The organism is Phyllobacterium phragmitis, from assembly GCF_002980495.1.
In the GTDB taxonomy this organism is placed as follows: Bacteria; Pseudomonadota; Alphaproteobacteria; order Rhizobiales; family Rhizobiaceae; genus Paramesorhizobium; species Paramesorhizobium phragmitis.
On record NZ_PVBR01000003.1, the window covers coordinates 230265 to 345607 of the forward strand.

The 115343-nt window shown below is 59.3% G+C and carries 105 protein-coding genes, 6 pseudogenes and 2 riboswitches (1 of these 113 only partly in view); of the genes and pseudogenes, 70 read left to right on the plus strand and 41 right to left on the minus strand.

What is annotated here, in order from left to right:
* Window positions 1–179 precede the first annotated feature (179 nt).
* From C5748_RS05165 to C5748_RS05175, 3 genes are all read left to right on the plus strand, one after another.
* Window positions 180–851 carry a response regulator transcription factor gene (locus C5748_RS05165; RefSeq protein ID WP_105740862.1) on the plus strand — a complete coding sequence of 224 codons (672 nt, stop codon included), beginning with the start codon at window positions 180–182 and terminating at the stop codon, window positions 849–851.
* Window positions 851–2188: a sensor histidine kinase gene (locus C5748_RS05170; protein WP_425350203.1), complete on the plus strand. Its 1338-nt coding sequence runs from the start codon at window positions 851–853 to the stop codon at window positions 2186–2188. The genes C5748_RS05165 and C5748_RS05170 overlap by 1 nt, the downstream gene beginning before the upstream one ends.
* Window positions 2189–2319: 131 nt before the next feature.
* The gene (locus tag C5748_RS05175; RefSeq protein ID WP_105741027.1) at window positions 2320–3129 is read left to right on the plus strand and encodes a DUF3313 domain-containing protein; all 810 of its coding nucleotides are present in this window, start codon (window positions 2320–2322) and stop codon (window positions 3127–3129) included.
* A 122-nt stretch (window positions 3130–3251) separates the two neighbouring features.
* On the opposite strand, the gene putP is transcribed toward C5748_RS05175, so the two are convergent.
* Complete coding sequence (gene putP, locus C5748_RS05180) at window positions 3252–4706, minus strand: sodium/proline symporter PutP (protein WP_105740863.1); 1455 nt, start codon at window positions 4704–4706, stop codon at window positions 3252–3254.
* 54 nt (window positions 4707–4760) lie between these two features.
* Between putP and C5748_RS05185 the strand changes: the two are divergent.
* A pseudogene (locus C5748_RS05185) lies at window positions 4761–5189 on the plus strand (aldo/keto reductase); the annotation flags it as partial.
* Between the two features lie 82 nt (window positions 5190–5271).
* Here the strand turns inward: C5748_RS05185 and C5748_RS05190 are convergent.
* Complete coding sequence (locus tag C5748_RS05190) at window positions 5272–6162, minus strand: LysR family transcriptional regulator (protein ID WP_105740864.1); 891 nt, start codon at window positions 6160–6162, stop codon at window positions 5272–5274.
* 117 nt (window positions 6163–6279) lie between these two features.
* Here C5748_RS05190 and C5748_RS05195 point away from each other — a divergent pair, with 117 nt between their 5' ends.
* Genes C5748_RS05195 through C5748_RS05205 form a run of 3 tightly spaced genes read left to right on the plus strand, consistent with a single transcriptional unit; the run spans window position 6280 to window position 7858 of the window.
* Window positions 6280–7005 carry an SDR family oxidoreductase gene (locus C5748_RS05195; protein WP_105741028.1) on the plus strand — a complete coding sequence of 242 codons (726 nt, stop codon included), beginning with the start codon at window positions 6280–6282 and terminating at the stop codon, window positions 7003–7005.
* Window positions 7006–7016: 11 nt separating this feature from the next.
* Window positions 7017–7508 carry a carboxymuconolactone decarboxylase family protein gene (locus C5748_RS05200; RefSeq protein ID WP_105740865.1) on the plus strand — a complete coding sequence of 164 codons (492 nt, stop codon included), beginning with the start codon at window positions 7017–7019 and terminating at the stop codon, window positions 7506–7508.
* Window positions 7505–7858: an Atu4866 domain-containing protein gene (locus C5748_RS05205; protein ID WP_105740866.1), complete on the plus strand. Its 354-nt coding sequence runs from the start codon at window positions 7505–7507 to the stop codon at window positions 7856–7858. The genes C5748_RS05200 and C5748_RS05205 overlap by 4 nt, the downstream gene beginning before the upstream one ends.
* A 560-nt stretch (window positions 7859–8418) precedes the next feature.
* Here C5748_RS05205 and queE read toward each other — a convergent pair.
* Together queE and queD are read right to left on the minus strand one after the other, a co-directional pair.
* Window positions 8419–9153, minus strand: coding sequence for a 7-carboxy-7-deazaguanine synthase QueE (queE, locus tag C5748_RS05210; protein WP_245428837.1), 735 nt, complete (start codon window positions 9151–9153; stop codon window positions 8419–8421).
* Complete coding sequence (gene queD, locus C5748_RS05215) at window positions 9153–9509, minus strand: 6-carboxytetrahydropterin synthase QueD (RefSeq protein WP_105740868.1); 357 nt, start codon at window positions 9507–9509, stop codon at window positions 9153–9155. The genes queE and queD overlap by 1 nt, the downstream gene beginning before the upstream one ends.
* A 216-nt stretch (window positions 9510–9725) precedes the next feature.
* Between queD and C5748_RS05220 the strand changes: the two are divergent.
* Window positions 9726–10057 (plus strand): annotated as a pseudogene (locus C5748_RS05220) (VOC family protein).
* Between the two features lie 51 nt (window positions 10058–10108).
* Here C5748_RS05220 and derI read toward each other — a convergent pair.
* The 7 genes from derI to C5748_RS05250 all read right to left on the minus strand — a co-directional run bounded on the left by derI (window position 10109) and on the right by C5748_RS05250 (window position 17367).
* Window positions 10109–10570, minus strand: coding sequence for a D-erythrulose-4-phosphate isomerase (gene derI / locus C5748_RS28510; protein ID WP_199194705.1), 462 nt, complete (start codon window positions 10568–10570; stop codon window positions 10109–10111).
* 12 nt (window positions 10571–10582) lie between these two features.
* On the minus strand, window positions 10583–11353 hold the full coding sequence (locus C5748_RS28515; protein ID WP_199194706.1) for a triose-phosphate isomerase: 771 nt from the start codon (window positions 11351–11353) through the stop codon (window positions 10583–10585).
* Entirely contained in the window at window positions 11350–12126 is a 777-nt protein-coding gene (locus C5748_RS05230) for a DeoR/GlpR family DNA-binding transcription regulator (protein ID WP_105740869.1), read from the minus strand. Before C5748_RS05230 ends, C5748_RS28515 begins: the two co-directional genes overlap by 4 nt.
* A gap of 114 nt (window positions 12127–12240) precedes the next feature.
* Window positions 12241–13182 (minus strand): sugar-binding transcriptional regulator, encoded by a 942-nt coding sequence (locus C5748_RS05235; protein ID WP_105740870.1) that lies wholly within the window; start codon window positions 13180–13182, stop codon window positions 12241–12243.
* An 86-nt stretch (window positions 13183–13268) separates the two neighbouring features.
* Window positions 13269–14204, minus strand: coding sequence for a TIM barrel protein (locus C5748_RS05240; RefSeq protein WP_105740871.1), 936 nt, complete (start codon window positions 14202–14204; stop codon window positions 13269–13271).
* A 36-nt stretch (window positions 14205–14240) separates the two neighbouring features.
* A complete protein-coding gene (locus C5748_RS05245) occupies window positions 14241–15752 on the minus strand; it encodes a glycerol-3-phosphate dehydrogenase (protein WP_105740872.1) in 1512 nt (503 codons plus the stop codon).
* A 64-nt stretch (window positions 15753–15816) separates the two neighbouring features.
* Complete coding sequence (locus C5748_RS05250; RefSeq protein ID WP_105740873.1) at window positions 15817–17367, minus strand: FGGY-family carbohydrate kinase; 1551 nt, start codon at window positions 17365–17367, stop codon at window positions 15817–15819.
* 866 nt (window positions 17368–18233) lie between these two features.
* On the opposite strand from C5748_RS05250, the gene C5748_RS05255 reads away from it, so the two are divergent.
* The 7 genes from C5748_RS05255 to C5748_RS05285 all read left to right on the plus strand — a co-directional run bounded on the left by C5748_RS05255 (window position 18234) and on the right by C5748_RS05285 (window position 26874).
* Window positions 18234–18890: a DUF2291 family protein gene (locus C5748_RS05255; protein ID WP_105740874.1), complete on the plus strand. Its 657-nt coding sequence runs from the start codon at window positions 18234–18236 to the stop codon at window positions 18888–18890.
* Window positions 18887–20428 (plus strand): sugar ABC transporter ATP-binding protein, encoded by a 1542-nt coding sequence (locus C5748_RS05260; RefSeq protein ID WP_105740875.1) that lies wholly within the window; start codon window positions 18887–18889, stop codon window positions 20426–20428. The genes C5748_RS05255 and C5748_RS05260 overlap by 4 nt, the downstream gene beginning before the upstream one ends.
* Window positions 20429–20451: 23 nt before the next feature.
* Complete coding sequence (locus C5748_RS05265; protein ID WP_105740876.1) at window positions 20452–21492, plus strand: ABC transporter permease; 1041 nt, start codon at window positions 20452–20454, stop codon at window positions 21490–21492.
* A gap of 120 nt (window positions 21493–21612) precedes the next feature.
* The gene (locus tag C5748_RS05270; RefSeq protein ID WP_105740877.1) at window positions 21613–22560 is read left to right on the plus strand and encodes a D-ribose ABC transporter substrate-binding protein; all 948 of its coding nucleotides are present in this window, start codon (window positions 21613–21615) and stop codon (window positions 22558–22560) included.
* A gap of 187 nt (window positions 22561–22747) precedes the next feature.
* Window positions 22748–23560: a DeoR/GlpR family DNA-binding transcription regulator gene (locus C5748_RS05275; protein WP_245428839.1), complete on the plus strand. Its 813-nt coding sequence runs from the start codon at window positions 22748–22750 to the stop codon at window positions 23558–23560.
* Window positions 23561–23634: 74 nt separating this feature from the next.
* Complete coding sequence (locus C5748_RS05280) at window positions 23635–25158, plus strand: FGGY-family carbohydrate kinase (protein ID WP_105740878.1); 1524 nt, start codon at window positions 23635–23637, stop codon at window positions 25156–25158.
* 12 nt (window positions 25159–25170) lie between these two features.
* The gene (locus C5748_RS05285) at window positions 25171–26874 is read left to right on the plus strand and encodes a glycerol-3-phosphate dehydrogenase/oxidase (protein ID WP_105740879.1); all 1704 of its coding nucleotides are present in this window, start codon (window positions 25171–25173) and stop codon (window positions 26872–26874) included.
* Window positions 26875–26918: 44 nt separating this feature from the next.
* Here C5748_RS05285 and fba read toward each other — a convergent pair whose 3' ends face one another.
* A complete protein-coding gene (gene fba / locus C5748_RS05290) occupies window positions 26919–27983 on the minus strand; it encodes a class II fructose-bisphosphate aldolase (RefSeq protein ID WP_105740880.1) in 1065 nt (354 codons plus the stop codon).
* Between the two features lie 28 nt (window positions 27984–28011).
* On the minus strand, window positions 28012–29049 hold the full coding sequence (locus C5748_RS05295) for a class 1 fructose-bisphosphatase (RefSeq protein WP_105740881.1): 1038 nt from the start codon (window positions 29047–29049) through the stop codon (window positions 28012–28014).
* Window positions 29050–29403: 354 nt separating this feature from the next.
* Here C5748_RS05295 and C5748_RS05300 point away from each other — a divergent pair, with 354 nt between their 5' ends.
* A complete protein-coding gene (locus C5748_RS05300) occupies window positions 29404–31110 on the plus strand; it encodes a dihydroxyacetone kinase family protein (RefSeq protein WP_105740882.1) in 1707 nt (568 codons plus the stop codon).
* 106 nt (window positions 31111–31216) lie between these two features.
* Here the strand turns inward: C5748_RS05300 and ribB are convergent, their stop codons facing one another.
* Window positions 31217–31867: a 3,4-dihydroxy-2-butanone-4-phosphate synthase gene (gene ribB, locus C5748_RS05305; RefSeq protein ID WP_105740883.1), complete on the minus strand. Its 651-nt coding sequence runs from the start codon at window positions 31865–31867 to the stop codon at window positions 31217–31219.
* Between the two features lie 95 nt (window positions 31868–31962).
* Window positions 31963–32109, minus strand: a riboswitch (FMN riboswitch).
* Window positions 32110–32411: 302 nt separating this feature from the next.
* Between ribB and C5748_RS05310 the strand changes: the two genes are divergently transcribed.
* The 10 genes and pseudogenes from C5748_RS05310 (at window position 32412) to C5748_RS28790 (ending at window position 42100) form a co-directional block, all read left to right on the plus strand.
* Window positions 32412–33890: a sugar ABC transporter ATP-binding protein gene (locus C5748_RS05310; RefSeq protein WP_105740884.1), complete on the plus strand. Its 1479-nt coding sequence runs from the start codon at window positions 32412–32414 to the stop codon at window positions 33888–33890.
* Between the two features lie 54 nt (window positions 33891–33944).
* Complete coding sequence (locus tag C5748_RS05315) at window positions 33945–34949, plus strand: ABC transporter permease (protein ID WP_105740885.1); 1005 nt, start codon at window positions 33945–33947, stop codon at window positions 34947–34949.
* 91 nt (window positions 34950–35040) lie between these two features.
* Window positions 35041–36030 (plus strand): substrate-binding domain-containing protein, encoded by a 990-nt coding sequence (locus C5748_RS05320; RefSeq protein WP_105740886.1) that lies wholly within the window; start codon window positions 35041–35043, stop codon window positions 36028–36030.
* Window positions 36031–36088: 58 nt separating this feature from the next.
* Window positions 36089–36862, plus strand: a complete 774-nt coding sequence (locus C5748_RS05325; protein ID WP_105740887.1) for a GolD/DthD family dehydrogenase — start codon at window positions 36089–36091, stop codon at window positions 36860–36862.
* 29 nt (window positions 36863–36891) lie between these two features.
* On the plus strand, window positions 36892–37884 hold the full coding sequence (locus C5748_RS05330) for a dihydroxyacetone kinase subunit DhaK (protein ID WP_105740888.1): 993 nt from the start codon (window positions 36892–36894) through the stop codon (window positions 37882–37884).
* 12 nt (window positions 37885–37896) lie between these two features.
* A complete protein-coding gene (gene dhaL / locus C5748_RS05335) occupies window positions 37897–38538 on the plus strand; it encodes a dihydroxyacetone kinase subunit DhaL (RefSeq protein ID WP_105740889.1) in 642 nt (213 codons plus the stop codon).
* Window positions 38539–38751: 213 nt separating this feature from the next.
* Window positions 38752–40836 (plus strand): bifunctional sugar-binding transcriptional regulator/dihydroxyacetone kinase subunit DhaK, encoded by a 2085-nt coding sequence (locus tag C5748_RS05340; RefSeq protein ID WP_105740890.1) that lies wholly within the window; start codon window positions 38752–38754, stop codon window positions 40834–40836.
* A gap of 47 nt (window positions 40837–40883) precedes the next feature.
* Window positions 40884–41534: a dihydroxyacetone kinase subunit DhaL gene (gene dhaL, locus C5748_RS05345; RefSeq protein WP_105740891.1), complete on the plus strand. Its 651-nt coding sequence runs from the start codon at window positions 40884–40886 to the stop codon at window positions 41532–41534.
* 81 nt (window positions 41535–41615) lie between these two features.
* Window positions 41616–41816: pseudogene (locus C5748_RS29410) on the plus strand (hypothetical protein); the annotation flags it as partial.
* 146 nt (window positions 41817–41962) lie between these two features.
* Window positions 41963–42100 carry a hypothetical protein gene (locus C5748_RS28790; protein WP_245428820.1) on the plus strand — a complete coding sequence of 46 codons (138 nt, stop codon included), beginning with the start codon at window positions 41963–41965 and terminating at the stop codon, window positions 42098–42100.
* Window positions 42101–42136: 36 nt separating this feature from the next.
* Here C5748_RS28790 and C5748_RS05355 read toward each other — a convergent pair whose 3' ends face one another.
* The 5 genes from C5748_RS05355 to C5748_RS05375 all read right to left on the minus strand — a co-directional run bounded on the left by C5748_RS05355 (window position 42137) and on the right by C5748_RS05375 (window position 47373).
* The gene (locus C5748_RS05355) at window positions 42137–43585 is read right to left on the minus strand and encodes a sulfatase family protein (RefSeq protein ID WP_105740893.1); all 1449 of its coding nucleotides are present in this window, start codon (window positions 43583–43585) and stop codon (window positions 42137–42139) included.
* 44 nt (window positions 43586–43629) lie between these two features.
* Window positions 43630–44334, minus strand: a complete 705-nt coding sequence (locus C5748_RS05360) for a FadR/GntR family transcriptional regulator (RefSeq protein ID WP_105740894.1) — start codon at window positions 44332–44334, stop codon at window positions 43630–43632.
* Window positions 44321–45811, minus strand: a complete 1491-nt coding sequence (locus tag C5748_RS05365; protein WP_105740895.1) for a tripartite tricarboxylate transporter permease — start codon at window positions 45809–45811, stop codon at window positions 44321–44323. The genes C5748_RS05360 and C5748_RS05365 overlap by 14 nt, the downstream gene beginning before the upstream one ends.
* Before the next feature lies 1 nt (window position 45812).
* Complete coding sequence (locus tag C5748_RS05370) at window positions 45813–46316, minus strand: tripartite tricarboxylate transporter TctB family protein (RefSeq protein WP_158259812.1); 504 nt, start codon at window positions 46314–46316, stop codon at window positions 45813–45815.
* Window positions 46317–46377: 61 nt separating this feature from the next.
* The gene (locus tag C5748_RS05375) at window positions 46378–47373 is read right to left on the minus strand and encodes a Bug family tripartite tricarboxylate transporter substrate binding protein (RefSeq protein WP_158259813.1); all 996 of its coding nucleotides are present in this window, start codon (window positions 47371–47373) and stop codon (window positions 46378–46380) included.
* A gap of 127 nt (window positions 47374–47500) precedes the next feature.
* Between C5748_RS05375 and C5748_RS05380 the strand changes: the two genes are divergently transcribed.
* Window positions 47501–48958, plus strand: a complete 1458-nt coding sequence (locus tag C5748_RS05380) for a sulfatase-like hydrolase/transferase (protein WP_158259814.1) — start codon at window positions 47501–47503, stop codon at window positions 48956–48958.
* The gene (locus C5748_RS05385) at window positions 48955–49881 is read left to right on the plus strand and encodes a formylglycine-generating enzyme family protein (RefSeq protein ID WP_105740899.1); all 927 of its coding nucleotides are present in this window, start codon (window positions 48955–48957) and stop codon (window positions 49879–49881) included. The genes C5748_RS05380 and C5748_RS05385 overlap by 4 nt, the downstream gene beginning before the upstream one ends.
* A gap of 315 nt (window positions 49882–50196) precedes the next feature.
* On the opposite strand, the gene C5748_RS05390 is transcribed toward C5748_RS05385, so the two are convergent.
* The 4 genes from C5748_RS05390 to C5748_RS05405 form a co-directional block, all read right to left on the minus strand.
* Window positions 50197–50682 (minus strand): L-2-amino-thiazoline-4-carboxylic acid hydrolase, encoded by a 486-nt coding sequence (locus C5748_RS05390; RefSeq protein ID WP_105740900.1) that lies wholly within the window; start codon window positions 50680–50682, stop codon window positions 50197–50199.
* Window positions 50683–50836: 154 nt separating this feature from the next.
* The gene (locus tag C5748_RS05395; protein WP_105740901.1) at window positions 50837–51367 is read right to left on the minus strand and encodes a P-loop NTPase family protein; all 531 of its coding nucleotides are present in this window, start codon (window positions 51365–51367) and stop codon (window positions 50837–50839) included.
* 289 nt (window positions 51368–51656) lie between these two features.
* Window positions 51657–52421 (minus strand): SDR family oxidoreductase, encoded by a 765-nt coding sequence (locus C5748_RS05400; protein WP_105740902.1) that lies wholly within the window; start codon window positions 52419–52421, stop codon window positions 51657–51659.
* A gap of 14 nt (window positions 52422–52435) precedes the next feature.
* The gene (locus C5748_RS05405; RefSeq protein ID WP_105740903.1) at window positions 52436–53635 is read right to left on the minus strand and encodes a mandelate racemase/muconate lactonizing enzyme family protein; all 1200 of its coding nucleotides are present in this window, start codon (window positions 53633–53635) and stop codon (window positions 52436–52438) included.
* A gap of 173 nt (window positions 53636–53808) precedes the next feature.
* Here C5748_RS05405 and C5748_RS05410 point away from each other — a divergent pair, with 173 nt between their 5' ends.
* From C5748_RS05410 to C5748_RS05425, 4 genes are all read left to right on the plus strand, one after another.
* Window positions 53809–54591, plus strand: a complete 783-nt coding sequence (locus C5748_RS05410) for a GntR family transcriptional regulator (protein WP_105740904.1) — start codon at window positions 53809–53811, stop codon at window positions 54589–54591.
* Window positions 54592–54823: 232 nt separating this feature from the next.
* On the plus strand, window positions 54824–55846 hold the full coding sequence (locus C5748_RS05415; protein WP_105740905.1) for a TRAP transporter substrate-binding protein: 1023 nt from the start codon (window positions 54824–54826) through the stop codon (window positions 55844–55846).
* A gap of 53 nt (window positions 55847–55899) precedes the next feature.
* Window positions 55900–56472: a TRAP transporter small permease subunit gene (locus tag C5748_RS05420; protein ID WP_105740906.1), complete on the plus strand. Its 573-nt coding sequence runs from the start codon at window positions 55900–55902 to the stop codon at window positions 56470–56472.
* 3 nt (window positions 56473–56475) lie between these two features.
* On the plus strand, window positions 56476–57804 hold the full coding sequence (locus tag C5748_RS05425) for a TRAP transporter large permease (RefSeq protein WP_245428821.1): 1329 nt from the start codon (window positions 56476–56478) through the stop codon (window positions 57802–57804).
* A gap of 214 nt (window positions 57805–58018) precedes the next feature.
* Here the strand turns inward: C5748_RS05425 and C5748_RS05430 are convergent, their stop codons facing one another.
* The 4 genes from C5748_RS05430 to C5748_RS05445 all read right to left on the minus strand — a co-directional run bounded on the left by C5748_RS05430 (window position 58019) and on the right by C5748_RS05445 (window position 62826).
* A complete protein-coding gene (locus C5748_RS05430; RefSeq protein ID WP_105740907.1) occupies window positions 58019–59905 on the minus strand; it encodes a glycoside hydrolase family 15 protein in 1887 nt (628 codons plus the stop codon).
* A gap of 406 nt (window positions 59906–60311) precedes the next feature.
* Window positions 60312–60530, minus strand: coding sequence for a putative hemolysin (locus C5748_RS29415; protein ID WP_105740908.1), 219 nt, complete (start codon window positions 60528–60530; stop codon window positions 60312–60314).
* Window positions 60531–60878: 348 nt separating this feature from the next.
* On the minus strand, window positions 60879–61682 hold the full coding sequence (locus C5748_RS05440; protein ID WP_105740909.1) for a potassium channel family protein: 804 nt from the start codon (window positions 61680–61682) through the stop codon (window positions 60879–60881).
* A gap of 277 nt (window positions 61683–61959) precedes the next feature.
* Complete coding sequence (locus tag C5748_RS05445) at window positions 61960–62826, minus strand: LysR family transcriptional regulator (RefSeq protein WP_105740910.1); 867 nt, start codon at window positions 62824–62826, stop codon at window positions 61960–61962.
* A gap of 130 nt (window positions 62827–62956) precedes the next feature.
* Window positions 62957–63155: riboswitch (cobalamin riboswitch) on the plus strand.
* 105 nt (window positions 63156–63260) lie between these two features.
* On the opposite strand from C5748_RS05445, the gene C5748_RS05450 reads away from it, so the two are divergent.
* The 5 genes from C5748_RS05450 (at window position 63261) to C5748_RS05475 (ending at window position 69564) form a co-directional block, all read left to right on the plus strand.
* Window positions 63261–65450, plus strand: coding sequence for a TonB-dependent receptor (locus C5748_RS05450; protein WP_105740911.1), 2190 nt, complete (start codon window positions 63261–63263; stop codon window positions 65448–65450).
* A 1-nt stretch (window position 65451) separates the two neighbouring features.
* The gene (locus C5748_RS05455) at window positions 65452–66237 is read left to right on the plus strand and encodes an ABC transporter ATP-binding protein (protein ID WP_105740912.1); all 786 of its coding nucleotides are present in this window, start codon (window positions 65452–65454) and stop codon (window positions 66235–66237) included.
* Window positions 66234–67184 (plus strand): ABC transporter substrate-binding protein, encoded by a 951-nt coding sequence (locus C5748_RS05460; protein WP_105740913.1) that lies wholly within the window; start codon window positions 66234–66236, stop codon window positions 67182–67184. The genes C5748_RS05455 and C5748_RS05460 overlap by 4 nt, the downstream gene beginning before the upstream one ends.
* Window positions 67174–68244 (plus strand): FecCD family ABC transporter permease, encoded by a 1071-nt coding sequence (locus C5748_RS05465; RefSeq protein WP_105740914.1) that lies wholly within the window; start codon window positions 67174–67176, stop codon window positions 68242–68244. Before C5748_RS05460 ends, C5748_RS05465 begins: the two co-directional genes overlap by 11 nt.
* Window positions 68245–69279: 1035 nt before the next feature.
* On the plus strand, window positions 69280–69564 hold the full coding sequence (locus C5748_RS05475; protein WP_105740915.1) for a DUF982 domain-containing protein: 285 nt from the start codon (window positions 69280–69282) through the stop codon (window positions 69562–69564).
* Between the two features lie 423 nt (window positions 69565–69987).
* On the opposite strand, the gene poxB is transcribed toward C5748_RS05475, so the two are convergent.
* On the minus strand, window positions 69988–71712 hold the full coding sequence (gene poxB, locus C5748_RS05485; protein ID WP_105740916.1) for a ubiquinone-dependent pyruvate dehydrogenase: 1725 nt from the start codon (window positions 71710–71712) through the stop codon (window positions 69988–69990).
* A gap of 336 nt (window positions 71713–72048) precedes the next feature.
* Window positions 72049–73068, minus strand: a complete 1020-nt coding sequence (locus tag C5748_RS05490; protein ID WP_245428823.1) for a LysR family transcriptional regulator — start codon at window positions 73066–73068, stop codon at window positions 72049–72051.
* 124 nt (window positions 73069–73192) lie between these two features.
* Here C5748_RS05490 and C5748_RS05495 point away from each other — a divergent pair, with 124 nt between their 5' ends.
* The 8 genes and pseudogenes from C5748_RS05495 to C5748_RS28800 all read left to right on the plus strand — a co-directional run.
* On the plus strand, window positions 73193–74059 hold the full coding sequence (locus tag C5748_RS05495; RefSeq protein WP_245428824.1) for an ABC transporter permease: 867 nt from the start codon (window positions 73193–73195) through the stop codon (window positions 74057–74059).
* Between the two features lie 4 nt (window positions 74060–74063).
* Window positions 74064–74849 (plus strand): ABC transporter permease, encoded by a 786-nt coding sequence (locus C5748_RS05500; protein WP_105740917.1) that lies wholly within the window; start codon window positions 74064–74066, stop codon window positions 74847–74849.
* Between the two features lie 76 nt (window positions 74850–74925).
* Window positions 74926–76071, plus strand: coding sequence for an extracellular solute-binding protein (locus C5748_RS05505; RefSeq protein ID WP_105740918.1), 1146 nt, complete (start codon window positions 74926–74928; stop codon window positions 76069–76071).
* A 158-nt stretch (window positions 76072–76229) separates the two neighbouring features.
* Entirely contained in the window at window positions 76230–77333 is a 1104-nt protein-coding gene (locus tag C5748_RS05510; RefSeq protein ID WP_199194709.1) for an ABC transporter ATP-binding protein, read from the plus strand.
* The gene (locus C5748_RS05515) at window positions 77330–78685 is read left to right on the plus strand and encodes an aminotransferase family protein (protein WP_105740919.1); all 1356 of its coding nucleotides are present in this window, start codon (window positions 77330–77332) and stop codon (window positions 78683–78685) included. The genes C5748_RS05510 and C5748_RS05515 overlap by 4 nt, the downstream gene beginning before the upstream one ends.
* An 8-nt stretch (window positions 78686–78693) precedes the next feature.
* A complete protein-coding gene (gene kce, locus C5748_RS05520; protein ID WP_105740920.1) occupies window positions 78694–79626 on the plus strand; it encodes a 3,5-dioxohexanoate:acetyl-CoA acetone transferase in 933 nt (310 codons plus the stop codon).
* Window positions 79627–79671: 45 nt separating this feature from the next.
* A complete protein-coding gene (locus C5748_RS05525; RefSeq protein WP_105740921.1) occupies window positions 79672–80697 on the plus strand; it encodes a histone deacetylase family protein in 1026 nt (341 codons plus the stop codon).
* Window positions 80698–80854: 157 nt separating this feature from the next.
* Window positions 80855–80944: pseudogene (locus C5748_RS28800) on the plus strand (phosphohydrolase); the annotation flags it as partial.
* A gap of 170 nt (window positions 80945–81114) precedes the next feature.
* On the opposite strand, the gene C5748_RS05535 reads toward C5748_RS28800, so the two are convergent.
* Window positions 81115–81786, minus strand: a complete 672-nt coding sequence (locus C5748_RS05535; RefSeq protein ID WP_105740922.1) for a hypothetical protein — start codon at window positions 81784–81786, stop codon at window positions 81115–81117.
* A gap of 252 nt (window positions 81787–82038) precedes the next feature.
* On the opposite strand from C5748_RS05535, the gene C5748_RS05540 reads away from it, so the two are divergent.
* Both C5748_RS05540 and C5748_RS05545 read left to right on the plus strand, forming a co-directional pair.
* Window positions 82039–82905: a hypothetical protein gene (locus C5748_RS05540; protein WP_146119479.1), complete on the plus strand. Its 867-nt coding sequence runs from the start codon at window positions 82039–82041 to the stop codon at window positions 82903–82905.
* Between the two features lie 197 nt (window positions 82906–83102).
* Window positions 83103–84233, plus strand: coding sequence for a site-2 protease family protein (locus tag C5748_RS05545; protein WP_105740924.1), 1131 nt, complete (start codon window positions 83103–83105; stop codon window positions 84231–84233).
* Between the two features lie 84 nt (window positions 84234–84317).
* Here the strand turns inward: C5748_RS05545 and C5748_RS05550 are convergent, their stop codons facing one another.
* Complete coding sequence (locus C5748_RS05550; protein ID WP_105740925.1) at window positions 84318–84845, minus strand: DUF992 domain-containing protein; 528 nt, start codon at window positions 84843–84845, stop codon at window positions 84318–84320.
* Window positions 84846–85210: 365 nt separating this feature from the next.
* The gene (locus C5748_RS05555) at window positions 85211–86122 is read right to left on the minus strand and encodes a LysR family transcriptional regulator (RefSeq protein WP_146119480.1); all 912 of its coding nucleotides are present in this window, start codon (window positions 86120–86122) and stop codon (window positions 85211–85213) included.
* Here C5748_RS05555 and C5748_RS05565 point away from each other — a divergent pair.
* From C5748_RS05565 to C5748_RS05610, 10 genes are all read left to right on the plus strand, one after another.
* A complete protein-coding gene (locus tag C5748_RS05565; protein ID WP_158259815.1) occupies window positions 86078–87217 on the plus strand; it encodes a Bug family tripartite tricarboxylate transporter substrate binding protein in 1140 nt (379 codons plus the stop codon). The two genes, C5748_RS05555 and C5748_RS05565, sit on opposite strands and share 45 nt — an antisense overlap.
* 62 nt (window positions 87218–87279) lie before the next feature.
* Window positions 87280–88761: a sulfatase-like hydrolase/transferase gene (locus C5748_RS05570; RefSeq protein ID WP_199194710.1), complete on the plus strand. Its 1482-nt coding sequence runs from the start codon at window positions 87280–87282 to the stop codon at window positions 88759–88761.
* A 40-nt stretch (window positions 88762–88801) separates the two neighbouring features.
* A complete protein-coding gene (locus C5748_RS05575) occupies window positions 88802–89302 on the plus strand; it encodes a tripartite tricarboxylate transporter TctB family protein (RefSeq protein ID WP_105740928.1) in 501 nt (166 codons plus the stop codon).
* A gap of 7 nt (window positions 89303–89309) precedes the next feature.
* A complete protein-coding gene (locus C5748_RS05580) occupies window positions 89310–90809 on the plus strand; it encodes a tripartite tricarboxylate transporter permease (protein ID WP_105740929.1) in 1500 nt (499 codons plus the stop codon).
* 443 nt (window positions 90810–91252) lie between these two features.
* Window positions 91253–91735, plus strand: a complete 483-nt coding sequence (locus tag C5748_RS05585; RefSeq protein ID WP_105740930.1) for a helix-turn-helix domain-containing protein — start codon at window positions 91253–91255, stop codon at window positions 91733–91735.
* A gap of 175 nt (window positions 91736–91910) precedes the next feature.
* Window positions 91911–93764, plus strand: a complete 1854-nt coding sequence (locus C5748_RS05590) for an SARP family transcriptional regulator (RefSeq protein WP_210204470.1) — start codon at window positions 91911–91913, stop codon at window positions 93762–93764.
* Between the two features lie 26 nt (window positions 93765–93790).
* Window positions 93791–94006 carry a hypothetical protein gene (locus C5748_RS05595; protein ID WP_105740932.1) on the plus strand — a complete coding sequence of 72 codons (216 nt, stop codon included), beginning with the start codon at window positions 93791–93793 and terminating at the stop codon, window positions 94004–94006.
* Window positions 94007–94103: 97 nt separating this feature from the next.
* Window positions 94104–95324 (plus strand): YcaO-like family protein, encoded by a 1221-nt coding sequence (locus C5748_RS05600; protein WP_199194711.1) that lies wholly within the window; start codon window positions 94104–94106, stop codon window positions 95322–95324.
* Window positions 95321–96031, plus strand: coding sequence for a TfuA-like protein (locus C5748_RS05605; RefSeq protein ID WP_105740933.1), 711 nt, complete (start codon window positions 95321–95323; stop codon window positions 96029–96031). Before C5748_RS05600 ends, C5748_RS05605 begins: the two co-directional genes overlap by 4 nt.
* 129 nt (window positions 96032–96160) lie before the next feature.
* Window positions 96161–96379 carry a hypothetical protein gene (locus C5748_RS05610; RefSeq protein WP_105740934.1) on the plus strand — a complete coding sequence of 73 codons (219 nt, stop codon included), beginning with the start codon at window positions 96161–96163 and terminating at the stop codon, window positions 96377–96379.
* A gap of 456 nt (window positions 96380–96835) precedes the next feature.
* On the opposite strand, the gene C5748_RS05615 is transcribed toward C5748_RS05610, so the two are convergent.
* The 4 genes from C5748_RS05615 to ampC all read right to left on the minus strand — a co-directional run bounded on the left by C5748_RS05615 (window position 96836) and on the right by ampC (window position 102371).
* Window positions 96836–97597, minus strand: coding sequence for an ABC transporter permease (locus tag C5748_RS05615; protein ID WP_105740935.1), 762 nt, complete (start codon window positions 97595–97597; stop codon window positions 96836–96838).
* Window positions 97594–98520 (minus strand): ABC transporter ATP-binding protein, encoded by a 927-nt coding sequence (locus C5748_RS05620; RefSeq protein WP_105740936.1) that lies wholly within the window; start codon window positions 98518–98520, stop codon window positions 97594–97596. Before C5748_RS05620 ends, C5748_RS05615 begins: the two co-directional genes overlap by 4 nt.
* Before the next feature lie 386 nt (window positions 98521–98906).
* Window positions 98907–100574 (minus strand): lysozyme inhibitor LprI family protein, encoded by a 1668-nt coding sequence (locus tag C5748_RS05625; protein ID WP_105740937.1) that lies wholly within the window; start codon window positions 100572–100574, stop codon window positions 98907–98909.
* 606 nt (window positions 100575–101180) lie between these two features.
* Window positions 101181–102371 (minus strand): class C beta-lactamase, encoded by a 1191-nt coding sequence (gene ampC / locus C5748_RS05635; RefSeq protein ID WP_105740939.1) that lies wholly within the window; start codon window positions 102369–102371, stop codon window positions 101181–101183.
* A gap of 575 nt (window positions 102372–102946) precedes the next feature.
* On the opposite strand from ampC, the gene C5748_RS05645 reads away from it, so the two are divergent.
* The 9 genes from C5748_RS05645 to yut all read left to right on the plus strand — a co-directional run bounded on the left by C5748_RS05645 (window position 102947) and on the right by yut (window position 110107).
* Entirely contained in the window at window positions 102947–103546 is a 600-nt protein-coding gene (locus C5748_RS05645; RefSeq protein ID WP_105741036.1) for a HupE/UreJ family protein, read from the plus strand.
* 85 nt (window positions 103547–103631) lie between these two features.
* Entirely contained in the window at window positions 103632–103934 is a 303-nt protein-coding gene (locus C5748_RS05650) for an urease subunit gamma (protein WP_105740941.1), read from the plus strand.
* Between the two features lie 13 nt (window positions 103935–103947).
* Window positions 103948–104448, plus strand: a complete 501-nt coding sequence (locus C5748_RS05655) for an urease subunit beta (RefSeq protein WP_105740942.1) — start codon at window positions 103948–103950, stop codon at window positions 104446–104448.
* Window positions 104449–104500: 52 nt separating this feature from the next.
* Window positions 104501–106222 (plus strand): urease subunit alpha, encoded by a 1722-nt coding sequence (locus C5748_RS05660; protein WP_105740943.1) that lies wholly within the window; start codon window positions 104501–104503, stop codon window positions 106220–106222.
* Window positions 106223–106233: 11 nt separating this feature from the next.
* Window positions 106234–106818: an urease accessory protein UreE gene (locus tag C5748_RS05665; protein ID WP_105740944.1), complete on the plus strand. Its 585-nt coding sequence runs from the start codon at window positions 106234–106236 to the stop codon at window positions 106816–106818.
* Window positions 106819–106825: 7 nt separating this feature from the next.
* Window positions 106826–107515, plus strand: a complete 690-nt coding sequence (locus tag C5748_RS05670) for an urease accessory protein UreF (protein WP_105740945.1) — start codon at window positions 106826–106828, stop codon at window positions 107513–107515.
* A 10-nt stretch (window positions 107516–107525) separates the two neighbouring features.
* On the plus strand, window positions 107526–108158 hold the full coding sequence (gene ureG / locus C5748_RS05675) for an urease accessory protein UreG (RefSeq protein ID WP_105741037.1): 633 nt from the start codon (window positions 107526–107528) through the stop codon (window positions 108156–108158).
* Between the two features lie 15 nt (window positions 108159–108173).
* Window positions 108174–109076 carry an urease accessory protein UreD gene (locus C5748_RS05680; protein ID WP_425350209.1) on the plus strand — a complete coding sequence of 301 codons (903 nt, stop codon included), beginning with the start codon at window positions 108174–108176 and terminating at the stop codon, window positions 109074–109076.
* 11 nt (window positions 109077–109087) lie between these two features.
* Window positions 109088–110107 carry an urea transporter gene (yut, locus tag C5748_RS05685; RefSeq protein WP_105740947.1) on the plus strand — a complete coding sequence of 340 codons (1020 nt, stop codon included), beginning with the start codon at window positions 109088–109090 and terminating at the stop codon, window positions 110105–110107.
* Window positions 110108–110180: 73 nt separating this feature from the next.
* Here the strand turns inward: yut and C5748_RS05690 are convergent, their stop codons facing one another.
* Complete coding sequence (locus C5748_RS05690; protein WP_105740948.1) at window positions 110181–110780, minus strand: TetR/AcrR family transcriptional regulator; 600 nt, start codon at window positions 110778–110780, stop codon at window positions 110181–110183.
* A gap of 71 nt (window positions 110781–110851) precedes the next feature.
* Between C5748_RS05690 and C5748_RS05695 the strand changes: the two genes are divergently transcribed.
* Both C5748_RS05695 and C5748_RS05700 read left to right on the plus strand, forming a co-directional pair.
* On the plus strand, window positions 110852–111280 hold the full coding sequence (locus C5748_RS05695) for a VOC family protein (RefSeq protein ID WP_105740949.1): 429 nt from the start codon (window positions 110852–110854) through the stop codon (window positions 111278–111280).
* Between the two features lie 84 nt (window positions 111281–111364).
* Window positions 111365–111610: pseudogene (locus C5748_RS05700) on the plus strand (MarR family winged helix-turn-helix transcriptional regulator); the annotation flags it as partial.
* 364 nt (window positions 111611–111974) lie between these two features.
* Here the strand turns inward: C5748_RS05700 and C5748_RS05705 are convergent.
* Together C5748_RS05705 and C5748_RS05710 are read right to left on the minus strand one after the other, a co-directional pair.
* Entirely contained in the window at window positions 111975–112880 is a 906-nt protein-coding gene (locus tag C5748_RS05705; protein WP_105740950.1) for an EamA family transporter, read from the minus strand.
* A 62-nt stretch (window positions 112881–112942) separates the two neighbouring features.
* Window positions 112943–113560, minus strand: coding sequence for a nitroreductase family protein (locus C5748_RS05710; protein ID WP_105740951.1), 618 nt, complete (start codon window positions 113558–113560; stop codon window positions 112943–112945).
* A gap of 301 nt (window positions 113561–113861) precedes the next feature.
* Between C5748_RS05710 and C5748_RS05715 the strand changes: the two are divergent.
* Together C5748_RS05715 and C5748_RS05720 are read left to right on the plus strand one after the other, a co-directional pair.
* Window positions 113862–114005, plus strand: a pseudogene (locus C5748_RS05715) (metallophosphoesterase family protein); the annotation flags it as partial.
* Between the two features lie 343 nt (window positions 114006–114348).
* Window positions 114349–114738, plus strand: coding sequence for a PI-PLC domain-containing protein (locus C5748_RS05720; protein ID WP_146119484.1), 390 nt, complete (start codon window positions 114349–114351; stop codon window positions 114736–114738).
* Window positions 114739–114754: 16 nt separating this feature from the next.
* Here C5748_RS05720 and C5748_RS05725 read toward each other — a convergent pair whose 3' ends face one another.
* Window positions 114755–115210 carry an MEKHLA domain-containing protein gene (locus C5748_RS05725; protein WP_105740953.1) on the minus strand — a complete coding sequence of 152 codons (456 nt, stop codon included), beginning with the start codon at window positions 115208–115210 and terminating at the stop codon, window positions 114755–114757.
* Window positions 115211–115309: 99 nt separating this feature from the next.
* Window positions 115310–115343, minus strand: the end of a protein-coding gene (locus C5748_RS05730) for a hemolysin family protein (RefSeq protein ID WP_105740954.1). The gene runs 1247 nt beyond the window's last position; only the last 34 of its 1281 coding nucleotides appear in the window; the start codon falls outside the window, past its right edge; it ends in the stop codon at window positions 115310–115312.

The window sequence follows — 115343 nt, forward strand, 5'->3', positions numbered from 1 at the left end:
ACTATCCCCGGATGTAGAGTGGGGACCACCGCTGGTGATCGCATCGCGTTTTCGCGACTGGATGGTCCCGTTGCTAGGCGTCGACAATTGCAACAGCATTACCTGACTGCCTTTCAAGCTCCGCAATGCTGCTGCAACCTTGGCAGTAGATAAGGACAGGACAAGGGGACGAAGGGCTGATGAGACTTCTGCTAATCGAAGACGAGAGGGAGTTGGCTGCTGCGCTGTCGGTGGCACTGAGCAAGCATGGCATCGTCACCGACCACACGATGCATCTCGCCGACGCCTTCGAGCTGACACGTCAGAATGCCTACGATGCGATCCTCCTGGACCGGCGTTTGCCTGATGGTGAAGGGCTGACGTTCATTCCGAAGTTGAGGCGGGCGGGCATCGACACGCCTATTATCGTGCTGACGGCCCGCAATGAGCCCTTGGAGCGCGTCGAGGGATTGGATTTCGGCGCTGACGATTATCTCGGCAAGCCCTTCCTTGTCGAAGAGCTGATGGCGCGCGTGCGCGCGGTGCTAAGGCGACCGCCCAATCTGGCGGAACCGGACATTGTTGCGGGACGAATGATGATCGATCCCTTACATCTGAACGTAACCGTGGATTCGACCCCGCTCGATCTACCCAGGCGCGAGCTCCTGGTTCTTGTGGCGCTGGCCAAGCGGAAGGACAAAACCGTCCTTCGATCGACGCTTGAAGCGGCGGTCTACAATTACGAGGAAGAAATCCAGTCGAACGCGCTCGATGCGCATATCTCCAGGCTGCGCAAGCGACTGCTGGATGCCAATGCCGGCGTTGCGGTCCACAACATCCGAGGCGTTGGATATCTCCTGAAGGAGGAATGATGCACGTGGCGATGAGATCGAACCCGTCACTTTGGTGGAAGCTGAGCTGGCAACTCAGCCTCGTCATCATCGCCGTGGTCGCCTCAGTGATCCTGGGGCTTTGCATTTGGGCTACCACGATCATGTCGCCGAACATCGCCATGGAGGGGAAGATCGTCTCGGTGGTAGCCGGGGCCGTGGCACGCGACAGTTCGGGAAATTTACAACTGTTGGAAACGCCGCAGCTCAGGACGCTCGAGGATGAGAACCGCGGACTTTGGTTTATTGCAGCCACCAGGGACGGCGCTTCGATATCCTATGGCGCCGTCCCACCAGCCTATATCGCGCTCGCTCCTTTGGTTCGTCTGTTCGATGAAGCAGATTTACGGGGATCCGCCGCGACAAACGAGATCGCAACGATTGAAAACGTCGATACTGCGATGGGTGAGGTTCGAATTCTGTTTGGCGGCGTGGCTGACAAAGGCTGGCCCGTTCTCGCCCTTTTGGCCAGGAGCTACCCGATCTACGTATCTTTGATCGCGATTGCCCTGCCTGCGCTCTTCCTGGCTATTCCTCGCATCGTGAGGCGCGCCCTGGCGAGGGTCAGCGATGTCGCTCAAAAGGCATCGGAGATCGAGCCGCGCCGACCGGAAGCCCGACTGCCGGTGGACGGAATTCCCAAGGAAGTCGCCCCACTGGTAATTGCTTTCAACGGTACGCTTGAGCGGCTTGAGCATGAGTCCAGGAAACGCCAGCGCTTCCTGATCGATGCGGCACACGAGCTGAGAACACCGATCGCCATCATGCAGACGCGGATCGACGGGATGCCCGAGGGCCGGGAACGCAGGCGATTGCTGGACGACGTTGCACGTCTGGCCGAGACGGCCGAACAACTCCTCGATTTCGAGCGCAACGAACAGGCGGCCGATCTCCATGAAACGGTCGATCTCGTCCAAATCGCACGAACGGCCGTTGCCGACCTCGCGCCCCTGGCGATCGCCGCCGGCTACCAGATTTCATTCGAAAGCGATGTGGAAAGCCTCGAACGCAAGGGCAGCCCTTCGGCTTTACCGAGGGCGATCAGCAATCTGGTCCGCAATGCAATCGACCACGGCGGCAATAGCGGAATGATCACGGTCTCAGTCTCAGCCGGCGGGAAGATCAACGTAGCCGATGAGGGGCCGGGCATACCGGCCGAACATCAAGAACTGGTTTTCGAACCATTCTATCGCGTCACCCCCAAGAGCAACGGTGCAGGCCTAGGTTTGAGCCTCGTGAAGCAGATCGCCGCAAATCATCGGGGTCAGGTCAGCATCAAAAGTGATGCGACCGGGACGCAGGTGACGATCCAGCTCTGACCCCGCAATATTCCCTAATATTGCGTAATGCTGCGGCAATCCTTCCTTCGCATGGTCTCCCCCAGAACATCCGTAATGGAAGGCCAGAAAACGTGCGCAGCAATTCATCTATTGAAACATTCCTCCGACTTATATGTCTGGCTTTACCCTTGACCTTGGCGGTCACCGGATGTGCCTCGGTACCTCTAAAGGAAGGCGGGACGCTCACCTCCTACAGCAATCTTGGCGCGCCCAAGGGAAAGTTGTCCAAGTCGCGTAATTTTGTCGACGGGCAAGGTCTGGCGGCTGTGAAGACGGCGAGGATCGTTCCAACGACATTCGTCTATAGTGCCGCAGCCCGGGTGGAAACGGAAGCCGACCGTTCATTGGTGTCGAACGCACTGGACCGAGCGCTCTGTGTCGCGCTTAGCGACAGATTTCAAATGGTCCCGGCCAGCCAGCCGGCCGATCTGACGATCCGGTCCGTCGTCACCGATATCTTGCCGACGAACAAGGCCATGGCAGGGGTCGCGACCGCCGTAACGGTCGGTACCGGCTTCGTCCTGCCCATCAGTGTGCCGCGGCTGCCCGTCGGGCTTGGAGGACTTGCCGTCGAAGCGGAGGCGGTCGACAGCGGCGGCGTTCAGCGTGCGGCGATGGTATGGGCCCGCGGGGCGAATTCGATCCAGGACAATCCCCGCGTTTCGGAGGTCGGCGACGCCTATAGCCTCGCCTCGAAATTCGGCAATGACTTTTCCCGGATGCTTGTCGCCGGCAAGGAGCCGAAGGGATTGGACATCTCGCTTCCTTCAGGGCAGCGGATGAAATCCTGGCTCGGCGGCAAACCGAAATACGCCGCATGCGACACGTTCGGTCGAGCGCCTGGATTGGTGGGGGTCGTGGCGGCCAAGTACGGCGCGCCACCGCAATGGACCGACAAGAAGCCAAATCACTTGCGATGAATTGAGCTATCAGTCGCCCACTCCTCATGCATCGGAAGTCAGGGGCGGCCAGCCGTTGCTTTGACGAAGTGGCCTTTATCAACCAAAGACAGCAACTGTTGATTTGATGATGATACCTGTGTTCAGGCGATCTTCGACTCGCGATACTCACCACGATCCGGCGTGAGCTGGCTGACCACAACAATGGCGATCCAAGCGGCGATGAAGCCCGGCACGATCTCATACAGCTTAGCGCTAAGGCCCAATGCAATCCACATGCCCACCGTCGCCGCGCCAACGACCAGACCGGCGACGGCACCATAGCCGTTCATCCGCTTCCAGGTCAGTGACAGGATGATCAGAGGTCCGAAGGCTGCCCCAAATCCGGCCCAGGCGTTCGACACGAGGTCCAACACCTGTGATTCCGGATCGCTGGCAATGATGACGGCAATAATGCCAACGGCCAACACAGCGATCCGGCCAATGGTGACCAGTTCGCGATCCGTCGCATCACGTTTCAACAGCGTGTGATAGATATCCTCGGTCAGCGAGGACGACGCGACCAGAAGCTGGCTCGAAACGGTAGACATGATCGCAGCCAGTAACGCGGCATAGAGAAATCCGGTTACCAGCGGGTGGAAAAGGAGGTCAGAAAGAACGATGAAGATGGTTTCAGGGTCCGCGATATCGAGTCCGTTGCGGATGGCATAGGCGCGACCGAAGATGCCGACGGCCATCGCGCCGATCAGCGAGACGGCCATCCAGCTCATCCCGATATTTCGGGCCTTCGGCACGTCGGCCACGGTGCGCACTGCCATGAAACGCACAATGATATGAGGCTGGCCGAAATAGCCCAATCCCCACGCCACGGCGGAAATCCAGCCAAGGAAAGTCACCCCTGCCGTCAAGGACAGGAAGTTCGGGTCTACTTCCGTTCGCAGGCGCTCCGCCGCCACGCCGATCCCGTCTCCCTGACCTGTGGTCAGTATGACGATCGGTACGATGACAAGCGCCAGCATCATAATGCAGCCCTGCACGAAGTCGGTTAGTGACACCGCGAGGAACCCACCCATGACGGTGTAGACCATCACGATGCCGAGCGTGAGATACACGCCGGTCATATAGCTGCCGCCGAAGGCACTGACGAACAGCTTGCCCCCGCCGACAAGTCCTGAGGCCGTATAGACCGCGAAGAACGTCACGATCACGATCGCAGAGACAACGCGCAAAAGCCGCGCGGTGCTGGGAAAGCGATTGCCCAGAAAGCCGGGGATCGTAAGGCTGTTGTCATATTCCTCGGTCTGCTGGCGCAGGCGCGGAGCAACGATGATCCAGTTCAGGTAGGCGCCGATAAACAGACCAATCCCGATCCAGCTCTGTGCGAGACCCGAAACGAACAGCGCCCCCGGAAGCCCCATCAGCAGCCAGCCGCTCATATCCGATGCGCCGGCGGACAGGGCAGCCACCGCGGGGGGCAGATTGCGCCCGCCCAGCACATATTCTTCTGAGCTCGAAGTGGATTTTCGCCAAGCATAGACACCGATGGCCAGCATCAGTACGAAATACACTGTTAGGCTGATCCAGATACCCATCTGCATAGATCCCCCCTTCGATTCAATCTGAGCAGATTCCCAGATTATGTCAAAGGTAAGGAAGCCCGCTTGCTGGGCCTGGTGCGCCATATCGGGCTGAGCAACGTCACGCCCAAGCAGATCGCGGAAGGACGCAAGATCTGTGAGATCGTCTGCATGCAGAACCACTACAATCTGGCGCACCGTGCCGATGACAGCCTGATCGACGACCTTGCCCGCGACGGCATCGCCTATGTGCCGTTCTTTCCGCTGGGCGGCTTTACGCCGTTGCAATCGTCCACCTTGTCCGACGTCGCCGCACGCCTTGGCGCCACGCCCATGCAGGTCGCGCTCGCATGGCTGCTTCGCCGCGCGTCGAACATCCTTCTGATCCCCGGCACGTCGTCCATCGCCCATCTCGATGAGAACCTCGCCGTGGCCGATACCGACCTGCCGGAAGACATATTGAAGGCGCTGGACGGCATCGCGGCCGGCGAGCACGCCGGCTGACGGTGTAAACGACCACCTCGATCCACAGCGGCTTCACCCGTTATATCGCGGGTGAAGCCGCACACGCACTGGTCCCACCGCATCATCTGAAACGCCGGAGGTGATCGACAAGGGCGCGCAGCTTCGGGGCCATGTTGCGGCGGCTCGGATAATAGAGATAGAAGCCGGCAAAGCGCGGGCAATAGTCCTCGAGAACAGGCACGAGATCACCCCGCTCGATCCATGGGCGAAAGCTCTCTTCCATGCCGAAGGTGATGCCCGCGCCGGCGACGGCGAGCTTTATCATCAGCGCCATGTCGTTCGTAGTGATTTCCGGCGCGACGGCGACGCTGAACTCCTTGCCATGCTCCGCGAATTCCCAACGATAGGGCGCGACCTTGGGCGCGGGTCGCCAACCGATGCAGCGATGGGCGGCGAGCTCGCTTGGATGCGAAGGCGCTCCGAACCGGTCGCGATAGGCCGGCGCACAGACAGCCGACTGCCGCTGATCGCCGGAGACAGGCACCGCGATCATGTCCTGCTCGATCACCTCCCCGAGCCTGACGCCGGCATCATATCCCTCGGCGACGATATCGAATTCCTCGTCCGTCACATTGACGTCGATTTGAACTTCCGGATTGGCTTCGGCAAAGGTCGCCAGAAACGGCCCTGAAAGAAAGCCCTCGGCGATCGATGAGACAGCGAGCCGCAACTGCCCGCGTGGGCGCCCGCGCAAATTCCCGGTGGTCTCGATTGCCGTTCGCATGTCTGCGATGGCGGGCGCAACCTCGGCATATAGACGCTCGCCTGCCTCGGTCAGGCTGACACTGCGCGTCGTGCGCTGAACGAGCGCTATGCCAAGCCTCTCTTCCAGCCGCCTCATCGTCTGGCTGACCGCCGAGCGGGTGACGCCCATCCGGTCGGCAGCCGCACGAAAACTTCTCTCCTCGGCCACCAGGGCGAAGACGGCGAGCGCGTTGAGATCCGGATCCATTGGTTAGAACAGCTTTCCATGTAGGGAATAAATGACCGTCTTATCGCGACAATGCGACAGATCTATCTCTATGGCAACCGCTGCATTGCGGACCAAGGATCAGAAAAGGAGATGCACATGTCCCTCAACAAGATCGTCCTTATAACCGGCGCGTCGAGCGGCATCGGCGCAGCGATCGCCCGTGAACTCGGCGCCGCCGGAGCGAAAATCATGCTCGGCGCGCGCCGCACCGATCGGCTTGACGTGCTCGCCAAAGAGATCAACACGAAGGGTGGCGAGGCGCTGACCCGTCGGCTTGATGTCACCGACCGCGCCGATGTCGCCGCCTTCGCGGAAGCGGCGCGCCAGGCCTGGGGTCGTGTCGACGTGATCATCAACAATGCCGGAATCATGCCGCTTTCGCTGATGGCCTCAATGAAGGTCGATGAATGGGACCGCATGGTCGACGTCAACATCAAGGGCGTGCTCTACGGCATAGCCGCGGTGCTGCCGGAAATGACCACGCGGGGCTCCGGCCATGTCATCAACATCGCCTCCATCGGCGCGCTGTCCGTCTCGCCGACGGCTGCCGTCTATTGCGCGACCAAATATGCGGTGCGGGCGATCTCCGACGGCCTGCGGCAGGAGCACGACAACATCCGCGTCACCTGCATCCATCCCGGCGTCGTCGAGAGCGAGCTTGCCGACACGATCACCGATCCGGTGGCTGCCGAAGCGATGAAGACCTATCGCGCCATCGCGCTCAAGCCCGACGCGATCGGCCGTGCCGTGCGTTTTGCCATCGAGCAACCCGACGATGTCGACGTCGACGAGATCGTCATCCGGCCGACGGCCAGCAAATAAGGAGAAAAATGATGGGTTTTCGCTTTCACAACGCGTACAGGGCAATCGGTGTCGCGCTCCTGCTTGGTGCTGTACCTGCTGCGGCCAACGCGCAGACGACAGAGGAGCGCCTGGAACGCGGCGATGCCGTTATCAGGAGCCTGAACGATGGCGCTCCGCAGCCCGCGCTGGAACGCATGAGGCAGGAGTTTCCGTTCCTGGCCGACGCAACCCAGGCTTATGCGCTTGGCGATGTGTGGTCTCGACCGGGACTCGACAACCGGACACGCCAGCTCGCCGCCGTGGCTGTATTCGCAGCCATGGGTGAGACCGCATTCATGACGATCCATGCCGGCTATGCGCTCAATATCGGCGTGTCCGAGGATGAGCTGAAGGAAGTCATCTATATGGTGACGGTTCCGGCCGGCTTCCCGCGAGCCATCACGGCATCGCAAGCCCTCTCCGAGCTTTTTGCCGAGCGTCGCGCCGCTGCCGGCACGCAACCTCGAGGAGCCGCTCAATGAAACATTTTCCGATGCTTGCCGCGGCCGTGCTTCTCGCCGGCGCGGCTGTCATACCTGGACAGAAAGGTCTCGCCCAGATGAATTCCGATCCAAAATCCACTCCCCAACCGGCGCAAAACCATCCATATGTCGGCATGTGGGTCACGGCTGACGGTCATATCCGCCATAATCTGCTTTCGAACGACCGCTATGACGAGGCACGTGGAAATCGTGAAAGCGCATATCAGGGGCGCTACGAGGTCCGGGGAGATCATATCGATTACTGGGACGACACCGGCTTCACTGCCGATGGCGAGTTCATCGACGGCGTGCTGCATCACGGCGGCATGATCTTGTATCGGGAGGAGTAGCGCGCCCGCAAATATGTCGGTGCGCCGGATAGCCAGGTGCTGCCTATGCCGGACGCGCCAAGGTGAAGAGTTCCAGCGGTCGCTCGACCCCTTGAAGCGCATAACGGCCGACCGAAACACGGCAGGAGTTCGGATTCAGTGGCGCCGGCAAGGCCGGTGGAAGCGATCCATTCGACTATTTTGAAGAGGTGCTTCAGGTCCGTCATCATGCATTGTTCCCTGTTGCGACCCTACTGGTTACGCACAGCCTAGAGCAGTTCACTTTCAGGTGGAAACGATGCGTTCAGGCGATCCTCAATCTTGACGGCGGGGGTTGCCACCATATTCCAACCGTAGCAACAGCGGCCTCGCTGAGGCATGATTCCTGTGCTTGTCACAGGAATCCTCGCCATCTCCGCATTTCCGACGGTGCAGAATGGTAAGGCTAGACGATTCCATCAAAACAGGAACCGCTTTAGCCTCTCTTCTGGCCAAAGCATCCGCCCAACTTTCTAACGATCAAAGCCCGGGAAGGCGAGAGCGCACCGCCCCGGCGCGAGGACATCTTGCATCATCGCGCTTCAGACGCCTCTGCGATTGCCCCACAAGATAACGTGCAACTGCGGCAGAACGCGTGCTTCGAACCAGCCGTCGGATGTGGTCTTGTCCACCAGCCATAACATCCTGTCCGTGATGCCGGACAGATCAACGCACCCCTCCTCTTCATCCGGCCGGGGTGGAGTATGGTTGCCCGGCTGGAGGCAAACAGACAATTTGGGATAGCGCAACGATGCGGCCCGGGCGAACGCATAGTCCTCATCATCGAAGACAACGAACTTCAGCACGATATCGGGCCCTGCACCGGCGGCTGCCAGACAGGCATCCACGGCAGTCCAGTCGGTTTTCATGCCGCTGGATGGTGGCTTTGGGCTCAAAACAAGATGATCCAGTTCGGCAAACCAATCGGCGCTCACCGAGCCCTGGGTTTCCATGGCGAAACGATAGCCTTCGCCATGACCGAGTTTGATCAGCGGCCCGAAGGGTTGAATGGCTGGATTGCCGCCCGACAATGTCACCAGTATCGGACGGTTTCCGGACAGTTCACGAACCATTTCCCAAATTTCGCCGACTGCCATCGGCGACCATTGATGCCTGAATGCGCTGTCGACCGCATAGAGCGTATCGCACCAGGAACACCGATAGTCGCAACCGCCAGCCCTGATAAACACGGTCGGAACACCAATCAGAGTTCCCTCCCCCTGGATGGTCGGACCGAATATCTCGCTAATGCGGATCAGAGCATGATCTTCGGAGATCACGGGCGATACTCCGCCCAGGTCTTCGGCGTCTCGCTGACCCGAACCGCGCTTGTCTCCGGCAGTCTTTCCCGACACCAGTCGAAGAAATGCTTGGCGAGATATTCGGATGTGACCTTATCGTGGCCCAATACTTCATTGAGATGCCGGTGATCAAAACGCTCGTCGATATAGTCCTTCAAAGGCTTGAGATCATGATAGTCGCGCACGAACCCGTCCTCGTTCAGCGTCTGTGAAGAGAGTTCCACGACCACAATGTAATTATGTCCATGCAAACGGGCGCATTGATGTTCCAGGGGTAAGTGGCTGAGCTGATGAGAGGCGGAGAAATGAAACTCCTTTGTAATACGAAACACTCAAGATCTCCTTGGTTTAATATAGTCGCCTCAGGACCGGCGTCGCATCATCAGGCGATCGGGGCCGCCTCGTTCGCGCAGGTACCGTTTGGAGGCTATAGACTCAATGGCCGTTATTTCTTCCAGCCGGGAGGGCAGTGAGTAGCATAGTGACGCGCCGGCAACCAATGACAGACACAGAGACGATGCAACTCACACTCTTGTAAGGAGATGAAAATGGCAGTCATTGGAATTGATCATATTCAGCTAGCCATGCCCGCTGGAGAAGAAAACGCAGCGCGCGCTTTTTATGACGGGCTCCTCGGCCTTAAAGAGGTGGCAAAGCCGCCGCATCTGGCGGCGTTAAAATACATCTCGGCGTTGAACCAGACTTCGCTCCCGCCAGAAAGGCCCACCCAGGCCTTATCGTCAGTAACCTTTCGACAATAACCGAAAGATTGCAGGCGGCAGGTTTTGCGACGTCATCGGATCAGCCTCTCGACGGTTACGATCGAAAATACGTCAATGATCCTTTTGGTAACAGGATCGAACTGATGCAGATCAGGTGATCAAAACCTACGGGTCGGTCACGAACTTGGCCAGACCGACAGGACTCGCGATCAGCTCTTCTTTGCGCTGTACTTGCTATCAACCTCATTGATGGCGTTGACGTTGCCTGCGGAACGACCATTCTCATCGAAGGTCTGAGCGAGGTAGGCATCGGCAATCGTCTTTGCGAGTTCCGTGCCGATCACCCGCGCGCCCATGGTGATGATCTGCGCATTGTTGGAAAGCACCGCCCGTTCGGCCGAATAGGTGTCATGGGTCAGGGCCGCCCGGATACCCGGAACCTTGTTCGCCGAAATACAAACACCGATGCCGGTTCCGCAAACGAGAATGGCACGGTCGTATTCTCCAGTCAGAACGGCGGACGCAACTCTGTCCGAAAGGTTTGCATAGAACGGATCCGGCCCATCGGATGTGCGGGAAATCTGCGAAACCTCGTGGCGGTCCTTCAGGTAATCGGCAAGGATCTCGGCAAGGCCTTCGCCTGCACTGTCTCCGGCAATTGCAAGTTTCATGTGTATGTCTCCTTAGATTTTCGCGGCGCAACGCGCCAGGATGTCCAGATAACCTTCGACCTGCCAGGCCGATCGGCCGATGAAGAGCCCGTCGATATTCGGGCAAGAGATAAGTTCTTCGCAGTTTCCAGGATTCACGGAGCCGCCATAGAGGCAGGGGATTTTCCGGCTCATGATCTCTTCGGCAACGGCTGCGATTTCAGCATGGCGCGCATCCGCATAATCCGCTGTGGCTGGAATACCTTTTTCGCCGATGGCCCAGACCGGCTCGTAGGCGAGGAGAACCTCGGCTTGCTTCTGCTCGCCGTCAAGGCGTGACAGGGCCCCCCGCACCTGACGGGCCAACACCTCTGCCGCCTTGCCGCTTTCCCGATCGTCAAGCGTCTCGCCGATGCAGATCAGCGGCACCAGACCATGGCGGACGGCCGCCTCCGTCTTCAGCCCGACCGTCTCGTCGGTTTCTCCGAAATATTCGCGGCGTTCGGAATGGCCGAGTTCGACGATATCGAGACCGCAGTCCTTGAGCATGACGGGCGAAATCTCACCCGTCCATGCGCCTTGATCGGCCCAGTGCATGTTCTGCGCGCCAATTTTGACGGAGGTGCCGGCCAAGGCTTCCTTCACCTGCCGCACTGCGGTGAAAGGCGGGATCAAAAATCGCTGTATCCGCGGGTCGCCGTCAGTATCCGCCACCTTCATGCCGGCGGCAAACGCCAGCGCCTCGGCCAGCGTCTTGTTCATCTTCCAACTGGTTCCAACCCAGTAACGCCTTTCCTGGCTCAATTGTCTTCCTCCCACCTCGCGATTTTGATTGTTGTGTCGGCATGGGCGAGTTCAGCCAAAACGTCTTCCGGTAGCGGCTTGTCCGATATGATGGTGCTGAACTCTGAAAGGTCTCCCAGCACATGCAAGGCCGTATGGCCGAACCGCCGGCTGTTGATGAGCAGGCATGCCTGTCGGCTGGACTTCATCATCGCCCGTTTCGTTCGAACGATGTCCTCGTCCATATGATAGGCATACCGGCCCGATGCCGCCGGTGTTGACACGAAGGCGATGTCTGCTCTCAACCGCGACAGGGCCTCTTCAGTCATGATCCCCAAATAGGCATTGAACTTCGGCGAATAAACGCCGCCAAGGGTGATCAGCTTGATCCCGCTCTCACCTTTGACCCTCTCCATGATCGCCACATTGTTCGTCACGATTGTCAGCGGCCGCCTTTCGAGAAGCATCTCGCCGATGACGGCGGCCATGGACCCATCGTTGATGAGAACCGTCATACCCGGTTCTACGAGATCGATCGCAGCGTGGCCGATCACCCGCTTGACGTCTGCATCCTGCATCTGCCGGAAGCGGAAATCGCTTTCGAACTGGGTGCTCGCGTCGATCGTCGCGCCACCGCGAACCTTGCGAAGAACGCCAGTGGCCTCGAGATCGTCGAGATCACGGTGAATGGTCATCTTCGATACGGCAAAGCGCTCTGCGAGAGCATCGAGATCGACCTTCCGGCTCTCGACCAGAAGATTTATGATTTCCTGCCTGCGCTCTTCGCGTTTCATTACCCAACGTCCTGCCGTCAAGGGCCATCATTGTGATTGACGCCAAAAATAACACGGACTTATCACATAGTCACATGATTTATGTGATTTCATACAGATTCCACGTGCCTTCCTTCACTGTCCCAACAAAGCCTTCGCGGTCTCTTCATCCGTGATCAGGCCATAAAGCTTGTTGCTGTGAAGAACGGCGCTGATTGCCGCCGTCTTCATCGGCCCGCCTGCAATCGCCACCATCCGATCTTCGGCGGCGTCGGACAGCGAGGCCGCCAGAGTGCGTGCCGTCACGGAGGTCTGGAGGATCCGCCCCTTGCTGTCGAAGAAAAGCCCCAACAGCTCCCCGACCCCGCCAAGCGCCGCGATTTCCTCGATCTCCTGTCTTTCCAGCATGCCTGATTTGAAAAGATGTGCGTCGGCGTCCACGCTGCCGATACCGACGATCTTGAGATCGGCGCTGCTTGCCAGATCAAAGATTTCCCGCACACCACGCTGGGCAAGAAAGACATCCCTGTCCTCCTCCGAATTGGCGAAGAATGGCACGGGCATGACATAGGCCTGCGTTCCCGTCTTTTCCGCCAGCCGGTGCATGACGTCGTGCGGATTGGCCGCATAGTTACGGGTCAAACCGCCCAAGAGTGATACGAACGTCTTGTCGACGGCAGAGATCCTCGGCATCTGGCGTACGGCGGCCGACAAGGTCCGGCCGTGCCCAAAACCGATAACCCTGCTTTCCCCGGTTTCGATCTCTCGCCTGAGGAAGCGGCCGCCCACATAGCCGAGGGTCGTCAGGGCCAGGCCGTCATCGCCATCGATTGCCGGCGCGACCTCGCAGTAGTTCAGGCCGAAACGCGTGCAAAGTCTGGTCTCCAGATCCGCGCACTCGGCAATCTCACCTTCGATGCTCACCTTGACCACGCCTTCCGCGACAGCACGCGTAATCAGCCGGTGCGCCTTCACCGAAGGGATGCCGAGCCGCTTCGCCACCGCAGATTGGGTCAACCCGCCGACATAATGCAGCCAGGCAGCTCTTACGGCCAATGAGTCTTCATAATCCGACATGGTGCGTGCTTCTGTCTCCGCAACTTCTTCAATGAGAAATCCACTAAACGCTGGCATTGAAAAGCGCCAGCGATCTGCCAAAGGCTTCAGGCGGTATTGAGATCCGATACGCCGGTGTCGATGTACGGCGCCCAGAATGCGATGCTCTCGGCGATCTGCGGAATGACCTGCCGGTCATTCGGCTCGCGTTCCTTGAACGACAGTTCAAGGCAGATTTCGTTGTCCAGGGCGCGGCCCTCCTGAAAGGCTTTCAGCAGCGGCTCCGGCTGAATCCTGCCCTTGGCGTTGAACTCGGCGGTAAAAGGACGATGCCCGCCCTTGTCCAGGAGACTTTGCTTGATGTGGATGATCGGCGAAACAGGCGGCACGGCGCGGGCCCACGCATAGGGATCGTAGTCGTCAGAATTGTCCGATGTGACGTCGCCATGGTCGATGTCGGCCATCATCCACATCGGAATTGCCATGTTCGCGGCAGTGATCCGGTCCTGCAATTTCATGCAGGCAGTGATGGTCTCGCCGAATTCGCGCCCAATGCTCATCGGCTCCCAGAATACATAGCTCAGGCCGGCCGCTCGGGCATGGTCAGCAACCTCCGCCCAACAGTCGATCGCAATCTTGATGAGTTCCTCGCGGCGGACCGGATCATCGTAATCGCGATAGGTGAAAATTGCGAACTGCGTGCCGACGGACGCGCCACCAAGGTCCCCGATGATGTCGGCGAATGTCTTGAACCAGCCGACATAATAGCGCCGCACATCCTTGTCGGGGTGGCCGAAATGATTGAGACGGCCATAGGGTCCGGTCATGCCCGATGTGACGTGCACGCCGGTGCGCTGCAAAGCTCGCCGCATCTGGCGGGTCAGCCGGCTGATCGTCGGCGCCTGCCAGCTTGGATTGATGAATTCATGGGTCAGCTGCAGGTCTCTGATCTTCAGGTCCCGCGCGACCGTATCAATGAGATCGTCCGGATCCGCAAAACGGTTGACGAGCGGATTTGTGTTCAGCGACAAAGTCAAAGGCATGTCTTATCTCCCGGTATCAAAGCATTTGTCGCCAAGTCACGCGGCGTCTGCCATCTCTGACTGAAACCATTCGGCGAAATCCGCCTTCTGCCGAGGCGTCATGCGCAGGCTCTCCTTGGTGCGCCGCCACACCACGTCTTCAACGGTCTGTGCCCACTCCTTTCTCACGAGATAGCGGACCTCCGCCTCATAGAGATTACCGCCGAAGTGACGTCCAAGTCCGTCGAGCGAGGTCGCATTGCCGACCACTTCGTGCAGCCGAGCCCCGTAAAGCCGGCCATAGTGATTGATGAGATCACGCGGCATCCAGGGATAATCCATGCGCAGGGTCTCGAAGAACGCCACATAGTCCGCGTTCGGAATCTCTCCGCCCGGCAAGATGGCGTTGGCCGTCCAGTCACCGCCCATTTTCGGGAAATATTTCTGCAAACGCTGCAGGGCATGCTCGGAGAGTTTACGGAAGGTCGTGATTTTGCCGCCGAACACATTGAGCAGCGGCGCGCCGTCCTGCTCATCGAGATCGAACACGTAATCCCGGGTGACAGCCGAGGGGTTGCCCTGACCGTCATCGAAAAGCGGCCGGACGCCGGAGAAGCTCTCGATCACATCGGATCTGCGCAGCTTCTCCTTGAAGTAACGATTGACGACCGTGATCAGGTAATCGATTTCCGGCTCGTCGGCAGCCACCGCTTCGGGGGCGCCCTCATAGGGAATATCGGTGGTGCCGATCAGGGCCTTGTCACCCTCATAAGGATTGATGAAAATAACCCGCTTATCGTTGTTCTGGACCAGATAGGCGTTCTGGCCGCTCCAGAACTTCGGTACGATGATGTGGCTTCCCTTGACGAGGCGCACGGAGCGGCGGCTGTTGGCGCCGGCGACCCTTCCGATCACATCGTTGACCCACGGACCAGCCGCATTGACGACAGCACGGGCACGAATGCTGGTGACAGCGCCCGTTCGGCTGTCACGCAGTTGCACCGTCCACATCCCGTTTTCGCGACGCGTACTGACACAGGCCGTGCGGGTCAGGATCCTCGCGCCCTTTTCGGCGGCGTCGACCGCATTCAGAACCACGAGACGCGCGTCATCCACCCAACAGTCCGAATACTCGAACGCCTTGGTATACTGGTCCTGGATGACGGCACCTTCCGGATCGCGGCGCAGATCGATGGTCCGCGTGCCCGGCAGCTTGTTGCGCCCGCCTAGATGGTCGTAAAGGAAGAGACCGAGACGAACCAGCCACGCCGGGCGATCATCGGGGCTGTGAGGCAGCACGAAGCGCATCGGCCAGATGATATGGCTGGCGGAATTCAGCAGCACTTCACGTTCGATCAGTGCTTCGCGGACGAGCCGGAACTCATAGTATTCGAGATATCTCAACCCGCCATGGACGAGCTTGCCGGAACGCGAAGACGTGCCTTCGGCAAGGTCATCCTTCTCGCACATGAGGACTGACAGTCCGCGCCCTGCCGCATCCCGAGCGATGCCGGCGCCATTGATGCCGCCACCGATCACGAAGAGGTCATAGGTCTCGGGTTCAGTCATTTCCTGCTCCTTAGCGACGCCAGGTATGATCGCTGCATGTCGGCGAGCTTCATGCTCAAGTAAATCAATGGTTTGCCAGGATGCTCCAGGCGGGCGCGACGCCCATGCGAATGGTCCGGTAGGCCTCGAAAAGTCTTTGCATCCGCTCTGTATCCGCCTTGCCGGCGGCTTCGGCATCGCCCAGATGCGGCGTCACCCAGTCGGCTATGCAATCATCCATATTCCGGTATGCCCCGACAGCGACGGCGGCCATCATGGACGCGCCGGCCGCACCGGCCTCCTCGCGAGAATTAACCCGCACGGGCGCATCGACGGCTGCCGAGAGCGTCTGACGAAGGGCCTTTGACCTGGCGGCGCCGCCGCTGATGCGAACCTCCGGCGGCAGAGTTCCCATCGCCGCGTAACAGTCGCGGGTTGCCATCCCGAGGCCCTCGATCACCGCGCGAACCAGTTCGGGATAGCGGTGCCGGCTGGAAAGGCCGCTGAAATTGGCCCGCGCCTGAGCATTGACGAACGGACCGCGCTCGCCCGCCTCGGATATGTAGGGATGATAGACGATGTCGCTTGGCGTGCTTGACGCAAACCAGTGGTCCACCCGTGCGATGAGGTCATCGAGCGCCACTTGGACCCCGAACTCCGCGAGCAGGTCTGCCCCTACCTGCAGCAACCAATCGAGATTGATCGTCGCCGCCATATTCGTTTGAACCTGGGTGACTATGCCGGGGATCGGCAAGGCGATCACATAGCCGGTCTTCTCATCGTTCAGCTTCACGTCGCCAACGGCCTTGGCACGCATATGCACACCGGTGGAACCGATCGCCGAACAGGCCGCATTCTCTCCGCCGCTTCGCACCCCGGCTCCGAGCGCCGTCATCACCATATCGACATAGCCGAGGCACACCGGCGTACCCGCGGCCAATCCGCAGGCGGATGCGGCTTCCATATTCAGCGGATGCGTCGTCTGCGTTCCCTCCAGAACGTCGGGGAGCAGCTTACGCCTGTGGCCAAGGCCGAGAGCCGCGAGAACGACCGCGTCATAATCGCGGGTTCTGAAATTCCCGAAGGTGAAGCTCACCTCCGAGGGATCGGTCGCACGTACGCCCGTCAGGTTCAGGTAGAGCCAGTCCTTGCAGTGCATCGCGACTTCGGCACCGTCGAGCAGTTCAGGGCTATGGTGGTCCATATGCGCCATTTGGCTGCCCTGCTGACAGGTATTGAGACCGGTGCCAGTGGCTTCGAACCGCGCGCGGTCCGCCTCCAGCCCCGACAAGCGCACCACTGTCGGCGCGGCGCGCGCATCGAGCCACAACCAGGCATCGGCAACAGGTCGATCATCCTTGCCCACCAGCCAGGTACCGTCACCCTGGCCGGTGACGGCGATGGCCGCCACTCTGCGGGAAAGTCCGTCGACTTTTTGGGAAAGAGCACGAAGCGCCGTGACACAATCAGTCCACGTGGCGGATAATGACTGCGTCACCGAACCGTCAGCCCTGGTGGCGTAATTGTTGCGCACCGACGCGGATGCGACCTGGCGACCGGCGAGCGTAAAAGCGACCGCCTTCATAACCGAGGTACCCGCGTCTATGCCGATGATCAGATCCGCGGTTTCAGCCACGACGGACCTCGCAACGCAAGGCGCACGCGCCAGATTGGGGCGCCGAACTGATTGAACCCATTCACTCCTCCCTGCGCTCGCCGCGACAAGCCGATGCAGATATCTGTTGCAAGATTCCTAGTGTCGACCATTGGCGGCACAAGAGCCGTCTCTTCGCTTGCGAGCATGCAACCGTGCGTTAAAGCCCGGCAATGCTCATTTCCAATAAAGATACCACAAACCTATCACAAGTCCCGTAATTTTTTTCTTTATGCGTATTTTTTTTCATATACAATAGACAAGGACATCGTGAAAAGCCGTCATATTTCGCGCGCTCCAGGCCCGGGCATAGCCTGCGGATAAAATATGTCGACGAAAATCCGCGGTCGCGCGCAATCATCGTGCGGAATCTTTTTTACGTATATTTATCAATTCATTATGGCGCGGCAACGATCTCGTTAGTGATGATTTCGCACCGCATTATGGAATGCGTCACTCCTTTTGCAGACGCGAAATAGATAACTGATCGATGAATGAAAGAGCGGTGGGATCGAGATAGCCCATAGCACCAGACTCAAAAAATCGGATGCGAGACCCGTTGACAGTCCGCGTGAACTTAACATATCTCTTACATTAATTAACACGGCTATATCGCATTGATCGCGAAAATCGTGTGAGTCAGGGGAATAGGGAGACTTCCGCCTGGCGCTTGGATGGGAGGATATCATGGCAAGTGCAATCGACCGCCGACCGGGGCGGAAACTCACAATTGCGTCCGCATTCGCAGCGGCAACTGTCGCGCATCCGCTTGTACCAACATTGAAACCGACACCCCCAGCCACTGAGATCAGACGCTAGGGTTTCCGCCGGGGAACTGCTGAGGCCATATGCTCATGACTGAACCCATCAAAAGAAACACATCCCAGCCATCGAAACGCTACAGATGGGTAATAGGAGCAGCCGTGATCGTCCTGGTCGGCGCCATGGCCCTCGACACGAAGATCGTCGTGATCGGCTCTCAGAATGACGTTCGAGAACAGAAATTCTCGCCTGAAGCCTTTGCCGAAAAGGAGTATCCGGCAATCCAGGAAAGCGTCGAGAAACGCGCCGTAGACGCCGTCGAACTCGCAAAGGCAATTCAAGAGGACAAGCAGGCCGCCGGCGACAAATATGGCGTGGCGGCGTCAATCGGCCCCGTCATTCCTGTCTCGTTCACCGGCGTGGTCACCGAGCGCAAGTCCAACTACAGCATGGTCGCCATCGAGGGCCTGCCGCCAGAGTTCAAGGTGCGTGTACAGACCGGCCCGGCCTTGAACGGAACCGATCTCAGGGATTCCACGGGAACGATTCAGTTTGGCCAGTTCACCAACCAGATCGAGTTCCAGAATGTCGGTTCAGCGATCAACAACCAGGTCAAGAAGGTGGTGCTGGCGGATATCGATCCCAATGCCCTTACCGGCAAGACGATCTCGGTGGTTGGTGTCTTCAAGCTGGTCAATCCCAAGAGCTGGATCGTGACGCCCGTGAGGCTCGAGGTAAAATGAGCAGCAACGCACTCCCCGGACAAATCGGCGACGTGGTGCTCGCGGCGCATGACATCGCAAAGTCCTATGGCAATATCCATGCGCTGAGGGGTGTGAACTTCGATATCCGTCGTGGTCAGGTGACGACCCTTTTCGGGGAGAATGGCGCGGGAAAATCCACGCTGATGAAGATCCTCTCGGGTGTCATTCAGCCGACATCCGGCACGATCGTGCTGGACGGAAAGCCCGTCATGTTCTCCTCGTCCACCGACGCGCGCGAACAGGGCATTTCCATCATCCACCAGGAGCTGAGCCTGGCGCCGAACATGAACGTGCGCGACAACATTTTCATGGGCCGCGAGATCCGCAAGGCAACCGGTGTGGATTTCGCGGAAGAGGAGCGCCAGAGCCGGACGCTGTTGGCCGAGCTCGAGGAGGACATCGATCCTCTGACGCTGGTCGAGGACCTGCGTCTCGGGCAGCAGCAGATCGTCGAAATCGCACGTGCGCTCTCCGTCAACTCACGCATCCTGATTATGGACGAGCCGACGTCGGCGCTCAGCGCCTCCGAAGTCGAAGTGCTGTTCAAGGTCATCCGCGACCTGACGAACAAGGGCGTCTCGATCGTCTACATTTCGCACCACCTCGAAGAGGCCTTGCAGATCACCCATCACGCGGTTGTCCTTCGCGACGGTGCGATCACGGCTTATGCCGAGCGGAAGGACATAAATCTTGAATGGATCGTCCACCACATGGTCGGCGAGAACTTCGACCTGGGCTCTCCGCCGACCGACCACACCATCGGTGACGTCGCCCTGCGGATCGAGGGGCTGACGGTGCCCGATCCCTCCGGGGCGGATTACAACGTCGTCGACAATTTCTCCCTGTCTGTCCACGAAGGCGAGATTGTCTGCATCTACGGCCTTATGGGTGCAGGCCGGACGGAGCTTCTCGAATCCGCCGCAGGCCGGCTCTCCCCCTCATCGGGAAAAATCATCCTGAAAGGGCAGGACGTCACCGGCAGATCCATCGCCGAGTGCATCCGCAACGGCCTGGTTCTGGTGCCCGAGGACAGACAACGCGACGGGCTTGTCCAGACGATGACCGTCGGCAGTAACCTTTCGCTTGCCAGCATCGGAGCGATCACGCGTGCCTTCTTTACGTCTTTCGCCAGGGAAGCGCAGCTGATCGGCGACGCCATTCAGCGGGTTCACATCAAGTCCGATGGCGGCGGAGCCGCGATCGGCTCCCTCTCGGGAGGCAATCAGCAGAAGGTCGTCATCGGCAAGATGCTCGCAACCGATCCGGAGGTGATCCTTCTGGACGAGCCGAGCCGCGGCATCGACATCGGTGCCAAGGCCGAAGTGTTCAAGCTGCTCGCCGGTCGGGCCAGGCAGGGTCTTGCGGTCATCTACACGACATCCGAAGTCGGCGAATGCCTGAGCATCGCCCATCGCATCATCGTCATGCGCCGCGGCCGCATTTCAGCTGAATTCGGTCCCGACGTCACCAAAGAACAAATCATGGCTGCCTCGGGTGAGGCTTTAGTCACGCACTAGCCCCAGTGAAGGAGCGCCAAACAATGTCGGCTACCACTTCCGTGGATACAAACAAGTCGAGTGCTAAGGGCAAGCGCAAGAAAAGCCTGGTAGAGCTTTTGTTCGAAGGCCGCGCATTCTTTGCGCTGATCGCCATCATCATCGTGTTCTCGTCGATGTCGCCCAACTACTTCACCATCAACAACTTTCTTATCATGGCGTCGCATGTCGCCATCTACGGATTGTTGGCGATCGGCATGCTGCTGGTCATCCTCAACGGCGGCATCGACCTGTCGGTCGGCTCCACCCTCGGGCTGTCCGGCGTCTTCGCCGGTTTCCTGATGCAGGGCGTGACCCTGCCCCAGTTCGACGTCATTCTCTATCCCTCGGTGTGGGTTGCGGTGGTGCTGACCTGCCTGCTCGGCGCCATTGTGGGTGCCGTCAACGGGGTGCTGATCGCTTACCTGCGCGTTCCCGCATTCGTTGCGACGCTCGGCGTTCTCTACGTCGCTCGCGGCGTCGCGCTGCTGATGACCAACGGTCTTACCTATAATAATCTGAGCGGGCGCCCGGAACTCGGGAATACCGGTTTCGACTGGCTCGGCTTCAACCGCCTTGCCGGCGTTCCGATCGGCGTCCTGGTGCTTGCGGTCTTCGCAATCGCCTGCGGCATTCTTCTGTCGCGGACTGGCTTTGGCCGCTGGCTTTATTCGTCCGGCGGCAACGAACACGCCGCCGAATTGTCCGGTGTTCCGGTCAAGCGCGTGAAGATTACCGTCTACATGCTCTCCGGTGTCTGCGCGGCCGTTGCCGGCCTGGTGCTGTCGTCCCAGTTGACCTCCGCAGGTCCAACTGCCGGCACGACATATGAACTGACCGCGATTGCAGCAGTCGTCATCGGCGGCGCCGCTCTTACAGGCGGCCGCGGTACGGTCATCGGCACCCTGCTCGGCGCTTTCGTGATCGGTTTCCTGTCGGACGGCCTCGTGATCATCGGCGTCTCTTCCTACTGGCAGACCGTCTTTACCGGCGCCGTGATCGTCATGGCCGTCCTGCTCAACAGCATCAAATACAGCCGCCGCTGACGATACAGCGACGGCCGACCAGATTTTCCGCGATAGGCAAGGAGGCAACCAAGGGATCGATCGCGGGGAGTAATGCCGGGAAACCGGCGCAACCTCAGCTCATTGAAAGGGAGTGAGATCATGTTCACTAAAGGCAAGCGCGTACTTCTCGCGGCGATCGCAGCCGTTCCACTGCTCACCAGCACGGCCTGGGCACAGGACCTGATGACGATCATCGTCAACGACCCGTCCAACCCGTACTGGTTCACGGAAGGTGAAGTGGCAAAGGCAACGGCGGAAAAGCTCGGCTACAAGGCCACCGTCAGCGCGCATAAGGGCGACACCAACACGGAAAGCAACCTGATCGATACGGCAATCACCAACAAGTCTGCTGCGATCATTCTCGACCCGGCAAACGCCGACGGCTCGATCGGTGCGGTCAAGAAGGCCGTTGCCGCCGGTATTCCGGTTTTCCTGGTCAATGCCGAGATCAACCAGGAGGGCCTTGCCAAGGCACAGCTCGTGTCCAACAACGCCCAGGGCGCAGCACTCGGTGCGCAGCAGTGGGTCGAAGATGTCGGTGAAGAAGGCAAGTATGCCGAACTCTTCGGCAATCCGTCCGATAACAATGCGGCAACCCGCTCGAACGGCTACGAAACGGTGCTGACCCAGTATCCGGACCTCGTAAAAGTCGCCCAGGAAGTCGCAAACTGGGACCGCACCCAGGGCCATGACAAGATGCAGTCCATGCTGCAGGCCCATCCCGACATCATCGGCGTGATCAGCGGCAATGATGAAATGGCCCTCGGCGCAATCGCCGCGCTGAAGGAAGCCGGCAAGCTCGACCAGATCAAGGTCGGCGGCTTCGACGGATCCCCGGATGCGGTTGACGCCATCAAGGCCGGCGAACTTCAGTACACCGTTCTTCAGCCCGTCGCCGTCTTCTCGGCAGCGGCCGTCAAGCAGGCCGACAGTTTCATCAAGACCGGCAGCACCGGCGTTGATCACGAAAAGCAGCTTTTCGACTGTATCCTTATCACCAAGGACAACATCGACAAGTACACAGCTCCATTCGTCCTCAGCGAATAATCTGAAAATTGTCGGGAGGCGCGGCAACGCGCCTCCCGACGACACGAATTTGCTGACCGGAATGCAAACCACCGGAACGCTACGGCAAATCGAGACCTTTGTGTTGCCGCGAGATAGCCGATACCAGGGCCAATACGCAGGTTTCATGGAAAGAGCGATCGTGAAAAAGAAAGTCGACGTCAGGGAAATGCTGTCAGACGAAGTGCCGAGCGACAGCAGACACGCAAGGCAGCTCGTCCGACGTCAGCTGATCGCCGAAACCGTGATTGCGGAGGGGTCGATCAGAATCGAAGACCTTACGGAGCGCTTCGGCGTCAGCCTCATGACGGCCCATCGCGATGTCGACGATCTGGTCAGCCGGGGCATTATCCGCAAGACCCGCGGCATCGTCACCGCCGCCCCCACCAGTCTCATTGAATCGAGCGACGTCTATCGCGCCACCCGGCAGGCCAGCGAGAAGAGATTCATCGCGCAGACCGCGGCGGGTTTCATTGAGCCCGGGCAGGCCGTCATTCTCGACGACTCCACCACGGTCCAGCAGATGACCGCCCTGCTGCCTTCGAAGGTGCCGCTCACCGTCATCACCAATTCACTGATCCTCATCAATGAGCTCAAGGGTATCCGCGACCTCAATCTGATCAGCCTTGGCGGACAGTTCTACAATTGGTGCAACGCATTCATGGGACATATCACCACCAGCGAAGTTCGCCGGCTGCGCGCCGATACGGTTTTCCTGTCCTTGGCCGCGATCATCGACGACATCGTCTTTCATCAGTCTCCCGAAACCATTGAGACGAAGCGCGCCATGTTCGAATCAGCCGCAAAACGTATCCTGCTTGCGGACCATACCAAGTTTGAGCGGCGCGCTCTGCATCGGTTTGCCGCGCTTAATGAATTCGACGTCGTCATCGTCGACGAGGACACGCCGATCGAGCACCTGTCCCGAATGCGCTCGAAGGGGATCAATGTTGTCGTCGCGGGTGGAAAACAGTTCGACTGACGCGCTGACAGGCGTACCAGGCTGAGAATGCCTACCTCTGATGCGCGCCGTTGCGGTAGATACAGGAAAGCAGAATGGCAAGCATCCTAGGCATAGACAGCGGATTGACGGTCACCAAGGCCGTCATCTTCGATATTGACGGGCGCGTGCTTTCGGTTGCCCGCCGCCGCATTCCACAGATCATTCGCAAGCCGCGCCATGTGGAACGTGACATGGAACTCATGTGGACCGCGACCGCCGAGGCGATCAGGGAAGCCGTAGACGGGACGGGACGGCCAGCCGGCGACATCATCGCGATCGCGGCAACGGCCCATGGTGACGGCATCTACCTTCTTGGCCGCGACAACCGACCGCTCGGACCGGCGATCCTGTCGCTGGACACGAGAGCGATCGATGTCGCGGATCAGTGGAATAGCGGCGAGGTCGCCGAACAGTCCCTTTCGCTGACCGGACAATATCCGCACGCCGCCGCCCCTTCGGCCATTCTTCGCTGGATCAAGGAAAACGAGCCCGAACGCTTCTCGGCAATCGCCCATTTCATGGCCGCCAAGGATTGGCTGCGATATCGTCTTTGCGGAACGATCGGTACGGACCGTACCGAGGCAAGCACGTCTTTCACGGACGTTCAATCGCAGACCTACACCGAGGCCGCCTTCGCGCTCTTCGGCCTGGAGGCGCTATGGGGCAAGCGCCCTCCGGTCGCATCTTCGGTCGACGTCGTCGGTCACGTGACCGGTCAGACGGCACGGCAGACGGGCCTTCTGGAAGGAACTCCGGTCGTTGCCGGCCTGCACGATGTCACGGCCTCCGCTCTCGGCATCGGAGGTTATCGCGCGGGCGTGGTGGCGATCGTCGCCGGGACATATTCGATCAACGAGACGGTTTCGAGCAAGCCCAAGGTCGACGCCCGCTGGTTCTGCCGGAATGGCATCTTACCCGGCGAGTGGAACAGCATGTCCATCTCTCCGGCTTCCACGGCCAACTATGACTGGTTCATCGAACGGCTGTGCGCTGAGGAAGCAAAAGCTGCCGAACAGGCCGGCGAAAGTGTGCATGCGCTGATCGCAGAAGAATTCGCGACATCGGCGAAAAAGGCCTCCAGCGTCATCTTCCACCCTTACCTTTTCGGCTCTCCCTTTACGGGCGCGTCCAGCGCAGGTCTCTTCGGCCTCAACGCATGGCATGATCGCGGCGACATCGTGCGCGCCATCATCGAGGGCATCGCCTTCAATCACCGCATCCATGTCGATGCGCTACGCGATGGTTTTTCGCCCGGAACCGCCCGCCTGACCGGCGGCATTTCGAGAAATCCTGCGGTTGCCGGTCTTTTTGCCGATATTCTCGGAATGCCGGTCGCGGCCACGAAAACGGAAGAAGCTGCGGCCTGGGGCGCAGCCCTGTGTGCCGGCGCCGGCATGGGCGTTTACGCTTCGCCGACCGACGATCCGCGGGATTTCGGCGAAATCGAAACAATCCACCAGCCGGACCCGGAGCGATGCGCTGCCTACGAAACCAAATATCAGGTATTTCTCGAACTGACAGATGCAATGAAGCCCATCTGGCCAAAGCTCCAGAACCTGGCCTCGTCCGCCCACTGATGGAATGAAATAATGAGCACGCAAATTGCGCAAAACACGGATGGCATTGCCGGCTCTGTTGGCGATGGCGAGTATGATGTCGTGATCATCGGCGCCGGGATCAACGGCGCCGGCCTTTTCCGGGAACTCTGCCTGCAGGGAATCAAATGCCTGATCGTCGACAAGGCGGATTTCGGCTCCGGCACGAGTGCTGCCCCTTCCCGTCTCATCCATGGTGGAATCAAATATCTCGAAACCGGAGAACTGGGGCTCGTCGCCCAGTCGACACTCGAACGCAATTTGCTCTTGCGCAATGCGCCGCATTGTGTGGCGCCTCTGCCGACCTTCATACCGACCTTTTCCTATGTGAAGGGTGCGCTTGCAGCGCTGCGCACGCTTGCCGGATCGACGACGGCTCCGCGCAGCCGCGGCGCGCTCCTCATCAAGATCGGCCTGTCGCTCTATGATTTCTACGGCGCACGTCACCGTGTCATGCCGAAGCACCGTTTCCTGTTCCGCAACGCCGCACTCAAAGAGATGCCAGCAATTACATCGCGCATCGTTGCGGGCGGGATCTACTACGACGCCAGGATCACCCGACCGGAACGGCTGGTCTGGGAACTGATCAAGGATGGGTTGGAGGCGAGTCCCGGATCTCATGCCTGCAATTATGCCGAGTTGGAGAGCCGCAGCGGCGACGTGCTCGTTTTCAGGGACTATCTGGACCGCCGCTTTGCCGCCCGGCCGAAGATCGTGGTCAATGCCGGTGGTCCCTGGATCGACAAGATCAATACGAGTCTCGGCGAACCGACAAAACTGATCGGCGGGACGAAGGGCTCGCATGTTCTACTCCAGCATCCCGAACTCGTCGAAAGTCTTAAGGGACGGATGATCTACTTTGAAGCGGATGATGGCCGCATCTGCCTTGTCTACGAGTATCTCGGTCTTGCCCTGGTCGGCTCCACGGATACGAAATCGGACGATCCCGACAATGTCAAATGCGAGGAGAACGAGGTCGACTATTTCCTCGCCAGCTTGAAATCGCTGCTGCCACGGTTGCATTTCGACCGCAGCCAGATCGTCTATACTTACAGCGGCATCCGTCCCCTGCCGGCATCGGACGCCGGTCAGCCCGGTCTGATCAGCCGGGATCATTCGGCCCCCATCCTGCCGCCGACCGCGGAGCGGCCATTTTCCATCGCGTCCCTCGTCGGCGGCAAATGGACGACATTCCGGGGATTTGCCGAGGAAGTCGCTGACATTCTCCTCAAGCAGCTCGCCAGCCCGCGCCGGCAAAGCACGCAGATGCAGCCGATCGGGGGCGGACGGGGGTTTCCGGCAGATGCCGCTGCCCGGAAGGAGTGGATAGCGAAACGGAGCACGGCCGACGCGCCAAAGCCCGAAATCATCGACAGTCTCCTGGCACGCTACGGAACAACGAGCGATCTCATTTTGTCTCATATCCAAGGTTTTGAGAGCGAAGCACCGCTTGAGCACATCCGGGGCTATACGCAGGGCGAGATCGACTGGATCGCCCGATCAGAGATGGTGATCCATCTCCCTGATATCGTCATGCGCCGGACCACGATGGCGATCGAGGGGCTTTTGTCCCAGGCAGGTCTTGAGGAAGTCGCGGCGATCGCGGCAAATGCCCTCGGCTGGAGTGAAGAAAGGCGCCGGCAGGAAGTCGAAATGACGATAGCACTTCTGGAAACCCGCCACGGGCTGAGCTTCTAGCGCATGACACGCAGTGGCGCTATTGGATCAGCCCGCGGAGAACGTCAGGCAAGAACCGGATCCAGTTCTCCCGATTTGTAGCGCTTCGCCATTTCAGTAAGCGTCAGCGGCACGATATTTTCGGCATGCCCTGCCGTACCGAATTGCTCGAAGCGCTCGCGACAGAGTTTGGTCAAGGCGGCCATTGCGGGCTTGAGATATTTCCGGACGTCGAATTCGGCCGGATCTTCGCTCAGCACGCGGCGGACCTGGCCGGTCATTGCCATGCGGCAGTCGGTATCGATGTTGATCTTACGGACGCCGTTCCTGATGCCCCGCTGGATCTCCTCCACCGGCACGCCCCATGTCGGCTTAATGGCGCCCCCATACCGGTTGATGATTTTCTGCAGCTCTTCCGGCACCGATGAGGACCCATGCATGACCAGATGCGTGTTCGGCAACTTCCTGTGGATTGCCTCGATGACATGCATGGCCAGGACGTCGCCGTCTGGCTTGCGGGTGAACTTATAGGCGCCGTGGCTCGTTCCCATGGCGATCGCCAGTGCGTCGACCCTGGTGTCGCGGACGAACCTGACTGCCTCATCCGGATCGGTCAGCAACTGGTCGTGAGACAGCTGCCCCTCGGCACCATGTCCGTCCTCCGCTTCGCCCATGCCGGTCTCCAACGAGCCGAGCACGCCGAGCTCTCCTTCGACAGAGATGCCGCCAAGGTGCGCCATTGTGGTCACCTGCCGCGTCACATTGACGTTGTAGGTCCAGTCGGCAGGCGTCTTGCCGTCCGCTTCCAGAGACCCGTCCATCATGACGGAGGTGAAGCCGGACTGGATGGCGGTCATGCAACTGCCCGGTTCATTGCCATGATCGAGGTGAACGCAGATGGGGATATGAGGATAGATCTCGACGCATGCATCCATCATGTGCCGGAGCATGATGTCATTGGCGTAGCTGCGCGCGCCCCGAGAAGCCTGCATGATGACCGGCGACTTCGTCACACTGGCGGCCTCCATGATCGCAAGCGCCTGCTCCATGTTGTTGATGTTGAAGGCGGGCACGCCGTAGCCATGTTCGGCAGAGTGATCCAGCAATTGTCGAAGCGTAATACGTGCCATGATGATGCTCCTTGTTCCCACACCAGTCTTATTGAGGTTGAGGGCGGCCCATGTAACTGCAAGCCATATCCACCTCATCGGCCGACCCGAATATGAGGCTGGTGCGGCCATGGTAGCTTTGCGGCTGCTTTTCGAGGACCGGCTGATATCCGTCCGATGCCTTGCCGCCGGCCGAAGCGCACAGGAATGCGATCGGGTTTGCCTCGTAGATATGCCGCAGGCGGCCCTGCTCGTAGCCTGGACGAAGATCGTCCGCGTAGAAGAACAAACCGCCTTTCAGCAGGATGCGGTGCAGTTCACCGACAGCCGCGCCGAGCCAGCGCATGTTGAAATCGCGGCCGCGCGGTCCATTCTTGCCCTGTAGGCAATCCTCTACATAGGCCTTCATGCCGGGGCGCAGATGACGATAGACGGACGCGTTGAACGCCAGATCGCCCGTTTCGCGGGGCATCGCCAAATCCTCCGTCAGGATCAGGAAACGTCCGCTTTGAGGATCCATGGTGGCAAGCACCATTTCCTCGCCCACCGAAAAACCAAGATCGACGGAATTGCCGTAGGAAACATAGCCTGCGGCGACCTGCTCGCGCCCCGGCTGCAGGAAAGGGTCCGTGCCGGCCTGATACGGCAGAATGGAGAAGAGCGTCCCGAGAGGCGCACCGAGACCGACATTGCCGGAACCGTCCAAGGGATCGATCGCCACCGCATGCGTTCCACCGGCGTGCCCCATTTCCGGCTCGTCCGCTTCTTCGGAGAGCACCTGTGCCGCGCCCGCGGCAATCAGGAGCTTGACGAAAAGCCGGTGTGATCCGACATCGATACTTTTCTGGCTGTCGCCATCGGCATTCGATCCGACGAGCCGACCCGGATCACCCGGAAGACGGCCCGCGGCAATGCGCGAGGACAGAACCACGGCACCGTGAAGGATCGCTTCCAGCAGCCTCGCGACGGATTGACGACCGCTATCGCCAGCCGCCCAGTCCGCAAGATAGGATTGCACCGGCCTGTGCTTGAAGGCGTTGTCGTCGCCTTCAAGATCGAGCTTCAGCGGATCACGCCACACATTCATTGACGGCCCTCGACGGCATCGATGGAAAGCGCGCGGATACAGTTGGCAAGCTCGAAAGGACCTGACGGCGATGTGGACATATAATTCTCCTGGATGACATGGCCAGAGATACGCCATACGGGCTAATATCACAATAATGAATATCAAAATCACAATTATTATGATGATTTTGGGGAAATCATCGCCAGAATCACCGTTAAATTGTGACATTCGGTCGCGCAGATGCCGCATCTTCACGCAACCAATGGCCTTTGCAACGAAACCCCTTTGTGAGCAATCTTGCTTTCGCGGACAAGGATGAAGCAGAGAGGCGTTCGGCAGGAAACGAACGCACCGGACGAAGGGGAAAACCGAATGACCAAGATACTCAACGACGCAGAAGACTTTGCGACCACGGCGCTTGCGGGCTTTGCCAACGTCTACAGCCGCTATGTCCATCTCGTGCGAGGTGGCGTCATCCGCTCCACCAGAGTTCCGCGCGGCAAGGTTTCTGTGATCGTCGGCGGCGGCTCCGGCCACTATCCGGCCTTTGCCGGCTATGTCGGCCCCGGCATGGCGGATGCAGCGGTTGCCGGCGAAATCTTCGCTTCCCCCTCGACCGCGGCAATCGCACGGGTCTGCCGCAAGGCCGAACAGGGCGGAGGCATCCTTCTCGGCTTTGGCAACTATGCCGGTGACGTCCTCAACTTCGGCGTTGCCGCCGAACGGCTGAGAGCGGAGGGTATCGATGTCAGGATCGTGACCGTCACCGACGATGTTGCCAGCGCACCCGCAGACCGCCAAATCCAGCGCCGGGGCATCGCCGGCGACTTCATGGTTTTCAAGATCGCCGGTGCGGTCGCCGAAGCCGGCATGTCGCTGGCTGAAGTGGAATACGTGACCCGCCATGCCAATGCACGCACCATGTCCTTGGGCGTTGCATTCGGCGGCTGCACGCTGCCGGGCTCCAAGGAACCACTCTTCACCATCCCCACAGGCCGGATGGCTGTCGGCCTCGGCATCCATGGCGAACCCGGCATTCAGGAACGCGGTCTTGTGTCCGCGACGGAGCTCTCGACCCTGCTGGTCGACACATTGCTGAAGGAACGCCCCGCCGGCGGGAAACAGGCCGCGGTCCTGCTCAATGGTCTCGGGGCGACAAAATATGAGGAACTGTTCGTTCTGTGGAACATCGTGGAGAAGACGCTTGGTTCCCATGATGTCGAGATTGTCGGCGCCGAAGTTGGAGAGTTCGTCACCAGCCTCGATATGCAAGGCTGCTCCCTGACGATCATGTGGCTGGACGATGAACTCGAGCGGCTATGGCTCGCGCCCTGCGACACGCCGATCTTCCGGCGCGGCGAAACCTTCCCGACCGAGAGAATTGACGCAGCCCCGAAGGACGAAGACGAAGCACCGATCTATCCGCCATCCTCCGAGGCTTCGAAACGCGACGCGACCTGCCTTGCGGTGCTCTTCGACGCGATCGTCGACGCTCTTGAAAACGCCGAGCAGGAACTCGGCCTCATGGATGCGCATGCCGGCGACGGCGATCACGGCCAAGGCATGCGCCGGGGCGCCACAGCCGCGAAGGAGGCGTTTCATACGGCAGTCGCGAGCGGCGCCGGTGCAAAGTCCGCGCTCGCGGCGGCAGGCGATGCCTGGGCAGACCGGGCCGGCGGCACGTCGGGTGCGATATGGGGATTGTTGCTCAGGTCCTGGAGCGGCGCATTGTCCGATGCCGACCGCTTGAACGCGTCGGTTATTGCCAAAGGCGCTCGCGCAGCCGCCGATGACGTGACACGGATCGGCGGCGCCAAGATCGGCGACAAGACGTTGGTCGATGCCCTCGTACCCTTCGTGGACGCCCTGGAAAAGAACCTATCGGAAGGGCAGCCGCTGTCAAAGGCATGGAGCGCTGCCGCGACCGTCGCGCAAGCGGCGGCGGAGGCGACAGCACCGCTCTCTCCGCGTCTCGGCCGCGCCCGACCGCTGGCAGAACGCAGCATCGGCCATCCGGATCCAGGCGCGATCTCCCTTGCCCTGATCGCGAAAAACATCGCAACCCGCTTAAGCAAATAATCATGAGGCGCAGCAGGCGCATTCGGCTTGATAGCGCCGTCCCGTTATAAGCGGCCAGCGGGAGGATCACGCTGACCGCTGGATAATTGCAGAATAGCCGAAAAGCCTACTCTGCGGCCGCTATCTCAAAGACGGCACCGGCCGCCTGTTTGTGCTGCGTCCTATATTCGATCAGATCCTTGATCGTGACGAGTAGCAGGCCATATTTTTCGGCAAACAGCATAAGCTCCGGCAATCGCGCCATAGAGCCGTCGTCATTGGCGATTTCACAGATCGTGCCCGAGGGATACCGCCCCGCCAGACGACAAAGGTCGGCGGCGGCTTCGGTATGCCCCGGACGGCCGAGAACGCCTTCGGGATTGGCTCTGAGCGGAAAGATGTGACCCGGACGGGCGAACGCTTCGGGGCGGGTACCGTCTTCGACCAGCGCCCGGATTGTTTTCGCGCGGTCGGCCGCCGAGATGCCGGTTGTCGTGCCGGGAATGTAGTCTACCGAAACCGTGAACGCGGTCTTGTGGTATTCGGTATTGCGCGGCACCATCAGGGGAAGGTCGAGCGCATCCAGACGCTCACCTTCCATCGCCACGCAGATCAAGCCGCGGGCATGGTTCATCATGAAGGCGACGGTCTGCGGGGTGATGCTATCCGAGGCGACGATGATGTCGCCTTCGTTCTCGCGATCCTCGTCATCGACGACAATCACCATTTGACCGCATGCAATCGCCTCGATTGCTTCTTCGATTTTAGAGATAGTCATTCCAAGCCTTTCAAGGGTCGTGCTCGTAACCGAGCGCCAAGTATCCCTTGGGCGAACAAAGCATCGATCCGCCGACACATGGGCGACGTTCGCTGCGTTGTCCTCTTCCATCCGGACTATACCGTCGGCTCCGGCATCGCACCGGATCTGCTGACCTTCCGGGATTGCCGGAAGCGCTCGCGGGCTCCGGGACTTCTCCCGATACCGCCGGTGGGGAATTTCACCCCGCCCCGAGAACACTGCATCAATAAGCGAAAGAACCGATGGAACGCAAGACAAGAGCGCGTGATTGTCAATGCAGACGCATTTCCCGGGGTGAACGACTGAGATTCCTGCGGAAAATACAGAAACCGGGCACCGCCCTCTCCGCACGAAGACGCTGAAAAATAGGAACCGTCAATACGCTCAATGGTAGCCGGCACAAACGTCCGCTCGAAGCATTGTTGACAAATGTCGACCATTATCCGAATAATGTAAAGACAGCGGAAGAGGAGCCCGCGCCGGCAAGCTGGCGCAGACCGGGACGACGTTGGGAGGAAATGCCTTGGAGTTTCTGCTTGAGGTGGAAGGACTGCGGAAGTCCTTTGGCGGTGTTGCCGCCCTGTCGGACGGGCGCTTCCAGCTGCGCGCCGGCTCGGTGCATGCTTTATGCGGCGGCAACGGCGCGGGAAAATCGACGTTTTTGAAAATTCTCATGGGAATTCACATGCGCGACGCTGGATCGATCCGCCGCCGCGGCACGGAAGTGACCTACTCGACCCCCGCTGAAGCGCTTGCGGCAGGCATTGCGATCATCGAGCAGGAACTGAGCCCGGTGCCGCACATGACGGTTGCCGAGAACATCTATCTCGGCCGCGAACCGTCCAGCCGTTTCGGCGGCATCGACTTCAAGACCATGAACCGCAACGCACAGGCCCTTTTGGACCGGCTCGGCTTCAACATCCGCGCATCGCTGCTCATGATGAACCTGTCGGTCGCCCAGATTCAACTGGTCGAGATCGCCAAGGCATTGAGCCACAACGCGGAAGTCATCTTCATGGACGAGCCGACCTCCGCCATTGGCGAAAAGGAGGCCCAGTACCTGTTTACGGCGGTCGAACGTCTCAAGGCCGAGGGCAAGGGCATCGTCTACGTTTCCCACCGCCTCTCGGAGATATTTCAGATCGCCGACTCCTATACTGTCTTCCGCGACGGCAGCTATGTCGGCAGTGGCAATCTTGCGGATACCGACAGGCCCAGCCTCATCCGCATGATCGTCGGTCGTGAACTGGGCGACGAATACATCAAGACCAATGCCCCAAGCGATGTCCCAGGCCTCGAAGTATCCGGCCTCACCGCTCCGGGCAAAATCGATGACGTGTCCTTCACCGCCCGCAAGGGCGAGATACTCGGCATTTACGGGCTGATGGGCTCCGGCCGAAGCGAGATATTCAACTGTCTGTTCGGCCTCGATCGGACCTCCAGGGGAAGCATCAGGATCGACGGCGAGGACATCACGGTCGGGAAACCAGCCGACGCGATGGCCCATGGCATCGCCTTCGTAACCGAGGACCGCAAGTCGACGGGCCTCAACCTGACGGACAGCGTGCGCAGCAACATCTGCATGGCCAGCCTTCCCGAACTCAGCCCCCGCTTCAACATGGATCGTCGCATGGAGGCCGATGCCAGCCGGCGGATGGTGGAACGCTTCGACATCAAGGCCGCGCGGGACACCATGCCGGTTTCCGACCTTTCCGGCGGCAATCAGCAAAAGGTCGTCCTCGGCAAATGGTTTCTTCGCAATCCCAAGGTTCTGCTGCTTGATGAACCGACCCGGGGTGTCGATGTCGGCGCCAAACGGGAGATCTACCGCATCGTCTGCGCGTTCGCCGAAGAAGGCGGCACAGTCGTTATGATCTCTTCGGAGATCGACGAAGTTCTAGGCATGTCCGACCGGATCATGGTCATGCGACGCGGGCGGTCCGCCGGGATCTACAGCAGGGAGCAGTCGGACGCGCAGTCGCTCGTTCATCTGTCCACCTGACCTTCAGACAACCAGCGTGATCCCTGCATCGTCGGCATCAGAAAGGTAATATCCGTGTCCAGCACCGAGAAAAATCTGCCCAGCGCCTGGTTCAGCTCTGAACGGCGCAAACTGATCATTCAGGAATACGGGATCTTCGTCGCATTTCTTCTGCTGGCGCTGATCCTTTCGCTGTCGAACGAATATTTCCTGACCGCAGGCAACATCTCCAACATCCTGTTGCAGACGTCGATCAATGGCATTCTGGCGATCGGCATGACCTTCGTCATTCTCACCCGCGGCATCGACCTTTCGGTCGGCTCGGTTGTGGCCCTGGCGGGCATCGTCAGCGCGAGTTTCGCCACCAACTCTTCGACCGCCGGCATTGCAGGCGCACCCTACTCCGCCCTCGTCGCCCTTCCGGTTGGCCTCCTGGTCGGCATCGCCTGCGGCGCGATCGTCGGCATTATCGTCTCGCGGTTCGCGGTACCGGCCTTCGTTGCCACGCTCGGCATGCTGTCGGCGGCGCGCGGCATGACGCTGCTTTATGGCGGCGGCCGCCCGGTACCCGCCCTGACGCCCGAGTTCCGCTGGATCGGCACCGGCAACATCCTCGGCATACCGATGCCGGTCGTGCTGCTCGCGGCCATCTTCGTGATCTCGTGGTGGGTTTTGAACCGCACGCGGTTCGGCCGCTATATTTATGCGGTCGGCGGCAACCCCCATGCCGCCGTCACGTCGGGCATCAATGTCTCGCGGCTGCGTCTGCTGGTTTACGTCATCTCGGGCGGGCTTGCAGGTCTCGCAGGCATGCTGCTTTCGGCCCGCACCGGATCCGCGCTGCCGCAGGCCGGCATTTCCTACGAACTCGATGCCATCGCCGCCGTGGTCATCGGAGGCACGAGCCTTTCAGGCGGAGTGGGCCGCATCACCGGCACGCTTGTCGGCGCCTTGATCATCAGCGTCATGAACAACGGTTTGGACCTGATGGGTATCCAATCCTACTACCAGCAGGTCCTGAAAGGCGCTCTGATCGTCGGCGCCGTCATGCTGGACCAGAAACGGAATCAGGGGGTTTGAAGTCCCTGACACAAAGGGCAGCGGTCGAACCGCACCCCAACTCTTCGGTGCACCGAGGTGGTGACCGGGAATTCAACGGAGGAGAATGAGAATGAAAAAGCTTCTAATTGCGCTAGCCGCAGCGACTGCGCTGATGGCCTCGCCGACGCTGGCACAGGACAAGAAGATCAAGGTCGGCGCCGCTGTATACGGTCTGAATGCGGAATTCATGCAGATCTGGTCGGCCGCCCTTGAAGATCATCCCGCCGTCAAGAACGGCGATGTCGACCTGACCGTTTTCGACGGCCGCTACGACGCTCTCGTCCAGCAGGAGCAGTTCAGCACGATGATCACGCAGCAATACGATGCGATCATCTTCGTGCCGATCGACATCGAAGCCGGTGCAACCGCCGTCCAGGCCGCGCACGATGCCGGTATTCCGGTTGTCGGCTCCAACACCCGCGTGAACTCCGACCTGCTCACATCCTATGTCGGCTCGGACGACACCGTCTCCGGCTATATGGAAGCCAAGACGGTTCTCGACAAGATCGGCTGCAAGGGTAACGTCGTGATCCTCGAAGGACCGATCGGCCAGTCGGCCCAGATCTCCCGCCTGGAGGGCAACAAGAAGGCTCTGGCCGAGTGCCCGGATGTGAAGATTCTGGAAGATCAGACTGCCAACTGGTCGCGTGCAGAAGCCCAGACACTGATGGAAAACTGGCTGACGGCGCACCCGGGCCAGATCAACGGCGTCATCGGCCAGAACGACGAAATGGCGCTCGGCGCGATCGAAGCCATCAAGGCAGCGAACCTGAAAACCGAGGATTTCGCCATTGCCGGCATCGACGGCATCACCGATGCCCTGCATGCGGTCAAGGCCGGTACGATGACATCCATCCTTCAGGACGCTCGTGCACAGGCGCAAGGCGCGCTTGATCTGGCAATCTTCCATGCAAAAAAGGGTGACTACAAGCCGGAATCCGACATCTGGGCCCAGTATCCGGACATGCCTTTCAATGACGGCAAAGATGCGGTCTACAACGTGCCGTGGACCCCGGTAACGGCAGACAACGTGGATAAGCTGCTGGAAGCCCGCCAATAAGAGTTCAGTGCGGGGCGGTATTTCCGCCCCGCAATCGCCAACCGAGGCCTGCAGGAAAATGACCGAGACAGCTCCCAATATCGACCTTGACTTCCCACTCTCCGGCAAGGTTGCCCTGGTAACCGGCGGAGGCTCCGGGATCGGCGCGGCAATCGCATCCGCCTTCGCTTCGAAGGGAGCGAAGGTCGCCATCCTGGACATCGACATATCCATCGCCGCCGCCAAGGCGGATGCGATTGGCGGCAGCGCAAAATCGTTCGCCTGCGACGTTTCCAATGCGCAGTCGGTGAATAAGGCCGTTGCCGACGTTATTGCCGCCTTCGGCACGATCGATATCGCGGTCAACAGCGCCGGCGTCGTGTTCCTCGCACCGGCGGAAGAGCTTTCGCACGACCACTGGGACAAGACCATCAATATAAACCTGAAGGGCAGCTTCCTTGTTACCCAGGCTGTCGGCAAGGCGATGATCGCAGCCGGCAAGGGCGGCAAGATCATCAACCTCGCCTCACAGGCCGGAACGGTCGCTATCGAGGAGCACGTCGCCTACTGCGCCTCGAAATTCGGAGTGATCGGCATGTCGAAGACGTTTGCGGCCGAATGGGGCCGCTACGGCATCAATGTCAACACCATCTCGCCCACCATCGTCCTGACCGAACTTGGCAAGAAAGCCTGGGCCGGCGAAAAGGGCGAGGCCGCCAGGAAGCGTATCCCGGCAGGCCGTTTCGCCTATCCGGAGGAGATCGCGGCCGCGGCTGTCTTCCTCGCGTCCGCAGGTGCGCAGATGATCACCGGCGCCGATCTCCTGATCGACGGCGGATACACAATACTGTGAGCACCGTGCTCGAAAATATAGGAGACACTATGCAGCGGTTCATCAACAACCCCGATGAAGTCGTCGAAGACACCGTCAAGGGCTTCGTGAAAGCTCATTCCGATATTGTTCGCCTTGCGGAAAATCCCCGCGTCATTGCTGCCAGGAATGCGCCTTATCAAGGCAAGGTCGGCGTCGTCACCGGCGGCGGTTCGGGCCATGAACCGGCTTTCATCGGCTACACCGGCACGAACATGCTTGATGCCGTTGCCGTCGGCGAACTCTTTTCGTCCCCGACGGCCAAGAGCTTCTACGACGCCGTTTGCCAAGCCAATGGCGGCATGGGCGTAGTCTGCCTCTACGGCAATTATGCCGGCGACAACATGAATGTAAAGATGGCCGTGAAGATGGCCGCCAAGGCAGGCATCGAGGTCGCGACGGTCGTTGCCAATGACGACGTATGTTCGGCCCCCTGGGAAGAGCGGGAAAAGCGCCGCGGCGTGGCCGGTGAGATCTTCATGTGGAAGATCGGCGGCGCCAAGGCGGCAAGCGGCGCTTCGCTGGAAGAAGTCCGCGCCACCGCCCAGAAGGCAATCGACAATTGTCGTTCCATCGGCGTCGGCCTTGGTCCCTGCACGCTGCCGGCGGTCGGGCACCCCAATTTCCAGATCGAATCCGGCACCATGGAGGTCGGCATCGGCCATCATGGCGAACCCGGCGTGCGTGTCGAGCCCCTGAAGACGGCAAGCGAGATCGCCAGGGACATGTGCAAGATCGTCCTCGACGACCACTGCCTGCCCGAAGGCACCGAGGTCGCCGTGCTCGTTTCGGGCCTTGGCGCGACCCCGCTCAACGAACTCTATATCCTGAATGATACGATCGAAGCGGAAATCACCGGCCGCGGCCTGAAGATCTACCGCACCTATGTCGGCAACTACTTTACCTCCCTGGAAATGGTCGGCGCCACACTGACCGTCATGGCGCTCGATGCCGAACTGAAGAAATTGCTCGACGTCGAAGTTCGTTGCACGGTGGTTTTGTAAAGGAGCCGGGAAATGCAGACATTCAGCAATGCCTCGTCCGGCGACATCGTTCTCGCCATGGCCGACCGGATCGTCGAAAACCGGGCCTATCTCAGCGAGATCGACGGCAAGATCGGTGATGGCGACCACGGGGTCAACATGGCCAAGGGTTTCGGCATGGCTGCCGAACGCCTCAAGGGTAAGAACGTTTCGTTCGGCCAATCCCTTGATACGCTCGGTACAGTGCTGATGACGGAAATCGGCGGTTCCATGGGTCCGCTCTATGGCGTGATGTTCACCGAATTTGCCGAGAAGCTGGAAGGTGCCGAGGAGATCGACGCCAAGGCTTTCAGCGACATGCTTCACGCAGGCCTCGCCGGCGTCCAGTCCATCGGATCCGCCAAGGTCGGCGACAAGACGCTGCTCGATACACTCTCACCAGCCGTCGAAGCGTTCGATGCGGCAATCGCTTCCGGGAAGTCCTTTGCAGATGCTCTCGAGGCGCTTGTCGCGGCGTCGGAGCAAGGCCGCGACTCGACCATCGACCTCGTAGCCAAGATCGGACGCGCCAGCCGGCTCGGTGAACGCTCGCGCGGCGTGCTCGACGCAGGTGCAACCTCCTGCGCAATCATTTTGAAGGAACTGTCGCTCGGCGCATCGGGCAAGCTCCACTGACCTCAGACCGCCGGCGATTCTGACGAGGAAAAAGCACCTCCCAAGGCCGCGTGGCCAAACGGCAACGGCATTGGGCCACGCGCCGCGCCCTGGTGCCCGCCATCAACGGTCCGGCATCGGGGCGCGCCGCGTTGCAAAAACGCTTGTATCGGTCACGCATCGCCGTCATCTTCGAGGCCCTTATCAAGATGTGAGCGTAGAGTTATCAAACGGATGGCATCAGCGAAGAAAGTAGCAGCAAACAAGGCGGGGCTGGCCGAAGGGCCGGATGTCATGCCTCTTCGTTATGGTGACGATCCCTATGTCTGGGCCTGCTGGCTCTATTACGAGGAAGGCCGCACCCAGGGCGAAATCGCCGGTATCATGGGAATATCGCGGGCAACGGTGAACAGTTACCTCGCCGATGCCCGAGACCGGGGAATCGTCAAGATCTCGCTTGAACCGGCGCGGCTCAGCTCGCTTTCGATAGCACAGGAACTGAAGCGTCATTTCGGCCTGACGGATTGTCTTGTCGTACCGAGCGACGATGGATCCCGTGCGCTCATCGACCGTCTAGGTTCAGCCGGCGGGCAGGCGTTGGCAAAGCTCCTGAAATCCGGGGATACACTTGCCGTCGCCTGGGGTCGCACGACCCTGTCGATCGCGGAAAACCTGTCCGTTTCCAATCTGCAGGACGTGACGGTGGTGCAGGCAACCGGCGGCACGCGTGCGACCTTCGCCTACACGCCGGAGCTTTGCGCATCGACGGTTGCCACCGCCATCGGCGCCAGGCTGGTCAACATCACCGCGCCAGCGATCGTCTCCAGCGTGGGCGTTCGTTCGGCAATCCTGCAGGAGCCACTGCTGGAAGAACAGTTCGCCGTCCTTGCCCGGGCCAACAAGGCTTTGTTCGGCGTTTCATCGCTTCGCCCGAATTCCACCATTCACACCAGCGGCTTCTTTGAATCGGTTTCCATTCAGGACTATCTGGCGAAGAACGCCGTCGGTGTCGTCGCCGGCCGGTTCATAGACCCGCACGGACATCCCGTAGCCGGTCCGTTGGACGAGCGCACCATCGGTATTTCTCTCGACATGCTGAAGAATATCGCAACGCGTATCGCTGTCGCCGGCGGTTTCGACAAGGTGCCGGCAATCCTGGCTGCGCTCAGAGGCGGATATGTGAATATCCTCGTCACCGACGCAGCGACCGGGCGAGGCATACTGAACGCCGACGGCGTAACCGAATTCGATCAGAAGGCATCGCAACGTTCGCGTTCCAAAGAGACGGTGCAGCTTCCAAGCAATTTTCGCACCCACATCAAAAAGTTCCTCAATAATCCCAATGACGTGGTCGAAGAGATGCTGGACGGCGTGACGAAGGCGCACGCTGCCTATATCCAGCCAGTCAAGGGATCAAACCGAAGCCTGGTCGCAAAAAACGGCCCTCGCAAGGGCAAGGTCGGCCTCGTCATCGGCGGCGGCACCGGACATGAGCCGTGCTTTCTCGGCTATGTCGGCAAGGGGCTCGCCGATGCGGTCGCCGTCGGCAATATCTTCTCTTCACCGCCCCCGACGCCCATCCTGGAATGTACAAAAGCTGCTTCCGGTGGCGAAGGCGTCCTGTTCGTCTATGGCAACTACGCCGGCGACGTTATGAACTTCGAAATGGCGGCGGAAATGGCGCAGGATGAGAAGATAGAGGTCCGCACCGTTCTCACCACCGACGACATAGCCTCGTCCCCCATCGAAGACCGCGAAGGACGGCGCGGCGTCGCCGGAAACGTTTTCGTCTTCAAGATTGCCGGTGCGGCCTGCGACCGCGGCCTTTCGCTTGCCGAATGCGAGGCGGTCACGCGCAAGGCGAACAACCGGACATTCACCATGGGCGTGGCGCTCGAGCCTTGCTCGTTGCCGCAGACCCGGCGGCACAATTTCGAGATCGGGCCGGATGATATCGAGATCGGCATGGGTATCCACGGCGAGCGTGGTGTCGTGCGCGACCAGATGATGCCTGCCGACGAGATTACCGACCGGATCATGGACCGGATCTTTTCAGAGATGAAGGCGGTGCAGGGTGATCGCGTTGCCGTGCTCGTCAATTCATTCGGAGCAACGCCGCTCATGGAGCTCTACATTCTGTTCCGACGCGTTGCGCAGCGCCTGAGCGCCAAGGATATCAGCATCGAAGCGAACTGGGTCGGCCACTACTGCACCTCGCTGGATATGGTGGGAGCGTCGATCTCGATCCTGCATCTGGATAGCGAATTGTCGGAATTGCTCCATCATCCGTGCGATGCTGCATTTTTGAGAGTGCGCTGAGATAGCCGGAGTGAGTGGGGGGCTTGTGATCGAGTTGAGGAATTCCAATGTCTGAAAGTGCAGCGCGCCGACTGAGCCGGATGTTCCAGCTGATATCCTTTGCGATCGACGCGAAACAGGATCACCTGTCCCATCTCGACGGCGCGATCGGCGATGCCGATCACGGGATCACGATGTCGCTCGGCTTTACCGCCGTCAACAGCGAGCTCGCCAAGCTCGACCTTGGCCGCACGCTGCCGTCCGACGTGTTTTCCGCGGCCGCCACGGCATTTCTCAATGCCGTCGGCGCATCGACCGGACCACTTTATGCGACCGCCTTCCGCAGGGCGGCGCAGGCACTAAAGCCGCTGGAAAGTCTCTCTCCGGCCGACCAGGCAATCATCATCGAGGCCATGGCCGCGGGCATCAAGGACCGGGGCAAGGGACAGCGCGGCGATAAAACGATGCTCGATGCCTGGATCCCGGCTGCCGAAGCCGCTGCGGAAGCGGTCTCCCGCGGGGCCACGGCTGCCGAGATGTGGAACAGCATTCTTGCCGCCGCCGAGGATGGCGCCAATGCCACAAGATCAATGGTCGCAGCGCGCGGCCGCGCGGCCCGGCTCGGAGAACGGTCGCTGGGACATATGGATCCGGGTTCCGCTTCCGCCGTCATAATACTCAGCGCCATGCGGGAAGCCTTCACCGAGGGCTGTTCTTGACCGCCCTAAACGGATTTGAACCTGGGCAGGCAAGGCGAGCCTTCCACCGCCTGGATGCGCGCCTTCGGCCGGACCGGGACCATGGGATCGGACAACTTCCTGGCCGACGGGCCGGGCTTCGATTATGATATCGCCGGCTTCCAGGCCGGGCTCGATCTCTACCGCCGGGAGCACGGCATGGGTTCAGCCGGGGGCTCTTCCGGGCAGGCCGGCCTCTCGTTCGGCGCCACCACCGGCAACGCCGATGTCGAGCACATCATCGACGGCCACTGGACTCATTTCGGATCCAAGGGCTGGTATCTCGACGCCGTTGCCCAAGCCACCTGGTACCAGGATATATCGGCCAGTTCGCAGTGCGGCGAGAATGTCCGCACCGACGGTTGGGGCGCAATCCCATCCACCTCGCCGTCGATCGGGCGCAGACCTGGATGCAGCTCGAGCTTGGTCTCACCGGCCAGATCGCCGCCAACACCTTCGGCTTCGCCTCGGGCGATTACAAAGTCTCGGTCGATGGGGCCGCCAGCCACAGCTACGGCGGACGTCTCGGCCTGAAATACATCTGGTGATCCTGGCGATGACCGGCTCCCGCACGGCATCGTCGCTTACGCAGGTTCCGCCAGAGGAACCACCGTACGCTTCCTCACGTTCCTGGTTCGGATCGTGCTGTTCACATACCACTCGAGCATCACATTTTTCAGCTCTTGTTTGACGGTCGCTGAATCCGGATCATCCCACAGGTTTGTTCGCTCCCCAGGATCATTGACCAGATCGAACAATTGCCCGAAGTCCTGGCCGGCAAAATGGACAAGCTTGTGGGTTTTGGAACGAACCATGGTCAGGTATTCCGCGCCTGTCAGGTTCACATCCTTTCCCTGTTCGCAGAATACGTGACTACGCCCTTTGAAGCTCTTTCCATCCAGGGCCGGATTGAGGGATTCGGCTTCGTAGGAGTCCTCCAGGGAGACGCCTGCCCATTCCAGAATCGTAGGCCCCAGATCAAACAGCTGGACCAGTTCGCCCACGTCTCGCCCGCTATCGAAGCGTGAGGGTGCACTGATGATCAGCGGAACCCGGGTGACCTCTTCATAGGGTGCCCACTTCTGGCTGAGGCCATGATCTCCCAGGCAATCGCCGTGATCGGACGTGAAGATGATAATCGCATTGTCGAGGCGACCAGCTTCTTCAAGCGCATCCAGTATCTCGCCAACTTCGCGATCGATCATCTCCACATTGGCGTAGTAGTAGGCTCTCATGCGGTGAAGTTGATCGCGGGAGGGCTTCAGGTCCCATGCGACGGAATCATGGTCCACTTCCACGTCATGACGACGCTTCTCGACAAAGGGTGGCGGGAGTTGCTCCAACTCCTCCTCGGTCACCTCAGGCAGCGGCACATCACGCTGCATGTATTTCTCAGCATAATCCGGCGTCGGATCATAGGGGGGATGCGGTCCGGGAAAACCGACCACGAGAAACAGCGGCTTCTCCATGGGCTTGGTTTTGAGCCACCAACGGGCCATTCCGCCCACGAAATTATCGGACTGGAGATGCGCGGGCAGATCCCATGTAAAGGCGCCCAGGCTGGTCTTGTAGTCGGCACGCTTTCGGTATTCCTCGCGCTGCTGCTTTTTCAGTCCGTTTGCCGCAAGCGCCTTGTCCCACTCGTCGAAGAACCAGCGACCTTCATAGTAGCGGTCCTTGTTTTCGACGACGAAACGCTCGTTAAAGCCGGCTGGCGCATCATAGGGGATGGTGTGCATCTTGCCGATGTTCACGGTGTGGTATCCCGCCTCTTGCAGCTTGGAAACCCAAGTCCGGCTCCATTCCTGACCGTTGGCCAGGACCCCGTTGGTATGCGGATAGTAGCCTGAGAAAAGGCTCGCCCTGCAGGGCACGCAGCTTGGGGCGGTGACGTGGCAGTTGGAAAAGGTCACGCCTCGTTCGGCCAGGCGATCCAGATTGGGGGTATCCATATGGTCTGCCCCCAAGCTCCTTATCGTATCGTAACGCTGCTGATCGGTAACGATCATTACGATATCTGGTTTTCTGGACATGGTTGATCCTTCAGTTCGAAAAGACATTCGGCACGACAGGCCGATCAGAGATTGAGGTCGAAAAAGCGCTCGGCCAGCACGTCGATATGAGCGCACATGGCAGTCTTCGCGACCTCCGGCAGCTCGCGTTTGATAGCTTTGTAGATGGCTTTATGATCCTCCACCGAGCGCCGTCGATTTGCGGGATGGCGGGTGGCATCGTACCAACGGTCCCAAAGTGCGCTCTCGCGCAGGCGCCACAAATGGGCGACATAATTTTCGATCAGGCTGTTTCCCGCAGCACTCGCAATAAGCATGTGAAACTCAGCATCGGCCTGATCGAAGCGGGGAACATCATCAATGCGGGCCTCCATGCGCTCTATGCAATCGGCGAGGGCCGCAATTTGGGCTTCCGTTGCACGCTGCGCCGCGCGAAAGGCGGACTCGCCCTCCACCATCCGGCGCGCTTCAAGCACTTCCCATGGCCCCACCTCCTCAACGGGAAGAAGCTCGCCGCGTGACTTTTCCCGAAGATTTTCCGGCAGTACAAAGACGCCAGAGCCAATCCGAATTTCGACGAAGCGCATGATTTCCAGGGCAAGCAGAGCTTCTCGAACCGTTGTTCGGCTCACCTGCAAAGTCGCAGCGAGCTCTCGCTCCGGCGGCAGTCTGTCGCCTGTTTTGTAGGTTCCAGCCGTAATGCTGTCAGAAAGATTCTGGGCAATCTCTAGATAGCGTCGCCCACCGCCAGGCAATTTAAGTATGGTCATTCTCAAGTTTCTCTCTGTTTGTCCTGACACGTTCCAGAATCACGGGCCACATCAAGGTCAGAACCGCCAGGAGCAGGAAGAACATCGCGTATGGTCGGGCGAGGATTTCCAGGACATTGCCATCCGACATCATGAGCGATGCTCTCAATTGCTCTTCCGCGATAGGGCTTAAAACAAATCCGATGACGAATGGCCCGAGAGGAACACGTGCCGCCTCAAGACCCAAGCCGATGACGCCGAACCCGATCATCACCCACACGTCGACGAAGCTGTTGTTGACCGCGTAAGAGCCCACGACGCAAAAGACGAGAATGCAGCCAAGAAGGCCTGCGCGCGGTATCTGCGCCAGCCTGGCAATGTATTTGACGGCGCTCCACATCAGGACCAGCATGATGATGTTTGCGATCAGATATGCAGCGATAATGCCGTAGGCGATCTCCGGCGCGTTCTGGAACAACAGCGGACCGGGCTGGAGATTGTGGATTGTCAGCGCGCCGATCAGTATGGCTTCCGTTACGCTGCCGGGAATTCCCATCGTGATAAGTGGAATGAGTGCGCCACCAATCGAGGCATTGTTGGCGCTTTCGCCGGCCACGACACCCGGCTCATGCCCTTTTCCGAACTTTTCCGGTTCGCCGGAGACCTGCTTTGCTGTCGTGTAAGCGACGAGAGCGGCGATATTGGCTCCGATCCCCGGGAGAAGGCCGATCCACGTTCCAATCACCGAGGACCTCAACATATTCGGCCCATGAACCCTTGCGTCGGACCACGACAAGGGCAGACGCGCCTTGGGAAGCGCAGGCTGATTGCTGGTCTTCGCGGCGCAGGAGTCCCGAAGGATCTGGCTTATCGCAAAGGCTCCAATGAGGACCGGAAGCAATCCAAACCCTGATAAAAGCGCATCATGCCCGAAAGTCAGCCGAGCGCGCCCGATAGAACTGTCTATACCCGGCAACGCGAAGGCCATTCCCAGTGCCGCCGCCAAAAGCCCCTTCACCATTGAGCTATGGGCAAGTGCTGCCAGCATCACCAACGCCATAAGGACGAGGGTGAAGTACTCCCAAGGCCCAAATTTGAGTGCGAAACGGGCAAGCGATGGGGACATCCCGGCAAGAAAGCCCCAAGAGATGATGCCCCCGACCACAGAAGCCAGAATGCCGAGCGCGAGGGCGCGTTCCGCACGATTGTCCTGAGCCATGGGATAGCCATCGAAAGTGGTGACGATGGAGGCTGGCGTGCCGGGCATTCTGAGCAATATTGCCGTAATGAGTCCGCCTGAAATCCCCCCGACATACTCGCCTATCAGCAGAGTTACCGCGCCCACCGGATCCATGTGGAATGTCAGCGGCAGCGTCAGAGCAATCAGCATCGAAGCGGTCAGTCCAGGGATCGCTCCGACAACTATCCCAAGCGCCGTTCCCGCAAGCAGCAACAGCAGATTTTGCCATTCGAACAATAGGATGAATGCATCTGCCATCTCAGCCCAGATCCACATGGAGAAAATTGAAGAACACGAAGCTCAAGGACAGCGAAAGTATTATCCCGACGGCACCAAAAGTGACGATGGAACGAACGCTGAAAGCGCTAAGCACAAAACCGTTTACAACGAGCATCAGCGTTGTAGCCGCCACAAACGGCACCTCTGCAAAGTCCAGCGCCGCGACATAGGTGACGAGGGTGATGAACATTGCCCATCCACGCCACAGAGAAACCCCTGATGCTGCGGCCTCTTCCCGTGCGATCTCGTCGAACTCATCCGCTGTATCTGCGCCCACCCGCAACAACGCGCGCACTGCTATGATTGCAGCGAAGACGATCAGTAGCACTGCCAATCCTCTGGGCAATGCTGCTGAACCAAGAGGTTCAAAGCGCGGCGCAGGCAGGGACGACGCCCCATAGAGAAGCAACGAAGCGCCGATCACCACACATAATGCCAAAATGAGATCCGTACATTGGCGACGGTCAATTTTACCAAGCAACATGATTGAGACCACCATTATTGGGGCCGGGCGATCAAAGGACACCCGGCCATTAATTTGTCGGCTATTGAATGGTGTCGGCAACCCGTTTCAGCTGCTCAAGTGTCTTTTGCGCATCGGTCATCGCGTCGGGACCATTCGTCCAATACGGCTCCAGCGTGTTGTTTCGAAAATACTCGACGATCTCCGGATCATTGATTGCCTTCTCCAGCGCACCGGCCAATGCATCGACTGCCTCATCGGGCGTATCGGCCGGCGCAAGCCACCAATTGGGGTTTGCCCAGGACACATTATAGCCAAGCTCAATCGCCGTAGGCACATCCGGCAAGTCAGGCAGACGCTCCCGTCCGAAATAGACAAGCGCCTTCAGTCCGTCGCCTTGCGCAAGAAATTCAGACGCAGCAAAAAGCGCGATGTCGGCATTGCCGCCCAGAACGAGCCGCAAGCGATCAGCGCCACTATTGGCTGTCACATAACGCGTTTCAAAGCCGGCTTCATTGGCAAGGATCGCTCCCACAAAATGCGGGATCGTTCCAATACCCACGGCTTCCACGAGACTGCGGGGGTTTTTCTTGAGGTGCTCGACCAACTGATCGAGGGTATCGAACGGCGCATCTTCACGAACAACCCATACCGGGCTGCCGCCACCCGTGTAGCCAATCGACTTGAAATCTTCAAGGCCGAAGTCGCCAAGTTTCATCGCCGTGGCAATAAGCAACTGGTGGTGCCAATGTATGATCGCATGACCGTCAGCCTCACCACGCTTCATCTGGCTGACGGCGTTCGCGCCGGCTCCGCCATCGGCATTCACAACAACCATCGGCTGGCCAAGCCATCCATTTTCCTTGATCTTCTCTCCAAGCATGCGCGCTACAACATCGGTTCTCCCGCCCGGCTTGAAAGGTACGATCACTTTGATAGGCTTCGCTGGAAATTCCTCCGCCGCGACCGGCGAAGTCGTCATTGGTCCAACCACTGCCAAGGCGGCAATGGCCAGGCCTGCAAATAAGGCTGCGCGCGATAGATGCGCGGCAGCGCCTCGAAGCGACAAATAGCGCATGAATTCTCCTCCCATTGAACCGATTGCAGCTTGCTACGATCGGTCCAACCAATGTAAGGAAGAAGCCTCCATCTGTCTAGACCAATTTTGGTGGGCAGAAAAGACCGGGAGCAATGAGGAGCCGCGGATGGGTGAGCGACCGAACATCGTGATGTTCATGACTGATCAGCACGCCGCCAGAATTTTAGGCTGTGCCGGCGACCGCTCGGCCGAGACACCAAACCTCGATCGGTTGGCGGCACAGGGCACTCGCTTTGAAAATTGCTACTGTCCCTCGCCTCTCTGTGTTCCGTCCAGAACGGCATTCCTGACCGGGCTGGAACCTCATCAGTCCGGTGTCTTGACCAATGATGACTATCTCGCCTCAGACATTCCGACGATCGCTCATGCAATGGCCGCAGCCGGCTATGAATGCGGACTGATTGGCCGAATGCACTTTTATGGACCAGATCAACTCCACGGTTTCGGTTCGCGGCCCATAGGAGATATCGGCGCCAGTTATCCAGGAGCAAATCCGCCGGATATCGGCGACCTGACGAAAGGAAGAGGCAATCGCGGTCCCGAGCTTGAGTTTTCAGGGGCCGGTGAGACCTCCTATCAGGCCTATGATGCGGCGGTTGCGAGCCATGCCGAAGAAGCGCTCAAGCGGGTGGCGGAGCAGCGCAGTTCATCAGCGAAGCCATTTTTCCTGCTGATCAGCTTCTTCTGCCCTCATCCCCCATATATCGCACCCGATGAAGATTATACGGCCTTCGAAGGCAAAGTTCCGCCACCGACATTGTCGGAACCCGCAGATGAACATCCTGCGCTTCAGGAGTGGCGAGCGGCCGGTGGGATGCGCGGCGTATCCCGATCGGCGACGAGGCGAAGCCGGACAGCCTATTATGGGCTAGTACGGATGATAGACCGCCTGATTGGCCGCCTGTTGGATCAGATGGATGACCTTGGCCTGTCTGATGCGGTGACCATCTATGCATCGGACCACGGAGAATGCCTGGGCGAAAGAGGGCTCTGGTGGAAGAGCGTCATGTACGATGCGAGCGCGAAGGTCCCGCTCATCATCAGGGCGCCTTTTGCCACACCCGGATCTCTCGATCACAGGGTCTGCAATCTGATCGACCTGTCCGCAACACTGCTTGAACTGGCCGAAACGCCAGGTCTCCCGGGGCATAAAGGGCACAGCCTCATATCCCCTGAAAATCAGCATCTGCGGACATTCAGCAGCTATTATGGCGGCCTGATGAATATCAAATTACCCCTGCATCAACACAGAATGATCCGCTCGGGCAGCTATAAGCTCACCCACTACGGAGGCGGCGCACCCACTCTGTTCAATCTTCAAAGCGATCCTCACGAACTTGACGACCTCGCGGACAATCCGGACTATGCAAACATCCGGAACGACCTGGAACGCTTGCTAATGGATGGATGGGACGCCGAGAAAATCAAGGCGATGCAGGAGATGAGCGCAGCGCGCAATGCCGTCATTCGCCGTTGGGTGAAGGCAACCGATCCCTCGGAACCTGCTCGATGGTTTGATCCCCATCCTGAACGAAACCGCTATCGGGAAAGCCAGAGCATATGACCTGCTGCCCTTCCCGCACCGAAAGCTCGTTGCCGGCCGCTGCTGCTTCAACATTTGAGCCAGGCTACCGCACACCGCAAACTATTCCCGGCCGCTTCGTCTCGATAGATGGCGGCAAGAGTTTTGTCGGCACAAACAATCCGCAGCACCGCAGCGATGGCGAGGCTCCGCGCCGGAAATCGACACTAACGCCCTATCGCATTGATCCCTACACGGTGACAAACCGATGGTTCCGGGAATTCGTATCCGCCACCCGATACACCACCGACGCGGAGCGATATGGCTGGTCACTGGTGTTCCAGGCATTCGTGCCGCAAGGCAGGCAATATCAGCGTGTCGTGGACACGCCGTGGTGGCTACGCGTCGACGGCGCTGACTGGGCCCATCCCTTCGGCCCGTCTTCTTCCATAAAAGGTATCGAAGACCATCCCGTTACCCATGTTTCCTGGAACGATGCGAATGCCTTTTCGGTCTGGGCTGGCGTGCGACTGCCTACTGAAGCCGAATGGGAACACGCGGCGAGAGGCGGCCTGATGGACGCGACCTTCCCCTGGGGTGAAGAAGAACCGAGCGACACGGTTCCGCTTTGCAATATCTGGCAAGGAACCTTCCCACATCATAATACGCAGGCTGACGGCTATCTGGGAACCGCGCCTGTCCACGCCTTCCAGCCAAACGGCTACGGATTGTACAACATGGCGGGGAACGTATGGGAGTGGTGCTCGGATCCTTTCCGCATCCATTCTGTGGGTCCGAACGCAAAAAAGCAGAACGCAGCTGCTGCAAATTCAGGAATCCGCATTTTGAAAGGGGGTTCCTTTTTGTGCCATCGCTCATATTGCTACCGATATCGGATTGCGGCACGCACAGGCGTCAGTCCGGACAGTTCGACAAGCCATGTCGGCTTCCGCGTCGTAAATTGAGTGCTTCCGCAACCAGGTACGCGGCACGAGATCTGGTTCATCGGCAGCCGCAGTGGAAACTGCGCTGAGCACCCAAATATGCCATACATCTTCTTCTGAGCGAGCATGGATCGGCTGAGGGCTCAAACGCGCTGATATACATCGCTACGCTGCTCATTGGCCTTAGTCATGAATCAATCTCCCTTTTTCCCGCGAAGCGGTCTTCTGCCTGGAGGGCAGGAGCTCCGGCCGCCGACTTTTGCGATGGAAACTCCGATTTGTTGCGAATCTTAGAAATTGTGCGACTAAATGGCAGCTTTGCGGGACGAAGGAGATTTACAGTTCGGTCTTCTCTGTAATCCGGGTCAGGCAGCAACCTTCCTGTCCGGGGGACCAGAGTTCAATCTCAAAATCGAAGCCCGCTGCTTCCAGAGTCGCCTCGTCAAGCGCGGAGGCGCAGTAAAGCAAAGTGACGATTTCCTCTTGGCTGCATCCGGCCTCAACCCATGCGTCCTTGATCGGGCATGCCATCATCTTCACTTCGAGGCATGTACTGTCGAGCCGCCTAATGTCCGGGCAAAACACTGACCCGTCATCTGGTGATTTCGCAAAGCCTTTTGCCATACATTCGAAGTCCCTCGGGGCGCAGCCCGCGAGCGATTTGCCAATATATAGGCCAAGGGCGTGGCTTGCACTTCGCATCACGTCCTTGGCTTCATCTTCGCCGTAGCGGGCCTTGAGTTCGCAAAAGACCATCAGATAGGCCGTGCCTCGGTCCTTGATGGCGTCATACAGCAATTTGTTCGTTGGCTTGTTGGTCAAATATTCCCCTCCGAATATTGTGCTTAGCTGCTGTCGCGAAATTCCCCCAACCCGCTACGGTTATGTGGCCATCTCATGCGACATAGCCCCCAAATATCCGTGGATCAAATACGCTATTGCCATTCGGGAACTCTATGGAATTTTGCCTTGAATGTCAGGAGTTACGCGACAGGAGAGTCAGCCCGGCCATGAAGTCGGCAATCGAGCGTTTGTTGTTCAATCGAATGGTCGGCACATGGGGACCATGCGATAGCCGTTCACTTTCGATATTCGGACGAGTTTCCCGATCGAAGTTCCACACATATCGAAGAAACGAGAAGAATTCCGCATCTATATGTTCAGAGCAGCCCACTGGCAGGTCTGCTCTCGGCCTGTTCAGAAAACTTCTGATAGCCACACGTTTGAGACAAATGGTCCGCGCCGTGTCCATCCAGATTACGAGGTCTGCACGCGGTAAGCGCAAGTCAAAGGTTTGGTGATGATAGTTTCCCTCGCAAATCCAGCCCGCTCCAGAAACCGCAATCTCAACGCGCTGCCTGAAATCTCCGAGCGCGGGCTTGGACCATTTCGGTCCCCAATAGAGCTTGTCGAGGTGGATAACAGGAAGAGATAGCCGTTCTCCCAACATGTTTGAGAACGTTGACTTCCCACTCCCTGCGTTGCCTAAGACCACAATCCGTTGCATCGAAATATCTATTCCATTGTCGTAATAATCCCGATTAAGACGACACTTTTGCGAAGTTATGGTCCATGGTGGTGGGAACCCGCAAGGTCTGCTCTCAGCGATCACCGCTTCCTGCCGCGAACGACCGAAACGAGATCGTCAGCGAATCCTGCATAACCTGCTAGGAAACACAACAGAACACCTCAATCCGAGGTTCATCATCATCGACGCCGCGTCGGAATCAAAATGGTCCTGGACGAGTGGGTGGCGAACAGCAGCAACGGGCCACGACGTTCCCTTGACTTCGGCGCTAGAGAACCGAGATCATTCCGCCATCGACATAGATGATCTGCCCGTTGACGTAGTCCGCAGCCGAAGAGGCGAGATAGACGGCGGTGCCGGCGAGCTCGTCCGGCCTCCCCCAGCGCCGCGCCGGCGTCCGCGCCTTCACCCAGCCGTCGAACTGCGGGTTGGCGATCAGCGCTTCGTTCATGTCGGTGATCATATAGCCGGGGCCGATCGCATTGGCCTGGACGCCGTGCTCGCCCCACTCGGCGGCCATGGCCTTTGTGAGCATCTTGATGCCGCCCTTGGCCACTGTATAGGGTGCGACCGTCGCCCGGGCGAGCTCACTTGTCAGGGATCCGATATTGATGACCTTGCCATGCCCGCGCGCGATCATACGCCGCGCCGCCTCGCGCCCGATGACGAAAGCGCTGGTGAGATTGGTATCGATGACACGCTGCCAGTCGGCGGTCGCCAGATCCACCATCGGCTTGCGGAACTGCATGCCGGCATTGTTGACGAGGATATCGATGGCAACGCCCGCCGTGTCGAAGCCGGCGAAGGTCGCTGCGATTGCGCCCTCGTCGGTGACATCGAAGGGCGCGATGAGCACGTCATGACCCGCCTCGCGCATTTCGTCGGCGGCTCTCTCCAGCCGCCCGGTATCGATCCCATTGAGAACGATCCGCGCCCCTGCTCGTGCGAGACCTTCGGCGATGGCGCGGCCAAGGCCCCGCGAGGAACCGGTGACGAGGGCGGTGCGCCCGGAAAGATCGAAGGGATTGGTCATTGGCACCTCTCGGTTCAAAGGCAGGATAGGCGGGTGGAAAGATCGGGGCGGTCGAAGACCTTCGGCAAGAGTTCGGTACCGAGGCCCGGTCCCTCCATGGGCAGGACATGACCGTTTACGATGCGCGGAAGCTCGGTGACCAGTTCCTTGTACCAGCCGGTGTAAAAGGCGCGCACCGATTCCTGGATCATCGTGTTGGGCTGCGAGAGCGAGGAGTGAACGGCGGCGACATATGCGACCGGTCCTGTGCAGTCGTGCGGCGCGTAGGGACGGTGATAGGTATCGGCGAGCGCTGCGATCTTTCGCCCTTCCGTCAACCCGCCCGTCCAGACGAGGTCGGTCATCACGATGCCGATGGCGCCGGCCTCGAGCATGTCTTTGTAGGGGAAGCGAGAGCCGAGCGTCTCCGATGCACAGATCGGCACGGTGGTGGAGGCCGCCAGTTCCTTGAGGGCCGCAACCGAATTCATCCGGATCGGGTCTTCATACCAGGTCGGGTCGTATGCTTCGAGCACACGGGCGATTCTCTTCGCCGTCGGCAGGTTCCACAGACAATGAAGTTCGACCATGATCTGCATTTTGTCGCCGACGGCCTTGCGAATCTTCTCGAACGGCTCCACCGCGCGACGCATTTGGTCGGCGGTGATGTAGCGACCATCGTTTTCGATCGCAGGCGGATCGAAGGGCCAGATCTTCATGCCCGTGATGCCCTGTTCCAGAAGGCTTTCGGCGACTGCCCCGGCATCGGTCATGAAACCGTTCAGATCCTCATAAGGGCCGTCGGCGGCACCGAAATTCCACGTATCGACCGGCTTGATCTTGTTGGAGCGCACATAGCCGTAGCCGGCGCAGGTGTTGTAGACCGGCACGGCGTCGTGGCAGAGCCCCCCGAGCATCTGATGCACCGGCTGGCCGCAGACCTTGCCAAAAATGTCCCACAGGGCGAGATCAATGGCGGAGGCACCCCGGTACTCGACACCCGTCGAAGACTGCGCCATCGGCAGGTTCACCATTTCACGCGAATGCGCCTCGATGCGCAACGGATCCTTGCCCAGGAGCCGGCCGGCCAGCACGTCGTGGATATGCGCCTCCACAGAACCGGCACCGTAGAATGTCTCACCGAGCCCGACGATTCCTGCGTCGGTTTCGACATGGACCCAAAGCACATTTGCGAACTCTTCCAGGCGCAGGGTCCTGATAGCGGTGATCTTCATCATTCCTCCCGGAAATTCCTGGCGGCGGTCCGGACACGTCTCGCCCGGCACCGTTCACGTGGTCGCCGGTCTCCCCAGACGATTCCACGGCTCAAGCCATAATTCAGTTTGTAAAATGTCACAACATGTTTTATTGCTCTGCCTATCGGTGATCGCAAAACGGGAGGTGAGCGATGGCGAACGATAAGCCAAGACTGCGTCTGCTGGAGAGCCGAGCGACGGGCGACAACGAGCCCCGTCCAACGCGCACCAACCGCGTCAACCACTTCGAACTCGCCTATGAGCGGATCGAAAACCTTATCGTCAAATGCGAGTTGGCACCGGGCCGCGAACTTTCGATGCAGGATCTCCAGAATCTCATCGGGCTCGGTCGCACGCCTATCCACCATGCGGTGAACCGCCTTGCGCTCGACACGCTGATCATCGTACGGCCACGGCATGGCCTGCGAATCGCGCCAATCGACCTGTCGCGGGAACGGTTGCTCCTTAGCCTGCGCAAGGATATCGAACGCTTCGTCATCGAACTGGCGGCACAGCGTTCCGGCGCCTCGCATCGCAATCAGATGCTCCATCTCAACCGTGTACTCCGTGAGCGTCGCGGCGAAATGGACATCAATGAATTCAACGAGATCGATCGCCGCATCGACAAGCTTATGCTGTCGGCGGCGGGCGAGCCCTTTGTCGAACATACGCTGCGTCCGCTCCACACGATCTTCCGACGCACCGGCTGGCTCTATCATCGTCAAATGCCGGGCAGTGCCGACCTAAAAACGACAATCGATGTGCATGTGGCCGTGCTCGATGCTGTCGCCAACCGGCATGTCGACGCAGCGCTACAGGCGTCCGACGCGCTGATCGCTTTTGTCGATGACATGTTCGATCACCTCGAGGCCAAGATCGATCCCAGCCTCCTTGATACGAACATCGAACCCCTCGGCAGCCAATTGGGAGTTTGAGGTGCAGACCACATTCCACGGCGAAAATACCGACACCTTCAGCGACGGCTTTGGAAGCGAGCCGCAGAGTTGGCGCCATTGTTTCCAGCTGCTTCGCGCACAAGACCGTCATCGCCAAATGCGCTATGAGCACTATTTGCGCCAATCGGGATCGGAGCCAGATGGTCTCGAGTGGGGGTGACCTACGACTTCAAATCATCTACACGACTTCAAACCATCCAAGGGAGGTAACATGAAACGTATTCTGTTCAATACCACAGCGGCACTCGTGGCCGTGATCGGCCTTGCAGGCTCTGCCCTCGCACAGGAGTTTTCGTTCCGGTTTCAGTCCTCTGATCCGGCGGGTAATCCGAACTTCGAATATCAGAAAGGTTGGACCGACCTCGTCGCCGAACGCTCCGGCGGCAAGGTGAAGATCGAACTGCTGCCGGTCGGCGCCGTCGTTGAATACAACGAAACGCTTGACGCAGTGGCCGGCGGCATCCTCGACGGCCAGATCTGCGATTCGTCCTACTGGGCCGGCAAGGACCCGGCATTCGGACTGATATCCAACCCGGTCGGCGCCTGGTCCGACCCCTCCCAGATGATCGACTTCATCGAAAACGGGGGCGGCAAAGAGCTTATGCAGGAACTCCTCGGCTCTTACGGCCTGCACTTCATCGGCGTTTCCACGCCGGGCCTGGAAGCCTTCGTTTCGCGCGTACCCCTCGATGGTGTCGATGACCTGAAGGGCGTCAAGGTCCGCTCACCGGAGGGACCGATCGCCAACGTCTTCGCAGCCGCGGGCGCCGCGCCCGTCAACCTGCCGGCATCGGAAGTCTATACCTCGCTCGACAAGGGTGTCGTCGATGCGGCCGATTACTCGGTCTTCTCGGTCAACCAGCAGCAAGGCCTGAACAAGGTGGCGAACCACCCGGTCTATCCCGGCTTTCACTCCCTGCCACTCGTCGAAGTTTCGATGAACAAGGCAAAGTGGGATGCTCTGCCGGACGACATCAAGACGATGCTCGAGGAAACCGTCAAGGAATTCCAGCAGACCCAGATCAATGGCCTTAAGGCGGCGGACCAGAAGGCGCTTGAGGAAGCAAAGGCCGACGGCTCGATCACCATCCACGACTGGTCGGCGGAGGAGCGGGCGAAATTTCGCATGCTCGCCGTTGCCGAATGGGAGCGGATCGCCAAGGGCTCGCCCATGTCACAGAAGGTCTTCGATACACTCACGGCCTATCTCAAGGGCAAGGGCCTGCTGCAGTAATTGGTGTTGCGGCCCGACAGGGCCGCACATTTCTCGTGCCGAGGGAGAGAAGCATGCCACGCGAAACGCCAATAGCCAGCGAAACCGAAGCTATCGCGGCAGGCTCGGTCAGTGCCGCGCCCGAAGCGGGCTTGATGGGGCGTGTGGTCGACAAGGTCGCCTATGTCTTCGCCGCAGGCATCGTGCTTGCGGCCGCTATCCTGCTGCTCGAAGTCTTCCTTCGCTACGTTTTCAACAGCCCGACGATCTGGGCTCATGAGACGACCATATTCCTCTGCGGTATTGCCTTCGTTTTTGGCGGCCTCTATTGCACCTGCCGCAACACGCATATCCGCGTCGTCCTGCTCTACGATAACTTTTCGCCGGGCCTGCGCCGGGTTGCCGACATCACGATTTCGCTGGTGAGTGCGCTCGCAAGTGCTTTCTTCGCTTATGCGGCTTACCACATGGTCGAGCGCGCCGTCATCACGCCGTCCGGCGCCGTGCGCCTCGAAACCACAGGTAGCGCCTGGAGCCCCCCCACGCCCGCGCTCATCAAGATCTTCATCCTGATCACGATGGTCCTGCTCGTTCTCCAGTTCCTGATCCTGGCCTTCAACTATGCCAAGCGTAAACCGAGGGATTGAGCTTTGACCGAATTCTTGGATTTCAGCTTCAATCTCCAGGCGCTCGGTATTGGCTGGGGCACGCTGCTCATGTTCGCGATGTTGGTGGCATTGCTCCTGACGGGGATGCCGCTCGCCTTCGTGACACTCCTTGTCGCTCTGGTCTTCGCGCTCGGCTGGTTCGGCCCGATGTCGATTCCGCTGATCACCAGCCGTGTCTATTCCTTCGTGACGAACTTCGTCTTCGTCTCGGTGCCGATGTTCGTGCTGATGGCGGCGATCCTCGATCGGTCCGGCATCGCCCGCGACCTCTTCGATGCGATGAAGCTCTTTGCCGGTCGCATCCGCGGCGGCGTCGCGGTGCAGACGGTCTTCGTCTCTGTCGTCCTGGCGGCCATGAGCGGCATTATAGGCGGCGAGATTGTGCTTCTCGGCCTCATCGCCCTGCCGCAGATGCTGCGTCTCGGCTATGACCGCAGTCTCGCGATCGGCGTCGTCTGCGCCGGCGGCTCGCTCGGTACGATGATTCCGCCGTCGATCGTTCTCATCATCTACGGTCTCACAGCCAACGTCTCGATCGGCGATCTCTTCACGGCAGCGTTTCTGCCCGGCTTCATGCTGGCGATGTTCTATGTGATCTACATCCTGGCGCGGGCCTATCTGACGCCACATGTCGTCCCGGACGTGGACCCGATCCCAATTTCGAAGACGGAACGGGGGCGCCTTCTCAAGGGACTTGCGCTACCTGTCTTGGTCGTCTTCATCGTGCTGGGTTCGATCTATGGCGGGATCGCCTCAGTGACCGAAGCCTCTGCCGTCGGCGTCGGCGGCGTGCTGCTCTCGACGATCCTGCGCGGCGAATTTTCCTATGGGTTGCTGCGAGACGCCGCGATGCAGACGCTCGCAACCGTTGGCATGATCGTCTGGATAGGCATCGGCGCAACGGCGATTGTCGGCGTCTACAACCTGATGGGCGGAGTGAACTTCGTCTCCGAACTGATCACCGGCATTTCCGACAGCCCGACGGTAATCGTGCTCGTAATGATGCTGATCCTCTTTGTGCTCGGCGCCTTTCTCGACTGGGTGGGCATAGCTCTCCTCACCATGCCGATCTTTGTGCCGATCATCAAATCGCTTGGTATGGATCCTGTATGGTTCGGCGTGCTGTTTTGCATGAACATGCAGATATCTTTCCTGTCCCCACCCTTTGGACCGGCTGCATTTTATCTGAAGTCCGTCGCGCCTCCCGACATCACACTCGGGGTAATTTTCAAGGCACTGGTCCCTTTCATCATGCTGCAGATCTTGGCTGTCGGTTTGCTGCTCGCATTTCCGTGGATCACCGGGCGGTAATGGAGGAAACATCACCCGACGTGACATGATGGACGGCAATTATTCTTCGCCTTGAAAGGATTGGAGCCGCAGACCTCAAGATCTCCATCTTGCTTGATCAAACTCGGCCGTATGCTCAAGACCGACACGGGCTATGCATGGGTTCCGTCGAACTGGCAGTTCTCCTGAAAGATCGGGCGGGGCCCGTCGCGCCTAGACCTTTCGGCCGTCATGCTCATGCAGGCGGGTTTTGCCGTCGGTTCGTCCGGACAGGCTGCGGAGCCTTGTCACGCGGCGGGCCGTCCGTTGGCTTGGCACGGTCCGCACGTTGCTCGGCCGGCCCCTCTGCGGAGATTAGATTGTGAGCGGTATTGACAATCCCCACATGGGAGAAGGCTTGCGGGAAGTTACCGAGCTGCCGGCCGGACCTCGGGTCATACTGCTCGGCCAAGAGCCCCAGATCGTTGCGCAGCGACAAGAGCCGCTCGAATAGTTCCGTGGCTTCCTCCACGCGGCCTGCCATTGTGAGTGCATCGGCCAGCCAGAAGCTGCAGACGAGGAATGTCCCTTCCCGTCCTGCCACCCCGTCCGGCGTCCGTTCCGGGCGGTAACGCAGAACGAGACCATCTTCGACCAGCTCCCGCCGGATCGCCTCAATGGTTCCCGTCACGCGTGGATCGTCCGGCGGGAGGAAACCGGTCAACGGCACCAATAGGAGCGAGGCGTCGAGTTCCGGCCCGTCGAAATGCTGGACGAAGGTCCGCTTTTCCTCGCTCCAGCCTCTCGACAGGATCTCGGCCCGGATCTCTTCGCGTTCGGCCTTCCAGCTTTCGGCAGGACCGTCGAGGCCGAAATCCTCGACTGCGCGCACCCCGCGGTCGAAGGCCACCCAGGCCATGAGCTTGGAATGCGTGAAGTGCCGGGGCGGGCCGCGGATTTCCCATATGCCCTGGTCCGGCAGCCGCCACTGCTTCTTTAGGTCCTCCAGCAGCACCTTTTGAAAGTTCCAGGCTTCGTGGGAAGGCTGAAGCTGGAACTTCCGGGCGACATGCAAGGCATCGAGCATCTCTCCGAAGACGTCGATCTGCAACTGACTGTACGCGCCGTTGCCGATGCGCACAGGCCTCGAATTTTCGTAGCCCGCAAGCCAAGGCAGTTCGGCCTCCGTAAGGCGGCGCTCGCCGGCGAGCCCGTACATGATCTGCAACTGCGCTGGATGCCCGGCGGCGGCGCGCAGCATCCACTCTCGCCATTCCCTTGCCTCATCACGGTAGCCGGAGATCAACAAGGCATACAGCGTGAGGGTGGCATCGCGGATCCAACAGTAGCGGTAGTCCCAGTTCCGTTCGCCGCCGATCTGTTCCGGCAGCGACGTTGTCGCTGCCGCGACCATGCCGCCGGTCGGCGCGAAGGTCAGCGCCTTCAACGTAATCAGTGAGCGGGTCACCGCTTCCCGCCAGGGATGCGGCTCCTCCTTGCCAAACCGGCACCGGCCGGACCACTCGCGCCACCATTGATCGGTCTTCTCCAGCTGCCGCTGTGGGTCCATGCTACGTTCCTCGGACCGGTGCGAGGGATGCCAGGCAAGGGTGAAAGGCACTGTCGTGCCGGCGTCGACCGTGAAAATCGCCGTCGTGTGCAGATCTTCGTTGACGAGCGGGACCGACGCATGCAGCTCGACCGCATCCGGCCCCGCCACCGCGCGCAGGCCGAAATCCGCCTGCTGAACCCATGGGACCGTGCTGCCATAGCCAAAGCGCAGTACGAACTCGCACTTCATGCTAACGCGCCCGCGATCACCACGGATGAGCCGAACGACATCGACATGCTCCTCATCGCTGGCGAGCGGCATGAAATCGATGAGGGTCACCACACCTTCGGCGGTCTCGAACGTGGTCTCCAGGATCATGGTGCCGGGCCTGTAGCGGCGGGAGACTTTCGCGTTCGGGTCAACCGGAGCAATTCGCCAGAAACCGTTTTCGGGCCCGCCGAGGAGGGCCGCGAAGCAGGCATCGGAATCGAACCGCGGCATGCAGAGCCAATCGATCGAACCGTCCCGCGCCACCAATGCACAGGACAGCATGTTGCCGATCAGTCCGTAATCTTCGATGGGCTTGCTCATTTCAGAAGCGGGGCGCCGCCTTTCGATACGGCGTAGTTCAGACCGAGATCGAATGCATCAACCAAGCGAAAGATGGGGCTCACGAGGACTCCTCCTTGGCCAGCGGACCAAGGCATGGAACGGCGTCCCGAGTGCGGTTGGCCCGGATGGCATTAAGTTCTTGGACGATCGCGACACCGGGAGTGATCCGATCCTTATCGGGACAGCATAGAGCGGTCTGCCGCCTCGGTCGAGAGCCGGCCGACGGCCAAGGATCGACGAGCTATTGGTGCGTCTTTTCGGTTCGAACAGGTGTGCTGCGCGTGGTGCCTCCGCCTCTCCGGCATAGAGGAAAAGACCGCACAAAGGGCCGTCAAGATCGCCAGCCGCAGCCTGAAGCTAAAGAAGCATCGCGTCACCCGCGATTTCAATTCTGCGACCGGAAAAGCTCCCATTCATCGACCACTCGCCCGTCAGGCAGGTGACAATAGCCGGCCTGCCCTTTGGCCTCCTGGCGGATTTCCAGACGACCGCCAATACTTACACAATAGGCCGATGCCGGATTTGGCATTCCGGCTGGCTCATCTTTGGGCGACGTGCATCCGGCCACGTTGAGCAAGGCAACCATCCACAATATACGCTGCATGTGAGAGCCCTTGTGTTAGAGAAGCCACGCTCGACCGCCAAGTCCGTGCCAGAGTTGCAGAGGGTTAAAAGCACGTCAACCACCATGAGTCCTGCGAGTGCTGTGCGCTTCCATGGTTGGCTCGCAGCACCGGACCTTCACGAGCTGAAGAGCCTCTACACAGCGAGTTCGTGCTGAAGTCGATTTTGCCCAGCAGTATGCACGAGCAATCCAATAGCCTATCGATGGGCGCTATAACCCATTCGAGCCTGAAATTGATGATACACTTGCTGCGCTCGCCACAATGAGATGAACTTCGCCAAGTCGGACCGGAAGCTCGGAAGCCTCATATTCGCTGACAAATGAGATTTAATCATCCGAATCCGGGATGTTTAGCATGTTGCCGCAGGCCTTGCAGTGGACCGCATCCGGATCATGGCGCTGCAGCCCACATTGTGGGCACGGGTGCCAGACCTTGTTCGGTCGAAAGATAGCCTGTCCCAACCGGATGAAGAGAGTGATGCCCGCCAGCATGATGACGACCGCTGTGAGCTTGCCCCATGGTCCCGGCAGCAGGATGTCCCCGTAACCCGTCGTGGTCATACTCGTTACAGTGAAATAGAGGGCGTCGATATAGCCCGCAAAACCGGAGCCTTCCCGGAAGAAGAATGTGTAGATGAAGCCCGTCACCACGAAGAGGAAGGTGATCAGATTGACCGCGGACTGCACCACCTCGCGCCATGGGCCGTAGCCTCGCCTGACCAGGGGGCGCCAGAACATTCCGCTGCGCGACAGCGACCACAGGCGCAGAACGCGCAGGAACCCCAGATTGGCGAGCCACAGTGGAAAGAGTAATGTCACGAGGATGAATATGTCGACGATGCTCGTCGGCTGCCGCAGCCAGTGTGGAATGTCTTTGGAGGCCATCGTGCGGGCGGTGATGTCTAGAGCCAGAAGCGCCGCAATCGAGAAGTCTACCCAGAGGAAGGAAGGATGCTCACGGAGCAGTGGACTGGCGACGAAGAAGGCGACGATCAGCAGATCAACGACCATCACGACGTATTGGAAGCGCAGGGCACCGGGAGAGCGGCCGTGATAGAGCAGACGGAGACGCTCGCGGAGTGCCTCAGGACCGGTGCGTAGCTCGGTTTTTTTGGGAGGGCCGTCGTCCATGGGTGCTCGATAAATACGCTGCTGCAAGGGCGTTTCCGCTCGGATCAATCCATGGGCTGCCCTGCCGGCCCTTTGCCGATGACGTATCCAGGAAACCTACCCTACCGGCAAATCGCAAAGGACTCCAGCCCCCGAGCCGCCGGAGGCGACCGATAGAAACATATTTGAAACATCGAACGAACAGAGCCTTCGCATTCATCATCTTTAGGACAGCATCACACCGGTGAAGGAAGGCGCGCGCCCTGATCACAGTGGAGTAGGCAGCATGAGGGCGACGCTAGGCCTGATTTTCCAAAGCTTCGAAAACGAGAGCAATGAGCCGCCCGGCCGGCGAGTTTCGCGGCCATAGCATGCCCACCTCTCTCGAAACGGCTTTCATCGGCAGTTCCAGACGCACGACGTTCATCGTCTGCTGCCATGGCGTCGACCAGTCCGGCACCAGCGACACGCCCAGACCGTTGCCCACCATAACCGCAATGGCTTCGAGAGAATCAAGCTCAAGCCATTCGCGCGGACGAATGCCACTGTTGCGCAGATACTGCTCGGCTAACCTGCCGCCCCAGTTATTGCGGTCATAGCGTATAAATGGCATTTCCCGAAGGAGGTAGTGAGGTGCATCCATCGCCGCCTTCTCCGGAGTCATCAGGACTAGGCGTTCGGACCGAAGCAGCTTCCAATTGAAGGTCTTGACGATGGGGAAAGGTGGCCGCACCAAAATGGCCGCGTCGATTTTCTCGTCCATCAGGCCCTGGTAAAGATCAGCTGACGTCCCTGGGAGCAGAAAGACCTCGACGTCGGGCATGGTGTCAAAAACGTGCCGTAGCGCAGGTGGCAACAGCCCCGTTAGGGCAGTCGAGATCGCGCCAAGGCGCAATTCACCAGACGGAAGATCATGATGGGCCAGGCCGCGCAAGTGGCGCACTTCCGACAAGATGCGTCGACTATGATCGAGGATTGCATGGCCCGCTTCTGTCGGTTTGACCCGACGGCCCGCTCGCATGAGCAATGATACACCAATTTCGTCTTCCAACGCCTGCATGCGCTGCGCCACGGCCGCCGGTGTGATACCGAGCCGTCGTGAGGCCTCGGCTAGTGAACCATGCTCCGCAACAATCAGGAAGGTTTCGAGAAAACGGGTCTCCATAGCAAGGTTTCCTATCGATTGAGGCAATCAAAAGCCATATTTTTCTTCGCGCCCGCTTCCCGGTTGACGGACCGCAGCGACACTTATTGCCAATGCGCTCCGACGCCGGCTTGACGAATCTATCAACTCACGCCTAACTGGCTGCGACGGTTCCCCGTAAGGGGATCAAAAGGGAACGCGGTGCGGGCTTTGAGCCCTATGCCGCGGCTGCCCCCGCAACTGTAAGCGGTTAGTTTCTCGTCATATTGCCACTGGGCCAGCGGTCCTGGGAAGGCGACGAGAAACGACGAGCCGTGAGCCAGGAGACCTGCCGTCAGCCGTAGTCACGCGCGTGCACATTGGGCGGGGTGTCCTGATGAAAGGCAGATTTCCGTGCAAATGCATGGGAAGACTGTGTTCGCGGTGACGTGCAACACGTACCGCTGGACCACGCAATGTCTTCTCAAAGTTCTATTTCGCGCAAAGCCGTTGATCGCATCTTTCTTCCGCAGCCATCGATCCGTCATGAAATTCTCCTCGCGGGTGTCGGATTTCTGTCGCTCTCAAGTGGCGTTGCCTTCGGACAAGGTGTTTCGGATGATCCCTCGACGGAGATACTGCTCGATCCCATCACCATCACGGCCACGGATCAGCGAGGCGACGTGGGGCCGGACCTCGACCGAAAGTCCAATGCGGGAAGCCGGCTCGGCCTGACGGCGCGCCAGACGCCGGCCAGCGTGGAGATCATCGATGGCGAGACGATCCGCCAGCGTGGCCAGATGGATGTGAACCAGGCGATCGTCCGCAACGGCATCGGCATCAATTTCATGGGCTCTCCGGGCAATGGCGGCACGTCGCTCGGTATGCGCGGCTTCACCGGCCACGGCTCGGTGACGCGGCTCTATGATGGCGTGAAGCTCTATCCGGGGTCAGGCACCATCACTTTTCCCTTCGATAGCTGGACAGTGGGCCGGATCGAGATCCTGCACGGGCCCGCCTCGGTGCTCTACGGCGAAGGCGCAATTGGCGGCGCAATCAACATCGTGCCGAAGAAGCCGCTCACCGACAGAAGCCGCAACGAGATCCGCACGATGATCGGCACCGATGGCCAGAAGGGCATCGCCATTGGCAGTGCCGGCCCGATCGACGAGCGCTTCGCCTATACTCTCGACATCAGCGGCAAGGGTTCTGATGGCTGGATGGAACGTGGCGATGCATCGAGCCTTGCCGTATCGGGCGCGTTGAGGTGGCAGGCCAATGACGAACTGGCGCTGACCTTTTCCCACGATCACGGCTACAACAAGCCATCTGCCTATTTCGGCACGCCGCTGATCGAAGGCCGGCTCGATGAACGGCTGCGGCGCGAGAATTATAACGTCACCGATTCCCTGGTACGCTTCCGCGATCACCTTACCCAGCTCAAGGCCGAATGGACGCCGAACGAGACCCTGTCGATAAACTCCACCACCTATTATCTGTCGAGCGACCGCGACTGGCGCAATGTCGAAAGCTACCTCTACCGGCCGCAGACCAGGGACATCCTGCGCGATAGCTATATCGCGATCAACCATCGGCACGAGCAGGTCGGCAACCGGACCGATTTGACATTCGAGAGCCGGTTCGCAGGCATGGAGAACCGGACCGTCGTCGGTTTCGACGTCAACCACATTCGTTTCAGCAATTCCAACAACTCGCCCTATTCGGGACAGTCCGTGGTCGATCCGATTGATTTCGACCCAGGCCATTTCATCAGCCCAGACCCGTTCCGCACCACGCTCGACAGCACGACGCTGCAATATTCGCTGTTTGCCGACAATCGGCTGGCGATCAACGATCAATGGTCGGTTGTCGCGGGTTTCCGCTATGACGATCCCCGCCTGAAGCGCACCAATCCGCAGACCGGTGCGCGCTTCAGCCGCGATCTCGATTCATTCAACTGGCGCATCGGGGCGGTCTACACGCCCGTGCCGGACCTTGCCTTCTTCGCGCAATATTCCCAGGCGTCCGAACCGATCGGCAGCATGCTGTCGCTGTCGGACGCGCAGCGCGACTATGCCCTGCCGCGCGGCGAGCAATATGAGGCCGGCGTCAAATTCAGCTTCCTTGATGGCCGTGCCGACGCCACGCTCTCGGCCTACCACATCCGCAAGAAAGATGTCCTGGCGCGCGACCCGGACAATCCAACGATCATTCGCCAGATCGGTTTGCAATCCTCGCAAGGCATCGAAGTCGCGCTCGGCCTCGATATCGGCGATGAATGGCGCGTCGAGGCCAACGGCACGATACTGAGCGCTCAATTCGATGATTATCTCCAGGCCGGCGGCGATTTTTCCAGCAACACGCCGCCCAACGTGCCGCGGCAGGCGGCAAACCTCTTCGCGAGTTGGGCCTTTGCGGAGGACTGGCAGGTGTTCGGTGGCCTCCACTATGCCGGCCAAGTCTATACCGACGATGCCAACACGAAAACGCGGCCAAGCTATCTGACTGTCGATGCCGGCCTGCAATGGCGACCGACGGAGACAGCGACGATCGAGCTGAACGTCTACAATCTGTTCGACGAGATCTATGCCACGTCCGGCGGCGCGACGCAGTGGCTGGTGGCACCACCGCGCTCGGCGACATTGTCGGCCCGGTTCACGTTTTAAGATGACGGCGCTCGGCCTTCAGATCAGGCAGGTTGCCTGGGGTCCCTCCCCCGGACGGCGCATCATCGCGGATGTCAGCTTCGATGTCGCGCCAGGGGCGATCACGGCGATCGTCGGGGCGAACGGTGCGGGCAAGTCGACGTTGTTGCGTTGCATTTACAGGACGTATCGGCCACAGGCCGGAGAGGTTCTGCTCGACGGTGTCGACATCTGGAAAATGCGGCCGCGGGAGGCGGCATGCAAGATCGCAGCGGTGCTTCAGGAAACGCCGTCGGATTTTCCCTTTACCGTTCGCGAGGTGATCGCGATGGGCCGGATGCCTCACCTGACAGGCCTGTTTGCCGCCTCGTCGCGCGATGAGGCGATTATCGAGACGATGATTGAGCGTCTCGAACTGGAGAGGCTGGCCGATCAGCCTTTTGCGGTCATCTCGGGCGGTGAGAGACAGCGAGCGCTTCTTGCCCGCGCGCTGGTGCAGCAACCGGGGCTCCTGGTGCTCGACGAGCCGACCAATCATCTCGACATCCGCCACCAGCTGGAAATCCTGCACATACTGCGTGGGCTCGGCGTCACCGTTCTCACCACGCTCCACGATCTGACGCTCGCAGCCGCCATCGCCGACCAGATCATCGTCATGCGCGCCGGGCGCGTCATCGCCGCAGGCGCGCCGGGCGAAGCTTTGACCCCATCCGTCATTCGCTCGGCCTTCAATGTCGATGCGACCATCAACGGCCAGGACGGGGAGATGCGCTTCGCCTTCCGCCTTCCCGAAAGGAGCACTCCATGAAGCTGTCTGCCGCTTCTTTTTCCGCACTCGCATCATTGCTTGCAACCATATCTCCTGCTGCGGCCTTTCCGGTCACGGTCGAAAGCTGTGGCCGGCAATTGACGGTCGAGGCGCCGCCCAGGCGCGCCGTCTCCTATGGTTCCAACCTCACCGAGATCATGCTTGCGCTGGGGCTCGAAGACCGCATGGCCGGCTTCATCGGCCAGGGCGACCGGCTGCGGGCCTCGGCCGTCGCCGATTTCCCGGCGATCGCCGGCTTGCCCGAGTTGCAGCGCAGCTATCCATCGCTGGAGGTTTTCCTCGAGAAGGAAATCGACTTCTATTTCGCAGGATGGAGCTATGGTATGCGGGTGGGCGGTGAGGTCACGCCCGAGACGCTTGGCACATACGGTATTCCCGTCTACGAACTGTCGGAATCTTGCGTCCGGCTGGGCCGGACGACACCCCCGACATTCGACTACCTCTATCGCGACCTGGAAAATCTGGCGGCGATCTTCGGCGTTCCCGAGCGCGCCGCGACCCTTGTCGCTGACTACAAAAAACGCATCGCAGCGGTTCAGACCGCGGTCCGCGGCAAGGAACGCCCCGATGTCTTCATCTATGATTCCGGCGAACGCGCGCCTTTCACCGCCGGCGGCTATTCCATGCCGCAGGCGATCATCAACGCTGCTGGTGGCATCAACATCTTTGCGGATTCCGCGTCGAGCTGGATCCGGGTCGACTGGGAAACCATGATCGACCGCAACCCTTCCGCGATCGTCATCGTCGACTATGGCGAGATCACCGCCGCGCAGAAGATCGCCTTTCTGAAGCGCATCCCAGCCTTCGCCAATGTCGATGCGATCCGCAACGAGCGGTTCCTCGTCCTGAGCTATGATGACCTGACACCCGGTCCCCGCAACATATCGGCCGCCGAGCGGCTGGCCGAGTTCCTGCATGACGACTGAGACAGCTCTTCGCAATGAAGCTACATCTGCCAGACTGACGCTGCGCTCCAAGATGGCGCTGCTGCTCGCCGCCGGCCTCACGCTACTCTTTCTAGCTGTAACCCTGTCGATCAGCCTGGGCTCGGCCCGCATTCCGTTCGCCACGGTCTGGTCGATCGCGTTGCACCGGATTGGCCCCGATCTGATCGAACCCTTCTGGAACGCCGGCCGCGAGAACATCGTCTGGAACCTGCGCTTTCCCCGCGCGCTGCTCGCCGCCATCGTCGGCGCGGGGCTTGGCATGGCCGGCGCGGCGATTCAGGGAACGACACGCAATCCGCTAGCCGATCCTCATCTGCTCGGCGTCTCGGCTGGAGCGGCGCTGGGAGCGAATGTCGCGATCCTGCTTGTCGGCAACGTCTTCGGTCCCGCAACCGTGCCGCTCTTCGCCTTCGCGGGCGCGCTCTTCGCCACGGCGCTGATCATCGGCATCGCCGGCCTGTCGCCCGGCACCGACAGAACGCAACTCGTGCTGGCCGGCGTCGCGATCTCCTTCATCATCTCTGCTGCGGCCAATCTGGTCATCATGTTCGCCGACCCGCGCGCCATCGCGAGCGTCATCTTCTGGATGATGGGCGGTTTCGGCCTGGCGCAATGGAGCAATCTTCTCTTTCCGCTCACGGCGCTCATCATCGCCGGCTTCGTGTTCATCATCAATGCAAGGTCGCTCAACGCGCTGGCCATGGGCGATGAGAGCGCAACGACGCTTGGCGTGCCGGTGACGCGCTTGCGGCTCATCCTGATCGTTGCAAGCGCCTTCATAACCGGCGTGCTCGTGGCATTTTCCGGCATGATCGGCTTCGTCGGCCTGATGATGCCGCATATCGCGCGCCTTCTCGTCGGCGGTGACAATCGCCTTGTCCTGCCCGCAAGCGCAGTGCTCGGCGCGATCTTCCTCGTCCTGGCCGACATCATCGCGCGAACCCTGACCGCACCGAACGACATACCGATCGGCATCGTCACCGGTTTCATCGGCGGGCTCTTTTTCCTCGCAATGCTTGTCAGACGCCGGTCCCCATGAACTTGCAGTGCCGGGAATTGACCTTGCGCTCGCCTCGGAGATTGACGAGTTCAAAGGGGCTTGGCGAGCGCTGGGTACGCTCGCGCCAGAACGCCTATCGGCTCTGCGCCGCGTTGCGATCATCGAGAGCATTGGCTCCTCCATATGAACCGCCGCTCTGTGGAGCCACCCTCAGTCGCAAGATGCACAAGATTAGCTCGGAACTAAGACCGTATGATCCGAGGATTTGTATCCCACGTCGAAGATCAAGGGGGGGGTCTGACCAGAGTTTGAAATACGGCTTATTGCTACGCAGTGCTAACGGGTAGAATTCACCAATGGGTCAGCCTTCCCCATACCGCGAGGTGAGGCCAAGCGCTTCCGATAAGGGTATCCACCGCCGATCGGCGCCCACCGGATGATGTCCCGCAGGTGTTTAATTTCACAGATGCCGGTGGCCAACATCTGGCGATAAAAGAAATGTAATGAAAGCTTGTTTTCCTCCTCGAAGCTCTCCGCTTCTTTCCGGCAAAGGCATAACCGGTAGGTTTTGTCGTAGAATGGCGCGGTGATACAGCGTAATGTTGTTCAGCCATAAGTGCTCCTCCCCGCTCGTGGCGGTCTGTGTCGGGTGTGCTTTTATTGTTTATTGAATGAGGCCGATCAATTCAGTTATCCACAGGAATAATAAATTATTTTTTCTTGGGGTTGGACGAACCCATAAATAACGTGCAGTATTATTCCACTGATGTTCCATCAGGTCTGAGGCCCGGCACCCACCCGCAGCTAACGCACTCCAGCCGGGCCTCTTTATTCTTCCATGAAGAATGAAAATTTGGAAACGAGCGGACTAAATTGCCCACCAATGTTGTTCACCTCATTGGCGAACCATGAGTAATTCAGGTGGATTCTGGGGTGAAATGAACAATAATTATATGCGATGTCGAGCAGTTTAAATATTTCTTAACTTGTATGGAACTTTAAATCTGACTTATCTGAGCATATCGTTTATAGTAACGTCAGAATCACGTATATCTCTACTATTGGCAGCCGCGGATGAAATGGAATAATCCTATCGCTATCCATGTGTCTGATTTGTATTACAGCATTACCAGTACCCGTGATGCTGAAAGCTTCATACTTGGACACTGGTTCCTCTTCAAGAACGAGACCCTGAACGCCACAGTCATGGCATGCCTTCTGAGTTGGGACGGCAATGTTGAACTGGCGGAGCGCGCCCGGCACCATTTTGTCGAGGCGGCTCGCTCGGCGGGTATTTTGATATGCGATGGGGGCCAGACGCACCATGCTGCAATCACAATGCAAAAGGTAGCGGCGTGAACCGTGGGGGCATCGTCGGTCAATGCTTATGCGCCGGGAGCGTTGCGCGGCGATGACCCGTTCATTGGTGCCGTATTTGATGAGCCCTACACCATGACTGCAAGGGTGTGTCCCTGCGTAGGTCGTATTCCCTTCATCTCAAGCGGCAGATGGTCAAACCGCGCCTTCATGATCTGCGCCACCCTGGGGCCTTCTGACCACATAGCGAGCCCGCGCACCTCGTAGACGGCTGGATGACCGTCGCCTTTTATTTGATCCGGAAGCGGCACCGCGCAGAGATCAAATATTCGTGTCTCGGCGCGAGTAAAGAGTAGCGACCGAAGAAGAGACGAGTCTATCATTCCCGTACTCCTGGGTGTTGATTTGCGCGATCTCGAGGGCATCTACTTAGCGTCTTGCGCTTGAAGCCATGCCAGCAATCTTTCAGCGCAGCAGATTGGCTTTGGCCAGTTCGACCACTTCGTCACCACGCCCATTGAGCACGGCCTTGAGCATGTAGAGCGTGAAGCCCTTGGCCATCTCGCCGGTGACCTTGGGCGGCATGGCAAGCTCCATGCGCTCGACGACGGCATCGATGACGACGGGACCGTCATGGGCCAGCGCATCGGCAATGCCTTGCTCGAGATCGGCGGGATCTTCGATGCGAATGCCCTTGATCCCCACCGCCTCGGCCATTGTGGCGAAGTTCGGATTCTCAAATCCGGTGCCGAAATCGACGAAGCCGGATGATTTTTGTTCAAGCTCGATGAAGCCGAGCGAGCTGTTGTTGAAGATCACGATCTTCACCGGCAGCTTGAGCTGCCTGAGCGAGAGGAGATCGCCCATCAGCATGGTGAACCCACCGTCGCCGGAGAGCGAGATCACCTGGCGCCCGGGCTGGGCGGCCTGCGCGCCGATTGCCTGCGGCATGGCATTCGCCATGGAGCCATGCCAGAAACTGCCCATCAGGCGGCGCTTGCCGTTCATCTTCAAATAGCGTGCGCTCCAGACCGTCGGCAGACCGACATCGGCTGTGAAGATCGCGTCGTCGCTCGCCTGCTCATCCAGCACCCGCACGACATGCTGCGGGTGAAGCCGCCCGCCCGGGCGTCCGACGGCGAGCTTGTCGAGCGCGGCGCGGGCCTCGACATAGTGCTCGACCGAGGCACGAAGATGCCGGTCGTCCTGCTTGTCCGCAAGCTTGGGAAGAAGCGCGCCGGCTGTCGTCTTGATATCGCCGACCAGTCCCTGCTCGACGGGCGCTCTTCGCCCGATGACCTCCGGCCGCAAATCGATCTGCGCGATGCGAATTCCCTTCGGGTAGAACTGCCGATACGGAAAGTCCGTCCCGAGCATCAGCAGCGCGTCGCAGGCTCCCATTGCATAATAGCCCGAGGAGAAACCGATCAACCCGGTCATCCCGACATCATAGGGATTGTCCCATTCGATATGCTCCTTGCCCCTCAGCGCATGAACGATCGGGGCTTTCAAGCGTTCGGCGAGTTGAAGCACCTCATCGTGCGCACCTGCGACGCCGGCCCCGCATAAGAGGGTCACGCTTTCAGCTGAATTGAGCAATTCCGCAAGCCGGTCCAGAGCAGCCTCGGGCGGCAGCACCGTCGGCCTTGGCAGTACGAGGCCGCGTTCACCGGGATTGGTCTTTTCGGAAATCTCCTTGAGCGCCACATCGCCCGGAATGACGATCACCGAAACGCAACGCTCGGCAAGCGAGCGACGGATGGCAATCTCCAGCACGCGCGGCATCTGCGCCGGGCTGGAGACGAGTTCGCAATAGCTGGAGCATTCTCGGAAAAGCTCTTCCGGGTGCGTTTCCTGGAAATAGCCCATGCCGATCTCGGACGAAGGAATGTGCGCAGCGATTGCCACCACCGGGACCCGCGAACGGTGCGCGTCGAAGAGACCGTTGATCAGATGGAGATTGCCCGGCCCGCAGCTTCCGGCGCAGACCGCCAGGCCACCGGTGATATGTGCGTCGCCCGCCGCAGCGAATGCCGCGACCTCTTCGTGGCGAACATGCAGCCATTGGATCTTGCCGTGCCGCCTGAGCGAGTCGGTGAAGCCGTTCAGGCTGTCACCGACGATCCCGTAGATGCGCTCTACACCGGTGGCATAGAGGGTCTCGACCATTTGATCGGCTACAGTTGGCATCGTCGTCTCCTAATCTTTATTTCACATGGAATATCTGAAACTAGCTTACTTATTCACTGTCTATATACTGATTGCCTGCTCCAGCATATTTCCGGACATTTCCATGCCGCTTGCCCGTCAGCACCAGAATCTGGAATAGCCCGCGTGGCGCGCGAGTTTGGCATCAGCGAACGCACTTTGCAGCCCCGTATTACCGAAGAGGGCACGACATTCCCTGTTCTACTACATAACGCCCAGTCGCTGGCGCCGGATTGACGGCACTCGGCCGTCTGATCCTCAAAATTCTGAACTCCACTAGAGATCATCGCCCCGCTGGCCTGTGGAATTGCTTGTGCATCAGCGATGCTGCTTTTTCCCCGGGCGATGCGCCGACATGGCGTCCGCGACGTAATCGCGCCGGTCGATCGGCAACTCCTCGATGCGTTGATGGATCAGATCGAGAAAGCCGCGTTCGGCGCGATTGTGGTGGGTCTTGGGATTGTGCACCACGTAGATGTCGATGGCAGGCGGGCTCTCGTAGGGCGGCAAGCGCCAGAGCTGGCCGTCGGCGACGTCGCGAGCAGCGACATGAACCGGCAGCGGTCCTATGCCAAGGCCGGCGACGATCATCCGGCGCACCTCCTCCAGATTCGATGAGACGCCCACGACCTGGGCGTCCAGTTCAGCCTCCGCCCGGATCAGGGCCACGGGGCGTAGCGCGTCAGTCAGCCGGTCGGTCTTGAAGGAGACCGAGGTTTCGCCGCGCAGATCCGCCAGCTTCAAGCCTTCAACGCCGAACAGGCGATGAGCGGGGCCGCAGAAGAAGCCGAAATACTCTCGAAATAGGCGGCGATAGACGAGCTTTTCGTGGCGTTCGTGGACGAGGCAGACGCCGAAGCTTGCCTGCCGCTGCAGAACGCTGGTGATGATGTCGCTCGAGGTCATGACTTCGATGCCGAAGGTGGCCCGGGGGTGGCGGCGGTGGAATTCCGCCAGCGCCTCGTCGAGCACGGGTGAGACCACGTGGCTCGCCAGCGCCAGCGTGACATGGCCGGTGATGGTCTCGCCCAGGTCGCGGATCAGGATCGATAGCCTGGAAACGTTGCCGAATATCTCCAACGCCTCCTTATAGAGAAGCTGGCCTGCCTGCGTCACCTCGAAGTGACCTTTGTCGCGATGGATCAACCGCTTCTGCAGCCTGTCTTCCAGGCGCTTGAGCGCGTTGGAGATGGTCGGCTGCTTCAATCGCAACCGGTTGGCAGCCGCCGTGATGCCGCCTGTCTCGACGATGACCAGGAAGGTGCGAAGCAGGTTCCAGTCGAGATCGAAAGGCAACCGCTTTGTCTCCGCCGGCGCATTATGAAGGGGATCCATCATCAGCCATTCTCAAAATCTATATCAATAATTGACATTATCTATTTGAAGAATGGGGTGTCCAGCCCCTACCATCAGCGTTCTGCAGCCGACATCGATCAACGCAACAAGGGGGGACGCTATTCTTATGGACGGACGCGCATCCGCGATGCGGCCCTGGCTCTTGCTGTCGCCCGCACTGGCAACGGTGACACTGCTGCTCGTCGTGCCGGTGATGTTCATCCTCGTCTATTCATTCTGGCTGCGGACGGCGACCGGCGCCGACACGTCCGGCTTCCATCTCGACAACTGGATCGAGGTGCTCACCGATCCGTTCTACCGCGACATCCTCTTCAAGACGCTGCGCATCGCGCTCGTCACCACCCTCTTCTGTATCGTGCTCGGCTATGTGCCCGCCTATTTCATCGCCATGTCGCGAACCGGCAACAAGACATTGCTGCTCCTCCTGCTCATCCTTCCCTTCTGGATCAGCTACATCATCCGCACCATGTCATGGATCAACATCCTCGGTGCCAGCGGTGGGCTGAACTCGCTGCTCCTAACGCTCGGGATCATCTCGGAACCGATGCGGCTCCTTTACAACGAAGGGTCGGTCATTCTCGGCCTCGTCCATTTCCTGCTGCCCTTCATGGTGCTCAATGTCTATGTGAGCCTGGAAGCGATCGACCGCAATCTTCTCGATGCGGCGCGGTCGCTCGGCGCTTCCGATCTGCAGGCCTTCCGGGAGGTGACGCTGCCGCTTTCTATGCCGGGTCTGGCGGCGGGAGCGTTGCTGTGCTTCGTCTTGTCGGCGGGGACCTATATCACACCGGTAGTTCTCGGTGGGCCGCGCGACGCAATGTTCGCCAATCTGGTCTTCGACGCCATCATCACCCAGCTCGACTGGCCGCTCGGCTCCGCGCTCTCGATCGTTCTGCTGGTCGTGCTTGGCAGCGTCGTCCTGGTCTACAACCGGCTGGTCGGCGTCGGCCAGATCGCAAAGTCGTTCGGGTGATGGCATGAGCGGCTGGTCGATCATCAGGCTTTTCACCATCGTCGTCTACGGCTTCATGTTCCTGCCGGTTGCCATCGTCGTGCTGTTGTCGTTCAATTCAAGCCAGTTCGGCTCCTTCCCCATGGAGGGGGTGAGCCTCCGGTGGTTCGGCGAACTTTGGAACAACGACGCGATCATCCGCGCATTCCGCGTCTCGTTCATGCTCGGCGCGCTGACCGCCATCACCTCGACGGTGCTGGGCATTCTCGCCGCACTGGCGCTGGTCCGCTATCGTTTCCCCGGCAAGAGCGTCATCTCCACCCTGATGATCGCGCCGATTCTCGTGCCGGAAGTCGTGCTTGCCGTCGCACTCCTGTTGTTCCTGCGCTGGCTCGACATGCCGAAGAGCTTTCCGCTCCTCCTGCTCGGGCACGTCATCTTCACGCTCCCTTTCGTGCTGCTCGTGGTCCAGGCCCGGCTGGTCGGCATCCGCCGCGACTACGAGGAGGCGGCGCTGAGCCTTGGCGCCAATCCGGTACAGACATTCTTCACCATCACGCTGCCGCTTCTGATGCCGGCGGTACTGGCCGGATTGCTGTTCGCCTTCACCATCTCGTTCGACGACATCACCGGGACGATGTTCTGGAAACCGGGGGGCGTCGAGACCGTGCCGACGCAGATCTTCGCGATGCTACGCAATTCGATCTCGCCGGAAATCAATGCGCTGGGGACCGTGATGATCGTCTTGACGGTGGCTCTGCCGCTCATCGGCATGGCGCTCGCGCGGCGCATGGCGGCACGGCTGCGATGAGATCCTTCATGAACGGGCGGAGACAACGCCTGCAACACGATAAAACCAAAACGGCAAAACCAGAGGAGCAATAACCATGGACAATACCACACGCTACGAACGCCTGCTCGACCGCTACCGGGAAGGCGGCCTGCCGCGCCGCACGTTTCTCGGCCTGATCGGCGCATCGGCGGCGGCCTACGGGGTGATGGGCGGTCCGTTCTCGGGTTTCGCCCGCGCACAGGATGTAAAACAGGTCCGCTTCGACGGCTGGGGTGGTGTCGTCTCGGAAGCCTTCCGCGAACATGCCTTCAATCCCTATACCGAGAAAACCGGCATCACTGTCGTCGACGGGACGTTCGGCGGCGCCGACGAATACCTGGCGCGGATCAAGGCTGGCCAGCCGGGCGAATTCAATCTCGCCCATCTTTCCGGGGTATTCGACTACGCGCGCTACCACCATCAGGGGCTGAGCTCGGTTCTCAATGAGGAGAACATCCCCAATCTCGCCAATGTCATCCCGGCGCTCCAGGACGTGTTCCGCAAGATCACCGATGGCACGCTTTCGGCCGTACCCTACAATTACGGAACGACCGGCCTCGCCTATAACCGGAAGCATATCTCCGACGAAGAGATCGCCGAGAAGGGCGCGAATATCCTCATCGACCAGGCCTACAAGGGCAAGATCGGCGGCTGGAGCGATTGGAAGACCCGTATCTGGTATGCCGCACTCCAGACCGGCCAGGACCCCAACAAGATCGAGGACATGGAGGCTGTGTGGGACGCGATCCGCACCAGTCGCGACACGGTGCTGAAATTCTGGGCCTCCGGCGCAGAACTGATGAGCCTTCTGGCCGAAGAGGAAATCTACGTCACTGAGGGCTGGTCCGGCCGTATCCGAGCCCTGCAGGACCAGGGTCACGACATCGGCTATTTCGACCCGCCCGGCGGCCTGGGCTGGCAGGAATGCATCTTCGTCCTGAAAGGCAGCCCGATGGGAGCCTGCGAGGAACTGGTCAACTTCATGCTGGAGCCGGAAGTGGCGATCGCCGTTGCCGAAGGACAGTTCTATCCGCCGGCGCTCGATCCGAACAAGGTCGATCTCGGCAAGATCGTTCCCTCGCTTCCGGCCTTCGATCCGGCGGGAACGCTTGCCTCGCTGAACTTCTTCGAGCCCGAATACTGGAACAGCCATGAGGCCGAGTGGGCCAAGCAATATGGCCGGGTGGAAGCCGGCTACTGATCAGGCAACAGAGCATGATCCCGAAAAGTGGGCACCGGTTTTCGGGATCATGCTGAAGCAAATGACCAGACGATGATGGCGATTGAAAAACCGTCATCATGGTCTAACCGGCGGGGGCCTTTTCCCGCCGGCATCCCCGTCAACAGCGAGCAGAACCTTTGACCGAGCAACAACCAGCCGTAGCCCTTGAGGGCATCGTCAAGCGCTTCGGCGCGGTGACGGCCGTCCACGCCATGGATATTTCAATCGAAGAAGGCGCCTTCGTTACGCTGCTCGGGCCATCGGGCTGTGGCAAGACGACGACGCTCAGGATGATCGCCGGGCTTCTGTCGCCGAGCCAAGGCGACATCCGCATCAAGGGAAGGAGCGTCACGGCAACGCCGATCCACAAGCGCAATCTTGGCCTCGTCTTCCAGAACTACGCCCTGTTTCCGCACAAGACGATCTTCGACAACGTCGCCTTCGGCCTGAAATACCGCGACGTGGGGAGGCGCGAAATCACCGATCGTGTGCAGAAGGCGCTCGACCTCGTCCAGCTTCCCGGCGTCGGCGACCGCCATCCCGCCCAGCTCTCCGGCGGCCAGCAGCAGCGGATCGCGCTGGCGCGCGCCATCGTCATCGAACCCGACGTACTGCTTCTCGATGAGCCGCTTTCCGCGCTCGACGCCAATCTGCGCGAGGACATGCGCGTCGAACTCAAGCGCATCCAGGAACAGCTCGGCATCACCACCATCTTCGTCACCCACGACCAGTCCGAGGCGCTTGCGATGTCCGACAAGGTCGTGGTGATGCGCAGCGGCCATGTCGAGCAGGTCGGCGCGCCGGAGGATGTCTATGTCAATCCGGCCTCGGCCTTCGTCGCGCGGTTCCTGGGTAACGCCAATCTCATTCCCGCGACCGTGAAAGGGCGCGACGGCGACCATGTGATCGCCGAGGTTGCAGGCGTCGGATCCGTGCCGGTGCCGGCTCTGCGCGCAGCAAAGCTCCAGCCGGGCGACGCCGCCGCGCTTGTGGTGCGAGCAGAGCGGCTGCAACTTGTCGAACAGCCGGGCGACGTGCCTGAAGGCATGATCGCCCGCAAGGCCACTGTCACCGCCGTCGACTACCAGGGTCAGGCGGCGCGCTATTTCATCGATTTCTGCGGCCACAGCATCCAGGCCCTCAATCCTATCGGCACGGCCCCCTTGCGCGCCGGCGCCAGGGTCACCGCAGTCCTCGACAGCAACCATTGCGTCCTCGTTCCACCAGAAAAGCACCCATGAACTCCATCACCCCTCCCCCCTCGAATCTGTTCTATCAGACCCGCCAGCGCCGACCGCTCCTGAGCGAGGCGCGTGGCGTCTATATCTGGGACGTCGACGGCAAGCGCTATCTCGACGGTTCGAGCGGCGCGATGGTGGTCAATATCGGCCACGGCAACGAGCGGGTCCTCGCAGCCATGCGCGAGCAGATGGCCAAGGCGACGTTCGGCTACCGGCTGCATTTCGAAAACGAGCCGGCGGAAAGACTTGCCCTACTGACGGCCGAGAAGATGCCCGAGGGGCTGAACCGCGTCTTCTTCGTCTCCGGCGGATCGGAGGCCGTGGAGAGCGCGATCAAGCTTGCCCGACAGTGGGCGGTGGCTACGGGGCACGGCAAACGTTGGAAGATCATTTCGCGCGAGCCTTCCTACCATGGCGCCACGCTCGGAGCGCTGGCGCTGACGGGCTACGCGCCGATGACGGCCCCTTTTGCGCCAATGATGCGGATGATGCCCAAGGTACCCGCGCCGCGCGCCTATCTCGACCGCGACAATCTGAGCGACGAGGCGCGCGGGCTGAAATATGCGGAGACGCTCAGGGACAAGATCATCGAGGAAGGACCCGAATCCGTTCTCGCCTTCATCATGGAACCGGTGGGCGGCGCTTCCACCGGCGCGCTCGTCGCACCCGACAGCTACTACCGCCGCATTGCCGAGATCTGCGATGAGTTCGGGATTCTGCTGATCCTCGACGAGGTCATGACCGGGGCCGGCCGCACTGGCAAATTCCTCGCCGCCGAGCACTGGAACCTGAAGCCCGACATCATCGCGCTGTCGAAGGGCTTCGCCTCGGGCTACGTGCCGCTTGGCGCGATGGTCGCCCACGAGCGCGTCGTCGAGCCGGTGCTGGCCGCCGGCGGCTTCATCCACGGCTACACCTATGCCGGCAATCCGCTCGCCTGCGCGGCTGGTCTCGCCGTGCTGCAGGAGATCGACCACGAGAACCTGGTCAGGCGTGCCGAAACCACCGGCGCTGCGCTGAAGCGGGAACTCGAAGGATTGATGGAACGGTTTCCCGTCATCGGCGACGTACGCGGCACGGGGCTTCTCCTCGCATTCGAACTGGTGGCCGACCGGCAGACGATGCAGCCATTGCCGAAGGAAATCGAGGCCCATGTGCATCTGGTCGAGGAGGCCTACAAGCGTGGCCTGATCATCTATTCGCGGCGCACACGCGGCGGAATCGAGGGCGATCACTTCATGATCTGTCCACCCCTGATCGCCGACGAGACCCATATCGCCGAAATCGTGACGACGCTGGAAGAGAGCCTGACCGCCCTTGTCTCCCGCTTCGGCCTGCCCTCGGGACGCTAGGCGACGCCATGAGCGAGAAAATCACCCTCACCTGCGCCCTCACGGGCTCTATCCACACGCCCACCATGAGCCCGCATCTGCCGGTCACGCCGGATGAAATCGCCGAGCAGGCGCTGGCCGCGCACCAGGCGGGAGCGACGATCCTGCATCTTCACGCACGCGACCCGGCGACCGGCAAGCCGAGCGCGAAGACAGAGGATTTCATGAGGTTCCTGCCGCGCATCAAGCAGGGGTGCGACGCGGTCCTCAACATTTCGACCGGCGGCTCCTCGCAGATGACACTTGACGAGCGGCTGGCCGCCGCCCGCGCGGCGCAGCCGGAAATGTGCTCGCTCAATATGGGCTCGATGAATTTCGGCATCTTCCCGCTCGCCCGGAGATACGAGACGTGGCGTCACGACTGGGAGCAGCCATTTCTCGAGGCGACGAGGGATGTGGTCTTCAAAAACACGTTCGGCGACATCCAGACCATTCTTGCCGATCTCGGAGAAGGATGCGGCACGCGTTTCGAATTCGAATGCTACGACGTCGGCCATATTCAGACGCTGGCATGGTTCCTGAGGGCGGGGCACGTCAAGCCGCCGGTCTTCGTGCAGTTCGTGCTCGGCGTGCTGGGCGGGATCGACGCTTCGCCGGAGAGCCTGATGGCGATGAAAGGCACCGCCGATCGCCTGATGGGCAACGCCTACCGCTTCTCCGTGCTCGCGGCGGGACGACACCAGATGCCGCTCGGCACCATGGGCGCGATCATCGGCGGCAACGTTCGCGTCGGCCTTGAAGACAGTTTGACCGACGGCAACAGCCGGGAACTGGCGAGAAGCAATGCCGCACAGGTCGGACGCATGCGCAAGATCGTCGAGACGCTCGGTTTCGAGATCGCAACGCCCGATGAAGCGCGCGCGATACTTGGCCTCAAGGGAGGTGACCGTGTCGCCTTCTGACGGAGAGGCCACCGGCGGGCCGGGGAAAACAGAACAGGAGTCATTATGAAATTCGTCTTCGCCGAGGCGCAGCGCCGGCACGATCCATCCATGTTCCTTTCATCGGGAGCCCAACAGGACAATCCCGAAGTTCCCGAGCGGATCGAGCGGCTTCTTTCGGGCGCAAGGGCAGCGGGCCTTAAGGAAACCGCGCCGTGCGACCATGGCCTTGGTCCCATTGCCGCCATCCACACGCCGGAATACATCGCCTTCCTGCAGACGATATTCGAGCGCTGGCAGCGCATACCTGAAGCTTCGCCCGAGGTCGTGCCGAACATCCACCCCGATCGGCGCGATTTCCCCTACCCGGCTTCGGCCGCCGGCCAAGCCGGCTACCACATGGCCGATACCGCTTGCCCGATTTCAGCGGAGACGTGGGATTCGGCCTATTGGAGCGCCCAAAGCGCCGTCGAGGCCGCCATTGCCGTGCGTGACGGCGGCACGCAGGCAGCCTACGGATTGTCGCGTCCACCCGGCCATCATGCCTTCGCGGATCTTGCCGGCGGGTTCTGTTTCCTTAACAATTCCGCGATCGCCGCGCAGGTGCTTCGCAAGACCTGCGACCGGGTTGCGATTCTGGACATCGACCTGCACCACGGCAACGGCACGCAGGGCATCTTCTATGCCCGCAGCGACGTGATGACGGTGTCGATCCATGCCGATCCGGTGCGGTTCTACCCCTTCTTCTGGGGCCATGCGGCAGAGCGCGGCGAAGGCGCCGGTCTGGGCTACAACTACAACCTGCCGCTGCCGCGCGGGTCCGGCGACGACGTCTTCCTTGAAGCGCTCGATGCGGCGCTCCTGCGCATCCGTGCCTTCGCGCCCGATGCGCTCGTCATCGCGCTGGGGTTGGACGCCTTCAAGGGCGATCCCTTCGGCGGGCTCGGCGTCAGCACCGGCGGCTTTGCCCGCATCGCCGAACGCACGGCCGGATTGAAGCTGCCGACCGTCATCATCCAGGAGGGCGGCTATCTTTGCGACGCGCTTGGCGATAACCTCGCCTCCTTCCTGTCCGGCTTCGGCGAGGCCTGATCCAGCAGGCCGGCTGAAACGGGAGTTGCGGAAATTGCCGTCACCTCCTGGCCAAGCTCACCGAGGTCCATGCGACCGGCCAGCGGACGTTCTTCGGCGACAATGCGGGCTTAAGCGAGCGCAGCGCCTTCGTCAACAGTCGCCTGATTGCACTCGACGAACGCCGCACTTCAAGGAAGACACCATTCAGGCCTTCTATGACGGCATCAAGCACAAGTCGGAGACGACGTTCGGCAACGTGAAGGCCCAGAGGAATTTCATCTCAAAATCATCGGCCGGATGCCACCCCGGCCAAACCGTGCTTACGCACCCGCACCATGCCTGGCGCACCACAAAAAAAGACGGCGGGCAAGAATGGCGGCCCGCCGTCTTTTTCGTGTTGAGTAACTGAGGTTCAGTTAGTCGGAATAGCCATGCTTAGCGCCGGCCGCCTTGGTTGACCCGAACCGTCTTGGCGGTGCGGATCGTGCGTTCCGGCAGGTACTCGACCTTATTGATATACTGATCGCGGGTTACGACGCGCGGACGCTCATGAATGCGTGTGACCACATTCGTACGCACGATCGGCTGGACGTTATTGACCTTCACGATACGATTAACGTGACGCACATAACGGGTGTTGTTGACATCCCGATAACGGGTGACGTTCTTGACCTTGCGAACAGTCTTGTAGCGATAAACCGTATCCGAGGTCGGGCGCACTTTGGCGCGATTGACGATTGTCTTGCCCGTCCTTACATGGCGGGTCGGAAGAACATTCGTCTGAGAGCCATAGCGGTTCTGACGGATCACGGCGGTCTTGTTATGGACGCGGGTAATCGTATTGACCCGTGTGACAGGTTGAATACGCGTAACATTCACGATACGGCGCGTATGCGCTACGTTCTTCCGACGCACAACATCCCTGTATTTGGTGACGTTGCGAACCTTCCGGGTGGTTGCCCCCTGCTGATAGGTCGTGTCGACTTTGGTGGTAGCAATCGGCCTCTTGTTCCTTGCTTCCGCGGCTTCAACCGAAACCGACATTGCAACCATCGATGCTCCGGCCAGAGCGGCAATTGCAAAGATTGTCTTGAAGGACTTCATCATGACTAATTTCTCCTGGGTTCAGATAGAGAATTACATATGCTCAGTACCAATCCGCCAGTCGCCCCCTTCGGCCGAAGCGGACCTAACCTGCGGAACTGTAGTCGATGTTCTAGAAGTCCGCTAAACGAAAAGAAAAACAAAACTTACTCTGCTTTAAACAATCCGAATAATTTTTATTTATTCTTGAATATTCAATACATTTAGGTTGATTTTACATGGACATTCTCTCGACAAAATCATGACGCTTACTTCGTGGCATCTCTCCGAAATAGTTATATTTTCAAAGGTTGGAAGATGCATAGAACTGTCCAAGCAGCCGTTATTTTTTTTGCCTTTTTCGGCCTTTCTCAAACTGCCGATGCCGCACAGAATACTGACTGCCATGCATCGGCAATTCGCAGCCTTCAACGGCTTTCTCGTCCTGGATATGAAATTTACCGGGCGATGAAGGACAAGAGCCAGTTCACCACCTGGATCACCTGTGATGATCTTCAGCTTGGTCTTGCGACCGCAGTGCACGAATCGGTACACAATCTCACGGACGAGCGGGACGCCTATCCGCTGATCGGGGGCGGCAATATCCCGCGCCGGCATGCAGTTGAGCATTTCTTTGCACCAAAGCTGATCGCCGGGCAGATGGCCAGGAATTTCAATGACACTCTCTTCATCCAGACCTATCTTCGGCCAGGCGCGGCGTCCTCGGCTGACGATTTCATGTATCTTCTCGATGAACTCAATGCCTTCAGTCACGATCTGAACGCGGCCACCAGGCTCACCGCGCTGCGCAACCGTGACAGCCAGGTCGACCATCGCGATGGACTGGCTGCGATGATGGCGTTTGTGATGGGATATGCGACGGAAGCGCGAAAAGATCATCCCAAGACATGGACGGGATTGAAGGCGCCGCAGACGGCCAAGGTCGTGCAGACGCTCTGGAAGCAAGCCGAAAAAGTGATGGCTGCTTCCTGCGGAATACCGGATTTCGGCACGAATGATCGCGAGTATATCAGCTATGTATGCAATGCGAAGAACGCCGCCGCACTAAGTAAAATACTTCGCCGCGCCCCTTCCTGCCCGAAACGCTGCTTGACCGGTACGGCGACAACGGCGGCGCAATAACTGCAACAGAAAGATTGAGTGGCCCCATCCGGGCGATGATCCATCGCAATGGCGGCCGGCACCTTAAATTGAGTACGGCAGATAGCCAACACGGCAGACGGATTGCAACAAGGCCTGATTTTGAGAATACTGGTCATCCCCGCAGCGCCTCCTAAATAGGGGAGGACCAGCGGCAGCGTCTCGAGAGATGGCAAACCATGGCCTGGTCCTTCAAGATCGGAACGATCGCCGGCACGGCATTGCGTGTCCATATCACCTTCGCGCTCCTGCTTGTTTGGATATGGCTGATGCACTACCGGATCGGCGGTGCCCCGGCGGCCTGGCAAGGCGTCGCCTTTATCGTCGCCGTCTTCATCTGCGTGGTTCTGCATGAATTCGGCCATATCGCCGCGGCGCGCTATTTCGGCATCAAAACACCCGATATCACGCTGCTGCCGATCGGTGGATTGGCTCGGCTCGAACGCATGCCGGAAGAGCCCGGCCAGGAATTCGTGATCGCCGTCGCCGGCCCACTGGTCAATGTCGCGATAGCCGCGCTGATCCTCCTTGCACTGGGTGGATCGACGGGACTGGAGGCGACGACAGATATCGAGGACCCGCGCCTGAGCTTCCTTGCCAGGCTCGCCGGCGTCAATATCTTCCTCGTGCTGTTCAATATGATCCCGGCCTTTCCGATGGATGGCGGCCGGGTGTTGCGCGCCGCCCTCGCCGCGCGTCTCTCCTGGTCGCGCGCGACGCAGATTGCGGCGACCATCGGTCAGGGGCTTGCCTTCGTGTTCGGCTTCATCGGCTTGTTCTATAATCCGCTGCTGATCTTCATTGCCATCTTCGTCTATCTGGCCGCGGCTGCCGAGGCACAGAACGCGCAGATCCGCGATGTCGTGGGCAGCGTTCTGGTCGGTGATGTGATGATCACCAAATTCGCGCGGCTCCAGCACGCAGCAAATATCGGCGACGCGATCGAGATGCTGCTCGCGACCACCCAGCGCGAGTTTCCCGTGGTCGACACGTCAGGGCATTTCGAGGGTCTGCTGACGCGCGACGACATGATACGGGCATTGAAGGAGAAAGGTCCACAAACGCCTGTGGTGAGCGCGATGCGCACCGACATTCCGAAAATCCATCATCGCAAACCCCTCCAGGAAAGCTTGCGGCTGATGCAGCGATCCAATGTGCCGGCTGTCGCCGTCGTGGATGGCATGGACCGGCTGATCGGCCTGATGACGCATGAGACGATCGGCGAAATGATGATGGTTCGGGCAGCGACGGCAGACCGGTTCCGCTTTGGCCAGATGCGCCGTAACAAACCGCAGCCCCCGCAAGCCTGATCGCTCCCAGGATCGTTCGCCCTTCGATTGATCCCAAGCTCATTCCAGCCCCTTCCCTCTTTTCGGGAGGGGCTGGAATCAAGCTCAGCTTGCGGGAGTGAGCGTTACGGAGGTGCCGGTGGCGGCGAGATTGAGGCCAAGCTGGCCGGTGACGCTCACCGTCTGCAGATGGATGGAGCCGGACGTGCCCCCGACGAGAATATTGGCGCCTATGCCCGCGCCGACGGTGGCTTCCACCGTCGCACCCTGGTAGAGGCCGCCGAGCGATCCATGATGATAACCGGCGGTCGGGGCAAAGACGGCCCAGATCAGGCGTGAGCGGGTGGTGAAGCCGAGATCGACGCCCATCTTGCGGACAACGCCGGTGTAGCGGTCAAGCGGCTCGCTGCCGATCGCCGTAGTAAAAACGCAATCGGCTTGCTTCGCCGAACCCAGCACGTAACCGACGCCGCCGCCGATCGCGCAATCGAGATAGCCGATGCGTACGCCATCACGCTGGTCCGGCTCCTCGTAGACCGGAGCCCCGCGTGAAATCACATCGGCCGCAATGGCGGACCCGCTACTCGCCAGAACCGGAAGGGCGGCAACCGCCGCGGCAACAATTTTCTTCATCCCTGTACTCCTTCAAATATTTCGTGGCCCGGCCATTTGTGATTCTGTCGAACGGGCCGGGTAGCAATGGACAACGCATGTGGCGGAAGAATGATCCCGAACTGCTGCACACAAGCAGCACACAAATTGTCATATGACTTCGCCAAAATAGCTGTCACTTCAAGCATGGAAGTGACCGGAACGTTCCAAACCGACGGAAGGAATTGCCGGCTTGGGAACATGATCAGGACCAAGAATTCGCGATAATCATCTGGTGCTAAAGCGAACAGATAGGCGTCCTGTCCACCAGGGCGATGACTTGGACGGCTGCACTGCTTATTCCGCTGCGACGACATGCGAACTGCTCAGTAGCGACGCGGCACCTTTCAGCCAGCATCCTCATCCGAGGCAGTCGCGATCTTGAGCTGTGTGCAAATTCGAACGAAGGCATCGACAAGAGGGGGCGCCGCCTTCTCACACCAGGCAACAACGAGCTGCGCCCTGGGCGCCTCCTGATCCGCCAGTGGGCGGTAAACGACGCCCGGGATCGTCAGGCCCGTGGCGGACCGGGGCAGCATCGTATACCCGAGCCCGGAGGCAACGAGCGCGATAATCGCCGGCAATTGGTTGACCTCCTGCCCCACCTTCAGATTGAAGCCTAAACGAGAAAACGCCGGCCGAAACTGGTCCTTCAGATATTGCGCCTTTGGACCTCCGGCGATGATGAACGGGAGCGGACAGAGCTCCCGCAAAGGCACCTGATCGAGCGTCGCAAGCGGATGGTTCGCGGCCAAGGCGACGCAATAAGGCTCCGTCAGGACAAGTCGGCTTTCCAGTGCCTGCGCATCCAGAAGTGGTCGCATCACCGCCACGTCGATGGATTTGCGCGCGAGCGCGTCCGGCATCTCGGCAGAAATCATTTCGTGCAGTTCGAGATGGACAGAAGGCCGGGTGCTGCGAAGCAGAGCAGTCGCTTGCGGGATGATGTGGAAGCTCGCATTCTCGACAAATCCGATCCTGAGCCTCCCGATCACCCCCTTGGCAACGCTCCTTGTGTGGTTGAGCATTGTCTCGAACCTGCTGACCACCTCCTGCGCATCGGCCAGGAACGCCCGACCGGCTTCGGTCAGTGCCACTTGCCGCTGGGTTCTCACGAAAAGTGACGTACCGATCTCGTCCTCGATACGCTGAATCTTCTGGGACAGAGCCGGCTGACTGATCCCCAGGGCCCGAGCTGCATTGGCGAAATGAAGATGCTCGGCAAGCGAGATGACGACCCGAATTTGCTGAATGTCCATGATACGCCTCTATTGATAAGCATCTCTTATTGGAACATAGCATCCTCTTTCCAATACTTATTTCAAGATGATCTCTGCTGGAGGAAGCGGAGAGGAAAATCGTGTCGGGAGGAATGCATGACCATGTCGATCAAGCATCTGTTGATTGGCTGCGTAGCGGCTGTTCAGATTTTAGGAATTACAGAAACCACCTTGGCACAAGACAGTTGGCCATCGCAGCCGGTGCACCTTGTCGTGCCTTATCCCCCAGGCGGGAATACGGATCTCATCGCCCGCACCGTATCCGCTTCCCTTTCGGAAATTCTTGGTCAGCCTGTCGTTGTCGAAAACAAAGCCGGAGCAGGCGGAACCGTTGGCATGGGTGCGGTCGCTGGGGCCGCGCCCGATGGCTATATGCTCGTCGTCGGTGATATCGCGACGATGGGCATCAATCCGCATGTTTACAAGAATTTGAAATATGACCCGGCTACCGATTTCGATCCGATTATCCAGATCACCTCCGTTCCTCTGGTGCTGGGCGTCGGTCCCAAACTCGGCTTTGATGATCTCGATTCTTTTCTGAAGGCAGCCAAGGCGGATCCCGAACTTGTGGACTATGCTTCCGCCGGCGTTGGAACCGCTCAACACCTCGCCTTCGAATATTTCAAATCGCTCACCGGGATCGACGCTGTTCATATTCCCTACAAGGGTTCCGGCCCTGCGCGCACGGCCCTAATAGCGGGCGAAGTCGGCGCAATGATCGACGGCACGCTCATCCCCAGCGTACTCGACAAATCCATTACCGCCCTTGCCGTCACCAGCGAAGATCGGGTTTCGGTCCTTCCTGATGTTCCCACCCTCAAGGAAAAGGGTGTCGACATGGTCTACACGTCCTGGCACGGCATATTCGCGCCCAAGGGAACAGATCCCGCTGTCATCGAAAAGCTGAACGTCGCGATAAACAAAATTCTGCAGCAGCCGGATGTCATCAAGCGATTCAGCGCGCTCAACATCAATCTCGTCGGCGGAAGTCCCAAGGATTTCAATGACTTCGTCGCAGGACAGTCCGAGCGCCTCGGCGAGCTTGTAAAATTATCCGATGCAACCGGTCAATGAGCCGCCCCTTGGGCGGCGGCGTATGACTGAGCGGCCGTCGCTCGCTTCATTTCGAGAAAATCATGACTGAACGACCCCATGTACTTTTCGTGACGGTTGATCAATGGCCGGCAAATCTGCTCGGCTGCGCCGGTCACCCGGTGATCGAGACGCCGACCCTGGATCAACTCGCCCGCTCCGGGACACGTTTTGAACGCTGTTATGCAGAAACACCCATTTGCATTCCCTCCCGCCGCTCGATCATGACGGGCCAGACGGCGCGCGGGCATGGTGACCGAGATTTTCAGCCGGGCCTGCAGATGCCTCATGGCATTCCGACTCTCGCAGACAGTTTTTCGAGGGGTGGGTACCAGACGTTTGCCACCGGCAAGCTCCACGTCTATCCACCACGTAACCGCATCGGCTTTAACGATGCGATGCTCGCGGAAGAAGGCCGCGGCCATCTCGGCGGGCCTGATGATTACGAGATGTTTCTTGCCGATAGCGGCCATCCCGGCGCCCAGTTCCTGCACGGAATGAGCAATAACGAGTATGGCTGGACGACGTGGCACCTGCCCGACCACATGCATGTTACCAATTGGACGACCATGACGGCGGCCCGTCAGATCAAACGGCGCGACCCGACAAGACCTGCTCTCTGGCATGTCTCCTACACTCATCCGCATCCGCCGCTGGTGCCTCTGGCGAACTACTTCAATCGTTACGCTCGGCGTGAAATGCCGGCACCCGTCGTGGGCGACTGGTCGAAAGACGAAGAGCAGATGCCATATCTGCTAAAGGCATCGCGGAACTATTATGCACGCCTTCCACAATGGCAGATCGATGATACACGGCGGGCCTTCTACGCACTTTGTACGCATATCGACCACCAGTTGCGGCTGCTGATCGGCACGCTGCGCGAGGAAGGCATTCTTGATGACAGCGTGATCGTCTTCACCTCCGACCACGGCGACATGCTTGGAGATCATGGGCTATTTGGCAAGCGTTTGATGTATGACGCATCGGCGCGCGTCCCGCTCATAATCGTCGACGCCAAAAAGCAGGCACGAATACCAGCGAACAAAACGAATGACCGCCTCGTCGGTTTGCACGATCTCATGCCGACAATGCTCGATCTCGCCGGTCTGCCGATTCCCGAAAGCGTCGAAGGTCTCAGCGTTCTAGATAGCAATGAACGCGATCACATCTATGGTGAAAGCCATCTGCACACGCGGGCGAGCCGAATGATACGGGATCATCAGCACAAGCTGATCTGGTATCCTGCCGGAAACCGCTTTCAGCTTTTTGACCTGAAAAACGACCCGCTCGAAACCCGTGATCTCGCCGGTGATCCGTCCCGGGCATCGGTCGTCAATCGACTCAAAGACTTGCTTTATGAGCATCTCTATGGGGAAGACATGGCTCTCACCGATGGGAAGACATTCGTGGGCCTGGAGGCACCGGACGTCACGATACCAGACAATCGCGGATTGTCGGGACAGCGTGGCTTTCATTATCCGGAAGTGCCGGCGATCGACCCCAATAAACCCGTGGGATCCTGGTAAGACCCGGGGTCCGGAGGGTATAAGTGTGGAGGATGTAGGTATGGGTGATCTGAACCGCCGGCTGGATCCTGGCGCAGTTCTCGCCGCTCTTGTCATGGTTGCCTTTGGCGGCTTCGTGGCATGGACGTCGACAAGCTATGGTCTCGGCTCACCCCGTCGCATGGGAGCGGGATATTTTCCGTTTCTGCTCGGCGTCGCGGCCATGATCGTGGGAACCGCGATCCTGATCTTCGAAGGCTGGCGCAGGCAACCAGCGGCAACACCGACCGCCCCGGCAGCAAGCGGAAATCACGATGACGGGCAGCCCTGGCCCGGCGCGCGCTGGCGTCCATTCGTGCTCGTTCCCCTGGCTGTCGCCGCTTTCGGCGCGCTTGTGGAACAGGCCGGCCTGATGATCGCGGTGGCCGCCCTCATCGTCATCAGTGGCCTTGCCGCTCCCCGTCCCAAACTCTCGCGCCTTGCAGTCGTGACCGCAGCGGCGCCAATCGGCGTCTGGCTGATTTTCGTCAAAGGGCTGGGCTTGCCCTTCAAATTGTTCTGAAATCATCATGGACCTATTTTCCAACATCATGGACGGCGCCGCGGTTGCACTGACGTGGAACGCCATCTTCTATTGTTTCATCGGCGTTTCGCTCGGTATGGTCGTCGGCGTCCTGCCGGGCATCGGACCGCTGCCCGCCATTGCGATGCTGCTGCCGATCACCTTCTATATCCAGCCGCACGAGGCGGTGATCATGTTGGCCGGCATCTATTACGGTGGGATGTATGGCGGCGCGACTGCCTCCATTCTGCTGAATCTCCCTGGTACCCCCGCCGCCGCCGTGACCTGCCTGGAAGGTCATCCCATGGCCAGGAATGGTCGTGCTTCGGTCGCCCTTTTCACAGCCTCCGTTTCTTCGCTCGTTGGATCAATGATCGGCATCATCCTGGTGGGCGGCTTTGCGCCTTTGCTTGCAAAATTTGCGCTGCGGTTCGGCGCGCCCGAATATTTCTCGCTGATGCTTTTTGCCCTGCTGGGGGCGGCGGCCATCGGCAGCGCCTCCTTCCTCCGATCCCTGGCGATGGTCATTCTGGGCCTGTTGCTCGGCATTGTCGGGCAGGACATCACATCCGGCGTTTTCCGCTTTACGTTCGGTCTTCCCCCGATCGAGGACGGGCTGAACATCGTGGCGGTGGCAATGGGTATCTTCGGGGTTTCGGAAATTATTGCGACGGTTGGCATTGGTGGCAGTCCCAAGCCAGAGCGGTTCGGTCTGCGTGCCATGCTGCCCACGCGCAATGAATGGCGGCGCGCGGTTCCGGCGATGGGCCGCGGCTCGCTCATCGGCGCAGTATGCGGCATTCTACCCGGCGCGGGCGCGGCAATGGCCTCATTTGTCGCCTATGCAGTAGAGCGGCGTGTTTCGAAATACGCCCATATGTTCGGCAAGGGTGCGATCGAGGGATTGGCTGCCCCCGAAAGTGCCAACAACGCCACAGCGCAGGCAGCCTTCATCCCCACGCTCACGCTTGGCGTACCGGGCGATGCCGTCATGGCAGTGATGATGGGAGCGTTGATGATCCACGGAATCGCCCCCGGGCCCAGCCTGATCACGGAACAACCAACCTTGTTCTGGGGTCTCGTTGTCAGCTTTCTCGTGGGCAATGTCATGCTCGTCATTTTGAACATTCCCCTGGTCGGACTTTGGACCAGACTTCTGACAGTGCCATATCAGGCGCTCTATCCGATTATTCTCGTCCTCGTATCCATGGGCGTCTACTCGATCAACAGCTCAGTGTTCGACATCTTCCTGGTCGCAGGTTTCGGGATCGTCGGCTACGGCATGTCACGGCTCGGCTTCCCGCCTGCCCCGCTCGTGCTTGCTTTCATTTTGAGCCCCATGCTCGAAGAGAATTTCAGGCGCGCGCTCCTGCTTTCGCGCGGTGATTTCACGATCTTTGTCCACGGGCCGATCTCGGCTTCCTTCCTCCTGATTTCCCTGCTGGTCGTCCTCTTTTCGATCTATTCAGCCCTCCGCGCCGACAAGCCAGCCCGAAGCGTCTTGTGAGAAATATCACGCATATGGTCATCAAGGATGTCACCGGTTGCGGAAAATCGACCGTTGGCGTGCACATCGCGAATCATCTCGAAGGCGACGCGTTTCATCCGTCTGCGAATATGACCGATTGCGCAATGCGGGCAAATTGCTCTTCGTTCATCTAACAGGAACGCGGGAGATAATTGCCGAACGGATGAAAAACCGGGAGGGGCGCGCCGTCTCGCTGACGCCCTCGGCAAGCGTGAGTTGAGATAATTCTCTGTCGGCCCGGACAGGGGCGCTTTGACACCTTTGATGTCGTCACCGTACTTATGACATCGGCCCCTTGGACTGCGTCTTCGGGGGACTTGCAAGGCTTGAGCCACAACCGGTGTGTCTAGACAGAAAAAACTAGATATTTTAGATAGTCTGAATTTAGAGTGTATGTATGGACATACGAGAGGAACCCACAGATGCAAGCCAAGAAGGCTCAGCCGGTCGACCTACAGGTTGGATCGCGTATTCGGATACGCCGCCTGATGGTCAACATGAGCCAAACGCAGCTTGCATCTCGCCTGGGGATCACCTTTCAGCAGGTGCAAAAATATGAGAAAGGGGCAAACAGGGTCGGCGCAAGCCGGCTCATGGCTATCGCTGATTCGCTTGGAGTACAGCCGGGTTTCTTCTTTCAAAACGACGATGGTCAGCCTTTGAGCGATGCAAATGCCGTGCAGCCGGGCGCTGAACAGCACTCCGTAATATCCTTGCTGACGGCAGACGGTATTTCTCTCAACAAGGCCTTCCTGAAGATAAGGGATCCGCTTCAGCGCCGCCATATTATAGGATTGGTGAAGGCGATAGCAGAACGCGAGAAGGCCGACGGGCCGAAGCTCGTGAAGGAACACACCCTGGTCCATCGCGGAACCGCCAAAGATCGGCCACCGCTCTGGCGATAGCCACGCTCTCGCTTTCCGCAAAGTAGGTGATCTCCGGGATCCCCTTTGGCAGATTGGAAATGCCGGCAGGAACCTTATGAATTTTAGACTCGTTACATTTGGTGGACTTCGTCTGATCGATATTTCAGGCAAGGAGGTTGCTTTCCCGCAAAAGGGTCTCCTCGCGATTTGCCGCTTGTTCGACAGCCCGGATTTCGAATTGCCGAGAGACAGGCTGGCAAGATTCCTTTGGGGCGATGCTGATAGTAGCGTCTCCTATGTCAATCTCAGAAAAACCCTCTCGCGGATCAAGCGGCGGCAGGATGAATTGGGAACCCGCTTCATCGAGACGGGCCCCAAAACCATCGTTCTTGATGTGAAAGCGCTGGAAAGTGATTTCCAGGTCTTGCTGCGTGTGGATCCGATCGCGCCTCTTAGCCGCCTCAGATCCATCGCCCGGCTATTGGCCGGCGAATTTCTCGAAAACATGGAACTCGAGAGCGCTCCAGCCGGAAAATGGATCATTCAACAAAGGGAGCGGCTTGCCGGCGAATTGCGGAGCGCCTTTCTCCAGGCGTTGCCCGAGGCTCGAAAAGAAGATGAATTTGGTCTCATCAGGAATATTGCGCTGCGTATTCTCGAAAACAACCCTTTTGACGAGCCTGTTCGTGAAGCATTGCTCACCGCCCATGATGCGGAAAGGCAAACAGGCGAAGGCCAGAAGCCAAATGGCGTTGAGCCGTCACTGCCTCCGGCGAATATGTTAATCCCGGTGCGACCGCCCCAGTTCCACATCAAGGCCGGCTCCGTGGCCGATAGCCTCGGCCTTGTGGGACGTTCCGATGCAAACCATCAAATAAGCAGACCTGGAAAAGGCCTGGTGGAACTCGCCACCGCGCTTCCAAGAGTAGCATTGCTTCCGCCAATGGTCGCGGACGGAAATATTGATCCAAGGGCATCTACCCACGCGCTCATAGAAGACATCACCATCGGGCTTTGCGCGCTGAGGACCGTCTCGGTCGTGGCGCCTTATACCGCGGCGCAGATCAGCCTTCACTCCGACAAGGCCAGCATCATCGAACGCCACGCGATCGATTATATACTCGATTGCCGTGTCTCACCGGAAAGCGCCGGTGGAACGCTCTACACACAGCTCATCCATTTTGCCAATGACGAGGTTATCTGGGCCGATCGTTTTAGCCTCGCCGCGGACGGGCTGCTTGCCGGACGCCGGGAAATCGCGACCAACATCGCCGAAGCTATCGCCCAGGAGATCGAGCATAACCGGATGGCGCGTGAACATTTTATCAGCGATCCGCAAGCCTATCAGTTATTCCTGCTCGGGCAGAGAAATCTCAAACAGCTACAACTGCCCAGCGTGCGCCGGGCGCGCAAATTGTTCCGCCAGGCAATATCCATGAAATCCGATTACGCGCCCGCGCTCAGCGGTGCTGCACGAACTTATTATCTGGAGTGGCTGCTGACGGCGCGCGGCGATAAGGAGCTTTTGGCAACGGCGGAGCAGTTTGCAAAACGCTCAATCGCCGCCGATGAACGATTCGCCTCCGGTTATCGCGAACTTGGGATCATCCGGCTTTATCAGCATGAATTCGACGAAAGCATCGAAACGCTGGGGCAGGCGGAACGCCTCAGCCCACACTATGCCGACGTGATCGCGAGCTACGCCGACGCCCTTGCCCAGGCATCGCGGCCGGCGGACGGTCTTGAGAAGATACAGCGAAGCATCTCGCTCAATCCGCTTTGCCCGGATGATTATCTATGGATCGCGGCCAGCGCTTGTTATTTGACTGAGCAATATGACCGGGCGCTCCGCTATATAGAGCAGATGAAGGATCCTTCGCTTGCAGACCGTCTTTCTGCCGCGTGCTGGGCTATGTCAGGCGATCTGAAGAAAGCGCGTCATTTTGTCCGCAAGACATTGGAGGTTCAGCCGGGTTTTGTGCTCGACAAGTGGATTGCCGTTGTCCCATTCAAGGAGGATTGGCAGAGAGAGCATTATCGCGAAGGTTTGCTCAAGGCCGGTTTTTGAAACCGCTACAAGGGAAAGAAAACGAAATGGCGCAAGTTGTAGTGTTAGGGCTGTCGGGAACTGCCGATCTCTGGCTCGTGGATTTCGATGCAGGTACGGTAACGCCGATCCAGACCTCAGACGACAGTGCACTCGGACAGGCTGACAATCTTCGACAAGCAGGAGCAACGATCGTCAAAGGCGTTGATTTCGCAGTCGCTGTGAGCTCTGCTTCCGCAGTCGCATCCGGCATTTTGGATTGATAAAAGTCTCGTTCTGTTCTGCACGTTCCGAAAAGCAGCATGATTGCTTTATGGACAAGTAAGCGATCCGGTTCACAGACGGCGGCGATGCAACTCCATGATGGCTGAAACCGCCTCATCCAGCGAACCCCAACGATGCTATTCGGACAGGATCTGCAATCCTGAGGCCACATTCGAAGCGATCAGTCCCTATCTCAGACCGCTGGGCGTGACGCGTCTTGCCCGAGTGACCGGGCTCGACCGCATCGGTATACCGGTGTGGAACGCCGTCGTTCCCAATTCGCGGTCGATCGTCATTAACCAGGGCAAGGGCATCAGGGATATCGACGCCAAGGTGTCCGCCGCGATGGAGGCCCTGGAAAGGACGATCGCCGGCGCGCCCCAAATCGATGTGGTCATATCGGCAGGCAGGGAACTCCGGGTATCAGGTGTAGAAATCGAGCCGCTCGCCTGCCTGACCGCGGCAGGGCAGCGGGACCTTGGCGAGGAGGACGAAACTTCCTGGGGGCGAGGCAGAGAGCTCCTCTCCGGCGGCGAAGTATGGGTTCCCCTTGACGCCGCACGGCTCGACCGCACGATCGAAAACTGCCGCTACTGGCAGTCTTCCGACGGGCTTGCATCGGGCAACACCCTTGATGAAGCTATCTTCCACGGACTTCTGGAACGGATCGAGCGCGATGCCGAAACGCTGTGGAAGATCACCTCCCTTGCCGGGCGGCTTTCCTACTGCATCGATCCGCGTTCACTCCAGGATCCTGTTATCGATGATCTCTGCGAAATGATTAAGGAAGCAGGTCTTCTGCTGCGGTTCTTCGATATTACGAGCGATATCGGCATTCCCTGTTTTATCGCCATTATCGGCCCATCGGCGGCAGCCGGTAGAACGACTCCTTGCCGGTTCATCGATGTGGCCCAGGGGAACGGGGCCCATCCGCATCCCGTTCGCGCCGCCATCCGCGCCATCACGGAAGCCGCGCAATCGAGACTGACCTTTATCAGCGGCGCGCGCGACGACATATCCCCCGCCGCCTTTTTTCACCCGCTCCCTGAAGATACCCGACGGCTGCTGGAAGCCGCGCCGAAACCGTTGGACACCGAAAGGGGAACCACAGCACGCGGCCTTGCGCCGCTCATGTCCTATGTGCTCGAACGACTGGAGAATGCGGGGATCAGGTCCGCGATCGCCTTGCCGCTCACACGCGGCGAATATCCCTTCGCCGTCTGCAAGGTATTCGTGCCGCAACTCGAAAACCCCGACGGCAAACGGCGGCGGCGTTTCGGCTTGCGGGCGATTTCCAGAAGTCTGGCCTTCCCATGAAAGTCGTGTTCGTCGGACCGACACTCCCCGACGCACCTGATCTGGTGAGCGAAGATATTACCGTGCGGGCCCCTGCCCGCCAGGGCGATATCCTAGAAGCCGTCCGCCAAGGGGCGAACGTTATCGGCCTCATCGACGGCAATTTCGAACATGTCGCGCCTGTCTGGCACAAGGAAATACTCCACGCCTTGTCGCAGGGCGTGAAAATCTGCGGCGCTGCCAGCATGGGCGCATTGCGGGCAGCCGAATGCTCATTCTATGGCATGGAGGGTGTCGGCAGCATCTATCGTCAATACGAGCGCAGCGAGATCCTGGACGATGCCGACGTGGCGCAATTACATGCGCCGCGCGAGATGCGTTATTTTTCGATCTCGGTGCCAATGGTGAACGTCGTCGCCACGCTCAAGAAGCTGAACGCGGAGAAACTGATCAACGCCGAAGAAGCGGAGGCGCTCAAAGAAGCGGCGCGATCGATCTTCTTCAAAGAGAGGACATACCGGGCGACCACTGATCGTGCCGTCCTGACCGACAAAGGGCGCAAGGCGGAAATCCTCGACCTTCTTCTTACCCTTGGTGTTAACCAGAAGCGCCTGGATGCACTCCAGCTTCTGCAATGGCTGGCCGCGATGCAGGATATCCGCACACCCATCACGACGACCTGGTTGTTCAATTCCACCAATATGTGGAAAGCGGCTTTTGATAATTGACGGTGGTAGTCCGGCTCAACACCTCTCTTTTAGGCTGTGTCACGTTCATGTCACGCGCATATTGAAGCTCTTCGCGCTAGTTTTGAAGCGATTGGGATTACCAGTCTGCTCTACCGGATGGAACGCTAGATGGATGTCGCAGGAACCAAAGGTTCATCGGAATTATTCGCCCCGAACAGGGACGACGAAGCATTGAGAGAGTTGATGGCCCTGGCGCGGCTCCTCACATTCGCGCAAGGTACGGCAAGAAACCTCAACGTCAGTTTCGTCGAGTATTGTCTCGATATGGCAGTGAACGGAATTCACGAAGAGCTGCAAGCCAACGACAAGTTCAAGCTGCGCAACTGAGTTTGCGCCGTAAGCGTCCGGTCGAGCAGCCTTTGAAATTGAGATTCTAGAGCAGTTCACTTTCAGACGGAAGCGATGCGTTCAGGCGTTCCTCAATCTTGACGGTGGCGAACACCCTATTCCAACCGTAGCAACAGCGGCATCGCTGAAGCATGGCAACCTGTGACAAGCACAGGAATGACGGTAGTTTGACTGTTGCTGGCTAATTGTCGACGCTTGCCGCCGGCAAACCGGTTCTCGCGGTGACGAAACATCTACACTTCCGTCATTCCTGTGCCCGGGCCTGTGCTTGTCACGGGAATCCATGCCTCGTCATCTCCACAGTTCCGGCGATGCAGAATGGTAAGGCTAGACGGTTCCATCAAAACAGGAACACCTAATGATCGTCGAGCGCCGCGGTGTTTGGACGAGGTTGAGACGAGCGGCTCTGGTGTCATCACCAGACAAGGCGAAAGATCAGTTGCGCAGCCGGTAGCCGGTCCTGAATATCCACGCGACAATCGCAATACAGATGAGCAGGAAAACCACCGTCATTGCGAGGCTGATGCCGATCGAAACGTCGGACTTTCCGTAAAAGCTCCAGCGAAAGCCGCTGACCAGATAAACGACCGGGTTGAACAGCGTCACGGTGCGCCAGATGCCGGGCAGCATGTTGATCGAATAGAAGCTGCCGCCAAGGAAGGTCAACGGTGTGACGATCAGCAGTGGCACCAGCTGCAGTTGCTCGAAGCTCTTCGCCCATATGCCGATGATGAAGCCGAACAGGCTGAAGGTCACCGCCGTCAGCACCAGGAAAGCGAGCATCCATAACGGATGCTCGATCCTGAGCGGCACGAACAGCGCCGCCGTCGCCAGGATGATCAGGCCAAGCACGATCGACTTTGTCGCAGCACCCCCGACATAGGCGATGACAATTTCGAGATAGGACACCGGTGCCGACAGCAATTCGTAGATCGAACCGACGAATTTCGGAAAATAGATGGCGAAAGAGGCGTTGGAGATCGACTGCGTCAAAAGCGTCAGCATGATCAGTCCCGGCACGATGAAGGCGCCGTAGCTGATGCCGTCGATCTCGGTGATGCGTGAGCCGATGGCCGCGCCGAAGACGACGAAGTAGAGTGACGTCGAAATGACCGGCGAGACGATGCTCTGCAGCACCGTGCGAAAGGCGCGCGCCATTTCCATCCGGTAGATCGCCCAGACCGCCCGCCAGTTCATGCCTGTTCCCTCACCAGATTGACGAAGATTTCCTCGAGCGAGCTGTTTTCCGTGTCGATGTCGCGGAACTGGATACCGGCCGCCTCGAGCTCGCGGATCAGCGAGGCGACGCCTGGCCGTTCGCTCTGGTTGTCGTAGGTGTAGGTGAGCTGTCCGCCATCGGATGAAAGCTCCAGCGCATAGTTCGAAAGTGTATCGGGAACGGCGGCGAGCGGGTTGCGCAGCTCCAGTATGAGCCGCTTGCGGCCAAGTTTGCGCATCAGCTCGGCCTTGTCCTCCACCAGCACGATCTCGCCGCGGTTGATGACGCCGACGCGGTCGGCCATCGCCTCGGCTTCTTCGATGTAATGCGTGGTCAGGATGATGGTGACGCCATCCTCGCGCAGCCGGCGCACCATCGCCCACATGTCCTGGCGCAGCTCGACATCGACGCCTGCCGTCGGTTCGTCGAGGAACAGTATGCGCGGCTCGTGCGACAGCGCCTTGGCGATCATCAGCCGGCGCTTCATGCCGCCCGACAGCGTGATCGCCTTGGCATCCTTCTTGTCCCAGAGCGACAGGTCGCGCAGCACTTTCTCGACGAACGCCTTGTCCGCCGGCTTACCGAACAGGCCGCGGCTGTAGTTGACCGTTGCCCACACGCTCTCGAAGGCATCGATGGTCAGTTCCTGCGGCACCAGCCCGATCAGGCCGCGCGCGGCACGGTATTCACGGTTGATGTCATGGCCGTCAACGGCGACGGTGCCCGACGAGCGGTTGACGATGCCGCAGACGATCGAAATCAGCGTCGTCTTGCCGGCGCCGTTCGGCCCGAGCAGCGCAAAGATCTCGCCGCGCCTTATATCGAGATTGATCTCCCTCAGCGCCTTGAAGCCGGTGGCGTAGGTCTTGGTGACCCCGGAAATTGAAATGATCGGCTGCATGGCTGAAACGGCTGCTTGAAAGAGGAGTGTTGATTTAATCCGGTGGATGTGGGTGCGCAAATTCGGATGTCAATGGCGGTTCTGGATATCGGGATTCGCCGGAGTAGGCAACGCCTGCTCGGTCATCCGGCCGAATTCCATGCAAAAGCGCTGCTTCGGCACATCCCGTTCGCCTCGCTTTCGAGGCGCCCCGCAAGCACCGGATGAATGGGCGGCGCTTGAAAGTTCGATGTGATTGACAGCCGCGCATCAGGGACGCAGCGCTATGTCACGAAATGTCACGCCAGATACGGGTTCTTGTCGTTCGTTGAAGAACGCCCTTTTCGACAGATTCTGGCTGCCGTTCTCAGGCGAATTTGGGAAAAGTCCTGAAAAACGGAACGACGTCAGAATATCGAAGACAACAATGTCGAGATCATGCCGACCGGCATGACCGCAATACTCGGGCAGGCTGCGTTCGGGAACTCAACCGTCCTGATCCATGTCTGTGAATGCGGGAGCGCCATCTTTACCTTGAGCGGAGCGACGCCCGGATCGCAGGCGCTTGCCGTATGAACTGCGAACCAGGCCGTCCGGCTCTTCGGTGAAAGCACCACCGGCAATGGCGGAACGGCAAGCTTGGACATGGTGCTCGAGCTGGAATAGCTGGCATAACCAGGCTGCGGTCGACCCTTCGCGTCGATGACGGAAATCGCAGGGTAGCCACGGATCATGCAGGCCTGGGTGCCGCTATATTCAATGAGATAAACATTCAGAGCCTGTGACATGCCAGCGTCGCCAAGATCGCTGTCCTTGATCGTGACATCGGAAGCCGCGCATTCAGGAAGCGGTTTGTCGAGAACCGACGCAAGGTTCTCGACGTCCTGCAGCCGTTGCTCGACCGCGGTGGCAATACAATTGGTCAGTTTCGGAGCCTCCGGCGGACACATGTTCGCAATATTTGGGAAAGCCGCCTGCTGGGCATCGAAAGCCGGCTGCCATGCCCGCCGCAGCTTTGATCGCAATCCCTTCGCGACCACATCGATCTGCCGCACGGTTTGAAACAGGTCTGCCCTCCCACAGATCTCCTTGGCATATATGGCCCTGGGAAGAAGGTCGTCTTTCACACTCCCTTGAGTGCCGCAGTCAGGAACGACACCGCTTCCGGCGGGATCAGCCGATGAGGCAGAGTTTTCGGCCGGTGCAAGCCCGTTCAGGGCGGTCAAGATCGCGTTGTAGGCTCTGGTCAGACAATCGACATTTCCGCCGCAAAGATCACGCTGGCCGTGTATCCAGGAAACCTGCATCTGCTCGACCTTCCCCCTGAAGTCGACCGCGCCACCGGAAGTCAGGAGCTGCTTGTAAGTCGTGGCCAATTCCGTATCGAGCTTGCCGAGTTCAGGCGTGTTGCAGATCGCCCATTCGGTATCGGTTTCCGCCTTTCGGCAATCGAAGCTTTGTGCGCCGGCGGCATGCGGCAATGCAACGGCCGAGAAGACCAATGCGGCGATGAGACATTTCATGACGTGTATCGTTGGCATGCTTCGATCCCTTGCTGACGCGACGGCAAATTGGCAGGAAAGTGCCCTTGACGCGTTTTTCCAGTAGTGTTTCACCACACCACCTTGATGCCATTCGAGGTCTGTGCGCCGGTGTTGCCGGAGGTGGCACCGGTGACGACGCGCAGATCCGTCGGAGTCATCGCCGCCCAGCTCCGTCTCGATGGCCAACATGCCGCCCTGGCCGATGTAGTCGCCATGGACGGTGAGCGTGCCGATCGATTTGTCCGGCGCGATGATGCCTCCAGCCGCATTGGCGGTCGTGCCAATCGTGCCGGTGCCCTGCAACTGCCTACCCAGCACCTCGATCGTGCCGCCGCTGACCTTCGAGGCGCCGGTCAAGCCGGAATAGCCGCCGCTCAGTAGCGTCTTGCCGGAACCCATCTGGTCAAAGCCACCCGTTCCTGTGACGGCATTGGTGATTTTGACATCCTCGGAGCGGTTGAAGGCCAGCGTGCCATTGTCGGTGATGGCGCCGGCAACGCCGCCCGAGGTGTGGCCGTCGTCGAGCTGCAAAGCAGCCTTGGCTCCCGCTGCAATGATTATTCCACAAATACTGTTCTGCATATGTCCATTATGCGCATACGATTTCGGAAATATAATTATATTCGTATATTCATACAGAATTACTTAACAATTCAAGTATGATTAACACATAACATGGAAAAATCTATTCTTTGCGTGTGAATCTCAATCTACAATCTTGATAAGTCAAATATGACCAGCTTTCCATCGAGCGAAATGCTATATCTACGAGTACAATGATTGCGGATACACCGCATTACGGAAACTGATTGACCATTAAAGGTGTTGGCGACGGAATATATTCTGCGAGGCCGATCCCTTCAAAGGGCCAAAGTGAAGGATAAGCCCCTTCCCCGGCAGGGCCAGACCGGCGAGGAAGTGAACACCCATCGGTGCAAAGCTTCGCCGGTTATTCACGAGTAAGCGTGCCGCCTTATCAATACCCTTATCTTTGACCACGCTTTGCGCCAACTTCTCTTGCCTGCTGTTTTCGAAACGGACATGGGGTCGACCTTGCAAGCGAAAGGGGAGAAACCCTTAGCTTCTAAATTCTGTACGACTGGCCATTTAGCGATCGTCCCAGCGAAAAGCGTTTTCTCAGCGCGCGCTTGCCGGCGCCGGTTCGCTCTCCAGCACCGTCAATATCCGGTATGCGGCCTTCACGCGGGCTGAAATGGGGTAGCTCTTGTTTGCCAGCATCACGATGCCGATATCCTTGGCGGGAACGAAGGCGACGTAGGCGCCGAAGCCGTTCGTGGAGCCGGTTTTGTTGATCAGCACGGCTTCCTGCGGCGGCAGCGGTGGGGCAAGTCGCGTCACCTTGTTGGCCTTGCGGCTCATCTCAGAAGAGTTCCCCGCAAGAAGCCGAGCGAGATCAACCGGATAGGCATAGATCTCCCAACCCAAACCCTGAATCATATTGCCGACTTTGTAGTATCCGGTGTGGGTTGCGGTGACCGCGCGTTGGAGCGTTCCGTCCAGCTTTGAACCGTCCATGCTTGCCTCGACGAACCGGATCATGTCGGACGTGGTCGTCTTCACGCCATAGGCTTGCGAATCCAGCACGCCCGGCGTCACCCGAATGGGCTTGTTGCCTTTCGAATAACCATAGGCATAGTTGCCCATCTGGCCCTGCGGAACCCTGATGTAGGTACGGCTGAGGCCGAGCGCCGGAAAGAGCTTTTGTTCCATCAGATCATCGAACGGCTCGCCCATGCCTCTGGCAGCGAGATAGCCGAACAGTCCGATGCTCGGATTCGAGTAGCGTCTGTGGGTGCCGGCGGCATAGGTCGGGCGCCAATTCTTGTAATATGCGATCATCGTTTTCTGATTGGTGACGGAGCCCGGAAACTGCAGGGGTAGGCCACCGGCCGTATAGGTGCCGAGATCGAGAAGGCTGATCTTGTCGAAGCTGCTGCCGGCGAGAACCGGCAGATATTTGCTCGCACTGTCGGAGAGAGACAGAGTTCCTCGCGCCGCAGCGTAGGATGCGAGTGTTGCGGTAAAGGTTTTGCTGATCGAGCCGATCTCGAAAATCGTATCTTCGGTGACCTTTTGTCCGCTCTTCTTCGAAGCGACGCCATAATTAAAGAAGTAGCGCTTTCCCTGGATTGTCACCGCCACGGCTATTCCCGGAATATCGTTCTCTTCCATGACAGGCCCGATCGCTTCATTGACGACGCGCTCGAGATGGCTTTGGCCGCCACTATCGGCAGCGTGAGCGTATGTACCGAAGAGCAAGGAAACGATCGCGAAAACTGCAAGCTTTGGAAGAGACATCTTTTTCATAGCGGATACAGAATCCTCATATTCATGTCATCGACCGCTTTTGTCGGCAATGGCGGTCGATAATCTTCATTACAACATGTGCCGATACCTGCGAAACCAGCATCCGTTGCATAGGATGCAACAGGGAGGCAGGAACAAGCGCAACGGATATATCTGGCTCACGCGGCCTCAACAAACGACGATAATTGGTGTGAGCCATGAGAAAAATTCGGGTGTCCGGGTGGTTCGCCCTCATCGGCCGGATGAAACAGCTCATCCGATCAGGACATGCCAGGACAAACCTAAAATGTCCCTTTTGGCCGGTATTTCGCTGATGTCAGAATACTACCGCTTATCTTACTGCATCAAATATCAAAAATTTATAATCAACCGCGATATAATCGCCGATATCAGCATAGAGATTACGGTATATCACATATTTATAAAATACATTTTTATACTTTTGTTGATTTTATCATCGTTTAACTTATAGACTGCACTCATTAAGAATCACTTGGGAAGTGCGCCGACGTTCAAGCCAAATCATGTCTAGAACTATCGTGCATGATGATCATATCAGGGAGCTCTCCATGAAATTGAGATCATTGGTAATCTGGCTGGTTGTTTCAATTACTGCAGCTTTCACTCCATCAATTGCCTGGGCTCATTCGGAAACCGGAGCGGCCGCGGGATTTTCTCACGGCTTTCTTCATCCGCTCACGGGTGCCGATCATATGCTGGCGATGATCGCCGTCGGCATTCTGGCCTACCAGATCGGCGGGCGTGCGCTCTGGCTCGTTCCCATCAGTTTTCTGTTGTTCATGGTCGCCGGCGGGGCTCTGGGCATCACGGGCGCCAATATCCCCCATGTTGAATTGGGCATAGCTCTTTCAGTCATCATTCTTGGTGCCGCTATCGCGTTGGGCATAGCCGCGCCGCTCATCGTGACGATGAGCGTTGTCGGCATCTTCGCGATCTTCCATGGCCATGCGCATGGCGCCGAAATGCCCGGGAGCTCCAATGCGCTTGGATATGCGCTGGGTTTCGTCAGCGCGACGGCGCTCCTGCATCTTGGCGGCATTGGCATCGGCATGCTGATCGGCCGGGCTGGCGCTCGTCACGAGCCAACTCTGGTCCGAGCTGCCGGTGGGCTGATGACAGTCGCAGGACTGGGCATTCTCAGTGGTGCTCTGTGATCCTTCAATATCCACGCCAAGCACTCAGGCGCTTGGCCGATCAACGGGCCGATTATGCGGATTAAAATCTTGAAGGGCTTCGGCAATGCATCTCACTCCAAGGGAACTCGACAAGGTTCTGACCTACACCGTGGCCGACATCGCGTTGAGGCGAAAGGCCAAGGGTATCAAGCTCAACCATCCTGAATCCGTGGCCGTGCTGTCGGCCTATGTCCTGGACGGCGCCCGCGAAGGGCGCTCCGTCGAGGATGTGATGAGTGGCGCTCGCTCCGTGCTGACCAATGACGATGTGATGCCCGGCGTCGCCGATCTCATTCCAATGATCCAGATCGAAGCCGTCTTCACCGATGGCAGCCGGCTTGTGACACTTCACCAACCCATTCAGTAGGAGCAAGAGAGCCATGGCCGGACCAGACAAATCCAAGCGCTCCGCCGCAGCCAAATCTGTCTCAGGCAAATCTGCCCCAGGGCAGGTCGCAGCCGCGCCTGATGCCGCTCGGCAGAAAAAACAGCCCATACCGGTGGGTGGTTACGATCTTGCCGCGGCGCCTATCGAGCTGAATGCCGGCCGGCCGCGCGTGGCTTTGAAGGTCCGCAATACGGGCGATCGGCCGATCCAGGTCGGCTCCCATTTCCATTTCTTCGAGGTCAACAGGTATCTCTCCTTCGACCGGGCCGCGGCTTTCGGAATGCGGCTGGATATTCCTGCCAACACGGCAATCCGCTTCGAACCGGGTGACGAGAAAGATGTCACCGTCGTGCCGTTTGGAGGCAAGCGTTTCGTCTACGGCTTCAACAACCTCGTAGACGGCTGGACCGGCGAAGGCTCCGAGCCGAACTATCGGCCGAATTTCAATAACGCCGTGGAACTCGCGCGCAAGCAAGGCTTCAAGTCCTCCTGACGAGATCAGCCGGGTTGAGGATCGCCGTGCCAAAAGTTGAGGACGAAAAACAATGACACAGATATCCCGCCGCCAATATGCCGATCTCTACGGCCCGACGACAGGCGACAAGATTCGTCTCGCCGACACCGATCTTTACATCGAAATCGAAAAGGACCTGCGCGCGGTCTATGGCGACGAACTGCAATATGGCGGCGGCAAGACGCTGCGTGACGGCATGGGTTCCGATAGCCTGCTGACCCAGGAGGCAGGCTGCCTCGATCTCGTCATCACCAATGTGACGATCCTCGAACCCATGCTGGGCGTGGTAAAGGCCGATGTCGGCTTGAGAAACGGCAAGATCGTCGGCATCGGAAAGGCCGGCAATCCCAGCACCATGGACGGGGTGACGCCAGGCCTGACAACAGGCGGATCCACCGATGCCATATCCGGCGAGCATCTGATCCTGACTGCGGGCGGCATGGACACCCATGTTCATTTCATTTCCCCGCAACAGACATTTGCGGCGCTGAGCAACGGCATCACGACCGTTTGGGGGGGTGGTATCGGCCCCGCCGACGGTTCGAACGGCGTGACCTCGGTCAACGGTCCGTGGAACATGGAAATGATGCTGCGGGCGGTCGAGAATATCCCGATCAATGTCGGTTTTTGCGGCAAGGGCAATTCGACCGGCATAGCGCCGCTCGTCGAGCAGTTGAAGGCTGGCGCTGCCGGCTTCAAGATTCACGAGGATTACGGCACGACGCCGGCGACGATCCGTTCCTGCCTCACCGTTGCCGATGAATATGACGTCTCGGTCGCCATTCACACCGATACGCTCAACGAAGCCGGTTATGTCGAGGATACGATCGCCGCTTTCGATGGGCGGACCATCCATACGTTTCACAGCGAAGGCGCCGGCGGCGGCCATGCTCCGGACCTTTTGAAGGTCGTGGGCCAGAGGAACGTTTTGCCGAGTTCGACGAACCCGACGCTGCCGGCAGGCGTCAATTCCGTGGCGGAACTGTTCGACATGATCATGGTCTGCCACAACCTCAATCCGAAGATCCCCTCCGACGTGGCATTTGCCGAGAGCCGGGTTCGCGGCGAGACGATCGTTGCCGAAAGCGTTCTCCACGACATGGGCGCGATCTCCATCATCGGCAGCGACTCGCAGGCTATGGGCCGCATCGGAGAGAATTTCCTGCGCGCCTTCCAGACCGCCAATGCGATGAAGGCCGCGCGCGGCAAGCTTCCGGAGGATGCGCCCGGCAACGATAATTTCCGCGTCCTGCGCTATCTGGCAAAGATAACGATCAATCCGGCGATTACGGCCGGGCTTTCGCATGTGATCGGGTCCATCGAGCCCGGCAAGATCGCGGACCTCGTTCTGTGGTCCCCGGCCTTTTTCGGCGCCAAGCCAAAGATGGTGATCAAGGGCGGTATGATCGTCTGGGCCAATATGGGCGATCCCAATGCCTCGCTGCCGACGCCACAACCCACATATTATCGTCCGATGTTCGGCGCCTACGGGACCGCCCTGCCGAAAACCTGCATCAGCTTTGTTTCCCGCGCCGCTTATGATGCCGGCGTGAAGGAGAAATACGAGCTCAACCGTATGGTCATTCCGGTACAGAATACGCGGGTTCTCGGTAAGGAACACATGGTGCGGAACTCTTATCTGCCGAAAATCGACGTCAATCCGCAGACCTTTGCCGTCACTGTGGACGGCGTCCACGCAACGGTGGAGCCGCCCAAGACGATTGCGCTCAACCAATTGTATTTCTTCAGCTGATAGGGTGATGAATGATCCTGATAGAACAGGTTCTCGGCAATGTTAAAGACGCCGTCTGGAAACAGCGGATGGATGCGGCCCGCATTGATTGGCTCGTCCTCGACCAGTGGGAGGCTCAGAAGAACCGCCTCCGCAAGCGTACGAGCAAGGATCTGGAGCTAGCGGTCGCACTGGACCGCAATACGCATCTGCATGACGGCGATATTCTGGTGTGGGACGAGGCGGAATCCTCAATCGTCGTCGTCAAAACGGAATTGAAACCGGTCATGGTGATCGACCTGGAAAAGGTCATGGCGCAATCGCCGGAACTCGTCCTTCGCACATGTTTCGAACTCGGCCATGCGCTCGGAAACCAGCACTGGCCGGCCGTGGTCAAGGGTAACAAGGTGTTCGTCCCCCTGACGATCGACCAGAAGGTCATGAGTTCGGTCATGCGGACCCATGATTTCGCCGGCGTCACGTTCGAATTCATGCCCGGCAGCGATGTCATCCCCTATCTTGCGCCTCACGAGGCACGCCGACTGTTTGGCGGGGCTGAACCGGCTTCCCACGCTCACGCCGATCACGCACCTCCACATACCCACAGCCATAATTAGCTCGACCATGGGCGACGTCACCAAATTGCTGCAGCTCATCCAGTTCTCCGACTCAGCGCTGCCCGTCGGAGCCTTTACCTTTTCGAACGGGCTTGAATCGGCAATTCAAAAAGGGGTCGTCCACAATGCCGCCTCGCTAAGGGAATTCGTGTTCACGGCCACCAGGCAATCGGCCACCCTTGATGGTATCGCGCTCCTGACGGCGCATCGGGCAGCCATGGCGGCGGACATGGGCATGATCATCGCCGCGGATCACGCTTCCTATCAGCGAAAGCTCAATGAGGAGACGCGAACGATGTCGGTTCGCATGGGCCGGAAACTCGGCGAACTCGGCCAACATCTCGTCGCAGGAGGCATGCTGGCCGACTGGAACACGATGATCCGCAACGCCACCACGCCCGGCACCTTCCCCATCGGCTTCGCACTGGTGACGAGCGGGTTCGGCATCGATGCACGCCAGGCCTTTGCGGCGCATCAATATGGCGTCGCATCGATGATCCTTGGTGCAGCACTCCGTCTGATGCGCGTCACCTTCCTCGATACCCAGGCGATCCTGCTCGAGGTGAATGCGACCGCCGGGGAGACATACGAGCAGATCCACACCGACACGCTGGACGATATGAGAAGCTTTGCGCCGGTTGCCGATATTCTGGCTGCAGTGCACCTGAAGGCGCATCTCCGCATGTTCATGAACTGAGGATAATATGATGAAAAAAATCACCCGGATTGGTGTTGGTGGGCCGGTTGGCTCGGGAAAGACCGCCATTGTCGAGGCGATAACCCCGCTGCTCATCAAAATCGGCATCAGGATTCTCATCGTCACCAACGATATCGTGACGACGGAGGATGCGAAACACGTACAGCGCACGCTGAAAGGCACGCTGATCGAGGAGCGCATCATCGGTGTCGAAACCGGCGGATGCCCCCATACCGCGGTGCGCGAGGACCCGAGCATGAACCTGGCGGCTGTCGAGGAGATGGAGGCCCGCTTCCCGGATACCGATCTTGTCCTGCTCGAAAGCGGTGGCGACAATCTGACCCTGACGTTCAGCCCGGCGCTGATCGACTTCTTCATCTATGTCATCGATGTAGCGGCCGGCGACAAGATACCGCGCAAGAACGGTCCGGGGATTTCGCAGTCCGACATTCTGGTGATCAACAAGACCGATCTGGCGCCCTATGTCGATGCCAGCCTTGAGGTGATGGACCGGGATTCACGCCTGATGCGCGGCGACAAGCCGTTCATCTTCACCAATTGCAAGACTGGCGAGGGTATTCCGGAGCTTGTCCACCTGATCCGCGAGAACGTGCTTTTCGATCTCGCCGTGCCGGCGGAATAGGTCTCCGTGTTACAGATCCACGCCCCGGAACTGGCGCGCTATAGCGACGAGCCCAAGCAATTGCGCAGCGGCGGGTTCGGCAAGAATGCGTCCCTACAGCTCGGCTTCGAACGCCGGGGGGGCCGAACGGCTCTCATCAAGCTCGACCGCCGCGCGCCGCTTCTGGTGCAGCAGGCGCTTTATTGGGATGAGGAGATGCCGGCGCTGCCCTGTGTCTCGATCATCTCCAATGCCGGCGGCATTCTCCAGGGCGACCGCTATGCCATCGCGATCGATCTGGCGGAGGGTAGCGAGGCGCATGTCACGACCCAGGCGGCGACAAAGATCCATGAGATGGATGCGAACTTCGCCTCGCAAACCCAGGACATCACGCTCGCCGCCAACTCCTATCTCGAATATCTGCCGCTTCCTGTGATTCCTCACAAGAACTGCCGGTTCATCAGCCATACGCGCATCAGGATCGATCCCACCGCGACACTGCTCTATTCGGAGATCCTGATGCCGGGGCGTAAATATTACGCCAGCGGCGAACTCTTCGCCTATGATCTGTTCTCGGCCGCCGTCCAGGCGGAACGGCTTGATGGCCAAGCCCTGTTCGCGGAAAAATTCGTCATCGAGCCGGAGAGCTCCGACATCCGGAACGCAGCCGTCATGGGCGAGTTCGATGTCTTTGCCAATGTCCTGCTGTTGACCCCGAAAATTCATGCCGATCGCCTGTTCGAGCAGGTCGATCCCGTGTTCGATGCGCGGGAAGGTTGGGCCGCAGGGGCGAGCCGCCTGCCCGGCGACGCCGGACTCATCTTCAAAGTGCTTGGCATGGAGACCCAAATCGTCCGCGCCAAGGTTCGCGAATTCTGGTCGCGTGTGCGGCGCGAAGTGAAGGGCGTCCCGATCCCTGAAGAATTCCTTTGGGAATAAGGAGAATTGGCATGGAGCAGCTGACCGCCTGGTGGAACGAAGCTGTTGGGCGTAGCTATGCGCTCAAGCTGCTCGATATGCATATGCGCGGCGCCAGTCAGGTGATGCTCCAGAACAATGTTTTGACAGGCCTGCTTTTCATTCTCGGCATCTTCTGGGGAGCGGCGGCAGCTGGAAACCTGTCGATTGCGATCGGCGCCATCGTCGGGCTTGTGATAGCGACGCTGACAGCCATCCTTCTTCGCTCCGACGAGGCATCCCTCGAACAGGGGCTGTTCGGGTTCAACGGCATCCTGGTCGGCGTCGCGGTCCCGACCTTCCTCGTCATGGGCCCGGCGACCTGGTTCCTTCTCATCATCGGTGCCGCGTTTTCAACCATCGCCATGCTGGCAATCAGCCATGTGACAAAACTGTGGGGCGTCCCGGCCCTCACCTTCCCGTTCGTGCTAACGACATGGTTCCTGGTGCTTGCGGCCTATTCCTTCGGCCATTTGCCGATCGGCGGCATGGGTCCGCCTGCGCTACCGTCGCCCCTCGCTCAATCGGCCCCGGGCATCGATCTTTCGGCCAGCGTGCTCCTCAGCGCCTGCATCCGAGGCATTTCCCAGGTTTTCCTCATCAATAATTTCATCACCGGCATCATCTTCATCGCGGCGCTTCTCGTCAGCTCGCGCTGGGCGGCCGCGTTTGCGGTCGCCGGCTCCGTCGTGAGTGTCATCGTTGCCCTGGTTCTGGGGGCAAACCCCAGCGGTATCGGTGCCGGTCTCTACGGCTTCAGCCCTGTGCTGACCGCGATCGCCCTGGGATCTGTGTTTTTCGAGCCGTCCTGGCGTGTGGCGCTCTTTGCGCTGCTCGGAACCATCGTCTCCGTGATCGCACAAGGCGCGCTCGACACCGCGATCGCTCCGCTTGGGGTGCCGACATTCACGGCCGCCTTCGTCTTCGTCACCTGGCTGTTCCTGCTGCCGAAACTGAACCTGAAACCGCATGGCCATGAGCCGGTCAGCGATGGCATCATGACCGGCAAGTAAGACAGCCGCCGTCGCTTGCGTCCTGATCGATATTTCCCGCAAACGCGGCAAAGCGGTCTTCAATTAAGAGAGGTTAGGATCCGGCGGTCGCAAGGCCTCGGATCAGCCCCGCCAGGACAAGGCGCAAATTCCCCGCATCAGCGCCCGTCTCCGCCGCAAGGGCTGCGCGATCGAAGGCCGCACCAAGCAAGGCGGTAAGCGCATCGAGCGGCAAGGAGCGAATGGCGCCTGCTTCCATTGCCGCCTGCAGCCCCTCGCGCAATGTGCGGTTGCCGTGGCGGCCATCGATCTCATCCATGATGGCGCGGCCAAGCACGGCCGGCCCGTCGAGCAGGAGAAGACGCGTGCGCCCGGGAACCGTCATGGCGCTGAGGAAGGCATTGCCGCCCTCGATCAGCGCTTCAATGGGCGGATGTTCCGGGCCGGCCTGGCTTTCGATCTCCAGCGCCACCTGTTCGGCTTCACGCTCCGCCACAGCTCGAAAAAGCGCCTGCTTGTCGGCGAAATGGTGGTAGAGCGCGCCGCGGGTTACTCCCGCCGCTTCGACAATCTCCGGCGTACTGATCTCGGCATAGGATTTTTCCACAAAAAGACGCCGCGCCGCATCGATGAGCTTTTCACGTGTTTCACCGGAGCGCTCGCGGTTGGAGCGGCGTGTTTTGATATCTTGCATACATGCAGCCTGTATGTTATTTCCATATACATGCAGACTGTATGTCAAGATATCCCGGAAAGGAAGACCTCATGAAATCCACCAGCTATTACCCCGTGCTCATGACCGATGATGTGGCTGAAACCGCCGCTTTTTATCGCGACCATTTCCGTTTCGAGCCGAAATTCGAAAGCGACTGGTATGTGCATCTGCAATCGGTGGAGGACGAGAGCATCAATCTCGCCGTGCTAGACGGAAACCATGAAACCATTCCGGAAGCAGGCAGAGGCCGGGTTTCGGGGCTGATCCTCAATTTTGAGGTTGACGATGTCGATGGGGAATATGAGCGGGCGAAAAGAGCCGGCCTGCCGATCCTTCAGGAATTGCGCGACGAGGCATTCGGGCAGCGGCACTTCATCACCACCGATCCCAGCGGCGTGCTGATCGATGTCATCAAGCCGATCCCGCCCTCCGCGGAGTTCATCGCGCAATACAGTGATGACGCACTGCCGCAGTCGTGATAATGGACGGGACCCTGCGCGTCCCGCGCATGTCAGGCTGACCTTGTCTGCTACTCGTCCGTCGGGGCGGAAGTGAAAGAAGCGAAGATCGCGCGGATGGAGAAGGCGGGGCTGATCCGGCGCGAGAAATCGCCGCGCGACGGGCGCAGCTTGCTGGTGGCTTTGACCGCGGCCGGCGTGGCGCGCGCCGAAGAGGCCTTCCGTGCCGACATGGCAAACGAAGCCTCGTTTCTGCAGGCTTTGGACGCGAAGGAGCGCGAGACGCTCGCGGGCCTGCTGCGAAAGCTGCTTGACGGAATTGAGAATGATTTGCGCAAAGCGAACGGCTAGAGTCTGTCATGGATTAATTGAATCGTTGATACGACAAGGGGTCTTGTCTCGTCGTCATTCTCGGGCTTGTCCCGAGAATCTGCCATAAGTAAAAAGAAAAGCAATTACCGTACGAACAGCTCAAACTGCGGTCGATTCTCGGGACAAGCCCGAGAATGACGGCCAGGTGGAAGCTGTTTCAAGCTAGTCCTGACAGACTCTAAGCCCGCAAGCTGAAGTATAGATCCAAGCCAGCGCGATTGGCCTTCCGCAGCCGCTTTGCCCCAGTGCTGGTTGTCGGCTTGAAGCCACATATGCGGACGAGGCCGTTCGGGTGGCCGCTCTGCTGCTGCAGCGAAAAGATACGAGCATCGAAGCTTTTTCGTCATGGTTTCTGGCCATCGCGCAGCACTGACGATGTCACCGGCATCTGTGAACGCGTCGCGATGCGCCGGTTTACCTTCTGGCTCATCCAGATGCTGGCGATGACAATCGCTACGCCTGCTATCTGCATTGGGGTCAGGGCCTGGCTCAGGACAGCCCAGCCGAGAAGAACGGCCGTAAGCGGGCTGAGAAATCCCAGCGAAGATACGGCAGCCGGCTCAAGTCGCGCCACGCCGCGAAACCAGAGAATATAGGTGATGGCGGTGAACAGCACGAGATAGGTCAAACCCAGCACATTTATCGGCGTCAGTGCGGGCTGCATTGGTTCCAGCCACAGCACGACCGGCACCAGCAGAATTCCGCCGGCTGTGAGCTGCCATGCAGTGAAGACAAGCGGCGAAACCGGTGGCTGCCATTTGCGGGTGAGAACCACACCTAATGCCATCGACACAGCCCCGCCGAGTGCGGCGGCAATGCCGAGCGGATCGAGGACCGCCTCATTGCGCATGACCAGCAGCCCCACGCCTGCCATACCCGCCATTGCGGCCAGGATGGACGACACACGCAATGGTGAACCGAGCAGAGCGCCTGCCAGAAATATCACGATCAAAGGCTGAATGGCCCCCAATGTGGCCGCGATACCACCGGGCAGCCTGTAGGCCGCGATGAAAAGCAAAGCCTGGAAGACGGAGAAGTTGAGCGCGCCCAGAATGAAGGAGCGCAGCAGCCATATCCCCTTCGGCAATTGGCGGACGATCAGCAGCAGTAACAGCCCAGCCGGCAGCGCACGCACCATGGCCACCGTCATGGGATAACCCTGTGGCAAGAGCTCGGTCGTCACGATATAGGTGCTCCCCCAGATGGAAGGGGCAAGCGCCGTCAAGAAAAGGTCGGAAGCGCGGGACATGGGCGTTTTCCTGGAAAAATTCTGGGGATACTGGGCGCCCCGAAATGACGAGGCCCTGATGCCTAAACCAGTTCGAGAACCCGTGAAACAGGGAACCTCGGCTTCTGCGGCCAATTGCCCTCCGCGGGATGCCCCACCGCCATGAGCAAGACTGGAATTTCGTTTGGAGCAAGATCAAACTCCCGGACAACGGCCGCCGGATCGAACCCCACCATCGGCCCCGTGGCGAAGCCCTGTGCTGCGGCCGCGAACATCAGGAAAGCCGCACCCAGCGTTGCCGTGCGGATCGCCTCGTCGCGTTGCATCTGCGGATCGCCGGCATAGGTCTGCTTCACCGCATCGGCCCATGACCGAACCATGGCCGCCGGCATGATGCCAGCCTCGACCGAAGGCAGGAGGCGTTCTTCCATCGTCTCGTGTGAGGGAAATTGACCGCAGATGATGTAGGTGACCGCCGCATCCGCGACTTTGCCCTGGCCATAGGCGGCGGCTTGCAGGCGCGCCTTCGCCTCCGGCGTGCTGACAGCTATGAAGCGCCAGTTTTGAAGATTGTATGCGGTGGGCGCGCGCGTGGCTAACCGGATGAGCTCTTTGATTTCCTCCTCGGTCAGCGATCTCCGGGGATCGAACAGGTTGATTGAGACACGCTTTTCAATCGCAGCGACGATTTGGTTGTTCATGGATGTCTGCCCTTCAGGAATGGGTGATCGGCTTTCTGCCCGCTTCGACGGGTTTTCGCCGCGTTCAGGGCAGAGATAATTCCTTCCCCTTTCACTGATAATCCGCTATCTGGTGACGAATGGGCACCTGTAGAAACATCAATCTACGCGGTCTATCCCTCCAGGCAATATGTGCTCCCCAAGGTGCGTGCATTCGTGGATTTCCTGATCGACGAGACGCGGGAGGAAATGGCAAGCCGCGCGACGGATGGATCAGAAGATCGGTAGGCGGGAAAAGGGTCGAGAATGTCGCGCAACGCCCCACAAACCAAAAGTCGAGACCGTCGATGGCGTGCTTTACCTCAATCCGGGAAGTGCCGGACCACGACGTTTTAAGTTGCCGATTTCAGTGGCAAGCCTGGATCTGACGGAAGACCGCATCATGCCGGTTATCCGGGAGCTTTGAGCCGGTATCGGTGGACTGATTCTTCTCACGCTATCGCGTGCAATATATCTCGGTGACCACGATCACCGGGCGCTCGCCCTCCGCCTCGACGATGCGGACGGTGCCGGTACACTTCCTGCGGTCAGGCGCTGAAACCGGCATGGAGCGCAGGGACAGCGGACTTTTCTCAGACAGCACGATTGGCCGATCAGGCCATGGGAGTGTAGCGGCAGTCCCGATGAGCGGAAGCATACCAACGATCGAAAGCAACGACTGACGGTCCACACCGATGCCCTAACGTTAAAAGTTCAGACCATGATTTAATACAATAAATTGGGATGCCCGTACTGAAGATATGGTTGAAATGGTTATCGATTTATTGGAATACATTTATAAATTTGAAGTCTCTCTCAGAAAAGACTTGAACAACTTCGAGAATCACCACAAGGTTGTGCTTGTCGACAGGTTTCCCTCCCACCAGACCGCGTCGACTGTTCCCCTCTGGGGGTCCGCACCTCCAGGATTGGCCGGGCTTTCAAGCCCGGCCATTTTTGATCATGCCGGTTTGGCCGAAATAGCTTCTGGCGCGATCAACCGAACTGGCCCCACGCAACGACTTCGCGGGACGGGCATGGGGCCAGTCGCCTGGGATCATTCGGGTTTCAGGGCACTGAATAATAACCACTGCAATTACGGCGTGATCTCATCGGGGATGGCGCAGCAATTTACCGTCTCATTCAATCGTGGCGCGTGAACCTGATCTGTTCTGTTCACACATTACGCCAGTCGGGAATGAGCGCTGCTTGTCCATGCAGCTTTCCCTGCCCGTCGATCAATTGCCAGAGCGTCACGTTATCGACGTGAAATCGTCTTCCCGACTTTGCCACGCGTATCCCACGATAATCGCTGATGTAGCCATCTCGCGCAGCAGTGTCGAGCAAACGCTGACGTTCTTCGCGATCTGGCATTTCAGCCGAAAAGCGTGACGGAAGCGCCGTGAACTCATCCCAGCTGTATTCGAAACACGCCTGTGCCGTCTTGTTTGCATAAATGAAACAGGGATCAGCATCGGTGTTGTGAGCCAACAGAGCGAACGGAGCATCTTCATAGAGCCATCGCGCCGCGGTCCGGGCATCCTGCTGTCCAGGCACCAGCGGTTTCTTCGTCAATCCGAAATAGCTGTTGGAAAGCAGGCTGAAGAAATCCGGATCCGTGGCTTTGTTCATGATCCTCCTCATGGGACTATGCATTTCGCGACCGACAATGTGCCAACGGCAGGAATGAAATCGTTCGACTCGCAGATTGTTCGCGTGGATTGGGCAATGTCAAACGCCCTCCTTCGTCAGAAGCAATTTGTCG

Coding starts and splice junctions, on each gene's coding strand:
- C5748_RS05165 (WP_105740862.1), top strand. CDS start 180: ATGAGACTTCTGCTAATCGAAGACGAGAGGGAGTTGGCTGCTGCGCTG.
- C5748_RS05170 (WP_425350203.1), top strand. CDS start 851: ATGCACGTGGCGATGAGATCGAACCCGTCACTTTGGTGGAAGCTGAGC.
- putP (WP_105740863.1), bottom strand. CDS start 4,706: ATGCAGATGGGTATCTGGATCAGCCTAACAGTGTATTTCGTACTGATG.
- C5748_RS05190 (WP_105740864.1), bottom strand. CDS start 6,162: ATGGATCCGGATCTCAACGCGCTCGCCGTCTTCGCCCTGGTGGCCGAG.
- C5748_RS05195 (WP_105741028.1), top strand. CDS start 6,280: ATGTCCCTCAACAAGATCGTCCTTATAACCGGCGCGTCGAGCGGCATC.
- C5748_RS05200 (WP_105740865.1), top strand. CDS start 7,017: ATGGGTTTTCGCTTTCACAACGCGTACAGGGCAATCGGTGTCGCGCTC.
- C5748_RS05205 (WP_105740866.1), top strand. CDS start 7,505: ATGAAACATTTTCCGATGCTTGCCGCGGCCGTGCTTCTCGCCGGCGCG.
- derI (WP_199194705.1), bottom strand. CDS start 10,570: ATGAAACTTGCAATTGCCGGAGACAGTGCAGGCGAAGGCCTTGCCGAG.
- C5748_RS05230 (WP_105740869.1), bottom strand. CDS start 12,126: ATGAAACGCGAAGAGCGCAGGCAGGAAATCATAAATCTTCTGGTCGAG.
- C5748_RS05235 (WP_105740870.1), bottom strand. CDS start 13,182: ATGTCGGATTATGAAGACTCATTGGCCGTAAGAGCTGCCTGGCTGCAT.
- C5748_RS05240 (WP_105740871.1), bottom strand. CDS start 14,204: ATGCCTTTGACTTTGTCGCTGAACACAAATCCGCTCGTCAACCGTTTT.
- C5748_RS05245 (WP_105740872.1), bottom strand. CDS start 15,752: ATGACTGAACCCGAGACCTATGACCTCTTCGTGATCGGTGGCGGCATC.
- C5748_RS05255 (WP_105740874.1), top strand. CDS start 18,234: ATGCTCATGACTGAACCCATCAAAAGAAACACATCCCAGCCATCGAAA.
- C5748_RS05260 (WP_105740875.1), top strand. CDS start 18,887: ATGAGCAGCAACGCACTCCCCGGACAAATCGGCGACGTGGTGCTCGCG.
- C5748_RS05265 (WP_105740876.1), top strand. CDS start 20,452: ATGTCGGCTACCACTTCCGTGGATACAAACAAGTCGAGTGCTAAGGGC.
- C5748_RS05270 (WP_105740877.1), top strand. CDS start 21,613: ATGTTCACTAAAGGCAAGCGCGTACTTCTCGCGGCGATCGCAGCCGTT.
- C5748_RS05275 (WP_245428839.1), top strand. CDS start 22,748: ATGCTGTCAGACGAAGTGCCGAGCGACAGCAGACACGCAAGGCAGCTC.
- C5748_RS05280 (WP_105740878.1), top strand. CDS start 23,635: ATGGCAAGCATCCTAGGCATAGACAGCGGATTGACGGTCACCAAGGCC.
- C5748_RS05285 (WP_105740879.1), top strand. CDS start 25,171: ATGAGCACGCAAATTGCGCAAAACACGGATGGCATTGCCGGCTCTGTT.
- fba (WP_105740880.1), bottom strand. CDS start 27,983: ATGGCACGTATTACGCTTCGACAATTGCTGGATCACTCTGCCGAACAT.
- C5748_RS05295 (WP_105740881.1), bottom strand. CDS start 29,049: ATGAATGTGTGGCGTGATCCGCTGAAGCTCGATCTTGAAGGCGACGAC.
- C5748_RS05300 (WP_105740882.1), top strand. CDS start 29,404: ATGACCAAGATACTCAACGACGCAGAAGACTTTGCGACCACGGCGCTT.
- ribB (WP_105740883.1), bottom strand. CDS start 31,867: ATGACTATCTCTAAAATCGAAGAAGCAATCGAGGCGATTGCATGCGGT.
- C5748_RS05320 (WP_105740886.1), top strand. CDS start 35,041: ATGAAAAAGCTTCTAATTGCGCTAGCCGCAGCGACTGCGCTGATGGCC.
- C5748_RS05325 (WP_105740887.1), top strand. CDS start 36,089: ATGACCGAGACAGCTCCCAATATCGACCTTGACTTCCCACTCTCCGGC.
- C5748_RS05330 (WP_105740888.1), top strand. CDS start 36,892: ATGCAGCGGTTCATCAACAACCCCGATGAAGTCGTCGAAGACACCGTC.
- dhaL (WP_105740889.1), top strand. CDS start 37,897: ATGCAGACATTCAGCAATGCCTCGTCCGGCGACATCGTTCTCGCCATG.
- C5748_RS05340 (WP_105740890.1), top strand. CDS start 38,752: ATGGCATCAGCGAAGAAAGTAGCAGCAAACAAGGCGGGGCTGGCCGAA.
- dhaL (WP_105740891.1), top strand. CDS start 40,884: ATGTCTGAAAGTGCAGCGCGCCGACTGAGCCGGATGTTCCAGCTGATA.
- C5748_RS28790 (WP_245428820.1), top strand. CDS start 41,963: ATGCAGCTCGAGCTTGGTCTCACCGGCCAGATCGCCGCCAACACCTTC.
- C5748_RS05355 (WP_105740893.1), bottom strand. CDS start 43,585: ATGTCCAGAAAACCAGATATCGTAATGATCGTTACCGATCAGCAGCGT.
- C5748_RS05360 (WP_105740894.1), bottom strand. CDS start 44,334: ATGACCATACTTAAATTGCCTGGCGGTGGGCGACGCTATCTAGAGATT.
- C5748_RS05365 (WP_105740895.1), bottom strand. CDS start 45,811: ATGGCAGATGCATTCATCCTATTGTTCGAATGGCAAAATCTGCTGTTG.
- C5748_RS05370 (WP_158259812.1), bottom strand. CDS start 46,316: ATGTTGCTTGGTAAAATTGACCGTCGCCAATGTACGGATCTCATTTTG.
- C5748_RS05375 (WP_158259813.1), bottom strand. CDS start 47,373: ATGCGCTATTTGTCGCTTCGAGGCGCTGCCGCGCATCTATCGCGCGCA.
- C5748_RS05380 (WP_158259814.1), top strand. CDS start 47,501: ATGGGTGAGCGACCGAACATCGTGATGTTCATGACTGATCAGCACGCC.
- C5748_RS05385 (WP_105740899.1), top strand. CDS start 48,955: ATGACCTGCTGCCCTTCCCGCACCGAAAGCTCGTTGCCGGCCGCTGCT.
- C5748_RS05395 (WP_105740901.1), bottom strand. CDS start 51,367: ATGCAACGGATTGTGGTCTTAGGCAACGCAGGGAGTGGGAAGTCAACG.
- C5748_RS05400 (WP_105740902.1), bottom strand. CDS start 52,421: ATGACCAATCCCTTCGATCTTTCCGGGCGCACCGCCCTCGTCACCGGT.
- C5748_RS05405 (WP_105740903.1), bottom strand. CDS start 53,635: ATGAAGATCACCGCTATCAGGACCCTGCGCCTGGAAGAGTTCGCAAAT.
- C5748_RS05410 (WP_105740904.1), top strand. CDS start 53,809: ATGGCGAACGATAAGCCAAGACTGCGTCTGCTGGAGAGCCGAGCGACG.
- C5748_RS05415 (WP_105740905.1), top strand. CDS start 54,824: ATGAAACGTATTCTGTTCAATACCACAGCGGCACTCGTGGCCGTGATC.
- C5748_RS05420 (WP_105740906.1), top strand. CDS start 55,900: ATGCCACGCGAAACGCCAATAGCCAGCGAAACCGAAGCTATCGCGGCA.
- C5748_RS05430 (WP_105740907.1), bottom strand. CDS start 59,905: ATGAGCAAGCCCATCGAAGATTACGGACTGATCGGCAACATGCTGTCC.
- C5748_RS29415 (WP_105740908.1), bottom strand. CDS start 60,530: ATGCAGCGTATATTGTGGATGGTTGCCTTGCTCAACGTGGCCGGATGC.
- C5748_RS05440 (WP_105740909.1), bottom strand. CDS start 61,682: ATGGACGACGGCCCTCCCAAAAAAACCGAGCTACGCACCGGTCCTGAG.
- C5748_RS05445 (WP_105740910.1), bottom strand. CDS start 62,826: ATGGAGACCCGTTTTCTCGAAACCTTCCTGATTGTTGCGGAGCATGGT.
- C5748_RS05450 (WP_105740911.1), top strand. CDS start 63,261: ATGTCTTCTCAAAGTTCTATTTCGCGCAAAGCCGTTGATCGCATCTTT.
- C5748_RS05455 (WP_105740912.1), top strand. CDS start 65,452: ATGACGGCGCTCGGCCTTCAGATCAGGCAGGTTGCCTGGGGTCCCTCC.
- C5748_RS05460 (WP_105740913.1), top strand. CDS start 66,234: ATGAAGCTGTCTGCCGCTTCTTTTTCCGCACTCGCATCATTGCTTGCA.
- C5748_RS05465 (WP_105740914.1), top strand. CDS start 67,174: ATGACGACTGAGACAGCTCTTCGCAATGAAGCTACATCTGCCAGACTG.
- C5748_RS05475 (WP_105740915.1), top strand. CDS start 69,280: ATGAAATGGAATAATCCTATCGCTATCCATGTGTCTGATTTGTATTAC.
- poxB (WP_105740916.1), bottom strand. CDS start 71,712: ATGCCAACTGTAGCCGATCAAATGGTCGAGACCCTCTATGCCACCGGT.
- C5748_RS05490 (WP_245428823.1), bottom strand. CDS start 73,068: ATGATGGATCCCCTTCATAATGCGCCGGCGGAGACAAAGCGGTTGCCT.
- C5748_RS05495 (WP_245428824.1), top strand. CDS start 73,193: ATGGACGGACGCGCATCCGCGATGCGGCCCTGGCTCTTGCTGTCGCCC.
- C5748_RS05500 (WP_105740917.1), top strand. CDS start 74,064: ATGAGCGGCTGGTCGATCATCAGGCTTTTCACCATCGTCGTCTACGGC.
- C5748_RS05505 (WP_105740918.1), top strand. CDS start 74,926: ATGGACAATACCACACGCTACGAACGCCTGCTCGACCGCTACCGGGAA.
- C5748_RS05515 (WP_105740919.1), top strand. CDS start 77,330: ATGAACTCCATCACCCCTCCCCCCTCGAATCTGTTCTATCAGACCCGC.
- kce (WP_105740920.1), top strand. CDS start 78,694: ATGAGCGAGAAAATCACCCTCACCTGCGCCCTCACGGGCTCTATCCAC.
- C5748_RS05525 (WP_105740921.1), top strand. CDS start 79,672: ATGAAATTCGTCTTCGCCGAGGCGCAGCGCCGGCACGATCCATCCATG.
- C5748_RS05535 (WP_105740922.1), bottom strand. CDS start 81,786: ATGATGAAGTCCTTCAAGACAATCTTTGCAATTGCCGCTCTGGCCGGA.
- C5748_RS05545 (WP_105740924.1), top strand. CDS start 83,103: ATGGCCTGGTCCTTCAAGATCGGAACGATCGCCGGCACGGCATTGCGT.
- C5748_RS05550 (WP_105740925.1), bottom strand. CDS start 84,845: ATGAAGAAAATTGTTGCCGCGGCGGTTGCCGCCCTTCCGGTTCTGGCG.
- C5748_RS05565 (WP_158259815.1), top strand. CDS start 86,078: ATGCTCGGCAAGCGAGATGACGACCCGAATTTGCTGAATGTCCATGAT.
- C5748_RS05555 (WP_146119480.1), bottom strand. CDS start 86,122: ATGGACATTCAGCAAATTCGGGTCGTCATCTCGCTTGCCGAGCATCTT.
- C5748_RS05570 (WP_199194710.1), top strand. CDS start 87,280: ATGACTGAACGACCCCATGTACTTTTCGTGACGGTTGATCAATGGCCG.
- C5748_RS05575 (WP_105740928.1), top strand. CDS start 88,802: ATGGGTGATCTGAACCGCCGGCTGGATCCTGGCGCAGTTCTCGCCGCT.
- C5748_RS05580 (WP_105740929.1), top strand. CDS start 89,310: ATGGACCTATTTTCCAACATCATGGACGGCGCCGCGGTTGCACTGACG.
- C5748_RS05585 (WP_105740930.1), top strand. CDS start 91,253: ATGCAAGCCAAGAAGGCTCAGCCGGTCGACCTACAGGTTGGATCGCGT.
- C5748_RS05595 (WP_105740932.1), top strand. CDS start 93,791: ATGGCGCAAGTTGTAGTGTTAGGGCTGTCGGGAACTGCCGATCTCTGG.
- C5748_RS05600 (WP_199194711.1), top strand. CDS start 94,104: ATGATGGCTGAAACCGCCTCATCCAGCGAACCCCAACGATGCTATTCG.
- C5748_RS05605 (WP_105740933.1), top strand. CDS start 95,321: ATGAAAGTCGTGTTCGTCGGACCGACACTCCCCGACGCACCTGATCTG.
- C5748_RS05610 (WP_105740934.1), top strand. CDS start 96,161: ATGGATGTCGCAGGAACCAAAGGTTCATCGGAATTATTCGCCCCGAAC.
- C5748_RS05615 (WP_105740935.1), bottom strand. CDS start 97,597: ATGAACTGGCGGGCGGTCTGGGCGATCTACCGGATGGAAATGGCGCGC.
- C5748_RS05620 (WP_105740936.1), bottom strand. CDS start 98,520: ATGCAGCCGATCATTTCAATTTCCGGGGTCACCAAGACCTACGCCACC.
- ampC (WP_105740939.1), bottom strand. CDS start 102,371: ATGAAAAAGATGTCTCTTCCAAAGCTTGCAGTTTTCGCGATCGTTTCC.
- C5748_RS05650 (WP_105740941.1), top strand. CDS start 103,632: ATGCATCTCACTCCAAGGGAACTCGACAAGGTTCTGACCTACACCGTG.
- C5748_RS05655 (WP_105740942.1), top strand. CDS start 103,948: ATGGCCGGACCAGACAAATCCAAGCGCTCCGCCGCAGCCAAATCTGTC.
- C5748_RS05660 (WP_105740943.1), top strand. CDS start 104,501: ATGACACAGATATCCCGCCGCCAATATGCCGATCTCTACGGCCCGACG.
- C5748_RS05665 (WP_105740944.1), top strand. CDS start 106,234: ATGATCCTGATAGAACAGGTTCTCGGCAATGTTAAAGACGCCGTCTGG.
- C5748_RS05670 (WP_105740945.1), top strand. CDS start 106,826: ATGGGCGACGTCACCAAATTGCTGCAGCTCATCCAGTTCTCCGACTCA.
- ureG (WP_105741037.1), top strand. CDS start 107,526: ATGAAAAAAATCACCCGGATTGGTGTTGGTGGGCCGGTTGGCTCGGGA.
- yut (WP_105740947.1), top strand. CDS start 109,088: ATGGAGCAGCTGACCGCCTGGTGGAACGAAGCTGTTGGGCGTAGCTAT.
- C5748_RS05690 (WP_105740948.1), bottom strand. CDS start 110,780: ATGCAAGATATCAAAACACGCCGCTCCAACCGCGAGCGCTCCGGTGAA.
- C5748_RS05695 (WP_105740949.1), top strand. CDS start 110,852: ATGAAATCCACCAGCTATTACCCCGTGCTCATGACCGATGATGTGGCT.
- C5748_RS05705 (WP_105740950.1), bottom strand. CDS start 112,880: ATGTCCCGCGCTTCCGACCTTTTCTTGACGGCGCTTGCCCCTTCCATC.
- C5748_RS05710 (WP_105740951.1), bottom strand. CDS start 113,560: ATGAACAACCAAATCGTCGCTGCGATTGAAAAGCGTGTCTCAATCAAC.
- C5748_RS05720 (WP_146119484.1), top strand. CDS start 114,349: ATGGTTATCGATTTATTGGAATACATTTATAAATTTGAAGTCTCTCTC.
- C5748_RS05725 (WP_105740953.1), bottom strand. CDS start 115,210: ATGAACAAAGCCACGGATCCGGATTTCTTCAGCCTGCTTTCCAACAGC.